Source organism: Mesorhizobium sp. EU05-FHT14A09 (assembly GCF_058790995.1).
This window is the reverse complement of sequence record NZ_JBYTDF010000005.1, coordinates 448,777-545,722: the sequence shown is the minus strand read 5'-3', so window position 1 is coordinate 545,722 and position 96,946 is coordinate 448,777. Positions and strand designations below refer to the sequence as shown.

General features: G+C 63.0%; 87 protein-coding genes (1 of these 87 cut by a window edge). 36 read left to right on the top strand and 51 right to left on the bottom strand.

Annotation, left to right across the window (positions count from 1 at the left end; translation table 11 throughout):
• Positions 1 to 111: 111 nt before the first annotated feature.
• The gene (locus AC3WTO_RS20600; protein WP_492462753.1) at positions 112 to 10,500 is read left to right on the top strand and encodes a filamentous hemagglutinin family protein; all 10,389 of its coding nucleotides are present in this window, start codon (positions 112 to 114) and stop codon (positions 10,498 to 10,500) included.
• A 163-nt stretch (positions 10,501 to 10,663) separates the two neighbouring features.
• Here AC3WTO_RS20600 and AC3WTO_RS20595 read toward each other — a convergent pair whose 3' ends face one another.
• Both AC3WTO_RS20595 and AC3WTO_RS20590 read right to left on the bottom strand, forming a co-directional pair.
• Positions 10,664 to 12,223, bottom strand: coding sequence for a GMC family oxidoreductase (locus tag AC3WTO_RS20595; RefSeq protein WP_492462752.1), 1,560 nt, complete (start codon positions 12,221 to 12,223; stop codon positions 10,664 to 10,666).
• A 145-nt stretch (positions 12,224 to 12,368) separates the two neighbouring features.
• Positions 12,369 to 13,040 carry a GntR family transcriptional regulator gene (locus tag AC3WTO_RS20590; protein ID WP_492462751.1) on the bottom strand — a complete coding sequence of 224 codons (672 nt, stop codon included), beginning with the start codon at positions 13,038 to 13,040 and terminating at the stop codon, positions 12,369 to 12,371.
• Between the two features lie 187 nt (positions 13,041 to 13,227).
• Here AC3WTO_RS20590 and AC3WTO_RS20585 point away from each other — a divergent pair, with 187 nt between their 5' ends.
• From AC3WTO_RS20585 to AC3WTO_RS20540, 10 genes are all read left to right on the top strand, one after another.
• Positions 13,228 to 14,058, top strand: a complete 831-nt coding sequence (locus AC3WTO_RS20585; RefSeq protein WP_492462750.1) for an alpha/beta fold hydrolase — start codon at positions 13,228 to 13,230, stop codon at positions 14,056 to 14,058.
• Positions 14,059 to 14,102: 44 nt separating this feature from the next.
• Positions 14,103 to 15,242 carry an FAD-dependent oxidoreductase gene (locus AC3WTO_RS20580; protein ID WP_492462749.1) on the top strand — a complete coding sequence of 380 codons (1,140 nt, stop codon included), beginning with the start codon at positions 14,103 to 14,105 and terminating at the stop codon, positions 15,240 to 15,242.
• Between the two features lie 65 nt (positions 15,243 to 15,307).
• Entirely contained in the window at positions 15,308 to 15,898 is a 591-nt protein-coding gene (locus AC3WTO_RS20575; protein WP_492462748.1) for an amino acid synthesis family protein, read from the top strand.
• Positions 15,899 to 15,922: 24 nt separating this feature from the next.
• The gene (locus AC3WTO_RS20570; protein WP_492462747.1) at positions 15,923 to 16,381 is read left to right on the top strand and encodes a YbhB/YbcL family Raf kinase inhibitor-like protein; all 459 of its coding nucleotides are present in this window, start codon (positions 15,923 to 15,925) and stop codon (positions 16,379 to 16,381) included.
• Between the two features lie 75 nt (positions 16,382 to 16,456).
• Positions 16,457 to 17,179 carry a class II aldolase/adducin family protein gene (locus AC3WTO_RS20565; protein ID WP_492462746.1) on the top strand — a complete coding sequence of 241 codons (723 nt, stop codon included), beginning with the start codon at positions 16,457 to 16,459 and terminating at the stop codon, positions 17,177 to 17,179.
• Positions 17,180 to 17,288: 109 nt separating this feature from the next.
• Positions 17,289 to 18,923, top strand: coding sequence for a GMC family oxidoreductase (locus AC3WTO_RS20560; protein WP_492462745.1), 1,635 nt, complete (start codon positions 17,289 to 17,291; stop codon positions 18,921 to 18,923).
• Positions 18,923 to 19,852 (top strand): 5-formyl-3-hydroxy-2-methylpyridine 4-carboxylate 5-dehydrogenase, encoded by a 930-nt coding sequence (gene fhmpcd1 / locus AC3WTO_RS20555; protein ID WP_492462744.1) that lies wholly within the window; start codon positions 18,923 to 18,925, stop codon positions 19,850 to 19,852. Before AC3WTO_RS20560 ends, fhmpcd1 begins: the two co-directional genes overlap by 1 nt.
• A 58-nt stretch (positions 19,853 to 19,910) precedes the next feature.
• Complete coding sequence (locus AC3WTO_RS20550; protein WP_492462743.1) at positions 19,911 to 20,741, top strand: ABC transporter ATP-binding protein; 831 nt, start codon at positions 19,911 to 19,913, stop codon at positions 20,739 to 20,741.
• Complete coding sequence (locus AC3WTO_RS20545) at positions 20,738 to 21,547, top strand: ABC transporter permease (RefSeq protein ID WP_492462742.1); 810 nt, start codon at positions 20,738 to 20,740, stop codon at positions 21,545 to 21,547. The genes AC3WTO_RS20550 and AC3WTO_RS20545 overlap by 4 nt, the downstream gene beginning before the upstream one ends.
• Positions 21,548 to 21,583: 36 nt before the next feature.
• Positions 21,584 to 22,594, top strand: coding sequence for an ABC transporter substrate-binding protein (locus AC3WTO_RS20540; protein WP_492462741.1), 1,011 nt, complete (start codon positions 21,584 to 21,586; stop codon positions 22,592 to 22,594).
• Positions 22,595 to 22,628: 34 nt separating this feature from the next.
• On the opposite strand, the gene AC3WTO_RS20535 is transcribed toward AC3WTO_RS20540, so the two are convergent.
• A complete protein-coding gene (locus AC3WTO_RS20535) occupies positions 22,629 to 23,054 on the bottom strand; it encodes a hypothetical protein (protein WP_492462740.1) in 426 nt (141 codons plus the stop codon).
• Positions 23,055 to 23,206: 152 nt separating this feature from the next.
• On the opposite strand from AC3WTO_RS20535, the gene AC3WTO_RS20530 reads away from it, so the two are divergent.
• The 7 genes from AC3WTO_RS20530 to pldH all read left to right on the top strand — a co-directional run bounded on the left by AC3WTO_RS20530 (position 23,207) and on the right by pldH (position 30,782).
• Complete coding sequence (locus AC3WTO_RS20530; protein ID WP_492462739.1) at positions 23,207 to 24,181, top strand: putative B6 ABC transporter substrate-binding protein; 975 nt, start codon at positions 23,207 to 23,209, stop codon at positions 24,179 to 24,181.
• Positions 24,182 to 24,259: 78 nt separating this feature from the next.
• Positions 24,260 to 25,822, top strand: coding sequence for a putative B6 ABC transporter ATP-binding protein (locus AC3WTO_RS20525; protein ID WP_492462738.1), 1,563 nt, complete (start codon positions 24,260 to 24,262; stop codon positions 25,820 to 25,822).
• Entirely contained in the window at positions 25,819 to 26,916 is a 1,098-nt protein-coding gene (locus AC3WTO_RS20520) for a putative B6 ABC transporter permease subunit 2 (protein ID WP_492462737.1), read from the top strand. Before AC3WTO_RS20525 ends, AC3WTO_RS20520 begins: the two co-directional genes overlap by 4 nt.
• Positions 26,917 to 26,919: 3 nt before the next feature.
• Positions 26,920 to 27,855, top strand: a complete 936-nt coding sequence (locus AC3WTO_RS20515; protein WP_326895324.1) for a putative B6 ABC transporter permease subunit 1 — start codon at positions 26,920 to 26,922, stop codon at positions 27,853 to 27,855.
• 47 nt (positions 27,856 to 27,902) lie between these two features.
• Complete coding sequence (gene pldA / locus AC3WTO_RS20510) at positions 27,903 to 28,709, top strand: 4-pyridoxolactonase (RefSeq protein WP_492462736.1); 807 nt, start codon at positions 27,903 to 27,905, stop codon at positions 28,707 to 28,709.
• 116 nt (positions 28,710 to 28,825) lie between these two features.
• A complete protein-coding gene (gene ppaT, locus AC3WTO_RS20505; protein WP_492462735.1) occupies positions 28,826 to 30,004 on the top strand; it encodes a pyridoxamine--pyruvate transaminase in 1,179 nt (392 codons plus the stop codon).
• A 31-nt stretch (positions 30,005 to 30,035) separates the two neighbouring features.
• The gene (pldH, locus tag AC3WTO_RS20500) at positions 30,036 to 30,782 is read left to right on the top strand and encodes a pyridoxal 4-dehydrogenase, SDR-type (RefSeq protein ID WP_492462734.1); all 747 of its coding nucleotides are present in this window, start codon (positions 30,036 to 30,038) and stop codon (positions 30,780 to 30,782) included.
• A 166-nt stretch (positions 30,783 to 30,948) separates the two neighbouring features.
• On the opposite strand, the gene AC3WTO_RS20495 is transcribed toward pldH, so the two are convergent.
• The 11 genes from AC3WTO_RS20495 to AC3WTO_RS20445 form a co-directional block, all read right to left on the bottom strand.
• Positions 30,949 to 31,539 carry a dihydroxyacetone kinase subunit L gene (locus AC3WTO_RS20495; protein WP_492462733.1) on the bottom strand — a complete coding sequence of 197 codons (591 nt, stop codon included), beginning with the start codon at positions 31,537 to 31,539 and terminating at the stop codon, positions 30,949 to 30,951.
• Between the two features lie 38 nt (positions 31,540 to 31,577).
• The gene (locus tag AC3WTO_RS20490; protein ID WP_492462732.1) at positions 31,578 to 32,573 is read right to left on the bottom strand and encodes a dihydroxyacetone kinase subunit DhaK; all 996 of its coding nucleotides are present in this window, start codon (positions 32,571 to 32,573) and stop codon (positions 31,578 to 31,580) included.
• Between the two features lie 17 nt (positions 32,574 to 32,590).
• A complete protein-coding gene (locus tag AC3WTO_RS20485; RefSeq protein WP_492462731.1) occupies positions 32,591 to 33,610 on the bottom strand; it encodes an ABC transporter permease in 1,020 nt (339 codons plus the stop codon).
• Positions 33,607 to 35,121: a sugar ABC transporter ATP-binding protein gene (locus AC3WTO_RS20480; protein WP_492462730.1), complete on the bottom strand. Its 1,515-nt coding sequence runs from the start codon at positions 35,119 to 35,121 to the stop codon at positions 33,607 to 33,609. The genes AC3WTO_RS20485 and AC3WTO_RS20480 overlap by 4 nt, the downstream gene beginning before the upstream one ends.
• Before the next feature lie 65 nt (positions 35,122 to 35,186).
• Entirely contained in the window at positions 35,187 to 36,185 is a 999-nt protein-coding gene (locus tag AC3WTO_RS20475) for an autoinducer 2 ABC transporter substrate-binding protein (protein WP_492462729.1), read from the bottom strand.
• A gap of 57 nt (positions 36,186 to 36,242) precedes the next feature.
• Positions 36,243 to 37,739 carry an FGGY-family carbohydrate kinase gene (locus AC3WTO_RS20470; RefSeq protein ID WP_492462728.1) on the bottom strand — a complete coding sequence of 499 codons (1,497 nt, stop codon included), beginning with the start codon at positions 37,737 to 37,739 and terminating at the stop codon, positions 36,243 to 36,245.
• Complete coding sequence (locus AC3WTO_RS20465; protein WP_492462727.1) at positions 37,739 to 38,839, bottom strand: M42 family metallopeptidase; 1,101 nt, start codon at positions 38,837 to 38,839, stop codon at positions 37,739 to 37,741. The genes AC3WTO_RS20470 and AC3WTO_RS20465 overlap by 1 nt, the downstream gene beginning before the upstream one ends.
• Positions 38,836 to 39,819 carry an ABC transporter permease gene (locus AC3WTO_RS20460; RefSeq protein WP_492462726.1) on the bottom strand — a complete coding sequence of 328 codons (984 nt, stop codon included), beginning with the start codon at positions 39,817 to 39,819 and terminating at the stop codon, positions 38,836 to 38,838. Before AC3WTO_RS20460 ends, AC3WTO_RS20465 begins: the two co-directional genes overlap by 4 nt.
• A gap of 46 nt (positions 39,820 to 39,865) precedes the next feature.
• Complete coding sequence (locus AC3WTO_RS20455; RefSeq protein ID WP_492462725.1) at positions 39,866 to 40,675, bottom strand: BtpA/SgcQ family protein; 810 nt, start codon at positions 40,673 to 40,675, stop codon at positions 39,866 to 39,868.
• Between the two features lie 38 nt (positions 40,676 to 40,713).
• Positions 40,714 to 41,487: a DeoR/GlpR family DNA-binding transcription regulator gene (locus tag AC3WTO_RS20450; protein ID WP_492462724.1), complete on the bottom strand. Its 774-nt coding sequence runs from the start codon at positions 41,485 to 41,487 to the stop codon at positions 40,714 to 40,716.
• Positions 41,488 to 41,726: 239 nt separating this feature from the next.
• A complete protein-coding gene (locus AC3WTO_RS20445) occupies positions 41,727 to 42,443 on the bottom strand; it encodes a hypothetical protein (RefSeq protein ID WP_492462723.1) in 717 nt (238 codons plus the stop codon).
• A gap of 478 nt (positions 42,444 to 42,921) precedes the next feature.
• On the opposite strand from AC3WTO_RS20445, the gene AC3WTO_RS20440 reads away from it, so the two are divergent.
• The gene (locus tag AC3WTO_RS20440) at positions 42,922 to 43,164 is read left to right on the top strand and encodes a LysR substrate-binding domain-containing protein (RefSeq protein ID WP_492462722.1); all 243 of its coding nucleotides are present in this window, start codon (positions 42,922 to 42,924) and stop codon (positions 43,162 to 43,164) included.
• 39 nt (positions 43,165 to 43,203) lie between these two features.
• On the opposite strand, the gene AC3WTO_RS20435 is transcribed toward AC3WTO_RS20440, so the two are convergent.
• Positions 43,204 to 43,839: a TetR/AcrR family transcriptional regulator gene (locus AC3WTO_RS20435; protein ID WP_492462721.1), complete on the bottom strand. Its 636-nt coding sequence runs from the start codon at positions 43,837 to 43,839 to the stop codon at positions 43,204 to 43,206.
• 96 nt (positions 43,840 to 43,935) lie between these two features.
• Between AC3WTO_RS20435 and AC3WTO_RS20430 the strand changes: the two genes are divergently transcribed.
• Positions 43,936 to 45,099: a serine hydrolase domain-containing protein gene (locus AC3WTO_RS20430; RefSeq protein ID WP_492462775.1), complete on the top strand. Its 1,164-nt coding sequence runs from the start codon at positions 43,936 to 43,938 to the stop codon at positions 45,097 to 45,099.
• Between the two features lie 64 nt (positions 45,100 to 45,163).
• Here AC3WTO_RS20430 and AC3WTO_RS20425 read toward each other — a convergent pair whose 3' ends face one another.
• The 4 genes from AC3WTO_RS20425 to AC3WTO_RS20410 are packed head-to-tail and all read right to left on the bottom strand — an operon-like array spanning position 45,164 to position 48,260.
• On the bottom strand, positions 45,164 to 45,610 hold the full coding sequence (locus AC3WTO_RS20425; protein WP_492462720.1) for a cupin domain-containing protein: 447 nt from the start codon (positions 45,608 to 45,610) through the stop codon (positions 45,164 to 45,166).
• Between the two features lie 22 nt (positions 45,611 to 45,632).
• Positions 45,633 to 46,415 (bottom strand): alpha/beta fold hydrolase, encoded by a 783-nt coding sequence (locus AC3WTO_RS20420; protein WP_492462719.1) that lies wholly within the window; start codon positions 46,413 to 46,415, stop codon positions 45,633 to 45,635.
• Positions 46,416 to 46,428: 13 nt separating this feature from the next.
• Positions 46,429 to 46,977 carry an NAD(P)H-dependent oxidoreductase gene (locus tag AC3WTO_RS20415; RefSeq protein WP_492462718.1) on the bottom strand — a complete coding sequence of 183 codons (549 nt, stop codon included), beginning with the start codon at positions 46,975 to 46,977 and terminating at the stop codon, positions 46,429 to 46,431.
• A gap of 53 nt (positions 46,978 to 47,030) precedes the next feature.
• The gene (locus AC3WTO_RS20410; RefSeq protein ID WP_492462717.1) at positions 47,031 to 48,260 is read right to left on the bottom strand and encodes an acyl-CoA dehydrogenase family protein; all 1,230 of its coding nucleotides are present in this window, start codon (positions 48,258 to 48,260) and stop codon (positions 47,031 to 47,033) included.
• A gap of 92 nt (positions 48,261 to 48,352) precedes the next feature.
• On the opposite strand from AC3WTO_RS20410, the gene AC3WTO_RS20405 reads away from it, so the two are divergent.
• Complete coding sequence (locus AC3WTO_RS20405) at positions 48,353 to 49,333, top strand: helix-turn-helix transcriptional regulator (protein WP_492462716.1); 981 nt, start codon at positions 48,353 to 48,355, stop codon at positions 49,331 to 49,333.
• Positions 49,334 to 49,405: 72 nt separating this feature from the next.
• Here the strand turns inward: AC3WTO_RS20405 and AC3WTO_RS20400 are convergent, their stop codons facing one another.
• The 8 genes from AC3WTO_RS20400 to AC3WTO_RS20365 all read right to left on the bottom strand — a co-directional run bounded on the left by AC3WTO_RS20400 (position 49,406) and on the right by AC3WTO_RS20365 (position 58,576).
• On the bottom strand, positions 49,406 to 50,311 hold the full coding sequence (locus tag AC3WTO_RS20400; RefSeq protein WP_492462715.1) for an alpha/beta fold hydrolase: 906 nt from the start codon (positions 50,309 to 50,311) through the stop codon (positions 49,406 to 49,408).
• Between the two features lie 235 nt (positions 50,312 to 50,546).
• Complete coding sequence (locus AC3WTO_RS20395; RefSeq protein WP_492462714.1) at positions 50,547 to 51,164, bottom strand: glutathione S-transferase family protein; 618 nt, start codon at positions 51,162 to 51,164, stop codon at positions 50,547 to 50,549.
• 350 nt (positions 51,165 to 51,514) lie between these two features.
• Entirely contained in the window at positions 51,515 to 52,486 is a 972-nt protein-coding gene (nadE, locus tag AC3WTO_RS20390; protein ID WP_492462713.1) for an NAD(+) synthase, read from the bottom strand.
• Complete coding sequence (locus AC3WTO_RS20385) at positions 52,483 to 54,036, bottom strand: class I adenylate-forming enzyme family protein (protein ID WP_492462712.1); 1,554 nt, start codon at positions 54,034 to 54,036, stop codon at positions 52,483 to 52,485. Before AC3WTO_RS20385 ends, nadE begins: the two co-directional genes overlap by 4 nt.
• A gap of 14 nt (positions 54,037 to 54,050) precedes the next feature.
• Positions 54,051 to 54,305, bottom strand: coding sequence for an acyl carrier protein (locus AC3WTO_RS20380; RefSeq protein ID WP_492462711.1), 255 nt, complete (start codon positions 54,303 to 54,305; stop codon positions 54,051 to 54,053).
• Positions 54,306 to 54,328: 23 nt separating this feature from the next.
• The gene (gene asnB / locus AC3WTO_RS20375) at positions 54,329 to 56,245 is read right to left on the bottom strand and encodes an asparagine synthase (glutamine-hydrolyzing) (protein WP_492462710.1); all 1,917 of its coding nucleotides are present in this window, start codon (positions 56,243 to 56,245) and stop codon (positions 54,329 to 54,331) included.
• Positions 56,246 to 56,255: 10 nt separating this feature from the next.
• On the bottom strand, positions 56,256 to 57,359 hold the full coding sequence (locus AC3WTO_RS20370; protein WP_492462709.1) for a hypothetical protein: 1,104 nt from the start codon (positions 57,357 to 57,359) through the stop codon (positions 56,256 to 56,258).
• 230 nt (positions 57,360 to 57,589) lie between these two features.
• Positions 57,590 to 58,576 carry a cupin domain-containing protein gene (locus AC3WTO_RS20365; RefSeq protein WP_492462708.1) on the bottom strand — a complete coding sequence of 329 codons (987 nt, stop codon included), beginning with the start codon at positions 58,574 to 58,576 and terminating at the stop codon, positions 57,590 to 57,592.
• 175 nt (positions 58,577 to 58,751) lie between these two features.
• Between AC3WTO_RS20365 and AC3WTO_RS20360 the strand changes: the two genes are divergently transcribed.
• Genes AC3WTO_RS20360 through AC3WTO_RS20350 form a run of 3 tightly spaced genes read left to right on the top strand, consistent with a single transcriptional unit; the run spans position 58,752 to position 61,346 of the window.
• Positions 58,752 to 59,249, top strand: coding sequence for a flavin reductase family protein (locus AC3WTO_RS20360; RefSeq protein ID WP_492462707.1), 498 nt, complete (start codon positions 58,752 to 58,754; stop codon positions 59,247 to 59,249).
• Positions 59,250 to 59,282: 33 nt separating this feature from the next.
• Positions 59,283 to 60,068 carry an SDR family oxidoreductase gene (locus AC3WTO_RS20355; protein WP_492462706.1) on the top strand — a complete coding sequence of 262 codons (786 nt, stop codon included), beginning with the start codon at positions 59,283 to 59,285 and terminating at the stop codon, positions 60,066 to 60,068.
• A 42-nt stretch (positions 60,069 to 60,110) separates the two neighbouring features.
• Positions 60,111 to 61,346: a styrene monooxygenase/indole monooxygenase family protein gene (locus tag AC3WTO_RS20350; protein WP_492462705.1), complete on the top strand. Its 1,236-nt coding sequence runs from the start codon at positions 60,111 to 60,113 to the stop codon at positions 61,344 to 61,346.
• Between the two features lie 48 nt (positions 61,347 to 61,394).
• On the opposite strand, the gene hpaH is transcribed toward AC3WTO_RS20350, so the two are convergent.
• The 5 genes from hpaH to AC3WTO_RS20325 form a co-directional block, all read right to left on the bottom strand.
• Complete coding sequence (gene hpaH, locus AC3WTO_RS20345) at positions 61,395 to 62,195, bottom strand: 2-oxo-hept-4-ene-1,7-dioate hydratase (protein WP_492462774.1); 801 nt, start codon at positions 62,193 to 62,195, stop codon at positions 61,395 to 61,397.
• Positions 62,196 to 62,206: 11 nt separating this feature from the next.
• Positions 62,207 to 63,070, bottom strand: coding sequence for a fumarylacetoacetate hydrolase family protein (locus tag AC3WTO_RS20340; protein ID WP_492462704.1), 864 nt, complete (start codon positions 63,068 to 63,070; stop codon positions 62,207 to 62,209).
• Between the two features lie 38 nt (positions 63,071 to 63,108).
• Positions 63,109 to 64,089 carry a 3,4-dihydroxyphenylacetate 2,3-dioxygenase gene (gene hpaD, locus AC3WTO_RS20335; protein WP_492462703.1) on the bottom strand — a complete coding sequence of 327 codons (981 nt, stop codon included), beginning with the start codon at positions 64,087 to 64,089 and terminating at the stop codon, positions 63,109 to 63,111.
• Between the two features lie 69 nt (positions 64,090 to 64,158).
• Entirely contained in the window at positions 64,159 to 65,676 is a 1,518-nt protein-coding gene (gene hpaE, locus AC3WTO_RS20330) for a 5-carboxymethyl-2-hydroxymuconate semialdehyde dehydrogenase (protein WP_492462702.1), read from the bottom strand.
• Positions 65,677 to 65,689: 13 nt separating this feature from the next.
• Positions 65,690 to 66,076, bottom strand: a complete 387-nt coding sequence (locus AC3WTO_RS20325) for a 5-carboxymethyl-2-hydroxymuconate Delta-isomerase (protein WP_492462701.1) — start codon at positions 66,074 to 66,076, stop codon at positions 65,690 to 65,692.
• 245 nt (positions 66,077 to 66,321) lie between these two features.
• Here AC3WTO_RS20325 and hpaR point away from each other — a divergent pair, with 245 nt between their 5' ends.
• On the top strand, positions 66,322 to 66,726 hold the full coding sequence (gene hpaR, locus AC3WTO_RS20320; protein ID WP_162839659.1) for a homoprotocatechuate degradation operon regulator HpaR: 405 nt from the start codon (positions 66,322 to 66,324) through the stop codon (positions 66,724 to 66,726).
• A gap of 73 nt (positions 66,727 to 66,799) precedes the next feature.
• Here hpaR and AC3WTO_RS20315 read toward each other — a convergent pair whose 3' ends face one another.
• Both AC3WTO_RS20315 and AC3WTO_RS20310 read right to left on the bottom strand, forming a co-directional pair.
• The gene (locus AC3WTO_RS20315; protein WP_492462700.1) at positions 66,800 to 67,309 is read right to left on the bottom strand and encodes a flavin reductase; all 510 of its coding nucleotides are present in this window, start codon (positions 67,307 to 67,309) and stop codon (positions 66,800 to 66,802) included.
• Between the two features lie 10 nt (positions 67,310 to 67,319).
• Positions 67,320 to 68,864 (bottom strand): 4-hydroxyphenylacetate 3-hydroxylase N-terminal domain-containing protein, encoded by a 1,545-nt coding sequence (locus AC3WTO_RS20310; RefSeq protein WP_492462699.1) that lies wholly within the window; start codon positions 68,862 to 68,864, stop codon positions 67,320 to 67,322.
• 93 nt (positions 68,865 to 68,957) lie between these two features.
• On the opposite strand from AC3WTO_RS20310, the gene AC3WTO_RS20305 reads away from it, so the two are divergent.
• Positions 68,958 to 69,833 (top strand): helix-turn-helix domain-containing protein, encoded by an 876-nt coding sequence (locus AC3WTO_RS20305; RefSeq protein WP_492462698.1) that lies wholly within the window; start codon positions 68,958 to 68,960, stop codon positions 69,831 to 69,833.
• Between the two features lie 12 nt (positions 69,834 to 69,845).
• On the opposite strand, the gene AC3WTO_RS20300 is transcribed toward AC3WTO_RS20305, so the two are convergent.
• From AC3WTO_RS20300 to AC3WTO_RS20285, 4 genes are read right to left on the bottom strand one after another with little or no spacing between them, the layout of a single operon-like run.
• Complete coding sequence (locus AC3WTO_RS20300) at positions 69,846 to 71,201, bottom strand: aminotransferase class III-fold pyridoxal phosphate-dependent enzyme (protein ID WP_492462697.1); 1,356 nt, start codon at positions 71,199 to 71,201, stop codon at positions 69,846 to 69,848.
• A 17-nt stretch (positions 71,202 to 71,218) separates the two neighbouring features.
• On the bottom strand, positions 71,219 to 71,875 hold the full coding sequence (locus tag AC3WTO_RS20295) for an HAD family hydrolase (protein WP_492462696.1): 657 nt from the start codon (positions 71,873 to 71,875) through the stop codon (positions 71,219 to 71,221).
• A complete protein-coding gene (locus tag AC3WTO_RS20290; protein WP_492462695.1) occupies positions 71,872 to 73,143 on the bottom strand; it encodes a Tm-1-like ATP-binding domain-containing protein in 1,272 nt (423 codons plus the stop codon). The genes AC3WTO_RS20295 and AC3WTO_RS20290 overlap by 4 nt, the downstream gene beginning before the upstream one ends.
• A 27-nt stretch (positions 73,144 to 73,170) precedes the next feature.
• Positions 73,171 to 73,935, bottom strand: coding sequence for an IclR family transcriptional regulator (locus tag AC3WTO_RS20285; protein ID WP_492462694.1), 765 nt, complete (start codon positions 73,933 to 73,935; stop codon positions 73,171 to 73,173).
• A gap of 205 nt (positions 73,936 to 74,140) precedes the next feature.
• Between AC3WTO_RS20285 and AC3WTO_RS20280 the strand changes: the two genes are divergently transcribed.
• From AC3WTO_RS20280 to AC3WTO_RS20265, 4 genes are all read left to right on the top strand, one after another.
• A complete protein-coding gene (locus AC3WTO_RS20280; RefSeq protein WP_492462693.1) occupies positions 74,141 to 75,589 on the top strand; it encodes an APC family permease in 1,449 nt (482 codons plus the stop codon).
• A 113-nt stretch (positions 75,590 to 75,702) separates the two neighbouring features.
• Complete coding sequence (locus AC3WTO_RS20275) at positions 75,703 to 77,190, top strand: aldehyde dehydrogenase (protein WP_492462692.1); 1,488 nt, start codon at positions 75,703 to 75,705, stop codon at positions 77,188 to 77,190.
• Between the two features lie 99 nt (positions 77,191 to 77,289).
• Positions 77,290 to 77,883: a 2'-5' RNA ligase family protein gene (locus AC3WTO_RS20270; protein WP_492462691.1), complete on the top strand. Its 594-nt coding sequence runs from the start codon at positions 77,290 to 77,292 to the stop codon at positions 77,881 to 77,883.
• 88 nt (positions 77,884 to 77,971) lie between these two features.
• A complete protein-coding gene (locus AC3WTO_RS20265) occupies positions 77,972 to 79,609 on the top strand; it encodes an acetate--CoA ligase (RefSeq protein ID WP_492462690.1) in 1,638 nt (545 codons plus the stop codon).
• Positions 79,610 to 79,613: 4 nt separating this feature from the next.
• Here AC3WTO_RS20265 and AC3WTO_RS20260 read toward each other — a convergent pair whose 3' ends face one another.
• From AC3WTO_RS20260 to AC3WTO_RS20230, 7 genes are all read right to left on the bottom strand, one after another.
• On the bottom strand, positions 79,614 to 80,120 hold the full coding sequence (locus AC3WTO_RS20260; RefSeq protein ID WP_492462689.1) for an L-2-amino-thiazoline-4-carboxylic acid hydrolase: 507 nt from the start codon (positions 80,118 to 80,120) through the stop codon (positions 79,614 to 79,616).
• A 2-nt stretch (positions 80,121 to 80,122) separates the two neighbouring features.
• A complete protein-coding gene (locus tag AC3WTO_RS20255; protein ID WP_492462688.1) occupies positions 80,123 to 80,911 on the bottom strand; it encodes an ATP-binding cassette domain-containing protein in 789 nt (262 codons plus the stop codon).
• On the bottom strand, positions 80,904 to 81,704 hold the full coding sequence (locus AC3WTO_RS20250) for an ABC transporter ATP-binding protein (RefSeq protein WP_492462687.1): 801 nt from the start codon (positions 81,702 to 81,704) through the stop codon (positions 80,904 to 80,906). Before AC3WTO_RS20250 ends, AC3WTO_RS20255 begins: the two co-directional genes overlap by 8 nt.
• Complete coding sequence (locus AC3WTO_RS20245) at positions 81,701 to 82,522, bottom strand: ABC transporter permease (protein WP_492462686.1); 822 nt, start codon at positions 82,520 to 82,522, stop codon at positions 81,701 to 81,703. Before AC3WTO_RS20245 ends, AC3WTO_RS20250 begins: the two co-directional genes overlap by 4 nt.
• Complete coding sequence (locus AC3WTO_RS20240; RefSeq protein WP_492462685.1) at positions 82,519 to 83,505, bottom strand: ABC transporter permease; 987 nt, start codon at positions 83,503 to 83,505, stop codon at positions 82,519 to 82,521. The genes AC3WTO_RS20245 and AC3WTO_RS20240 overlap by 4 nt, the downstream gene beginning before the upstream one ends.
• A gap of 71 nt (positions 83,506 to 83,576) precedes the next feature.
• Entirely contained in the window at positions 83,577 to 85,187 is a 1,611-nt protein-coding gene (locus tag AC3WTO_RS20235; protein ID WP_492462684.1) for an ABC transporter substrate-binding protein, read from the bottom strand.
• A 10-nt stretch (positions 85,188 to 85,197) separates the two neighbouring features.
• A complete protein-coding gene (locus AC3WTO_RS20230; protein WP_492462683.1) occupies positions 85,198 to 85,491 on the bottom strand; it encodes a hypothetical protein in 294 nt (97 codons plus the stop codon).
• A 44-nt stretch (positions 85,492 to 85,535) separates the two neighbouring features.
• Between AC3WTO_RS20230 and AC3WTO_RS20225 the strand changes: the two genes are divergently transcribed.
• Positions 85,536 to 86,831: an amidase gene (locus AC3WTO_RS20225; protein ID WP_492462682.1), complete on the top strand. Its 1,296-nt coding sequence runs from the start codon at positions 85,536 to 85,538 to the stop codon at positions 86,829 to 86,831.
• 53 nt (positions 86,832 to 86,884) lie between these two features.
• On the opposite strand, the gene AC3WTO_RS20220 is transcribed toward AC3WTO_RS20225, so the two are convergent.
• From AC3WTO_RS20220 to AC3WTO_RS20195, 6 genes are all read right to left on the bottom strand, one after another.
• Entirely contained in the window at positions 86,885 to 87,853 is a 969-nt protein-coding gene (locus AC3WTO_RS20220; protein ID WP_492462681.1) for an ABC transporter permease, read from the bottom strand.
• Positions 87,850 to 89,403, bottom strand: coding sequence for a sugar ABC transporter ATP-binding protein (locus AC3WTO_RS20215; RefSeq protein ID WP_492462680.1), 1,554 nt, complete (start codon positions 89,401 to 89,403; stop codon positions 87,850 to 87,852). Before AC3WTO_RS20215 ends, AC3WTO_RS20220 begins: the two co-directional genes overlap by 4 nt.
• A gap of 180 nt (positions 89,404 to 89,583) precedes the next feature.
• Positions 89,584 to 90,579 (bottom strand): ABC transporter substrate-binding protein, encoded by a 996-nt coding sequence (locus AC3WTO_RS20210; RefSeq protein WP_492462679.1) that lies wholly within the window; start codon positions 90,577 to 90,579, stop codon positions 89,584 to 89,586.
• Positions 90,580 to 90,818: 239 nt separating this feature from the next.
• Positions 90,819 to 91,256: an RbsD/FucU family protein gene (locus AC3WTO_RS20205; protein ID WP_492462678.1), complete on the bottom strand. Its 438-nt coding sequence runs from the start codon at positions 91,254 to 91,256 to the stop codon at positions 90,819 to 90,821.
• 49 nt (positions 91,257 to 91,305) lie between these two features.
• Positions 91,306 to 92,322 carry an aldo/keto reductase gene (locus tag AC3WTO_RS20200; protein ID WP_492462677.1) on the bottom strand — a complete coding sequence of 339 codons (1,017 nt, stop codon included), beginning with the start codon at positions 92,320 to 92,322 and terminating at the stop codon, positions 91,306 to 91,308.
• Positions 92,323 to 92,374: 52 nt separating this feature from the next.
• Positions 92,375 to 93,880 (bottom strand): UxaA family hydrolase, encoded by a 1,506-nt coding sequence (locus AC3WTO_RS20195; RefSeq protein WP_492462676.1) that lies wholly within the window; start codon positions 93,878 to 93,880, stop codon positions 92,375 to 92,377.
• Positions 93,881 to 94,044: 164 nt separating this feature from the next.
• Here AC3WTO_RS20195 and AC3WTO_RS20190 point away from each other — a divergent pair, with 164 nt between their 5' ends.
• The 5 genes from AC3WTO_RS20190 to AC3WTO_RS20170 form a co-directional block, all read left to right on the top strand.
• On the top strand, positions 94,045 to 94,965 hold the full coding sequence (locus tag AC3WTO_RS20190) for a GntR family transcriptional regulator (protein ID WP_492462675.1): 921 nt from the start codon (positions 94,045 to 94,047) through the stop codon (positions 94,963 to 94,965).
• Between the two features lie 131 nt (positions 94,966 to 95,096).
• The gene (locus tag AC3WTO_RS20185) at positions 95,097 to 95,456 is read left to right on the top strand and encodes a DUF2946 family protein (RefSeq protein ID WP_492462674.1); all 360 of its coding nucleotides are present in this window, start codon (positions 95,097 to 95,099) and stop codon (positions 95,454 to 95,456) included.
• A 99-nt stretch (positions 95,457 to 95,555) separates the two neighbouring features.
• Complete coding sequence (locus AC3WTO_RS20180) at positions 95,556 to 96,095, top strand: copper chaperone PCu(A)C (RefSeq protein ID WP_492462673.1); 540 nt, start codon at positions 95,556 to 95,558, stop codon at positions 96,093 to 96,095.
• Positions 96,096 to 96,131: 36 nt separating this feature from the next.
• Complete coding sequence (locus AC3WTO_RS20175; RefSeq protein ID WP_492462672.1) at positions 96,132 to 96,653, top strand: YcnI family copper-binding membrane protein; 522 nt, start codon at positions 96,132 to 96,134, stop codon at positions 96,651 to 96,653.
• A gap of 54 nt (positions 96,654 to 96,707) precedes the next feature.
• On the top strand, positions 96,708 to 96,946 hold the start of the coding sequence (locus AC3WTO_RS20170) for a copper resistance CopC/CopD family protein (protein WP_492462671.1). It continues 1,384 nt past the right edge of the window; 239 of the gene's 1,623 nt are visible here — the first part of the coding sequence; it begins with the start codon at positions 96,708 to 96,710; its stop codon lies off the right edge, out of view.

Here is a 96,946-nt window from a genome sequence, read left to right as displayed (position 1 = left end):
GCGCAGGGGCGGCTCGACGCGCACAACTCCGCGATCATCATCGGCGACATCGCCGGCATCACGAAGGGTCTCGACACCAGTGCCGCGCTGCCATCCGCGCGCAACGGCACCTTGTGGTTCGATGCCGGACATCTCAACGCGCAGAAGCTGGGCGGGCTCGACCTTGCCACGCGCGGCAAGATCAGCATCGAGCGCGACCTTACACTCGCCGATGGCGGCTCCCTCAATCTCGTCGCGCCTATCGTCGACTTCAAGGCCAACGTAACCGTCAAAAGCGGAAGCGTCAGCGCAACAAATGTGTTTCGCTCGACCGCGGTCGGCACCGTCCCTGTTATCTTGACCGCCGCCAACACTGCGCGGGTCACGCTGCATCCCGGCGCCAGGCTCGATCTCACCGGCCACTGGTCGAACCTTCTCCTCGACCCCAATGATCTTTCGAAGCTTGCTTATGTCGACGGCGGCAAGGTGCAGTTCGAATCCACCCACGACGTCGTCCTCGCCGGGGGAAGCCGGATCGACGTCTCCTCGGGTGCGGCCCTGCTTGCCAATGCCAAGACCCAGGGCGGAAAGGGCGGCGACGTTTCGCTCATCGCAGGCTCGGAACAGGGGGGCAACGCCACGGGCCGGTTGCGCCTCGACGGCGAACTCGCCGCATTCGGTGTAAACGGCGGCGGCAAGCTGGCGGTGACCTCCGGCGGCAAGGTGCTGATCGGTGCCAAAACGCCGGTCGAAGGCGCGCTCAACCTGTCTGCCGGCCGTTTTCAAAGTGGCTTCTCCGCCTATGACATCAATGGCCAGGAAGGGCTGATCGTCGCGGAGGGGGCAACCATCGACGTTGCAATGCCGGTCTATCGGCTCGCCGAGAAGAGCAGAACGGCGTCGAGCAGCAGCGATCCGGCCGGTGTCCTGGAATTGTGGACACCTCCAGTCTACCGGGAAGACCCACGCGCCAGCCGCCTGGTCCAGCGCGGCAAGGCCGATCTGACGCTGCGTTCGCAGCGATCGTATCAGGGCGGCGGTGTCGAGATCGGCAAGGGCGCGACTGTCTCGGTCGATCCGGGTGCGGAAATCAGGATCGCTGCGCCCGGCCAGATGACGGTCGAAGGGCGGTTGAACGCCTGGGGTGGCCGCATCACCTTCGACGTGGTCCGTTCCGACATAGCACCATACGATCCCACGGCGCATAACCGCTCGATCTGGATCGGCGAACAGGCCGTTCTCGACGTGGCGGGGCGCGGCACGAGCGCTGTCGATGGGCGCGGCTATCGCTATGGGCTGGCGCAGGCGGGCGGCACGATCCAGTTGGGCAGCGTGCTCGACTGGGAAAGCGGTGAGCCGGTGATCCGTCGTCCGCCCGGCCTGCATGTCGTGATCCGCCCCGGTGCGATGCTCGACGCCTCGGGCAGCAACGTGCTGCTCGACCTGCCGGGGGCGAACGGCGCCTGGCAGCCGGTGAAGGTGGCAAGCAACGGCGGCACCATCGTGATGGGCTCTGCCAACGCCTTGTTCATCGACGGCACGCTGCGCGCGGCGGCGGGCGGCGAAGGGGCTGCGGGTGGCACGTTGGCGCTGACCTTCCAATTCGGCCTCTATCAGAAGGGGCAGCCGACCGCAGAGGTGCTGACGCCCCGCTCGCTGGTGCTGACCCGCAACACAAGCGGGGACCGGCTGGGCAAAGGCGCGAAACCGGGCGACAAGCTGGCTTACGGCACCGCCTATATGGGCGTGGACCAGATCGAAGCGGGCGGGTTCGACAATCTCTCGATTTTCGCCACGATGCGCACACCGGACGACCTGACGCTGAACATGAGGCAGAGCCTGCGTCTCTGGTCGCCACTGGAGGTCGCGGCCGACGCGGCCAGCGGGCGCACCGTCAGCCTGTCGGCGCCCTATGTCAAGCTGGGCCAGGCCGTCTATGGACCCAACGGCAACACCGAATTGATAGGAGCGCAGCCTGTCCCGACCTCGCCCAAGCGCAATGATACATTGCGGATCAGCGCGAGCCATATCGATGTTCATGGTCGCAACGAATTCGTGGGCTTCGGCGACGTCGCGCTGAGCAGCCGTGGCGACATCCGCCTGCTTTCGACCCCTACGACGGTAGGGTCCGGACGGACCACATTGTTCGCACCCCGCCTGATGACGGTAACGGCCGCGCAGATCTATGCGGGAACCGGCGCGGATGGCTATCTCGGCGTGGGCGATACCAATGGCGGCGGCGTTCAGGTCGCATCGCGACCGGACGACCGTCTCATCATCCGGTCCTGGGGTGGGCCGGCCCCGGATATGCCTTTCTCTGTGGCGGGAAAGCTGACCATCGCCGCCGGCTTGATCGAGCAAGGCGGCGTGCTGCGCGCGCCGCTCGGCGCGATCGTGGTCGGCGACGTCTACAGCAATCCGGTGGTGCGCTTTCTCGGCGGCAGCGTGACGTCGGTCAGCGGTGCGGGGCTGGTGATGCCTTATGGCGGCACCATCGATGGCATCAAATATGAATATGCCGGCGCTGATCTTGCCGTTCCGGGGATTGGCGGGACGAATGTTTCGAGCGAGCGCAGCCTCACGATCGCCGGCAAGCAGGTCGTGGTCGAAGCGGGCGCGGTTCTCGACATGTCCGGCGGCGGCGACCTCCGGGGCGCGGGCTTCGTCAGTGGGCGTGGCGGATCGGTCAACATTCTCGCCGCCGCCCTGGTTGACTCCAACCCGGCCTTCGGTTTCAGCCGGTCGAGAAATCGGGTTTATGCGCTCGTGCCGGGCCATGCCGGCGGCTATGCTCCGGTCGGGTCTGAAATGGGCGCGGGCGCACCAGCGGCCGGGCAGCAGGTGACGATCCCCAATGGCGTTCCAGGGTTGCCCGCTGGCACCTACACGCTGATGCCTTCCAACTATGCGCTGCTGCCGGGTGCATTCCGCGTCGAGATCGGCGAGGTCGCCGCGGCCGGACTGGCAGGGGTGACACCGGTTGGCAGCGGCTCCTTCGTGGCGCCGGGCTATCTGGGGACGGTCAACACCAGCCACCGCTCGGCGCAGGCCAGCCAGTTGATCATCACGCCCGCGGACGCGGTGCGCCGGCACAGCGGCTATAACGAGACCAGCTACAACGACTTCATTCTGGCCGATGCCGCGCGACGCAACCTCCCGCGCGGCATGCTGACGATCGATGCCCGCGCGTTGCGGTTGAAATTCAGCGACGGCGCGGGGCTGGACGGCAAAAAGGCGTTGCTGTTCGACGGCGCCGCGCTGTTCAATCCAGCCAAAGACAGCAAGGGCTTCGGCGGCATACTGACGGTATCTGGCAAGGGCTTCGGCGGGTCCACGCTCCAGATCCTGGCGGATGGCCAGGCGCCGCTGAAAAATCTGGCCGGCATGGCGATCGAGGCGAGCCAGCTCAACGCCTTCGGTGCCAACCGCATGGTGCTCGGCGGCACGCTGGGCGGCAATGGACAGACTGAAGTTGCGATCGATGGCGATGTGGGAGGCGTGATCCTGCGCAGCGGCGCGATCCTGCGCGCGCCGGAAGTGGTGCTGACTGCGGACGGCGGAGGCCTGGGCGTTCTGATGGAGCAAGGCGCGACCATCAGCACCATCGGCCTCGGCAGGCCGGGCTTCTCTTCTGATGAAGGCTATTTCTTCCGCACGTCGACAAGCGCGTTCGTCGTCTCGAACGGCTGGGTCAACCTGCTGGCCGCGATTGGCGAGAAGAAGCCGACGATCGACATTGGCGGCTGTGCCGCGGGCAATGTCTGCGTCGGTGACACGCGCATCCTGACTGAAGGCACGATCGGCGTAGCGACCAATGGCGCGTTCACCCTGCGCGATTCCGTCAGCTATGGTGCGCGTGATCTGGTGCTGGCCGTCTCCGCCGTGAACCTAGGCTCGGCCGAAGCGCTGGCGAAAGCGCGCGCGAGCGGGCAGCTTGCGCCCGGCATGGCGCTGAACCAAAGCCTGCTGACCAGCCTGCTGGCCGGCAATACGGCGCAGGGCACGCCCGCGCTGCAATCGCTGGTGCTGAACGCCCGCGATGCCTTCAACATCTACGGATCGGTCACGCTCGATACGCTGGACATGAACGGCAAGTCGCGACTGAAGCGGCTGGTGTTCGGCGCGCCCGCCATCTACGGCTATGGCTCTGCGAGCGACGTGACGACGATCCGCACTGGGGAGTTCATCTGGGCGGGCACTGTCCCCGTTAATACGGAAACCACATATCGGCCTGGCGACGCAATCGCCGTTGCGCCGGGCGCGGCCATCCTCGACCGGCTGGGCGGTGGTACACTCGACATCGTCGCGGAAACGATCCGCTTTGGCTATACGCCCAATTCGCAGCAGGTCCGGCTGGTACCGACCGATCGCATCGCGCTGGGCTTCGATACCGTGAACCTCAAAGCGGGCAAGCTCATCTCCGCCGATGCCAACAATGGCACGCTGCATGTCTATCGCAAACAGACCGGCTACGCGGCCGACAAGGGCTGGAGCTATGCGGGTGGCGATCTCAATATCACGGCTCCGTTGCTGACCGGCGGTTCCGGCGGCAAGCTGGCCGTTCACGCGGGTGGCGCCATCGCCATCACCGGCAGCAGCGGCGGCGAAGTGCCCGCCATCAACCAGCTCGGCGCGGAACTGCGCTTCGTGGGCCAGTCCATCCGTCTCGATACGGCCGTCGTTCTGCCCAGCGGCAAGCTGGTGCTGGAGGCGGCGGGCGACGTGATGCTGGGCAACGGCGCGAAGATCGACCTTAGCGGGCGCGAGATCACCATTTTCGACGCGAAGCGTTACAGCTGGGCCGGCGATCTTCTGATGTCCAGCCGCGACGGAAATGTCAGCGCCGCAGCGGGATCGGTGATCGACATTTCGGCGGCCTACAACCGTGGCGGCAGCATCAGCGCGACCGCCTTGGGCGAAGGCGCGGGCCGGGTGGACCTTCTCGGCACGATCCGGGGCAAGGCCAGCGGCGTTTATGATGCTGGCGGGACGCTGGTGCCTTATGATGCCGGCCAGCTCACCGTGCGGGCGCAGACGCTTACGGACTTTGCCGGCCTCAACGAACGGCTGAACAAGGGCGAGCTGTTTGGTGCGCGGCGCTTCCAGGTCAAACAGGGCGACCTTGTCGTGGGCGACGAGGTAAAGGCGCGCGAAGTGCAGATCGTGCTCGATGGCGGCGACCTGACCGTCAATGGCAGGATCGACGCCAGCGGTTATCAGGTTGGCGCCATCCGGCTGGCGGCGAAGGGCAACCTCACCATCAACGGCACGCTGGACGCCCATGCCAGCGGCATCCGGCTGGACAGCTATGGCAAGCCCATCGATGCGGCCAATCGCGCCGTGGTGGAACTGACCACCCGCAAAGGCACGCTGATGCTGCGCGACGGCGCGGTGGTGGACCTGCGCGCGGGCACGGGATCGATCTTCGCGGACAATGTCGCGCGTGGCACGCTGGACCTCATAGCCCCGCGCGTCGGCACCAATGACGTGGCGGTGGATGCGCGTGGCACGGTGGACGTGCGGGGCGCCAGGACCGTTGCCGTCTATGGAATGCGCAGCTACGACGATGCGCCGCTGGCTGCACTGCCGGACGTGTCCGGCACCCGCCCGCAGCTCATCACCCAGGCCTATCTTGACGGAATTGATGGCGATAGCCGGGCCTTCATGGATGCAGCACTTGTCAATCCGTCATTGACCGCGCGGCTGTCGGGATTGTCCGGCCATCGCCTGCGCCCCGGCGTCGAGATCACCAGCAATGCGACCACCAACCCAGGCGGCAACCTGACAGTGGCGGGCGATATCGATCTTTCCGGCTATCGTTATGGTCCGAACGCAAACCGGCTCGATCCGGCACGGCGCGGCTTTGGTGAACCGGGGATGCTGGCACTGCGCGCCGCTGGCAATCTGAATGTTCATGGCAGCATCAACGATGGCTTCGCTCCACCCGCCGCTACGCCCGATGACAAGGGCTGGCTGCTGACCGAGGGACGCGAAAGCTATTATTTCAACGGCCATACGCCTTTCGGCGGCGATATCGTGGTACCGATCGACGGCGTGGTGCTCGATGTCGGCACTGTCTTCCCGGCCGGTGCGGTGCTGAACTACGACATCACGGTGCGCGCGGTGACCCTACCCGAGGGCAGCACCGTCCCGGTGGAGGTGTCGCTGACCGGCAAGCTGACCCTGCCGGCAGGGCTCGTGCTTTCCGCCGACGTTAAAACGGCGGACGGCAGACTCTACAAGGCGGGCACAGTGCTGGCTGAAACGCTGACGCTGGATAGCGGTTCGAAACTGGGTGCGGGCTTCCAGCTTCGCAGTGCTGTAGCGGTCGGTTCGTTCACCCTGCCCAAGGGCACGAAACTCCCGACGGCGCTTACAACCAGTGGACAGATCACGCTTGCGCGCGGATCGCTGATCCCGTCGATGACCAAAGTGGAGCTTGTCGGCGACAAACCGGTCAATCTGCGCCCGGTCGATGCCGACGGGCGCCAGGGCCGCAACTGGGCGATGGCGCCGATGCTGCCCGAAGGCACGACGAGCTGGGATCTGACGGCGGTGGCGGGGGCCGATCTCGGCTCTTCCGACATGCGGGCGCAGAACGCGTTGGGCACCGGAGACATCGTGCTGGCGGATACCCACTACGGCTCGATCGGCAAGGTCAACATCCGTTTTGAAGGCGGCTCAGGGCCAGGCGGTGGCATCTCGTTGACGCCCGCCGGCGCAGTGAAGGCGCTGGGCGATGCCAGCTTCGCCAATCTCAACGCGGAAGACCTGAACGCTTTGATGAAGTCCAAGTTGGGTGCAAGCTTCGAGGATTATTGGGGTATGTCCCTCGCTGCTTATTGCGCGCTGGAGCCCGGTGCCTGCGTCATGAAGGAGCCGACCGATGGCAAGACATGGTCCTTCAATGCACAGGGAGCGTTCGAATTCTTCGGGGATGACTCGCTTGCCGGCAAGACACAGGCGGAAATCGACGCCTGGATGCAGGCAAATTGGGGCATGTCCTGGGAATATGTCTTCAACAAACAATCCCTGGCGGATGTCTGCAAAAGCAGCGGCAACGAAACCTACTGCAGCGGCAAGCTGGACAAGCCCGTGCTCACCGCAGATGGCGCGCTCGGCTGGATCGGCGATAAACGCTTCGCCGGGTTGACGGCAGCGGCGCTGGATGCCGCGCTGGTGGAGGCATATGGCAGTACCTTCCAGCAGCTCACCGGCAGTACTCTGCCCGATTTCTGCGAGGTCAATCCTACCCAGTGCCAGGCTGCCGGGTTCGAGCCGCCGAAGGAAGTGCGCGACTATGTCTATTCCTTCGGTTCGCCCGCCTTCAGCGTGCTGCGGACGGGCACGGGCAACCTTAGCCTCGTGGCCGGGCGCGACGTTGCGATGATGTCGCTCTACGGCGTCTATACCGCCGGTGAGCAGAGCAGCATCGCAGGCATAAACAACAGCCGCTTCAACCTGCCGCGTTCGGGCGAGAACGGCGCGGTGCTGGGCGATCTCCAGGGCGGCGGCCACTATGACGGCGTGCTGTCTGCCTGGCGGGCCTGGTATCCCGACCACGGCGGCAATCTGTTGGTTTCCGCCGGGCGTAATATCCTTGGCGACAGCATGGGCGAGGTTGCCGGTTCCGCCATGCCGGACGACCGTCACACGGGGCTTCTCTCCAGCGTGGGTGTGGGCAACTGGCTGTGGCGCCAGGGCACCGGCACCACCGCGGGCGTGGACGCGGTCGATACCAGCTGGTGGATCAATTTCGGTGCTTATGTGCAGCCCTCGAATACGGACAAGTCGGCCCGCATGGCCGGGTTCACCGGCTTCGGCGCGCTGGGCGGCGGCAATGTGAAGATACAGGCCGCGGGCGATGCGGGCATCATCTCCGGCCGTGGCGAAGGGATGCGCCGCACGACCCAGCGGGCGGAACGCTCGCAGGGGCTGGTTGTGGCGGTGGGATCGACCGGCCGCGTCGTCGGCGGCGATCTGGTGCTGACCGGCGGTGGCGATCTCGACATCCGCATTGGCGGCCTGCTCAACCCGAACGCCTATGTCAGCCAGCAGGGGCCTTCCAGCGGCAATGGCGGATTGACGAAGGACAATCTGGACCTCAACGGCGTGTTTACAAACCTGCGCGGCACGCTGAAGCTGGCCGGCGGAGGAATGGGTGGGATGACCCCGACCTTCGGCGATGGTCTCGGCGTGCGGCCAAGCAATCCCTTTGCGATGGGCGGCGCACATGCAATCGCGGGGCCGGTGCTGATGCTCGGCGATTCGACCGCATGGCTGGACACACGCGGCGATCTGGTGCTTTCCGGCGCGGGCAATCCGGGTCTGGTGAGGCAGCCGGGCTCAGCCGCTCATACCAATGGCGGCGTGGCGCTGGACGGCAAGGGGCAGGCCAGTTTCTCGCTCTGGACCCCGGCTACCGCGATCAACTTGTTGTCGGCGGGCGGCGATCTCGCCCCGGCCTCCTTCGGTGAAGGCAATGAGCTGGGCAGCAATCTGCTCGCCCCCTCGGTCCAGACCGGCGGTGGCACGCGTTATTATCATTATTATCCCTCGATCCTGCGGGCGGTTGCGCCGGGCGGCGATATTCGCATCGCCGGTTCCCCGGTGGTTTACGAGCAGCGGTATGACGCCACGCTGTTGCTGGCGCCGTCGCCCACGGGTGCCCTGGAATTTCTGGCGGGCGGATCGATCCGTGCCGGCTCGACAAGTTATGCCATCAGCATGTCGGGCGCGGCGATGGAGGTGCTGGCGACACCGTTCAAGCCGGCCTTCGTCTTGAGCAACTGGAAATATGGAGAGACGGTCCTCACCAACCAGGCCAACAATGGCATAGACGGCCTGTTCGCGTTCGGTCCGAACACGGTGACCCGCGCATTGCATGGCAATGATCCTGATCCGGTGCGTTTCTACGCGGCGAACGGGGACATTACCGGCCTGCGGGTCGGCGCCACGGTGACCGGCTTCGTCGGCAAAGGGCTGGATGGGAAAGACCGCGCGCCCGATGGCTACTGGTATGAAATGGCCAAGGCGGTGCGGCTTCGTGCCGGGACGGACATTCTCTCCGTCAATGTCACGGCCATGAACAACCATGCAACCGACATGTCGCTGGTGCAGGCGGGCCGCGATATCGTCTATGCCAATTTCGCCATCGCCGGCCCAGGCAATCTGGACGTGATCGCCGGCGGCCAGATACGGCAGGAAGATGCGGCCAACATCTATAGCATCGGCGCCGTGGTTCCCGGTGATACCCGCCCCGGAGCCAGCCTGTCGTTGCAGGCGGGCATGACCGGCGCGAACTGGGAAGCGGTGCGCGCTCGCTATCTCGGCTCGGCCAATCTTGCTGACCCGGGCCTTCCGCTGGCCGACCCGAAAAATGCGGGAAAGGTCGTGAAGGTCTATGACAAGGAACTGGCCGCATGGCTCGTGGAACGCTTCGGCTTCACCGGCACGGGCGAAGAGGCGCTGACCTATTTCGATACCCTTGCACCCGAACAGCAGCGCATCTTCCTGCGGCAGGTCTACTATGCCGAGACCCGCGAAGGCGGTCGCGAATATAACGACACCGCTGGTCCGCGCTTCGGTTCCTACCTGCGCGGTCGCCAGATGATCGCGGCCCTGTTCCCGGACAAGGATGCGGATGGCAACACCATCACCCGCCGCGGCGACATCGTCATGTACGGTGGCTCTGGCATCCGTACCAACTTCGGGGGCGACATCCAGATGATGGCTCCGGGCGGGCAGATCGTCATCGGCGTCGAGGGCAAAGTGCCGCCGGCGAGCGCCGGGGTGATCACGCAGGGCTCGGGCAACATCCAGATGTACTCGAAGGGCTCGGTCCTGATCGGCCTGTCGCGTATCATAACAACTTTCGGTGGCGGCATTCTCGCCTGGTCTGGCGAGGGCGACATCAATGCTGGCCGAGGCGCCAAGACGACGGTTCTCTATACGCCGCCGAAGCGCGTCTATGACGACTACGGCGTTGTCACGCTATCGCCGAACATTCCGTCGGCGGGTGCCGGTATTGCGACGTTGAACCCGATCCCGGAAGTGAAACGCGGCGACGTCGACCTGGTTGCCCCGCTCGGCACCATTGACGCCGGTGAGGCAGGCATCCGGTTCTCCGGCAATGTGAACGTTGCCGCCTTGCACATCGTCAATGCGGCCAACATCCAGGGCCAGGGCACGATGACCGGCGTGCCGCAGGTCGTGGCACCGAACATAGGCGGCCTGACCGAAGCTGGAAATGTGGCCGGTGCGGCGTCGAAGGCTGCGGCCAATCCGGCCCAATCCGGAGCCAACGAGCAGCCGTCGATCATCATCGTCGAAGTGCTCGGTTTCGGCGGCGGAAGCGGTGGCGACAAACCGGAAAAGGAGGAGGAGCGGCATGCTCGCGCCGGTACTCGCCAGCAAACGCAGAATCCAGACAGTGCCGTGCAGGTCGTCGGTGCCGGAGCTCTTGATCAAAGTTCGGCTAGCCAGCTAACTTCTGAGGAAAAGAGGCGCCTCGTTCAGTAGCCTTGTTTGGATGCACGTCCTTTCACGATCGAAGCCCCGCTAGGCATTGCCTGGCGGGGTTTTCTCCTTGGACAAAGGGTTGCGCTTGCGGCCGGCTTGCACTCGATAAACTCACCTTGAAGCCCGGCGGTGCAGACGACGCGCCAGTGGTCGGGCATCCCGCTCAGCCTCCGGCGCCCATCCTCCGTGCGAAGGTCTCGGCGACCGCCAGGACGGCGGCGTGGATCGGCCCGGCCGTGAGGCTGGGCATGACCGAAGCGTCGACGACGAAGAGATTGTCGAGCGCCCTGAGCCGCAGGTCCGCGCCGACGACGGCGTCCATGTCCTTGCCCATCCGGCAGGTACCGCAGGGATGATGGTGGGTGATGACCGCCTGCGCGATGAAATCGTCGATACCGGCGCTGGTGTCGAGGGTCCCTGGCAGAAGTTCACGCTCGCGCCACCCGGCGAGCGCTTCGTGATGGCCGATCTCTCTTGCCGCCGCGAGAGCCCGGCGGAACAAGTCACGATCCCGCTCGGTCTGCAGGTAGGCGGGGTCGATGATCAGCCGGTCACCGAGTTCCGGCCCGCTGATGCGCAGGCTGCCGCGGCTGGTCGGGTGGGTGATGCCGAACAGCAGCGAATAGGCCGTGCCGATGGCGGGAGCCTGGAGGCACTCCGATACGATCGGCGCAACACCGCAGCCGACGACGATCTCAGGCTGTCCGCTGGCGGTGAAATCGCCGTCCCGCATGTAGGCCATCGATTCCGAATGCTGCAGGCGTGACGGTGCAACTGGCTTGCGGGCGGCGTAAAGGTTGCCGGCGCCCAGCAGATGATCCTGGAGGTTGCGACCGATCTCCGGCACATCAATCAGGCAATCGACATTCGCCGCGGAAAGTGTGGCGCGCGGGCCGATGCCGGAGCGCATCAGCAGGGCCGGGCTTTCCAGCGCGCCGGCGCACAGCACCACCTGGTCCGCAAGGATCGCCTCGCGCTTGCCTTGTCGCTGCACGATTTCGAGACCGCGTACCCGATTGGCGGCCATCGTGAGCCGACGCACTCTTGATCCCGTCAGGATATTCAGGTTGGCACGGCTTCGGACAGCCGGGGTCAGCCAGGCGTCGGCCACTGTGACCCGTCGCCCGTCGCGAATGTTCAACGAGTTCGGCGTGACGCCGATCATCTGCCCGCTGTTATGGCCTTCAAGGCGCGGCAGACCCAGTGAAGCGCCTGCCTCGATGAAGGCGCGCGCGACCGGACTGACTTCGTCCGACGGCAGATAGACCGGCATCGGCCCGCCCTTGCCATAAAGGCCGTCGCCGCCAAACGGATGATCCTCGATAGCCTGGAACGCTGGCAGCAGTGCATCCCAGCTCCAACGGTGATCCCCGGTGGCGTCGACCCATGCCTGGAAGTCGGCGGGATGGCCGCGCATGTAGCCCATGGCGTGCAGGCAACTGGAGCCGCCGAGCAGCCGGCCGCGAGCCCAGTGGTGCACCCGCCCTGCGGTTCCGGCCTGTGGCTCGGTGCGATAGTCCCAATCGTAGCTGCGACCCTGCAGTGCCGGCCAGGCGGCCGGATTGCGGATGTCAGGGTCATTCTCCTCTTCGCCGGCCTCGATCAGCAGGACGCGGCGGCTCGGATCCTCGCTCAGGCGCGCTGCAAGCAGTGCGCCGGCGGAGCCGCCTCCGACAACAACGACATCGGCATTCCGTTCGCGTTCAACAGTCGCTCTGGTCATCGCCACCCCATCTTTGCGGGCCGGCCTCGACAGCCGGCATTGCCCGCGCCGAAGCGGTCAAGCCTCGGCGCGCTGATCTGTGTTTTGCGGATACCGAAACGTGATCAGGGATTTCTGGACCTCGGAAGAGACCTGCCGAGGAAACTCAGATCCCGCTGTCCATCGATATCTTCGCCGCTGCCTTCGCCTTCAGAAGATGCTTCTTCGAGGCCTTGCGGGCGGCTTTCTCGTCGCCGGCGGCGATGGATTCATAGATCTCCCTCATCTCTGCCAGGCTGCTTTGTGCCCTGCCTTCCAGGGACATCGACCGCCCTCGAAAGAAGCTGATCCTGGCCACCAGGCCGCGATGGACTTCCTCCAGGATCGGGTTGCCGCAATTGGCGAGGATGATCGAATAGAAATCCGCGGCGGTCGTGACCTGTGCCAGGCTGTCATGGCTGGCTGCCGCCTCCTCGAAAGCGAGAAGCGACCTTTCCAGTTCCTGCACCTGTTCGACGGCAATCCGTGATGCGCATCGTCCCGCCGCCTCGACTTCCAGCAGCTCCCGCACCTCGTAAATGGCGGTCGCCTCTTCCCACGAAAGCGCGGGGACCGCCGGTCCGCGGTTGGGCACGATCTCGATCAGGCGCTCGGCCTCGAGGCTGCGCAGCGCTTCCCTCAGTGAAGGACGGCTGATGCCGAGCTGGGCGCAGAGCTGGCTCTCGATCAGGCGGCTTCCCGGCTGGAATAGCCCGGACAGGATGGCGAGCCGCAACTTGTCGACAGTCTCCTGCTGCACCGTCCGTGGGGAAATCCGCAAATTCAGATCTGCCGGCATTGATGACGTCTCTTGGGCTCGGGGTCACGATCGGACGCATCATATGCGACGCTGCGCACATTGGACAGCAGGAATAGCCAGATTGTCAATTATCAAGATTGCAAGAATGTCTGACAATCTGGTTGACGAGCCATTTCTAATATGATCCTCTTGAGTGAGACGGGCCGCAACAAAAAGGATCCAGAACATGGCGGCAGGCACACGCTCCGACCAGCTGATTTCGCGACGCATCGAGACGGGGGGCATCGTCTTGAATGTGCGTGAGGGAGGCTGCGGCCCGTCGCTGCTCTTCTTCCATGGCATCACCTCCAATTCGGCTGTCTTCGCCCCATTGATGGCCAGGCTTTCGGATCGCTTCACGACCATCGCGGTCGACCAGCGCGGGCATGGCCTCAGCGACAAGCCGGAGAGCGGCTACGAAGCAAATGACTATGCCGATGATATCGCCGCGCTGATCCGTACGCTCGATCGGGGTCCTGCCATCCTGGTCGGACATTCGCTCGGCGCCAGAAACTCAGTCACCGCAGCCGCGCGCTATCCTGAGCTGGTTCGGTCGGTCATCGCGATCGACTTTACGCCCTACATCGAGACGGAGGCGCTCGACGCACTGGAAACCCGGGTGAACGCGGGCAGCCGGCTTTTCGACGACCTCAAGTCGGTCGAAGCCTATCTGGCCGCCCGCTACCCGAACATTCCCGCCGAAGCGATCAGGATCAGGGCCGAAAGCGGCTATGAGAAAGTCGACGGCGGTCTTCGTCCGCTGGCGTCGCCTTCGGCCATGGCCCAGACCGCCAAGGGGCTGCGCGCAGACCTGACCCAGGCTTATCGGGACGTGACCAAGCCGGTGCTGATCGTCCGCGGTGAACAGAGCAAGCTGGTTTCGCCGGCGGCGCTGGCAAAGACCAGCCGACTGCGGCCGGACCTGCCCGTGGTCGTCGTCCCGGACGCCGACCACTATGTCAACGAGACGGCCCCCGAGATCACGCTGAAAGCCATCACCAATTTCATCGACGCCTGACGGCCCAGCATGCCGTCTTCTTGTACCCAGGATCAGGATAGAAAATGGCCAATGTAAACAAAACTCCGGGTAAGGCGCGTCGTGCCGAGGTTGCGGGTGGTGGCTTTGCCGGCCTGACGGCCGCCATCGCCCTGAAGCAGAACGGCTGGGATGTCCGGTTGCACGAAAAGAGTTCCGAACTCCGGGCCTTCGGCGCGGGTATCTATCTCTGGCACAACGGCCTTCGCGTCCTCGAGGGACTGGGGGCGCTGGACGATGTCCTGCAGGGCTCACACACGCCGCCGACCTACGAAACCTGGATGCACAACAAGTCCGTCTCCAAGGAGACATTCAACGGTCTGCCCTGGCGTATCATGACCCGCAGCCATCTGCATGATGCGCTGGTCAAGCGCGCCCGTGCGCTGGGCATCGACATCCGCGTCGATTCCGAAGCGGTCGCGGCCGATCCGGAAGGTCGCCTCACTCTTCAGACCGGAGAGATCCTCGAAGCCGACCTGATCGTCGGCGCCGACGGCGTCGGCTCCAAAGTGCGTGACTCGATCGGTTTCAAGCAGGATCGCTGGATCTCGAAGGACGGTCTCATCAGGCTGATCGTACCGCGCATGAAGAAGGAACTCGGCCATGGCGAGTGGGACAATACCATCGACATGTGGAATTTCTGGCCGCGGGTCCAGCGCATCCTCTACTCGCCCTGCAACGAGAGCGAGCTCTATCTCGGCCTGATGGCCCCGGCCGCCGATCCGCGCGGATCGGCGGTGCCGATCGATCTCGAGGTCTGGGTCGAGATGTTCCCCTTCCTGGAGCCGTGTCTTGTCGAGGCGGCAAAGCTGAAAACCGCCCGGTACGACAAATACGAGACGACGAAGCTGGATAGCTGGACAAGAGGCAAGGTCGCGCTCGTCGGCGATGCCGCACACGCCATGTGTCCGGCTCTCGCCCAGGGCGCCGGCTGCTCGATGGTCAACGCCTTCAGCCTGTCGCAGGACCTGGAGACGGGCTCCTCCATCGAAGATGCGCTCGTCGATTGGGAGAAGCGCATTCGCCCGATCACCGATCGCTGCCAGGCGCTCTCCGGAGATTATGCGGCCAATCGCTCGCTCTCGAAGGGCAACATGTTCACGCCGGCCGCCCTGGAGGCGGCTCGCTACGATCCGCTGCGCGGGGTCTTCTCATGGCCGCAGTGATTTCGAATGGGTGGGCAACAGATCAATCGGTGCGGCGGAAGCTGTGCTCTCCTCGGGAGATTTAAATGAACTATTCGGCTGAAGTTGAGAAACACTACGAGGTGCGCGGTTGGTACTCCACCGTCCATGAGATACGCCATGACGGCGGTGAACCCGGCGACAGGCTCGTCAAGGTCGCTGTCGGGGTCGTCATCCGCAACCCGTTTGCCGGCAAATTTGTCGCCGACCTCTCCGATATCGTTGACCCCAGCCCGGCCATCGGCCATGCGCTTGGTGAACGGGCCGCGTCCCTGCTCGGCAACCGGCCGGTCAACAGCTACGGCAAGGGCGGTATCGCTGGCACGGCCGGCGAACAGGAGCATGTCGTCGCCTGCATCACCACGCTGTTCGGCGATCCGCTGCGCGAGCAGGTGGGTGGCGGCAGGGCCTGGATCTCATCCGTCAGCAAGGTCGCCGCTGCCGGCACTGCCATCGACATCCCGCTCGCCCACAAGGACGAGCTCTACATCCGCTCCCATTACGATGCCGTCACCTTCTCCGTGCCGGACGGCCCTCGCCCGGACGAGCTTCTGATCTGTGTCGCCGTCGCATCGGGGCCGCGCGTGCATCAGCGCGTCGGCGGCAAAACCGTCGCCGACCTTGAGCCCACCGTTTAGTTCGATCGAACAAGGACACATTCCATGCCCCTTAACATCAAGGACCTGAAGATCACCTCGGCAGATTTCCATCCCCTCGGCAGGCTGCGCGACGAGCATGCGGGCGACAAGGGCAACGTGTTGCCCAGGCTGACCGTCAGCGGTGTCCCGGCAGGTACGAAAGAACTCGCAGTCATCTGCCACGATCCGGATGCGCCGCTGGCCAATGGTTTCACCCACTGGGTCGTCTACGGCATCGATCCTTCGACCACCGATCTTTCCGACGCGCAGGAAAAGTTTCGCGTCGGACCCAATGGCGCCGGCCTCACGCAGTATTACGGACCGCAGCCGCCCGCTGGCCATGGCGAACATCACTACTATTTCTGGGTGTACGCCCTCGACACCAAGGTCGAAGGGACGCCCAACCGGGAGGAGTTTCTCCAGAAATATGCCGGCAACATCATCGAGCAGAACCGGATCGTCGGCATCTACGAAAACAGGTGAACAGCGCGACCCCGGCGATCGAAAACAACAATAACAAGAACGATCGCGGTCGCTGTGCAATGGGAGAATTCGAGAATGACAGACAGCAACGCCACGCGCCAGAAGGTCTTTCAGGAGCTGGTCACGGCGACCAAGATCCTGCTGAACGAAGGCATACTGGATACGTTCGGGCACATCAGTGCCCGTGACCCGGAGGATCCCCAAAGCTTCTTCCTCGCCCAGAAGCTTGCACCGAGCCTGATAACGATCGACGACATCCTGCGTTTCGATCTCGACGGCGAAACGTCCGACAATCGGCCGTCCTATCTGGAGCGCTACATTCACAGCGAAATCTACAAGGCGCGGCCGGACGTTCAGTGCGTGCTCCACAGCCATTCGCCGGCCGTGCTCCCATACTGCTTTACCGACACGCCGCTGCGCCCAGTCACGCATATGGGGGCATTCATGGGCGAGGCTGTGCCTGTGTATGAGATCCGCGACAAGCAGGGTGACGAGACCGATCTCTTCGGCGGCGGCCGCGGCGTCTGCGCGGATATCGCCGAAAGCCTTGGCGACCAGACAGTGGTCCTCATGGCACGCCATGGCGTGGTGAACGTCGGCAGTTCCGTCCGCGAGGTCGTGTTCCGCGCATTCTATCTCGAGCAGGAAGCCAAGGCGCTCACGGCCGGTCTCCAGATCGGCAAGGTCAAATATCTGTCGCCCGGCGAAGTGAAGACGGCGGGCGCGCTTGTCGGCAAACAACTCGACCGGGGATGGGATCACTGGTCGCAGCGTCTCAAGGAAAAGGGCCTGGCCTAGCGCCAGCAGGTCTTTGAACAGTCCCTGAGGGAGTTCGGTCTCCGTCAGGATAGCAGGCCCCGATCCTGAATTCTCCGGGGCCAGAGCGTCAGGCGAAAGCAGTAGAACCATGCCGCACGCACAAAGCTACGACTACATCATCGTTGGGGCCGGATCGGCCGGTTGCGTGCTGGCCAACCGGCTGAGCGCGGATCCGCGATGTTCGGTGCTGCTGCTCGAGGCCGGCGGCTGGGATCGTGACCCGATGATCCACATCCCGCTCGGATGGGGCAAGATCCTGACCGAGCGCCGCCATGACTGGATGTATTTCTGCGAGCCGGAGGACAATGTCGGCGGACGCCGCGTCGAGTGCGCGCGCGGCAAGGTCATCGGCGGATCGTCCTCGACCAATGCCATGGCCTATGTCCGGGGCAACCGCGGAGACTATGATCGCTGGGCCGCCAGCGGGCTCAGCGAGTGGTCGTATGAAAAGGTCCTGCCTTATTTCCAGAAACAGGAAAGCTGGGAGAAGGGCGGAAGCCGTTTCCGGGGCGGCAACGGTCCGCTCAGCACCCAGTTCTGCCGGTACAAGGACACGCTGATCGACGCCTTCGCGCATGCCAGCGTCGATGCGGGCTATCCGCAGACAAACGACTACAATGGCGAGCGGCAGGAAGGTTTCGGCCGCCTCCAGATGACGATCTCGAAAGGTCGCCGCAGCTCGACGGCATCGGCCTATCTGCGCCCGGCCATGGCAAGGCGCAATTTGACCGTGCTGACCGGGGCGATGGCGACGAAGATCGTCATGGAAGGCACGCGCGCCACCGGAGTGACGATCAGCCATCGCGGTAGCGAACAGACGGTTGTCGCGCGCAGGGAAGTCCTGCTTTCCGGCGGCGTGATCAACACGCCGCAGCTGTTGATGCTGTCCGGCATCGGCGCGCCGGATGAACTCGCGGCGCATGGCATCCAGACGCGGGTGAACCTGCCGGCGGTCGGCAAGAACCTGCAGGATCACGTCTCGGTCATCCTCATGTACCGGCGCCGGACCCCAGGGCCTTTCCTGCAAAACATGCGCGCGGACCGGATCGGCTTCGATTTCCTGAAGACCTATCTGACGGGAAGCGGCTTCTCGGGCGATGTGCCCGGCGGGGTCGTGGCGTTCCTGAAAAGCAGCCCGGAACGGCCGCTGCCGGATGTGCAGTTGTTGTTCACCGCGGCCCCGCTCGCCGCATGGCCATATTTCAAGCCGTTCAAGGCGCCGTTCCCGGACGGTTTCGCAACGCGGATCGTGGCGACGCAACCGGAAAGCCGGGGAGCCGTGAAGCTGGCCTCGGCCGATCCGCTGGCCGCGCCGCTGATCCATCAGAACTTCCTCGCCTCGCCGAAGGATTGGGAATCGCTGCGGGCCGGCTTCCGGGTAGCAAGGAACCTTGCCGCTCAACCCTCCATGCAGCCTTTCATCGAGGCCGAGTTCTTCCCGGGTCCGAAATGCCAGAGCGATGACGAGATCGACGAGCACATCCGCAAGACCTCGATCACCGTGCATCACCCGGCTGGCACCTGCCGGATGGGGGCTGACGCCGCCTCGGTCGTCGACCCAGAGCTGCGCCTCCGCGGCGTCGACGGCCTGCGCGTGGTGGACGCTTCCGTCATGCCTGACCTGGTGTGCGGCAACATCAATGCGGCGGTGATCATGATCGCCGAGAAGGCCGCCGACCTCATTGCGGCATCGAGAACAGCAACGGAAAGCAGAGCTGCGTGATGATCCAACGTATCGCCATCATCGGTCTGGGCACGATGGGGCCGGGCATGGCTGCGAGGCTCGCCAGGGGCGGTCTGCAGGTGACCGCCTACGATGTCGCCGCGGCGGCCATCGAACGTGCACGCACCATGCTGGAAACGGCCGAGGGTGTTCTCGATGCGCTCGGCATTGCAGCGCCGGCGACAGGTGCCGGAACCGTGCGCTTCACCGATGATCTCGCCGAGGCAGTATCCGGCGCCGACCTCGTCATCGAGAACGTTCCCGAGAACATCGCGATCAAGGCCGATGTCTATCGCGCCATCGACGGAATGATCCCGGCGGACACGATCGTGGCGTCGGACACATCGGGCATTCCGATCACCCAGCTGCAGGCGCACATCTCCCATCCCGAACGGATGGTGGGCATGCACTGGTCCAACCCACCGCACATCATTCCGATGATCGAAGTGATCGGCGGCGAGAAGACGGCGCCGCAGACCGTGGCGACCATCCGCGAGCTCATCCGTTCGATCGGCCTGCTGCCGGTCGTTGTGAAGAAGGATGTCCCGGGCTTTGTCGAGAACCGCGTGCTCTATGCGCTGCTGCGCGAGGCGGTCGATCTGGTCGAGCGCGGTGTCATCGAACCGGAAGACCTCGACACCTGCGTGTCCTGGGGCATCGGCTACAAGATCGCCGTCGTCGGCCCGATGGCGCTGCTCGATATGGCGGGCCTCGATATCTACAAGTCCGTTTCGTCTTTCCTGAACGCTGATCTTTCCACTCGTGGCGATGTCGCGCCGATGGTGCTGGAGAAGACCGGCGCCGCGAAGCTCGGCATCAAGTCGGGCGAGGGCATGTTCTCCTACACGCCCGAGCAGACAATGGCGCTGCAGGCCGAGCGGGCGCGCAAGCTCGTCGCGGTGCGGCGCATCCTGGAAGGCCGGGAGTAGCCGATGGATCGCGCCATGCAAAGAAGCGGCTGGGTCGGAACGCACGGAGGAATAAGCCATGCGCATTGACACGATCCGGGCAGATGGCGGCAAGCCGGCCCACATCCGTCATGACGACCTCATCTCCGTCAAAGGCGTCTCGGTGGTCTATGCCCGCCAGCTGGTGCTCCAGAACATCGATCTTGCGGTGCCGAAAGGCTCCTTCGTCTCGCTGATCGGCCCTTCGGGTTGCGGCAAGAGCACCTTGCTCAAGGTGCTGGCTGGGCTGGTCGAGCCGACAAGCGGCAGCGTTTCGATCGGCGGGCTGTCGCCGGTCGAGGCGGCGCGCAAGCGTATGATCGGTGTCGTCTTCCAGGACGCCAACCTGCTGCCGTGGAAGAATGCCGTCGACAACGCCTCTCTGCTGCTTTCCATCGCCGACAGATCGTTGTCGCGCGCCGAGCTTCGGGCACGCGGACAGGAGATGCTGGAGCTGGTGGGGCTTGGCGATGCCGCTCACAAGCGGCCGAACGAATTGTCGGGCGGCATGCGGCAGCGCGTCGCCATTGCCCGGGCGCTGGCGCTCGACCCGGCGGTGCTGTTGATGGACGAGCCGTTCGGCGCGCTCGACGCCATCACCCGTGACTCGATGGGGCAGTCGCTGCTGGAGATCTGGCAGCGCACCGGCAAGACGATCGTGCTCGTCACCCATTCGATCGACGAGGCCATCCATCTGTCGCGCCATGTCCATGCACTCGGCATCAAGCCTGGGCGCATCACCGGCAGCATCGACATCGGCCTGCCGTACCCACGTGACCTGGCGGTGACGGAAGATCCGGAATTCGTACGCCTGGTCGTGCAGTTGCGCACCATGCTGCGCGCCAGTCATCAACCGGGAGACGCATCATGAGCGATCAACCCATGACCGCCGAGCCTCGTTCGGCTTCCGGCTTTGCCGCCGCGACAAGCAGCTGGCTGCCTGCCGTCATTCTGCTGCTGGCCACGATCGTGGCCTGGGAAGCGATCGTGCGGATCTTCGCCATCTCGTCCTTCATCATCCCGGCTCCGTCGGAGATCGGGCGATCGCTGGTCGCGCAATGGGGGACGCTGATGCAGGCCACGCTGGTTACGGCGGCCGAGATCCTGCTCGGCTTCGTCGTCTCGGTCGTGGTCGGTGTCGCCATAGCGCTGGTCATCGTGCGGTTCGACTGGCTGGGCCGGGCGCTCTATCCGCTGGTGGTGCTGTTTCAGAACGTGCCGAAGGTGGCGCTGGCGCCGATCTTCATCCTCTGGTTCGGCTATGGGCTGGCGCCGAAGATCGGCCTGATTCTGGTCATCGCCTTCTTTCCGGTGACGCTGTCGATGCTGGCGGGCATGCAGTCGGTGGACCGCTCGTTGCTGTCACTGATGAACTCGGTCGGCGCCAGCCGCACGCAGATCCTGTTCCGGATCCGGGTTCCGCATTCGTTGCCCAACCTGATGGCCGGAACCAAGATCGCCGCCACGCTGAGCGTGATTGGCGCCATCGTCGGCGAATTCGCCGGCGCTTCAGACGGGCTGGGCTACGTCATCCAGTTCGCCTCGACCCAGCTCGACACCGCCCTGGTCTTCGCGGCGCTGCTGCTCGTCTCCGTTCTCGGCATCGCCTTCTACTACGCGGCCGAGATCCTCGAACGCATCGTGGTGCCGTGGGCACCGAAATTCAGCCACGCCTAGGGTTCCGGGCGGTCAACGACAGGGAAGGATCGAACAATGCTGAGACGCTCACTCATCAAGGCGGCCACGCTTGCGGCGTTTGCCGGCGCGCTTGGCTTCTCCGGCGCGGCACTTGCCGCCGACACCGTCAACGTCCAGCTCGACTGGGTGGTGCGTGGCAACCACGCCATGTTCTTCGTGGCCAAGGAAAAGGGCTTCTTCGCCAAGAACGACATCGACCTTGCCGAGATCCGCAAGGGCTCGGGTTCGCCGGACGCCATGCGGCTGGTGGGCAACGAGAACGCCGATTTCGGCTTTGGCGACCTGCCCACGCTCGCCGTCGCGCGGTCTCAGAAGGTTCCGGTGGTGGCGCTCGCCGCCGTCAACCAGCGCTCGCCGCTGGCGATCATCTCGCTGGCCAAGACGTTGAAACTTTCCAAGCCGGAAGACCTCAAGGGGCTGACCATCGGCATCCATCCGGCGGGATCGACCTACATCTTCTTCCGCGGCTTCCTGGCCGCCAACGGCCTGACCGAAAAGGACATGACGCTGAACAGCGTGTCGCCGCCCTATGAGAGCTACCTCCTGCTCGGGCGCGTCCAGACGGTGGTCGGCTATGTCGACGCCGAGGTTCCCGAGCTCGAGGCCAAGGCGGGTGGTCCGGGTTCGCTCAGCATCATGATGGGGGCGGACCATGGCTGGAAGGCTTACGGCTCAGGCCTGTTCACGTCGGAAAAGATGATCAAGGACAAGCCCGCCGTGGTGCGCCGTTTCGTCAAGGCCTATCGCGAAGCCTTCGATTATGTCGTCGCCCATCCGGAAGAAGCCGCCGAGATCACCGCCAAGGCAGCACCGGGCTATGCCGGCAAGAAGGACGTGCTGCTGGCGCAGATCAACGCCGACATCGCCTCGACCTTCACCAGTGACGAGACCAAGGCAAACGGCCTCGGCTGGATGAGCAAGACGCAATGGGAAGAGACGTTGAAGACGCTCAGCGATCAGGGCGTGCTCAAGGCGCCGCTGTCGGCGGACGAGACCTTCACCGACAAATTCCTGGCGAAGGACTAGGCGCGATGCGTCAGCGGCACGGACCGATGAATGCCTATTTGCATACCAGGCCTTCCTGCTTCGTGCCGCAGGTTACCGTGCGCTTGCCCGTCGCCGCGTCGGTGCGGTCGAGCGTGATCTGGACGCGGGTCGCATATGCGCGGCCCGACAGACCACACCACAGGCGTTCGACCGGCAGGTTCTCGCGCTTGTCGTTGAGGATGGTGAAGGTACCGGTCGCGGCGTCGAACCAAAGTTCGACACGGGCGCTTTTGCCAGGTTCGACTGTCGCGATCCCGGCCGAATACCAGTGGGCGAAGTCGGCGTTGCAGGACAGGCCGTCCTTGCCGGAGTTCGAGATCGTCAACGGCATCATGGCGAGCCCGTCGGTGCCGGTGCGGACGGTGACCTGGTGCAACTCAACCGCGTTGGCAAAAGGTGCGAACGCCAGCGCTAACGGGAGGACATAACGGATCTTCACTTCGAATAGACTCCGGATGTGATTAATTCCGAAAGTCTATCTCTCTTCTGCGTAATGACAATAAGAATATCAACCGGAAGGCAACAAAAGAGGGTAACATGTTAAAGCTTCTGAAAAGCAGTGTAAGTGCAGTTATACTGACTGGTATCTTGATGGGTGGCGCGTTCGCCGGTGAAGTCAAGTCGATCGCCATCCTGACGCCCGAAGAGGGCACCGACTATGGCTGGAACCAGCAGGGCATCGATGCCGCCAAGGCGGCCGGCAAGGCCGCCGGTGTCGAAGTGGTCGTGGCCCAGGGCCTTGGTTATGGCGACGTTCGTCCGACGCTGCGAGAACTTGCCGCCGACGGCGCCAGCCTGCTGATCGCGCATGCCAGCGGCTACAATACCTCGGCGCCAGAGATCGCCAAGGAAACCAAGGTTCCAGTGGCGATCGTCGACACGCCGAACGGTCTAGAGAAAGGCCTCGTTGCCGATTACACGCTGAGCGGCCATGAGGGCGCCTATCTGGCCGGCCGTCTCGCGGCCAAGATGTCGCGCTCGAAGTCGGTCGGCATCGTGGTCTCCGGCGAGCCGCCATCCTGGAACTCGCAGTCGGCGGCTTTCGCGCAGGGCGTGAAGGCGGAGAACCCGGACGTCAAGATCACCTATGCGGTGATCGGACCCGCCGCCTACAGCGATGCGGCCGGCGGCAAGCGCGTTGCCGAAAGCGTGATCGCCTCGGGCGCCGACATCATCTTCGGCCAGGGTAACGGTTCCAGCTTCGGCATGCTGCAGGCGGTTGAAACGACCAAGGCGGCGGATGGCGGCAAGGTCTATTTCATCGACGTCATTGGCGACAAGTCGCCGATCGACAAGGGCTTCCTGCTGTCGTCGGTGGTCTGGAACATCGAGCCGGTCTATGCCGCGATGATCGCCGACCTCAAGGCCGACACGTTCGGCAGCAAGCACTACACGATCGGCCTCAAGGACGATTCCGTGAAACTGCTGAAGACCGCCGCGATTCCGGGCAAGGTCTGGTCCGAAGTGCAGGCGGTGCGCGAGGATGTCATCTCCGGCAAGATCAAGGTCGAGCCGATCTATGACGCCGCCGCCGTCAGGGCGCTGATGACAAGCGTCGCCCAGTAAGGCGACCAGACCTCAGCTGCCGAAGGGGCGACCGGTTCGCCCCTTCGGACCAATCCCCGTTTTCAGGGCCGGGCTTTCATGAGCAATGCTTCTTCGTCACCCGCTGACGACATCGTCACACTCGAAGGCGTCACAAAGCGCTTTCCCGGCATCGTCGCCAATGACAGCATCGACCTGTCGATCCGTCCGGGCGAAGTGCATGTGCTGCTCGGCGAGAACGGGGCAGGGAAATCCACCTTGATCGGCATGCTGTCCGGTCTGCAGCAGCCGGATGAAGGCCGCATCCTGGTCGACGGCAGGCCGATGCCGATCGCCTCGCCGCGCCAGGCGCTGGCGCTCGGCATCGGAACGGTGTTCCAGCACATGATGCTGGTGCCGACGCTGACCGTGGCCGAAAACCTGCTGCTGGGCGGCCCCTGGTGGCAGCGCCCCAGGACCGAGGAACTCGAGGCGCGTGTCGCGGAGATCAGCAGGAGCCTCGGCATTGCGGTCAAGCTGCATGCCAGGGTTTCCGAGCTTTCACTCGGCGAACAGCAGCAGGTTGAGATCGTGCGCGCCATGGTGCGCAACAGCCGGTTGCTGATCCTCGACGAATCCACCTCAATGCTGACGCCGCAAGGCATCGAAGAGCTTGGCGCGCTGATGCGCCGCCTTGTCGAACAGGGGCTGGCGATCGTCTTCATCACCCACAAGCTCAAGGAGGCCGCCACCTTCGGCGATCGCATCTCGGTGCTGAAACTCGGCCGCAAGGTCGGTGAGATCCCGCCTGAGCGCTTTCGCGCGCTCGGCGAACAGGAGATCATCTCCGAGATCGTGGAGCTGATGTTCGGCAAACAGAAGGATGATCCGGAAGCGGCGGAGCGTCCCGTCGCATCGGTCCACGCGGAAGCCACGCCGTTGCTTCAGGTCTCCGATCTCACGGTGGCAGCGACCGACAATGCGCCCGGCCTGTCGTCGATCTCCTTCGACATCCGACCAGGCGAGATCCTCGGCATTGCCGGCATCGACGGCAACGGCCAGAAACAGCTGGCGGAGGCCCTTTCCGGCCAGCGCGCGGCGGCCGGCGGCTCGGTGCGGCTGGAAGGCACCGCCATCGAGACGATGAGTGTCGGCGAGCGCAGCCGGCGCGGCCTGCGCTACCTGACCGACGACCGGCTGGGCGAGGGCACGGTGGGCACCTTCCCGGTTTCGATCAACTTCTTCCTCAAGCAGGTCGGTGCGGCGCCGTTCTGGCGCGGTGGCATCGAACAGCGCGCCGAGATCGACCAGCGCGCCGCCGAACTGGTGCGCGAATACGATGTGCGCACGCCGAGCCTGAAGACACCCGTCGCACGGCTCTCGGGCGGCAACATCCAGAAAGTGCTTCTGGCGCGCGAACTGGCGGAAGGCGCCAGGGTGGTGATCTTCAACAAGCCCACCTACGGGCTCGACCTCGCCAACACGCTGGCATCGCGCCAACGCATCCGCGACGCCGCCCAAAGTGGTCTTGCCGTGCTGCTGATCTCCACCGACCTCGAGGAGCTGCTCAGCATCTGCAACCGCATCGCCGTCATGGCCAACGGAGCGTTGGTCGGCACCGTCGCCAATGCCGAAGACGCCCGCACCAGGGTCGGCCGCCTGATGATCGGACTAGCCGCATGAGCATCGAAACTGCCTCCACCGTCAGCGCCACCGCTCTGGATGCCACCAGTGGAGTCGCGGCACGCCGCGATATCCTGCGCCGGCTGCTGATGACGTTCGGTCCGATCCTTGCCGCGCTCGTCATCGCCGGCTGCATCCTGCTTGCCGTCGGCGTCGACCCGCTCGCCTACTACGGCTACGTGCTGGAGAAGGGGCTGTTCTCGCCGCTCGGCATCCAGCAGACCCTGACGCGCATGGCGCCGCTGCTGTTCCTTGCCGCTGGCCTGATCGTGGCCTTCCGCGCCGGCATGTGGAACCTCGGTGGCGATGGCCAGTTCCTACTCGGCGCCGTCACGGCGGCGGCCAGTGCGCCGTTCTTCGTCGGTATCATGCCGGCCTGGCTCGCTTTGTTCTGCGCCTTCCTTATCGCTACGCTTGTTGCGATGGTCTGGTCGCTGGTGCCGGCGCTGCTACGCGCCTATCAGGGCGTCAACGAGATCATCACCACGCTGATGATGACGTTCCTTGGCACTTCACTCGCCAATGTGCTGGTCAAGCTCTTGTTCCGCGATCCCGGGACGACCGTGCCGCAGACCCGCACCCTGCCGGTGGAGGACCGTCTGCCGCGCCTGTTCGACACCACGATCACCAGCGGCCTGCTGTTCGGGCTGGCTGCGATCATCATCGTGCATCTGGTGATGACGCGGACGGCATTCGGATTGAAGCTGCGGATCGTCGGCGCCAATCCGCGCGCGGCGATCCATGCCGGGCTCGGCGTGCCCGGCCTGACCATCGCCGTCTTCGCCATTTCGGCCGGACTGGCAGGGCTTGCCGGCGCCGTCGACATCATCGGCGTGCAGGGCAATGTCCGTGCCGACTGGAACCCTGCCTATGGGCTCGCGGTCATCCCGGCGGTGTTTCTCGCCCGTATGAACGGCTTTGCGGCCATCGGTTTCGTGTTCCTGCTTTCGGTGCTGTCGATCGGCGGCGAGAGCGCTGCACGGCGGCTCGGCGTCCCCAACCATTTCACGCTGGTGCTGGTCTCGATCGTGCTGATCGTGCTCGCGCTCGCCGAATATGTCGACCACCGCTACAACCAGTCGAGAAAGGCCTGACGCATGACCGGGCTGTTCAGCGAAGTCTTTCTCAGCGCGCTGCTGTTTGGTGCGGTCACCGCGGCCATCCCGCTTCTGCTTGCGGGACTTGGCGAGCAGATGTCGGAAAAGGCCGGCGTGCTCAACATCGGCATCGAAGGCATGATGCTGGCCGGCGCCTATCTCGGTTTCGTCGGCGCCTTTTATTCCGGCTCGCTTTGGCTGGGCTTCCTCACCGGTGCCGCCGGTGGTGTCGCCGTGGCGTTGGTCATGGCGCTCCTGTGCGTACGCATCGGCCTCAACCAGATCGTCATCGGCATCGCGCTGACGCTCGGCCTCGAAGGCCTGACGGCGCTGCTGCACCACTTCCAGTTCTCGCGCAGCTACCCTCGTTTGCCGGCTCCGAATCCCACCGTAATTCCGACGTTGGCGGATATTCCGGTGATCGGGCCGGCCTTTTTCAAACATCACCTGATCGTCTACCTGGCCGTCGCCCTGGTGTTCGCCATGGGCTACCTCTACCGGCGCACGCAGCTCGGTCTCAACCTGCAGGCCGCTGGCGACAAGCCGGCCGCGCTCGATGTCGCCGGCATCGACGTCATCAGGACCCGTACCATCGCCGTGCTGTCTACCGGCGCGCTGGCCGGCCTGGGCGGCGCCTATCTCGCCAATGTAGGAGCCGGCCTCTTCATTCCCTTCATCACCAATGGCGCCGGGTTCCTCGGCATCGTGCTGGCCATGCTGGCGAGGGGCCGGCCGGTCTGGGTGTTGTTCGGCGCGTTGCTGTTCGGCGTCTGCCTGTCGCTGACGACGGCCATGCAGGTGGCGGGCATCAACATCCCGACCGACGTCATCCAGATGCTGCCGTTCCTGGCGGTGATGATCATGCTGGTGCTGTTCGGACGGCGGGCCAGCCTGCCGGCTGCACTTGGAATTCCCTATGAGCGCGGCGCGCGCTGACCACAACCGATGCGCGGACGGGAGCCGCGCCAAAACAGGAGGCAACAATGTCGGATACCAAGGTCTACCTGCTCGACGGCGGCTCACTCGTCCTCGACGGCTATCATGTGTTCTGGAATCGCGGCCCCGGTGGTGAAGTCCGTTTTCCGGTCTATTCGATCCTGATCGAGCATGCCGAGGGCCGCTTCCTCATCGACACCGGCTTTGACTACGACCACGTCATGAAAGTGCTGCCTTTCGAAAAACCGATCCAGGAAAAGTACCAGACCATCCCGGGCGCGCTGGCGCTGCTCGGGCTGGAGCCGAAGGACATCGACGTCGTCGTCAATTCGCATTTCCATTTCGATCATTGCGGCGGCAACAAATATTTCCCGCATGCCAAGAAGATCTGCCACCGCACGGAAGTGCCACAGGCCTGCAATCCGCAGCCCTTCGAGCATCTCGGCTATTCGGACCTGAGCTTCTCGGCCGAGGCGGCGGAAGCGCGTGGCGCGACGGCGCAGTTGCTGGCAGGCACCACGCGCGCCAACTCGACCTTCGAGGGGATCGATGGCGACATCGAGCTCGCGAAAGGTGTCAGGCTGATCTCGACGCCGGGTCATTCGATCGGCCACTACAGTCTTCTGGTCGAGTTTCCCAAGCGCCAGCCGATCCTGTTCACGATCGATGCCGCCTACACCCAGAAGAGCCTGGAGACGCTGTGCCAGGCGGCCTTCCACATCGACCCGGTCGCCGGCGTCAATTCGATGCGCAAGGTGCAGAAGCTGGCGCAGGACCATGGTGCGGAGCTGATGTACTCGCACGACATGGACAACTTCAGAACCTACAGGACCGGCACGCAGTTCTACGGCTGAGTGCCCAGCAGAGCGTTTCAGTTTTTCGCGGAAACGCTCCAACCTTTTGTTTTTACACAGTTCCAGACGCAAGCCGCTGCACACCTTGCCGGATTTGCTCCAATCGGGAGATGGAAATGCGCTACCTCGAACACGCCGATCCGGTGATCACGCTGACCGCGGGGCCGGTGGACGCTTATGCAAAGGTGCTGCGCGGCCTTGGCCGCACTGTACTCTACGACTACGATCCGGCGTTCCAGATCTTCTACGAGAAGGTGATCGGCAAGGCGCAGAAGGCGATGCGGCTGTCGAACAAGCCGCTCATCCTGCATGGCGAGCCGGTTCTGGGCCTCGAAGCCGCAGCGGCATCGCTGATCACACCCGACGATGTCGTGCTGAACCTGGCCTCCGGCGTCTACGGCAAGGGCTTCGGCTACTGGGCCAAACGCTATTCGCCCAATCTGCTCGAGATCGAAGTGCCCTACAACGAGGCGATCGACCCGCAGGCGGTTGCCGACGTGCTGAAGAAGCATCCGGAAATCACCATCGTGTCGGTCTGTCATCACGACACGCCGTCGGGCACCATCAACCCGATCGACGCCATCGGCGCGCTGGTGTCGGCGCACGGTGGCTATCTGATCGTTGATGCCGTTTCATCTTTCGGCGGGATGAAGACGCATCCGGAGGACTGCAAGGCCGATATCTATGTCACCGGCCCGAACAAATGCCTGGGCGCACCTCCCGGCCTGACGCTGATGGCTGTCAGCGAGCGCGGCTGGGCCAGGATGAAGGCCAACAAGGCGGCCCCGCGCGCTTCGATGCTGAGCATCGTCGACTGGGAAAATGCCTGGTCACGCGAGCAGCCTTTCCCGTTCACGCCATCCGTCGCTGAGGTCAACGGGCTCGACGCCGCGCTCGACCTTTATCTCGAGGAGGGGCCGGAAGCGGTGTGGGCGCGTCACGCACTGACGGCGAAGGCCATGCGCGTCGGCGTCGCTGCGATGGGCCTGTCGATCTGGGCGGCGAGCGAGGCAATAGCGTCGCCGACCACCACCGCCGTGCGCACGCCTGAAGGCATCGACGAAAAGGCGCTGCGCCAGGCTGCGCGCGCCCGCTACGGCGTGGTGTTTTCGTCAGGCCGCGGCGAAACGCTGGGCAGGCTGACACGCATCGGCCACATGGGGCCGACCGCGCAGCCGATCTATGCGATCGCGGCACTCACGGCGCTTGGCGGCGCCATGAACGCTGCTGGGCAGAAGCTGGCAATCGGCAAGGGCATCGACGCGGCGCTGGCCGTCATCGATGCCGACGCCTGAACTGACATCACAGGACTTTGGGAGAGATTACATGACTGAACGGCTTTCGGGAAAGACCGCGCTGGTGACAGGCGCTGCACAGGGCATCGGCAAGGCGATCGCGGCACGGTTGGCAGCCGATGGCGCCACCGTCATCGTCAGCGACATCAACGCCGACGGTGCCAGGGCCACGGCCGCCGCGATCGGCGGAAAGGCGAAGGCGATTGTTGCCGACATTTCAGACCCGGCGTCGGTGAAGGCGCTGTTTGCCGAAATCAAGACGCTGTCCGGTGGCGTCGACATCCTTGTCAACAACGCCAGCATAGTGCCCTTCATCGCCTGGGATGATGTCGACCTCGACCATTGGCGCAAGATCATCGACGTCAACCTGACCGGCACCTTCATCGTCACCCGCGCCGCGACTGACCAGATGCGGGCGGCGGACAAGGCCGGGCGCGTGATCAGCATTGCCTCCAACACCTTCTTCGCCGGCACGCCGAATATGGCCGCCTACGTCGCAGCCAAGGGTGGTGTCATCGGCTTCACCCGGGCGCTGGCGACGGAGCTTGGCAAATACAACATCACGGCCAACGCCGTGACGCCGGGCCTGATCGAGAGCGACGGCGTCAAGGCGAGCCCGCACAACGAGGCGTTCGGTTTCGTCGAAATGCTGCAGGCCATGAAAGGCAAAGGCCAGCCCGAGCATATCGCCGACGTCGTGTCGTTCCTCGCTTCCGAAGACGCGCGCTGGATCACCGGCCAGACGCTCAACGTCGATGCCGGCATGGTGCGACATTAGAGCGTTTCCGTTTTTCACGGAAACGCGAAAACGTTCTAAGTTTTGTTTTTGCTGCATTTTGTAGCCAAGCGATCCCGCTTGGCTACAAAGTGTTCTGGTTCTGTCTAAATCGATCCGGGCAATGCCAGGAAAACCGCTACGCACCTTCCCTGGATCGCTCTGGAGCTCAGAGGCCTTCCACAATGCGTTGAAGCGCGAGCTGGCCGGGATCGGCGAGGCCGATGCTCTTGTCGGCGAACATGCGCGCGCGGCCGAGTTTGTTCGGCTGGCCTTTGAAGGTCTCTACGGTGTCCCGTGCAGCCTCTGCGGCCTTCTCGATCATATCGCCGGAAGCCACGCCATCGATCGCCTTAACGGTGGCGTCCAGACTGTCGAGCACGGTCTTGTCGCCAAGCGCACCCTTGCCTCGCGCCATCATGGCGTCGCGTGCGGCAGCGACCAAGGCCGGTATCTCTCCTGGCTCTATCGCGGTCCTGCCTTTGGTCGCCTTGGCCGCGGCCATAAAACCGGTCGCCACCAGAGTGCCATAAGACGAGGAGGAAACGCGCTGGAACGCCTTGGCGACCTCCAGCAGCGCCAGACCGAAATCGTCCGGTAACGCTGCCTTCGCGGCCTCGGCAAACCCTTCTGAAACGGTGATGCCGAGATCGCCGTCGCCAAGGGCGCCGTCGGCAGCGCAAAGCTCGGCCGAGGCGGCCGCCGCGGCTATCGCGACACGCTGCAGAGCCGAGCTGAGCACCTTGCTGTCAATCGTCATGGAAACTCCCGGAGCGGTCACAATTGGCTGGAGATATTCTAGACGCGCCAGAAGGCACAGTCAGCCGGTGCCCTCAGCAGGCGTTCGAGCTCGTCATCCAGCTTGATGATGGTGATCGTGGCGCCCGTCATTTCCATCGAGGTTGCATAGCGGCCGACCAGCGGCATGACGATCTCGACGCCCAGAGCATCAAGACGTTGCCTGGCATGGCGATAAAGAATGTAGAGTTCTTCAGCCGGCGTCGCGCCGAGCGAATTGACGAGGATCGAGATACGGTCGCCGGCGGCGAGCGGCTGGTCATCGACCAGACGGTCGATCATCTCGTCCGCAATGACGTCAGCCGTCCTGATCGCGGCGCGCCAGATACCCGGCTCGCCATGGATGCCCATGCCCATTTCCATCTCACCATCGCCGATCTCGAAAGTCGGTTTGCCGACTTGCGGAATGGTGCAGGGGGTCAGCGCCATGCCGATCGAGCGGCAGGCGTCGGCTGCCTTCTGCGCAACACGCGTCACATCGTCGAGGTCGGCTCCGGCTTCGGCATGCGCGCCAGCCACCTTGAACGCATAGACCATGCCGGCGACGCCGCGGCGCTTGGCGGCTTCATCCTTCGGCGCTGAAACGACATCGTCGGCTAACAGCACGGTGGTGGTGCGGATGTCGTGTTCGAGCTCGACCATCTCGCCGGCCATATCGAAATTCATGACGTCGCCGCCATAGTTGCCGTACAACCGCAACACGCCGGCACCGCTGTCAGCCAGACGGATGGCCTCAGCCATCTGCTCGGCGGAGGGGCTGGCAAAGACGTTGCCGATCGCGCATGCGTCGAGCAGGCCCTTGCCGACATAACCGGTGAAGACCGGCAGGTGACCTGAACCGCCGCCGGTAACGATACCGACCTTGCCTTCGGTCGCGCCGGCCGCGCGGGCAATCACCCGGCGCACCGGTTGCGCGTAATATTCCGGATGGGCTGCAATCATGCCCTCCAGCATTTCGTCGACATAGTCGGCGGGGTCGTTGAGAATCTTCTTCATCGCTGCTTCCTCCGGGATCAGGCGCTGAGGGGCCGCGAGAGACGCTCGCGGTGACGGGACAGACGTTCGATGACGATCGGCAGGCCGGTGCCGACGATGATCAAGCCACCGATGACGACCTTCTGCCAATAGGACGGGACGCCAGCCATCAGCAGGCTGGTGTTGATCATGGTGATGACGAAGACGCCAAGCAGGGTACCGGTCACGGTGCCGTAGCCGCCGGTGATGCGGGCACCGCCGAGGACCACCGCTGCGATCACGTTGAGCTCCATGCCAACGAGATCGAAAGGGTTGGCCATGCGCGACAGCGTCACATGGGTCATGCCGGCCAGGCCGGCGATGGCGCCGGCCAGAACATAGATCATGACCTTCACGTGCTTGATCCTGATGCCGATGCGCTCGGCTGCTTCCTCGGAACCACCGATCGCGTAGATCTTGCGTCCGAACAGCGTGAAGTTGATGAGGATGGCGACGGCTATGGCGACGCCGACCAACACCAGGAATGAGTACGGCAGCGAAACCATCTGCCCGGCGGCATTCTCCATGCGAACCAGAACCTGGCGGGAGAAACTGATGATCTCGCGCGGCACGGTGGTGATGTAGGTCGTGCCGAGGAAGGTGAGAAGTATGCCGCGGTAGAGGCCAAGCGTGCCGAGGGTCACGATCAGCGTCGGCAGGCCGAGCATGCCGATGAGCAAACCGTTGAACAGGCCGAGCCCAGCACCAATCAACGCACTGATGGCGAAGAAACCGATGATCGGCATATCGACGTCGACGCCCAGAACAATCTTCATCGTCGCGTACATGGCGAAGGCGCCGATCGCTGTGCAGGAGACATCGATCCCGCCAGACGCCAGCACCATCATCACGCCAAGCGCGAAAATGCCGGTGACCAGCGAATTTCGCAGCAGGTCGATCAGGGTTGCAGGTGAAAAGAAGGCAGGATTGACGAGGCCGAGCACCAGTGCAAACACGAGCGCCGTGATGAGTACAACGCCCTGCGGCGTCGCCAGAACCCGCGAAAGAGGCTTGCTCATATCCCGCCCTCCTTGATGACTTCGTTGTAGAGCTGATCCTCGTCGACATCGTTGGCGTCGAAACGTCCGGTGATCTGCCCTCGCACCATCACCAGGATCGTATCGGACAGCGCGATCGCTTCGCTGATGTCGTCGGTCACGACCATGACGGCGGTGCCGGAGCGGCTCAGCGCAACCAGCAATTCATGGATCTCGCGCTTGGAGCCGACATCGACACCAACCGTTGGACCATTGAGGATCATCAGCTTGGGATTGCGCTCCATCCAGCGCGCCAGCACCACGCGCTGCTGGTTGCCACCGGAGAGCGTCGCGACCGGAGGCGTGATGCCTGGCGTCTTGATGCGCAGGGCCTTGACGGCGTCACTGGCCCGTTGAACCAGAGCGCGGGCGTCAATGAAACCGGCGCGCAGGTTCTTCTCCAGGCTTGAAACGACGATGTTGTCGCGGATGGGCTGGCTGAGGAAGAGCCCCTCGGTCAGCCGATCTTCCGGCACATAGGCTATGCGGTGGTCGATGGCGTCGCTTTCGCTGGCGAAGGTTACCGGCCGGCCCTCGATCTCGATGCGTCCCTCGTCCGGCGCCAGGGCACCGAACAATGTCAGCGCCAGCTCCGTACGGCCAGAACCCAGCAAGCCCACGACCGAAACGATCTCGCCGGGTCTGAGGTCGATGTCCACCTTGGTGTATTCGCCGCGCCGCCCGAGGTTCCTGGCGAAGAGAAACGGCGCGGCCGGCTCGACCTGGGCGCGCGGCAGGCGTTGGCTGTCGATCGATCGCCCGGTCATCGCTTCGACGAGGCTGGCGGAGTTGAATTCCTGTATCGGTCCTTCAACCACGACGCGGCCGTCGCGCAGAACGGTGATGCTGTCGCAGATCGCGAAGACTTCCTCTATCTTGTGACTGACGAACAGGAACGCGACGCCTTCATCCCGCAGCGAGCCGACGATCTCCAGCAGGCGCGCAACCTCGCTGCGTGTGAGTGCCGTTGTCGGTTCGTCCATCACGATGATGCGCGCGTCGTTCGCAAGCGCCCGGGCGATTGCCACCAACTGCTTGGAGGCGACGGGCAAGCGCTCGACCGGCATGTCCGGATCGATTTCGACACGCATGCGCTTCAGCGTCTGGATAGCAAGCGAGCGCCGCGCGCCGCGTTTATGCAACCTGTCTCCGGCCGTCACGGCGGCCAGAAATCCGATGTTTTCCCAGACCGTGAGGTTCGGAAACAGCGAGAAATCCTGATAGATCACGGAAAGTCCGGCGGCGATCGCTGCCTTGGCGTCATTGCCCAGCGTCCTGCCCGCGATGGTCACGGTGCCGGCGTCAGCGCCGACCACGCCCGAGAGGATCTTGATCAGTGTTGATTTGCCGGAGCCGTTCTCGCCGGCGAGGCAACGCACCTCTCCCTTGGCGAGTGAAAGGTTCACATCCGCCAGGACACGTACCGGGCCATACGCCTTGCGAATGGCCCGCATCTCAAGCGCGGCTGGTTTGTCTTCTGCTTCTATTGTCATGCGGGTCTCCGCCAGGCCGCCGGGCGTGAAGCCCGGCGGTAATTGGCGTCATGGGAGCCGAAAGATCAGAACTTGTATTCGCCCATGTTGGCCTTGGTCACGTCGACCCAGGCCTGGCCATAGATCACCTTCCCGTCGAGACGGACCTTGTTGTAGCCCTCGACGCCGAGGTCCATGCCGTCGGTGATCTCCTTGCCCTCGATCGCCATCGCCGCGACCTTGTTCATGGCAATGCCTGCCTTGGCCGGATCCCAGAAGGAGATCATGTTGATCTCGCCGCTTTCCAGATAGGGGCCGGCAACCGAAACGAGGCTGGTACCGACGATCGAGACCTTGCCGGTCAGGCCAGCTTCCTCGACCGCGAGGGCTGCGCCGACGACGTCTTCCCCTGCCGATCCCTGGATGCCCTTCAGGTTCGGATAGGTACGCAGCAATTCCTTGGTCTTCTGATAGGCAACCTGCTGCTGTTCGGTGCTTTCGATCTTGTCGGCGACCAGTTTCATGTTGGGGTATTTGGCCTTCTGGTAGGCGATCGCGGCATCCACCCATTCATTGTGGGTCTTGGCGCTCAGATTGCCGACGAAAACGGCGTATTCGCCTTCACCGCCCATCGCCTTGGCGAGAGCTTCCATCAGATGCTCGCCGTAGGCGGCGTTGTTGAAGGCCTCGACGTCATAGGTGACGTTCTTCAGGCTCGATGCCTCATGGCCGACAATCTTGATGCCCTGGCCGAGTGCCTTGGCGAGGACGGGTTCGAGCGCCTCCGGCGAGTTCGGCACTACGGTGATGGCGTCGACCTTCTTGGCGATCAAGTCCTCGATCATCTGCACCTGGAGTGCCGCGTCGGCCGATGCCGGGCCGACCTGCGAGGCATTCTGCCCTGTTTCGGCGGCGTATTGCTTGACGCCTTCTTCCATGCGGTTGAACCAGGCGATGCCCGAAAGTTTCACCACCGTAACGATCGTATGCTTGGCGTCCTGTGCATTGGAAGCCACGATGGCGCCTCCGAGCAACACGGCGCCCAACGCCGCTCCCATTGCAGCCTTTTTGAAGTTGATTGTCATAAGTCCTCCACCACTCGTTTTTTGTTTACTCGTCGCCGCCGTTGCGCGGCCTGCCTCCTACCTGCCGAGCCCCGACATCAGATCTTTCGTCCGTGCGTAGAGCTCCCGATAGGTTTGATAGCCGGATGCGTAGACAGACCGGTTGCGCGCGTCCGGCGTGATTTCGCGCTCAACTGGATTCCAGTTCTGGATATCGCCACGCCGTGCATCGCCAATGGCGACGGCGCCGAGGAAGGCATTGCCGAAGGCAGCGCCGATGGTCTTGCTGCACACCGACTGTCGCCAGCCTGTGACATCAGAGATCGCCTGCGACCAGACACGGTTCTTGGTGCCGCCACCGACCGCGGCAATGCGCTGCAAGGGCGCGCCGGCGTTCTGGTACGTCTCGATGATGTCGTTGACGCCGTAGGCTATGCCTTCGAGCAGACCGCGATAGACGTCTGCGCGCCTGTGCGTGAGGTCGAGGCCGAACACCATGCCCTTGGCGCGCGGATCATGAACCGGCGTGCGCTCGCCCGAAAAATAGGGAAGGACGAGGACGCCGTTGGCGCCGACCGGTGAGGTCTCGGCTTCCTCGGCGAGCAGTCGCAGCGCGGATCGAGGGTCGAGTTCGCGCGCGAACTGCTCCTGGAACCACCGTGTCAGCGTGCCGCTGGTCGACGTGCCCGACATGCAGGCGTGCTGTCCTTCGAACAGCCAGGGCGAATACCACAGCCGCGAATCCTCGACCCGGCTGTCGGTGACGAGGATGATGAACATGGTTGAACCGTACATCATCATCATCTCGCCGGTACCAAGCACGCCGACACTGACGGCTTCGGAAGCCGCGTCGATCGTGCCCGCGGTAACAGGCGTTCCAATCGCAAGGCCCGTTGCGTCAGCGGCGGCCTGGTTCACCGTTCCGGCGATGTCGGTCGTCCACAGCAGGTCCGGGAGCCGTTCGGGCGCGATGATGCGCTCGGCATAGCGATCGCTCCACCGATGCGTGCGCGCATCGTAAAGCGGACTGGAGCTGCAGGCCGAATAGTGATCGATCACGTAGCGGCCGGTCAGCCGGTGAATGAGGAACGACGATGAGTTGAGGACCTTGTGCGTGCGTGCGTAAAGATCGGGCCGGTTCTTCTTCAGCCACAGGATCTTGGGTCCGACCGACTGCGAGGTTAGCGCGTTGCCGCCCGAGCGGACAAGCTCTTCGAGGCCGATCTCCTCAGTGAGTTCTTCAATCTCCAGCGCCGCCCTGGTGTCGACGCCGTAGAGGACGGCGTTCATCAGCGGCTCGCCGTCCGCGTCGACCGGCAGCATGCATGGGCCGATGCCGCTGGTGCCGACCGCGCGGATATCGGAAGCAGCAATGCCACTGATTGCGATCAGTTCCTTGCTGATGGAGCAGAATTCGACCCACCAGTCGCGCACGGCATCATGCTCGGCCCAGCCTGGTTGCGGCACGAGCATCTTGTGCGGCCGCGTCGCGGTCGCGACGATGGCGCCATGACCGTCGACGAGGACGCCCTTGGACTCATATGTCCCGATATCGATTCCGAGATAGTGCGGCATCAGGTGTAGAGATCGCGATCGAGGCTGAACTTGGAATCGATACGGCCGATAGCCGCGACGAGCAGTTTCGTCAGGCCTTCGAGGTCGCGCAGGTCGCACATCTCGAGCGCCGTGTGGGTGTAGCGGCATGGGAAACACAGATCGATGCAGGCAACGCCTTCGCCGACCAGTTGCACGTAGGAAGAGTCGGTGAGCGCGCCGGTATGCGCCGTGCGCTGCAGATTGATGCTCTCGCTCCTGGCCGTCTCGTCGAACAGACGAGGCAGCGCAGGATGCGGGATCGTTCCGTTCAGCGTGCCGCGACCATGGAAGGAATAGAGTGCCATGGCCGGTCCGTTGCCTAGTTCGACCTCGCCGCGATGGGCCATGTCGGGCGTGTCGGAGTTGAGCGCGAGATCGAGCTGGATCGCGATATCGGGTTTGATCGCCTGTGCCGCGACCATTGCGCCGCGCAGGTTGAATTCTTCCAGGACAGCGAAGACGAAATGCACGGTCGGCCGTACTGCGCTGTCGGCAAGCTGACGGGCGACTTCCACCACGACGGCACAGCCGGCGCGATCGTCGACGGAGGTGCCGATCAGGCGGTTCTCGTTCAGATGGATGACGCGTGGATCGTAGACCACCGGCGTGCCGATCTCGATGCCCAGCGCGCGCACGGCATCCGCGCTTTCGACGCCGACATCGATGAACAGTTCGGCGTAAGGCGTGACCTTGTATTTCTCCTCGGCCGGTGTGGCATGATGGCTCTTGTTGGCGATGACGCCATGCACGTCCTTGCCTTCGCCAACACAGAAAAGAACGGCCTGCGCCGGCAACGCCTTTTCCGGAATGCCGCCGAGGCGTTCGATGCGGACCAGGCCGTTGGCTTCGATCTTGCGAACGACGAAGCCCAGCTGATCGATATGAGCAAACAGCATCACCGAAGGGGCTGCCTTATCGCCTTCGAGCGTGGCGATGAGATTGCCGAGCGTGTCGGTGTGCAGTTTGAGTGGCAGGTCGGCAAGCTCGCGCGCGATGAGGCGGCGGACGCGATCCTCGTGGCCCGATAGGCCGGGAGTTCGCATCAGGGATTCGAGCAGGGAGCGGAGACGCGCCTTCATGAAGACTTGACCTTTCGTTGGAAGAGCGTGGCAAAACCGACCGACCCGGCAGCGGCGCGCAGCGACATCACGGCGACCAGCAAGCCACCGAAGAAGAGGTCGCGCGAGAAGGCGCTGAAGGAGAGGCTGTTCAAGCCACTGGAAATGAATTGCAGGCTGATCACCGCCAGCACCACACCGGTGACGGTGCCGAAACCACCGGCCGGACTGACACCGGCCAGGATGTTGATGAGGATCACCAGCAGGAGATAGGAGGAACCGTAGTCGGCATTGGCTGAATTGACGCGCGCCAGCACGACAAGCCCGGCGAGTGCGGCGATGAAACCGGTAACGGCATAAATACGGATCAGCAGGCCGCGTTCACGGATGCCAGCGAACCTCGCGGCAACAGGATTGGCGCCGAACAGCCGCAGCCGCAGCCCCAGCGGAGTCCGTTTCAGGATGATCGAAAGCGCCAGGGCGACCAAAGCGAAGAGCAGCAGCGGCAGGGGCAGGACGCCGCCAACCGACCAGTTGCCAAAGGCCGTGTACCAGTCCGGCAGGCCGGTGATCGCGGGACCGCGGGTGATCGCGATGCCGAAGCCGGCAAACAGCTGCATCGTGCCGAGGGTGGCCAGGATCGGCGGCAAGCGCAGATAGGCAATCAGGAAGCCGTTGAAGGCCCCGCAAGCCGTACCCACGGCAAGTGCTGCGGGGATGGCCAGCCAGGCCAGTTCAGGTGCGGCTTTCATGATGACCGCGGCTGTGATGGCTGCGAGGTTCGCGGTGGCGACGACGGAAAGATCGATGCCGCCTGATATCATCGTCGGCAGCACCGCCAGCGCCAGCAATCCGAATTCGGGGAATTGGAAGCCCATCGAATTCAGATTGGTCGCGGTCAGGAAGCTCGGGGAGGCGACAGCCAGCACCGCAAAGATCAGCGCCGTCAGAACAGCGAGGCTCTTCAGGTAACTGTTCGTCGTGTCTTGCCTGGCGTTCATGTTTCCTCCCCATGCGCCTCGCTGCGTCCCGGGCGCGTTACGCGCCCTAGTTGCCGCGTGCGGCCTTCACGATGTGCATGAACTCCTTGGCCCGCGCCGGATCGACAGCCTTCCAGGTGTCGCCGTCGACCTTCAGTGAGGAACCGACGATGCAACCGTCCGCGATCTTGAGAATGTCGGCGACGGTGTTGTGGCGCACGCCGGTATTGGCGAGCACGGGTGTGTTCGACAGCACCGCCTTCACCGATTCCAACGCGGTCATTTCCGCAGCTTCGCCGGTGATCGCCCCGGAGACGAGCACGGCGTCGGGGATGGAAGAGAAGACCGCCGAGCGCGCGCGGTCGGCGAGCGCGCGGCGGTCAAGAGAGTCGGCGAATTCGGCCGACACGTTATAGAGCATCACCAGATCGGAGCGATCGAGCCTGTTGCGATAGCGCATCGCAGCGCCGGCGTTTGGCTCCCACGGGCCCATGTCGGATGCATAGGTGCCGGTGAAGATTTCGCGCACGAAAGAGGCGCCTGTGGCAGCGGCAAGCGCGACGGTGCTGATCGGATCCCACAGCACGTTGACGCCGAACGGCTTTTCGATCTCCGAGCGCAACTGGCCGATGACATAGGCCATGGTCGCGGTCGACGCGACATCGACCTTGAGTTCATAGGGGCGATCGTTCTCGTTGCCGAACATCACGGCGTCGACATCGGCAGCCTGAAGCGCCCTGAGGTCGCGACGCGCCGCCTCCACGATGCCGTCAATGCCAGCCTCGGCATCATAGAGCGGCGTGCCGGGCAGCGGGTTCAGGTGCACCATGGCGATGATCGGCTTCTTGCCTCCGAACAGCGCGTTGAATTTGCTCATTTCTGGTATTGCCTTTCTGCGTTGCGGGTGACGAGACGTCACACCGTCTGGATGGCGCCGAACCGGCCGCGATAGGGAGCGAGCAGCGGTTCGGCATCGGTATCGGTGATGAAGAGATTGACGGCCTCCAGCGAGCACACTGCGGTGAAACTGCGGGTGTTGAGCTTGCTGTGGTCGGCGATGAGGACCGTTCGCTCCGCCTGGGCGATGGCGATGCGCTTCGTCTGCGCCTCGTCCTGTGTGGAATTGGTGATGCCGGTCTCGTCGATGGCGTCTGCCGCCAGGAAAAACGTATCGGCGCGGATGTCTTTCAAGGCGTCGGCCACCCATGTTCCGACAATGCTGAAATAGCCGTTGCGGACGCGGCCGCCGACAAGATGCACTTCGGTGTCGCCGCTCGCCGCCGCTTCCGCCACCTTCAGGTCCATCGTCACGATGGTCAGCGGACGCCCTGCGAGAGCCCGGGCTACGGCCAGCGCCGTGGTGCCGGAATCGAGGATGACCACCTTCTTGTTTTCGACCGTAGCGGCTGCGGCCACGCCGATGCGCTGTTTGAGATTTTGATGAACGCGCAGCTTTTCGAGGAAAAGTGGTTCGGTAATGCTCTCGCCCACACCCCGCGCCACGACGCCACCATGCGTGCGTGAAACCAGGCCCGCCTGTTCCAGCACCGCCAGGTCGCGACGAATGGTGGCAAGTGAAATGCCCAGACGGGAAGCTAGCTCCGTCGTGCCGACGCGCTTCAACTCAACGATGAGATCGAGCATCTGCTGATGCCGCTCATGGGGAAACCGCGTTCGAGAGCCTTCCATTTCGTCCTCCTGTTCATGATTGATAATGATCGTTTTGATTGAGTCAAGCATTAACGATCAAAATTGCACCACCGATTTCGTTTCGTATGTGATGGTTCGTGACGGGACGAGATCGCGCAAAGCCGGCAGGAATGGAACGCAATGGAAGGATGACCCGCCAGCAGACCGCGCAGCCGTTTCGAGGCGGATGATTGAGCTTGTTGGGACGCAGTCCGAAAGAGCGGCTCCAAGGCCGACAGCTAGTCCAAGCCGAACAGGAACTGCAGGTTCAAGTCCAGCTTGTCGACAACCATGAAACTGCCGCGCGGGAACTCGCGCCTTTCCCGGTTGCGCCGCAACTTCAGCATCAGCGGCGCGAGGAAGGACTTCCCGAGATTGGTGACCGAGATACGCGGGTTCGATTCCAGCGCGCCTTCCACGACGACGATCAGATGCGGCTTGCCCTCGTTGTCGCGCAGTCCCCTTGCAAAGGCGATGGCGAACGGACTTTTGCCTGCCGCCAAAACTTCGAACTCGGCGGATCGGCCACTCTTGCTCTCGTGAAAATCAACAACGCGGAACAGGCAGGTACGGCCACTGGCGAGCCGGTAGCAGAACACCTGCCCCAGCTTCCACGTCGTAAAGAAACGCTGCCGTGGTTTGGGGCGGCGCACTGGACGCGGCGGTCCAAGCAGATCGCGCTTCAGTTTTTCCAGGGTTTTCGCCCGTGCGACTTGCACTTTCGGTTCATCGAAAAAACGATGCAAGTCTCGCCCGGAGTCGATGATTGCAATGGCCTTGTCGCGCACGTCCGGACTGAGCTGACCAAGCCTGTATCGGCTCGCCGCCAGTGCGATCCAGAACACTGGCTCGAGGTCGATCGCATCGCTGGCAGGCATCCAGCGCTCTTCGAGCAGCGTCGTTGCCTGTTGTGCCGAATAGCCTTCCGCCAACAGGTCCGAGAACTCGTCGCGCACATCGCACGCGATGTCATCGTCGAAGATACCAGCTCCCCAGGCGCCCATGTTGTCCCCAATCCCTGCCACAAGGCGATGGCAATCAAGCTGCGCCGGTTGCTGCCGAGACGGTAACTCATCCCGAGCGTCGGAGAAAAGGACTGTTGGACGAGAACCTTCGGCTATCGTTTCGTCAGCACATCTCGAAAGTGCGTTGCCACGGCATCCGCGGCTATCGTCACGGGCACATCCCGATCGTAGAAGTCAAACTGCGAAACATTGCCGAGCCACAACTCCTGCTTGGACCCCGTGACCGCGGCATAAAATTTGTGAGCGCCCCGTGGGATGGCCGCTGCTTCGCTGTGCCATCGGAAGCGGCTGAGTGAGCCGAGGCGCGGCTACAAAGGCGTCGAAGGTCAACCAGCCACGCCAGAAGGCGGGATCGGCTTCGTTGCGCCAGGTGGGGATCAGACCGCGATGGGTCTCGGTGTAATAAGGCTTGTCGGCGAATACGCTGCCTTTGATGTTACAGGCTGCCGTCCATGGGCTCGGTATCACCTATGCCGTCGAGGGGCTCGCGACCCGTCACCTGAAGGAGGGGCCGCTCGTGAAGCTGCTCGATCGCTATTGTCCTGCGTTCGAGCCACTCCACCTCTATTATCCGAGCCGGCGGCTGACGCCGCCGAAGCTCAAGGCCTTTGTCGAATTTGCGCGCCGGCATCGGCGGCTGTTGCCGGTCTGAGTTTCGCGTCGGTGGCTCGGCGTCTTTCGCGAGCAACTGCTATTTCGTGTTCAGGCCGCGTATCCGGGAAAGGGCAATCGAGGCGATTGCCTGCAGTTCGCTCGCGGAAGCGCCGTCACGTGCCTGGACCGACATGCCCTGAATGATTGCTCCGACAAAACGGGCAAGAGCTCTTGCATCCGTTTCGGGCGGCAGTTGCCCTTCCACGATGCCGCGCGCGATGCGACCTTGCAGGGCATTGAGCGTGGTGTTGCGCCGATCTTCGACCATCTCGGCTATGGGCTGGTTTTCTTCGGCGCAGTTGAGCACGGCCGTCGATATCATGCAGCCATGGGGCCTGCCGGGGGCGGAGTATTCAACCGCCGCCTCCGTCAACAATCGCTCCAGGGCAATGATCACATCGGGCTCTTCGAGCGTCGCGATCGCGAAACGGCCGATCTTCGACTGATACCAGCCCAGAGCTTCCCTGTAGAGATCAGCCTTGCTGGAGAATGCCGCATAGAGACTTTGCGGCGTTATCCCCATCGCCTTGGTCAGATCGGCGATGGATGCGCCCTCATAGCCAAGCTTCCAGAATGTGAGCCCGGCGCGTTCGAGCGCTTCGGCGCGATCGAAAGCGCGAGGACGACCTCTCGGACGGTGCGTCTGGGCAGACTCATTTATCACAACGATCACTCTTGAATTGTTTGCGCGCCCCGTTAATTATGGAGCGATCATTCCTTATATGGTGAAACCACAGTGAAAAACAACGTTCTGGGCGCTCTTGCCGGTATTGCTCTTTCTGTCACTCCAGTTGCGGCGCAGGAGGTTCGCCTCAGCGACCGTCTCGACGCGGTCATCGATCGCGCGATAGCCGAAAAGCGGATTGTCGGCACTGTTGTTCTGGTCGCCCAGGACGGCGAGGTGATCTATCACCGTGCCGCGGGGCTATCGGACCGCGAAGCGGCCATTCCGATGAAGGACGACACAGAGTTCCGGCTGGCGTCGATTACAAAGCCCATCGTCTCCGCGACATTGATGCGCTTCGTGGAACGCGGCCAGATTTCGCTGGATGATCCGGTCACGCGATGGCTGCCTGATTTCCGGCCTCGTCTCGAGGATGGCAGCGTGCCGATCATCACAATCCGCCAGCTGCTCACCCATACTTCGGGGTTAAGCTATCGCTTTGTCGAAGCTCCCGGCGGGCCCTATGACCAGCTCGACATCTCGGATGGGCTCGATCAGCCAGGGTTGAGCCTGCAGGAAAATCTCGACCGTCTCGTGAAAGCACCCCTGCTGTTTCGCCCGGGCACGAACTGGCGGTATTCGCTCGGCCTCGATGTGCTTGGCGGGGTCATCGCCAAAGCGTCGGGCAAGCCTCTCTCCGACGTCGTCAAGGAGGAGATCCTCGACCCGCTGCGACTGGAGAATTCGGGGTTCGTGCCATCAGATCCAGGTCGGCTGGCGACGCCGTATTCGGACGGGAGACCCGAGCCTGTTCGCATGACCGATGGCATCGTCGTGCCGATCTTGCAGAGTGCCGCACGCTTTGCCCCAGGCCGCGCGCTGAATCCTGCGTCTTATCCCTCGGGTGGAGCCGGTATGCTTGGCACTGCCTCCGATGTGCTGCGCTTTCTAGAAACCATCCGGACGGGTGGAGGCGTCATCCTGTCGCGTCCAACCGTTGCCGAGATGGTCAAGGATCAAGTCGGCATGCACGCGCAAACCCAAGGACCCGGCTGGGGCTTCGGCTACGGCTGGGCGGTTCTCGACGATCCTGAACTCGCGCACTCGCCTCAATCAAAGGGAACGATGCAGTGGGGCGGCGCCTACGGCCATAGCTGGTTCATCGACCCCGTGAAAAAGCTGACCGTCGTTGCTTTGACCAATACTGCGTTCGAAGGCATGTCGGGCGCGTTTCCGACCGATATCAGGAACGCGGTTTACAACAGATAGCTTCTCCCGAGGCAACCAGCCGACCGAACAAAGGCCCGGATTAACCGGGCCTTTTCCACTCCGGTCATTCTGCGGGCGGTGGCAGGAAGTCGACTTCGTGTTCGGCGGCGATACGCACGACTTCCTGAGGGTCGGGAACCCCATGAATGCGTTTGAACAACTCCTCGAGACCGCGCGTCGGCGCGACCCAGAACAGGCTCGTCGCCGTTTCCTCGCCCTTGTTGAAAATACCGTGCGCTATGCCTTGCGGCATGCGGACCAGGTCGCCGGGATTGGCCAACTGCTCATGGCCGTCCAGCCAGATGGTGTATTGCCCGCTCAGCACGTAGACGAACTCGTCCTGGGTGGGGTGGACGTGGGGTGGCACGAACGTGCCGGGCGGAAACTTCGCATGCCAGGCCATGGAGTGCTGCGAGAGTTGCTTCAGCGTATAGGTTTGTCCGAGGATGTTCCAGACGGCGCCGTTCAGGGCTTCGGACGTGGTGGTGATGCCTCCCAGCATGGGTGTCATTTTATCCTCCGGTAGAATTGGTTCAGTTGGCAAGAAATTCGGTGACGAGCCGCGCACAGTCCGGCCGCTCTTCGAACAGCAGATGGCCGGCGCCCGACACATATTCCAGCCGGCAGTTCGGCAGCCGTTTCTGCCAGTGCGGGGCCTGGGCCACCGGCATCAGTCGGTCATGTTCGCCCCACAGAAGCAGCGTCGGCATACGGATGCGATGCATCCATTGCGCGAGCCGCGGATTGCCTTGAGGCGATGGCGCCAGGGCGCGCGCCAGCCCCTGCATTTCGCGGTTCAACTGCGCCTCGAAACCCGGATCAGACTGTTTGGGGAAATAGCTGAGCACGACCGCTGGGTCGTGCGTCAGATAGGCCGGGACCTCCTGTGGCGGGACGACGAACAGATTGGGCGCCGGTGCCTGTTCCACCGGCAGTCCCGCCGGGGCGGCGAGAACCAGCCTGGAGAGACGCTGCGGCTGCCGCATCGCGAATTCCGCAGCGATCCAGCCGCCCAGGGAAAAGCCCGCCAACGCAAACTGGTCGAGACCTAGGAAGTCGAACAGTTCCATATAGTGAAGCGCGTGATCCTCGATGGTCGCAATTGCCTGATTGTCGTCGGACTCGCCGAAATTGGCATGGAATGGGATGATGACACGGTGCGTGCGCGCCCATTGCCGAGCCATGTCGAAACCAGAAAAAGTGCCGGTACCGTGCAGGAAGACCAGGGTCGGCCCACTCCCCGCCGTCAACGCGACGATCCGCGTGCCGTTGACCTCGTATGTCTCCCTCGCGAAGGTTGTGTCCCGTTGGTCCATCGTCGGGTTCCTTTCAGATGGTCGTTGCGATCGGATTGCTGACGAGCGTTGCGAATTGCTGTGCGGCATTGGCAATGCGCGCCTTTAGAAGCTCGCCCGGCTCCTTGTCCGGCGACAGTTCGTCAGCGCAGGCATAGATGGCGGTTGATACGGTCGCTGCCTCGAAGAAGCCGAACAGCGGACGCAACTGATGCTCGACCACCAGCGAATGCCGCAACCCGCCGCCGACCGCGGTGATGAGGACCGGCTTGTTGCGCAAGGCCGGCGGCGAGACGAGATCGAAGACATGCTTGAACAGACCAGGATAGGAGCCCTGGAAGACGGGGCAACCGATGATCAGCCCGTCGCATCGTTCGATCGTTTCCACCAAAGCCAGGGATCGGCTGTCGAGTTCGCCGCGCGACAGTGTGCACAGCGACGGGCCAGTGTCGGACAGGTCGAGCATGTTCACATCGAGACGATGCTTTTGCCGAAGCGTTGCCGAGACTTCGCCGACCAGCATATGCGGCTTGCTCCGGCGGGCACTTCCGACAAAGGCGACCAGCTCAAGTGGCCGTGACACTGCAGCTTTGCCATCTCCTTCCTGACTGGGGCCGCCCCACATCGGCTGAACCTTTAGCTGCTGATGCCGAAGACGGTCCATTTCGCTCCCTCCTGTGGCAGGCCGAGCAGGGCTCGCCCGCATTCCTCGACAATCTGGTCCGCCAGCAGGATGTGCTGGGTGCCGGCATGGATGTCGCGGTAGAAGCGCTGCATGACGGTGTGGTGCAGGGAGGCGCCGCGTGCGGCGCGATGCGCGAAGGTGCCGACATCGGAAATGACATCGTGGATGTGGCGCAGCGACAGCTTGGCCATCGTCATCTGGTCGAGCGAGGGGGCATTGCCCTGCGCCGTGCTGTCCGAGATCGCCGTCCAGGTTTCATAAACCAGGGCCCGCGCCGCCCTGTACTTCGCCTGGGCCTGGGCGAACTGGAACCTGAAGCTGGCGCTTTCCGATGATTTGCCGAACGGGTCCTGGCGCTGCCGGATGACTTGGGCCAGTTCGTCGAGGACGCGCTTGCCAACGCCTGCAGCCCAGGCGGTATGGACCAATGCACTGTAGCCGGCGAGGCCGAGATTGCCCTGGGCGCCGCCACGGCGTGGCGCCAGCATGTCGAAGTCGTAAAGCATGTAGTCCGGGACGAACAATTCTTCGTCGCTGGCGAGCGTGTAGTCGAAGCTCCCCGTGGCACGCAGGCCCAGGACATCCCAGTTGCCAAGCAATTTGATGGTCGAGCGGGGATGGTGCGCCACGATGATCTTGGGCGACCCGTTTGCCTGGATCACCATCTCCTTGCCCGCCGCATCCATCACGAAGCAGCCGGAATGGACGAACTCGGCATGAAAGATCGAACTTCCGTAAGCCCAGTTGCCCTTGATCATGTAGCCGCCATCAACAGGCCGCGCGAAACCCCGTGGCACGCCGTTGCCGGCGATGGTGATGTCGGGGCGCTCGGCAAAAACATGGTCGATGCCTTTCTGCTCGAGGTAGATCGCCATGGTGGTGCCTTCCATGTTGTTCACCATGGCGCACCAGCCGGCAGAGGCATGGGTGTAGGAGATCCGCTCCAGCAGGGAGACGACTTCGACGGGCCGCAACTCCGCGCCGCCGACCTCGCGGGGAAACAGCATCGTATAGAAGCCGCCGGCACGAAGCAGCGAGACCACTTCGTCTGTCATCCGCCCGAGCTGCTCGGCTTCCTGAGCCCTGGCTTCTATGACCGGTAGGATGTCGTCCAGCCGTTCATGGAAAGAAGCGGCGTCAGGGGCATCCGCCTGCCCCTTGCGTGCAGTCGCTGTGTTCATTGCATCCTCCCGTTCTGGCTGTGGCAATGCCTCGCCATTGACGGGACGATAGGTGACGCTCTCCGGCTCGCCCAATCCCCCCGCATGGGGGGATGGTTGGCGATGTGTCGGCTAACAACGGCGGCAAACTTGAACGCGGAAGTATCGGCGCTATGATCCTGCCAGGATGCGGCCCGGGAAGCTGGCATTCATTGCCTTCGATGCGAAAAAGCACGAGGCAGATACGGGAGGAAACAATGACTTTGGTCGATGCGCGGGATGCGCACATGATCAGCTTTGTCATGGCGATCGCTGAGAGCGGTACGCTCGAGGATCTGAGCGTCAACTGCCACCGCGCTGCTGCTGAACTGATCCATGCCCCGGTGCTCGGCCTCTACCTGATCCGGGATCGCACTCCACATCTGCTTTACAGCCACAATGCGCCGCGCGGCTTTCTCAACGAATATCACAGGGAACTCGCCCAGCACGATCCGATGATCGAAATGATCATGGAGCGTCGACGCGCGGCAGCCGGTTCCACTCTCCTTCCGTCCAGACGCTGGAACGTCCAGATCATGGGCGAGCTTTTGCGCCGCTGGGGCTTTCGAGACAATATGTGCGGCCCGGTGTTCGTCGGATCACAGCTTGCAGGTCTGATCTACGTCGCCGATGTCGCGGAAACCATGCCCGATCCCGAGCGCACGCAGCGGCTGGATTTCATCTGCCGGTCGGCTTCGATCGCATTGCGCCAGATTGCGGCGATGCCCCGCACTGGCGATGAAAATGCCGATCGACGCGCTTTCGGCGATGGGAAAAATGCCTCGGAGAGCCTGCCGCCGAGATTGTCCCAGGTTGCTGCGCTTGTCTGCCAGGGCCGCACCAACAAGGAGATTGCCCGCAGCATGGCAATTTCTCACCATACGGTGAAAGAACATGTTGCCGCCCTGTGCGCGCGCTTCAGCGTCCAGAACCGCACCGAACTAGCCACCGCGATGCTGAGGCGTTCGGAGAAGAAAGCGAAGGATCTCCCTCGGAAGATCCCGAGTCCCTATCGAAGCTTCCAGTCCCCCGGAGCCGGTACAGAGTATTTCTGATGCCGCCGCCAGGAAACGCTCCCGAAATTCGGGAGCGAGGGCGGTCGCTCTACAGGTCAGTCTCGCCCGCGATCAGCGGTGTTTTGCCAGGAAACCGAGCACAGCCTTGTTGTAGTCATCCGGCCGCTCCCAATAAGAGGCGTGTGCCGATTCCGGGATCGTGACGAGTTCGGCATTCGGCAGGTGTTTCACGGCCTCGCGGTAGAGCGGCGGCGGGGCATAATTGTCGGCCTCGCCGGAGATGAAAAGCATCGGCACCTTGGTGCCCGCTATGCCCTTCAGCGTCGCCACATTCTTCTCAGGCTGACCGGGCCCACGCGGCTTGACGCGGCTCGCGGTATAGTTATCCAGCCACGTCTTCACGCCCTCCGGATTGCCGGTTCGGAACGAGGCGGAAAGTTCCTGGAACTCGATCGGCATGTTGTAAAAACCCTCGGGCCGCGGGCGCTTGATCATCGCGGCGTATGTCTCGTTGTCCATGATGTCCATCGCTGCATTGGAGACCACCAGACTGCGCACCCGCTCTGGGAAGGACAGGGTATAGTCCACTCCGATATAGCCGCCGGCCCCGGTGCCCACGATATGAAAGCGGTCGAGGCCCAGACGGCGTGTGAGGGCGTCGAGATCGTCGGTCGTCGTTCCCTGAAGCGGCGAGGCGACCGGGTCATAACGGGTTTTGCCGTAATTGGGGCGGTCATAAGCAATCACTCGATAGCCCGCGGCCGCGAACGCTGCGATCTGATGCTTGCGATACGCGTCGCTGCCGGCGGATGCCGGATGCATCAGCAGAACCGTTTCGCCGTCGCCTCCCGTATCCAGGTAGTAGATGCTGACCGGGCCGAGTTCTACCGTTCCTTCCTTGATGACGGGCGCCGTTTCTGCCGTCGCGTTCGCAGACATGGACAGGCCCGTCAGTGCTGCACTCACGACCGTGACAGCAAGCGCCTTGCTCATGATGCGCCAAAGCAATCCGTACATGGTATCCTCCGGGGTAAAGCGAATGATGGATCACATCGCTGTTGGACCGATCAGGCAGGCCGCCAAAGCCTGCCCAACGGACGGTCCATGCTGTTTCCCGTGAGATTGGATCGTCAAACGACTAAACGAGACGTCTGCGTGACATTTTTTCAAATGCTCGGTCATGCAGACCTGGATTTCTGCCCTGGCCTCGCGCCGCTTGTTTCCCAGGCGGCGGCAACCCGGGGGATTTCATTCAGTCATGCGTCTCGCCATCATATGGTGTGGCCTGCATGGAGGGACGCTTCAGGAACTGCCTGAACCATTTCGCCAGCCGTGGCCGTCCCGCTTCGAAGTCCGGCAGGTCACGAAACGCCAGCCAGTCGAGTGCGGTGGCGACGGCGATGTGGCCGACATGCAGCGGCTCATCAAGTTCGGGCGACTGTTCTAGATAGTCATAGGATTCGACCAGCTTCGTCTTCATGCCTTCGGCAAGCGCCGGATAGCGCAGATGTTCCGGCCTGCGCGAAGTATCCCAGCGCAGGCCGATGCCCGCTTCACACATGCCTTGGGCAACTGCCTGCATGCGCAATGCCGCCCAGCGCGGCGAGCCGTTGGCAGGGATCAACGATGCCTGTTTGTTGAGCGTCTCGAGGTAGTCGCAGATGACGACGGAATCGAAGATCACCTCACCATCGGCAAGGACGAGAACCGGCACCTTGCCGAGCGGATTGACCGCGAAGACCTCATCGTTGCGGTTGGTCGGGCTGGTTTCGTGGTGAATGACCCGCAGTTGCCCGGCGAGACCGGCTTCCTGGGCAAAGACCAGAACCTTGCGCGCATAAGGGGAGTGGGTTTGATAGAGAAGATCCATTGTCGATCCGATTTGAACGGTTGCGTGAGGCACATGGCACGATGCACGTGTCGCCGCTCACCAATGGAGAAGCTGTCGCGTCCGGTGTTTCCATGTTGATGGAACAGTATTGCGCGATGCAGGATAATGGCGCTGCATTTCACTGCATTTGAAGAGCGAAAATTGCGCCAATGCCGATGCGCGTGCAATTCCGCTCATCGCCAGCAAAATGCCGTCGATCGCTAGAGCAGTCTTGCCTTGGAGCTTGCCTGGGGCGTTAGTGTGGTTTCGGGAAAACCCGGAACCGCTCTAAGTTTTGTTTTCGCCGCATTTTTGTAACGCCAAATGTTTCCACTTGGCTACAAGATGCTCTAACCGGCGATCAGTTGCGGCGTCATGTGCAGATAGCGTGCCGCCTTGCGCTTGGCGGCAATGTCTTTCCAGACGAACTCGACCTGATCAGCAGTCAGGCCAATCGCCGGAGCGACTTCCGATGCCGGCACAGCATGGTTCAGCGCATAAAGGCAAAGGTCCATCTTGTCGTAGGGCAGCACGAAGTAGAATTCTTCCTGTGTCTGCGGCAGCGAATAGGTATCCGTCGTTGGTGGCCGTGCGCAGATCTCGGCGGGAACGCCGAGATATTCGGCCAGCTTGTAGACCTGCGTCTTGTAGAGATGCGCAATCGGCTTGATGTCGGCAGCGCCATCGCCGTTCTTGACGAAGAAGCCCTGGTCGTATTCGAGCAGGTTTGGCGTGCCGAGCACGGCATAGTTCAACCGGTCGGCATGATAATATTCGAGCTGCTTGCGGGTGCGCTGTTTCATGTTGGTGGCGGCGACGATGCCGAGATAGGTCTCTACCGGCAGCCGCAGCTTCTTTTCGACGCCATCGGGCGAGCGCACAACCAGTGACGAGAGATTGTAGCCTCCGGTGGTCAGGCCATTGTCGAAAACGATCTTGGACGCCCAGCCTGGGCCATAGTCCGGTTCGACCTGGCGGATAAAGGCATCGCGACGCTCATAGCACCCCATCGCGGCCAGCATCGGTGCCATGTCTTCAACAGTCCGTTCGATGCCGAACGTGTCAGCTACCAACGTTCCGAGCCTCCGGCTTTCTGGATCGGAATCGGCTTCGGGCATCAGCAATGCGAAGACGTTGTCCGGGCCAAGCGCCCGCACCGCCAGTCCGGCGCAGACGCTGGAATCGATGCCGCCGGAGAGGCCGAGGACGAGCCCGCGCCGGCGCAGGTCCTTGCGCAGGCTTTCGCGGATCGCGGCGGCAATGCGGTCGGCCTCCGCCGCCGGGTCAAAATCGAGTGCCGAGGCCGAAAAGCGGATGGTCATACGTCAGGCCCTTTTCTGGTGGAGTGCATTGCTGTTGCCAGCCGGCGGCTGAGTTTGCCGCTGTCGGTCTTCGGCAGGGCGTCGACGAATTCGATCGCCTTGGGAACCATGTAATCTTCGAGATGGCGCGCGCAGTGGCGCAGTACGTCGCGTTCGGTCAATTGCGGGTCGGCCAACACCACGAACGCCTTAATGGCCTGTCCGAGCACAGGGTCGGGCACGCCTGCCACGAGCGCTTCAGCGATACCGGGCAGGGCGTGAAGAACGGTCTCGACTTCCTTCGGTGGCACCTTTTCGCCGCGCGATTTGATGATGTCATCGCGGCGGGCAACGAAGGTGAGGAAGCCATCGGTGTCGGCGGTGAACAGATCGCCGGTATGGAGCCGCAACGCACCGGTCTGCGGATGCGGGCGAAGCGCCTGGGCGGTTGCCTCGGGTGCTTCCCAATACCCTTTCATCACATTCGGCCCGCTGACAACCAACTCGCCGATTTCGCCGGACCTGACCGGTTCACCGGCTTCATCCACCACATAGGCCTCCATGCCTGGGATGGCGGTGCCGGCAGAACCAGGGCGCTTGTCCAATTGCTCGGGCGGCAGGTAAGTTGCTCGGATGCATTCGGTCTGCCCGTACATCGAATAGAGGCGCATGCCAGGCAGGAATTCTCTTAGCCGGCGAATGTGATCGACGGGCAATGGCGCGGCGGCGCTGGTCGCATAACGCAGGCTGGCAAAAAGGGCCGCGTCGAGATCCTTCATCTGCAGCATCATGGCGACCATGGAGGGCACTAGTGGAAAGCCGGTGGCACGCTCGTCGCGCAGGCGCTCGAAGAGCGCATAGGGAAAGGCGAAGGATTTTTCGAGAACCAGTGTTGCGCCGCTGAGCACCGTCGTCAGCATTTGCGTCAACCCATAGCCGAAGGACAGCGGTAGCACGCTGAAAATGATGTCGTCTGCGGTGTTCTCGAGATAGGAGACGATGGAGGACGCAGCCGCCTCGAGATTGGTGTGCGCCATCATGACCCCTTTGGGGTCGCCGGTGGAGCCGGATGTGTAGAGGATTGCCGCGAGGTCGTCCTCTCGTCGACCGTCGGATATCGTCGGCATGGGCTCCGCAAGCAGGGCGCTTGCCAAAGTCGCCGCACCTGGCAGCGCGGCGTGTGGTTCCGTCAACAGGATATGGAGAGGTGCCGCAAACTGCTGCGTGGCTTCGGCGACGACCGGCGCCAGCCTGCCCTGCGCCATGACGGCGGCCGGACGGCAATGGTTGAGAAGGAAGGCGATGCGTCCCGCCTTGGCCGACGGATTGACCGGCACGAGAACCGCGCCGGACATCCATATGGCAAAGATCGAAAGCACGGCCTCGACGCCGTTGTCCATGAACATCAGGACACGATCGCCCCGGCGCACGCCGGCGCCGGCGAGCGCCGCGGCGAGACGCTCTGCCGATTGCCCGAGCTCCGCGTAACCTATCCGCCGGTCGGCACAGACCAGCGCCGTCTTACGGCCTGTATCGGCTGCACGTGCGCGAAGATGATCTTCGAGGCGCATTTCGCAGCCTACCCTTACGCGGCCTGTTTGCTGTCGACGTAAGCGAGGATGCGGGCGATCGAGTCGAGATTGGCCGGGACGATCTCGCGATCCTCCACCTTGAAGCCAAATTCCTTCTCGATGTAGCCGACGAGTTCAAGGATGCCGGTCGAATCGACAAGGTCGTTGTCGATCAGCGACAGATCGTCCGGCAATGGATGGTTGTCGTCGCCGAATAGAAAATTCTCGATGATGAAGGCGCGGATCGCCGTTTTGGTGTCGTCTGCCATGATTTCTACCCCCAAGTTTCCCATCAATCGGTCTTGCTGGAGAACGTGTCGAGCCAGAGCTGGGTCGAGACGATGCCGACAAAAGCGGTATCGTCGCGGAAGCTGGCCGTCTCCTGATGCAAGACCTTGTTCGTCAGTTTTTCGACCGCCGCGGCATTGAAGAAGCCACCCTTGGCAACAGCGTCTTTCGAGAGCGTGTCTGCTAGGTAACCTGGCGGCGTTGCGGCAAAGGCCTGGCTGTCCGGGGCGCGATACGGCTGTTTCGGCCGTTCGATGATCGCTTCGGGAACCAGGCCTTTCGCGGCCTGTTTGAGAATGTACTTTTCACGCAGGCCATGCAACTTCATGTTCGGCGACAGGCTGGCTGCAAAGTCGATGACACGCGGATCGAGGAACGGGAAACGTCCCTCAACACTGTGCGCCATCATGACCCGATCGCCCTGCGCGGACAGGATGTAGCCCGGAAGCAGGAATGTCGTTTCCAGATACTGTGCCTGATGCAACGGGTGCCAGCGGGAAAAATCCGGCGGCAGCATGGAAGCCAGTTCCGCGGTTGCGTCATAGTCGCCGAGCTCACGCTTGAGCTCGGGCGAGAAGAACAGCTTGGCGGCACTTGTCGAACGGAAGCGCGGCCGATGCGAATAGAGCAGGTCGTCGATCCGGTCGTCGCCGGCACCGAAGAAGCGAGCCAGATATTCCGGCGATTGCCGCTGCAGGCCGGGCAGGTAGGGGTAGAGCCGCTGGAACAGCAGCGGCCGGCACTGCGAGCTGGGCTGGCGGCCGCAAAAACGGCGCAACTTCGCCTCGCGGAAAATATCGTATCCGGCGAACAGTTCATCCGCCCCTTCGCCGGTCAGCACGGCCTTGATGCCGTTGTCGTGCACCAGCGACGCGAGCTTGGCGAGCGGGGCCGGTGCGGTGCGCAGGATCGGTCGTTCGACATGGCGAATGACGGAAGGGAACAAGCCCGAAATATCGCCAGCGGAGCAGTGCGCAGTGGTGTGCTCGACGCCGAGCGTCGAGGCCATCAGGGCCTGCCATTTGCTCTCATCATGTTCCTGGCTGTCGAAGCCGAGTGAAAAGGTCCTGAGCCGGGTGGGCTGTGCCCGGGCCGCAAGCGCCGACATCAGGGAAGAATCCAGGCCGCCGGACAGATAGGCGCCGACAGGCACGTCGGCACGCAGACGAATGCGGGTGGCGTCGTCGAGCAATGCCCGCAGCTCTTCGACTGCATCGGATCGCGGCCTGCGATCATCGGAACCGGGATAGGTCTGCCGCCACCAGGCGCGCTGTTCGATCCGCCCGTCCTGCACGCTCATCAGATGACCAGGTGGCAGTTCCGAAATGCCCCGGAAAGCCGTTCGCGGCGCGAGCGGTGTCCACAAGGTGAAGATCTGATCGAGTGCGAACGGGTCGAGGCTGGCTTCGACGCCCGGTACCGCAAGCAGTGCCTTGATCTCGGAAGCGAAGAACAGCGTGTCGCCGCGCCGGGTGTGGAACAGCGGGCGTACGCCCATGCGATCCCGGACCAGTACCATCCGGCGCTGACGGGCATCCCACAGCGCGAAAGCAAAGTCCCCGTTGAGATCGTCGAGGCAATCCAGGCCCTTTTCGTCGTAGAGATGGAGGATCACCTCGGTGTCCGACTGCGTACGGAACCGCCGGCCCCTGGCGATCAGGTCCTTGCGCAACTCGACATAATTGAAGATCTCGCCATTGTAGGAAATCACCAGATTGTCGGACGGGTCCGACATCGGCTGATGACCGTCGGCAAGACCGACGATCGACAGTCGCCGGTGCGCCAGCCCGGCTTCGCCATCGATATGGACGCCGCTGTCATCCGGGCCACGATGGGAGAGCGTGCTCGTCATGCGAGCCAGCAGCGCTGCCGCGTCCGCCGGCGCTACACCCTTGCCAAAATACCCCGCCACCCCGCACATCAGACGACCGTCATGCGAAACGGTCGCCGATCAGGCGCGTCCAGCCTTCGCCGGCGAGGCCGTTGACGAAGGCCTTTCCACCCGTGAAAGCCTCGATCAGCTTCGGATCGCGGGAATGAACGATGGTGGATGCGGCGTGCACGAAGGCGATCTTTCGTCCCATCATGGCAGGGAGAAGCCCGGGTTGCGTACGCCCGCGCAACGCCGGCATGTTGCGGGAGTCGGCATGGCGCATCATCCGGTCGATCACCAGCCCCTCGCGGCCAGGCAATGACAGGACCTGGACGACCCGGCCAAGACGCCCCCTGTCGCCGTAAAAGAGAAACAGTCCAATCGGTGCACCGTTTGAGCGCGCGCGAACAACGCGCAACACCCGTTCGCCATGGATGGCCTTATGGCGAGCCTCGGCGAGCATGTAACGCAGGCGCGCGGCATCCCACCGTGGTCGCAGCGCGAACTGGCGCAGGAACGTCGGGATGATTTCGGCGGCCTCATCCTCGCTGATGTCTTCGTCGGTGAATGCATCGGCGCGGCTCAGTTCCGGCACGTAACCGTACCAGTCCGATTTGGTGCGCTGCACCAGGGCATCCAGGGGGCGAAGCAGAGGCGTGACAAGCCTTGCCCCCGGCACCCGCTTGGCAATGCCGTCTGCGACGAAGGAAACCGGGCGCAGGATGCGCAGCCATTCAAGACTGTAGTCCGGCAGGATATGCCCGTTCACCTTCTGCCACAGCGCCGTCGAGAGGTCGTTCGACGTTTCGGTGAAGGAGAGATCCTGCGGCCCGGAAAGCACATCCCGCAGCAAGCGAGCGCCGGCAAAAGGATCGTCTTCGCGGGCATCGACCATGAAGGTGCCGCAGACCGCGGCTCGCAACGTCTTGCCCTCATGCTCCATCGGCAGCGGGAAGATGCCGAAGAAACCGCTCACGGTGCCATCGTCGCGCACGTGGACCTTGGAGGCCAGTTCCGGATCGTAATTCGGGCCTTCGAGGAACAATGTCTTCAGATAGTCGGCGAGCACATGCGGGCTCACGCCATTGCTGCGCAGCAGCCGCTGAAACAGCGCGGCGACAGCCGGCAGATCCTGGGCCGTTACCGGTCTGATCTCAGGCATGCTTGTCGCCTCGGCCAATCTGATACACGTCTAAGCTTCCAATTCGAAACGCGGCTTACGTATGGGCAGCGTCGTATCAGCAACTTCTAACCAAATGATTGGCAACGCCGTTGTTTGGAAGAAGATGTGAAGCTTGGCGAATAGAAGCTTAATAGGTTCCAAGATGATGTGCAGAAGCCCTTCGGCATCTCGTCTTGACCGTGCGGGTCACAAATCTGCGCTGTTTTAGATCAGCGTCTGCGGCGCAGTGTCTGCGACGGCGTCTCACCATATCTGCGGCGATAAGCGGCCGCCGCACGGCCGAGATGGCCAAGGCCGGCGAGACCGGCCAATTCGGTCACGGATTGCCCGTTTTTAGGGTCGCGGAGCAGCGCATGGAAGTGGTCCAGGCGCAAGCTTTCGACCATCTGCAGCAGTGTCGTTCCATTGAGACGGCGTACGGTCTCCTGCAACGAACGCAGACTGACGTCGACAGCCATTGCGATGTCGCCAACGCTGAAGTCGCGTTCGATGTTGGCCTGGATCCACTCCTGGGCTTGGTCGACGGTCGATGATCCCACCGCAGGCGCCGGCGTATCGAGCGCCGCACGTTGCGAATGGGCAAGCGAGGAAAGCAGCAGGGAAGACAGGCTTTCACCAAGCCTGGCCAGATAGCTGCCGAATGCGGCATTGCCGGTCTCGACGCTCTCCAGCATCAGGTTGACGTGATTGAGCGCCAACCGTCCTGCCAGGCTCGACAGATCGACAGCTGTCTCGAATTCGACCCTGTCGATGGCGCGGTCCGCGAGCTCCGCACACTGTCGCTGCATGACCTCGCGTTCGATCAGGACGATCAGCTTGGCACAGCCGTCGGACCAGCGCATGCGGGTCGGCAAGGTCGGTGACAACAGCGATGCCACATGGCCGGGCTTTGCCAGCGCCGCTGTGGTGCCGCAACGCACTTCGGCCGATCCGGCGAGCGGAATCTGCAGCAGGAAGAAGGAAGACAGTTCGCCGGGGTCGATCTCGACTTCCGAGCCGTAGCCGACGAAATTCAGCGAATAGCCGCGCTGGCGCGAGGCGCGATGCACAGCGTGAAAGCCGGAAGCATTGGCCTGGCGCGGCGACAGGAAATGCGGGCAGAAGATTCGGCCGATCTCCTGGCGCGCTTCCTCGGGCGAAAACGTGTCCACCAGCGCATGCCGGGCCAATGGCGAACTCAGATTGGCTGCGTCCATGGCGGCCGCCTTCCCATTCGCATCATGCGGCCGCGCATTCTGGATAGTCTTTGCGCGTATTGGATTGCGGCCACAGCGCTTCTACCTCAGTCTCAATCTAGTTGAAGTCTAAAAGAAACGCGAGTCCCGGCATACTTCGGGATGACGCGTCGGACGGGACTATCTGGAGGAGATCATGACGTCCGCGCCATTCATCACCGGCATGCGCAAGGTCGCAGGGGCCGTTTCCGTGATCACCACGACAGGAAGCGACGGCGAGCGGCGCGGCCTGACGGCTACGGCGGTCTGCTCGCTGTCGGCCGAGCCGCCATCGCTGGTCGCCTGCGTCAACCGCAAGACGTGGGTGGCGCAGTTCGTGCCTGATTCTGGCGTCTTCGCCGTCAATGTGCTGTCGCATCTGCAGGAAAACGTGGCGCGTACCTTCGCCGGCCAGACCGACCTCGCCGCAGGCGAGCGCTTCGGCATCGGCGATTGGCATTCGGGAGTAACCGGCGTGCCGGTCGTGCGTGGTGCGCTTGCTTCGTTCGAATGCCGTCTGGCGCAGGTCGTCGAGCACACCACCCACGTGATCCTGATCGGCCACGTGGTGGAGACAGTGCTCGGGGACGGCCAATCGCTTGTTTATGTCGAAGGTGGGTTCTCGGCGGTAGGGCCTGTCCGGTCGGCTGCTTGAGCTGATGGATCGAAACGAATCGGGAGGAAATCGATGAAGGGTTTGGACGGAAAAACGGCGATCATTTCAGGTGGCGCCACCCTGATCGGTGAAGGCTGTGCGGCTGTTCTTGCCGGCTATGGCGTCAACGTCGTCATTGCCGATATCAACGAAGCCGATGGCGAGGCGGTGGCCGGCCGGATTGGCAGCAAGGCAAGCTTCATCCGCACCGACATCACCAGCGACGAGGACATCAAGGCACTGGTTGAAACGACCGTGAAACGTCATGGCCGGCTCGATTTCCTGGTCAATGTCGCTGCCACCTATCTCGACAATGGCGCTGAAACCACGCGCGCCGAATGGCTGAAGGCGTTCGACGTCAATGTGATCGGATCCGTGGTGCTGATGCAGGAGGCGCGTTCTCATCTGGCAAAGACCAAGGGGGCGATCGTCAATTTCGGCTCGATCTCGGCGCGTGTCGCCCAGGTCGGGCGCTGGGCCTATCCGGTTTCCAAGGCCGCGATCCTGCAATTGACCCGCAACCAGGCGCTGGATCTTGCTGCCGACGGCATCAGGGTCAATGCGGTGTCGCCAGGCTGGACCTGGAGCAACATCATGCGCCAGCTGTCCAACGATAATCGACCGAAGACCGATGGCGTGGCGGCTCCCTTCCATCTGCTGAGGCGCACCGGCGATCCAGCCGAGGTGGCGGAGGCGGTGGCATTCCTGCTTTCCGACGCGGCGAGCTTCATCACAGGCACCGATATCCGCGTCGACGGCGGCTACACGGCGATGGGCCCGGAGCGCATCGATCCGGCCATTCCGCTGCTGATGGAATAGTCCGGCAAGCGCCGCAACAACAAACAGGGGAAGGGAACAGCGATGAGCAAACGCGTCACGATTTTGGGGGGAGGGCAGGCGGGCCTGCAGCTTGCCTGCGGCCTGCTTCAGCACGGCGGTTACGAGGTCAAGGTCGTCCAGAACCGGACGGCGGAAGACATGCGCACCGGCAAGGTGCTGTCCAGCCAGTGCATGTTCGACACCGCTTTGCAGAACGAGCGCGAGATCGGACTCAATTTCTGGGAAAAAGAGTGCCCGACAGTCGATTCCATCAACTTTGTCGTGCCGTCGCCGGATCAACCCGGCGCCAAGGCGATCGACTGGAACGGCAAGCTCGACAAGCCGGCGCAAAGTGTCGACCAGCGGGTGAAGATCCCGGTCTGGATGAGCGAGTTCGAACGGCGCGGCGGCACGCTGGAGATCAAAGAAGCCGGTATTGCCGATCTCGAGACCTATGCCGCATCGTCGGACCTGACCATCGTGGCGGCCGGCAAGGGCGATATCGCCAAGCTGTTCGAACGCGACGCGGAGAAATCCCCGTTCGACAAGCCGCAGCGCGCACTGGCGCTGACCTATGTCCATGGCATGACGCCGCGGCCGGAGCATTCGGCGGTCTGTTTCAACCTGATCCCGGGTGTCGGCGAATATTTCGTCTTTCCTGCACTGACCAATTCCGGCGCCTGCGAGATCATGGTGCTGGAAGGCCTGCCGGGAGGACCGATGGATTGCTGGAAGGATGTAAGCTCGCCGCAGGAACATCTGGCGCGTTCGAAATGGATACTCGACACATTCCTGCCCTGGGAAGCGGATCGCTGCCGCAACGTCGAGCTGACCGATGCCAACGGTATCCTGTCGGGCGCATTCCCGCCCACGGTGCGCAAGCCGGTCGGACGCCTGCCTTCCGGGCGGCTGGTGCTGGGGCTGGCGGATGCCGTCTGCCTCAACGACCCGATCACCGGGCAAGGCTCGAACAACGCCTCGAAGGCGGCCAGGGTCTACATGGACGCCATCCTGGCGCATGGCGACCGCCCGTTTGATACCGCGTTCATGCAGGCGACCTTCGACCGCTACTGGCAGTATGCGCAATTCGTCGTCGGATGGACGAATGCGCTGCTCACGCCACCGCCGCCGCATGTGCTTAACATCATGGGATCAGCGCAGGCCTATCCGGCGCTTGCCAAGAGGATAGCCAACGGCTTCAACAATCCGCCGGATCTGTTTCCATGGTTCGCCGTGCCGGAAGAAGCCGATCGCTATCTGCAGCAACTGGCGGCATGATTTTCAGGTGGCATGACCGGTCGAGGCCATGCCGCCCATTCGACGCGCCTATTCGAAATAAACGCTGATCGTTCCGTAGGGGCCGAAATCGGCGGCAATGGTATCGCCGTGGCGTGCCTCGACGGGACGCACGAAGGAACCGGACAGAACGACCTCTCCTGCTGCGATGCCCATGCCGTAGGTGTGCAGCCGGTTGACCAGCCAGACGATGCCCATGGCCGGGTGGTTCAGGACCCCGGCGCCAAGGCCGGTTTCCTCGACCTCGGCGTTGCGCGAGACGATAGCGCCGATCCAGCGCATGTCGGCATCGAGTGGGCGGATCGGCCGACCGCCGAGCACGATGCCGGCATTGGCGGCATTGTCGGATATGGTGTCGAAGAAGGTGCGGGCCTTGCCGGCTTCCTTGTTGGTGCGCTCGATGCGCGTGTCGAGGATTTCGAGCGCCGGCGTGATGTAGTCAGTGGCGTTCAGAACATCGAAGATGGTGACGTTCGGGCCGCGTAGCGGCGCCTTCATGATGAAGGCGATCTCGGCTTCGATGCGCGGCTGGATGAAGCGATCGGCCGGTACCGTTCCGCCATCGGCAAAGAACATGTCGTCGAACAGGATGCCGGAATCCGGGATGTTGATGTTGAGCGCCGATTGCATCGCCTTGGACGTCAAGCCGATCTTCCAGCCCTTGATCACCGCTCCGGCTTCGGTCTTTTTCTTCACCAGCGCTGCCTGCACCTTGTAGGCATCGTCCATTGTCGCGTCGGGGAAATCCAGGCTGAGCAGACGGATCTGGCGGCGTGCACGTTCGGCCTCGAACAGGCGCGCGGCGGCATCTTCGATTTCGGCTGGCGTCATGGTCGTCGCGCTCACTCGTCAACAACTCCATTGCGCAGGATGCCGATGCCATCGGCCTCGACTTCGATCACATCACCCGGCTTCAGCCAGATCGGCGGGTCGAAGCGGGCGCCGGCGCCGGTCGGCGTGCCGGTGACGATGACATCGCCCGGCACCAGCGTCGTGAAGGTCGAAATATAAGCGATGATCTTGCGGAAGGAGAAGATCATGCGGCTGGTGCGATCGCTTTGGCGGACCTCGCCGTTGACGCGGGTCTCCAGCTTGATATCGGCGATCTGCGCCTCGTCGGTGAAAGGTACCAGCCAGGGGCCGATCGAGCCGGTACGGTCGAAGTTCTTGCCCTGGGTGACGTTGAACTTGGCGTGCCGGACCCAGTCGCGGATCGTGCCTTCGTTGCAGAGCGAAAGGGCCGCGATATGGTCGAGCGCGGTGGCTTCCGGAATACGGCGGCCGCCTTTGCCGATGACGATGACGATCTCGCCTTCATAGTCGAGCTGCGGCGATTCCGGCGGGCGCACCAGATTTTCGCCGTGGCCGACGAAGGAACGCGGAAAGCGGATGAACAGCGAAGGGTTCGATGGCGCGGCCTGGCCGTCCTTGTACTCTTCGTTGCGATCCGGGAAGTTGACGCCGACACAGATGAGCTTCTCCGGCATCGGCACCGGGATCTCGTAGGTGATGTCGGACAGGGCGAAGTCAGCCGGCAGGCCGGCTGCTTCCTCCGCAAGGCGGCGCAAGGCGCCGGCTTCGATGACTTCCCGCAGCGTCGGCCACTGGCCGCCATGGCGGCTCGAGAGATCGACGGCACCGTTGTCGGTGATGGCGCCGTAGCGCGTCTTGCCGCCGGCGGTGAATGTTGCGATGCGTGCGCTCATGCCCGGTTCCTTCCAGACGTCGATGTTGGCGATGCCGGTCAGGGCGCGATGATGGGCGAAGCGGCGAGGTCGGGATCACGCGGCTCGACGCCGGCGAACACACTGCCTTCCTCGAACCAGGAACGTGGCGCCGGCGCGCCCCACAGCGTCTGACGCTGCGGATCCTTGAGGTCCCACTTGATCGGTTCCAGATCGGGATCGACCGTCTGGTAGTCCGAGCAGTAGATCTCGATGCGGTGATTGTCAGGGTCGCGGACGTAGAGGAAGAAGGCGTTCGAAATGCCGTGCCGGCCGGGGCCGCGTTCGATGTTGCCGATGTAGCCGGTGGTGGCCATCAGGTCGAGCAGGTCGATAATGTTGAGCGGTGTCGGCACCCAGAAGGCGACATGGTGCAGGCGCGGGCCGCGGCCGTTGGTGAAGGCAATGTCGTGCACGCCGCCCTTGCGGTGCGTCCAGGCCGCCCAGAGCTTCCCGGTCTCCGCGTCTTCCGTGTATTCGGTCACGCGGAAGCCGAGCTCGTTGTAGAAGGCCACCGATTCATCGACATTTGGCGAATAGCAGTTGAAGTGGTCGATGCGCAGCGGCTTCACACCCTTGTAGAGGGCGTATTTCTGATGGATGGGCGGCAGGCGATCCATCTTCGAATAGAATTCGAGCGGAATGCCATGTGGGTCGCGCGTGCGGAAGGTGCGGGACTGGTAAGGCCGCTCGACCCACTCCACCGGCAGGCCCTTGGCCTTAAAGAAATGCTCGGCCTTGTCGAGGTCTTCCTCGCTGTACAGCTTGAAGCCGAGGTCGCGCGCTTCCGCCTTGTCGGCCTTGCGCAGGACGATGCAGTGGTGGCCACGCTCTTCCAGCGCTCGCAGGTAGATGGCGTCCTTGCTCTCGTCGGTCACCTGCAGGCCGAGCGTGTCGACATAAAAGGCACGCGAACGGGCAAGATCGGTCACCGCCAGTTCGACATGGCTCAGCCGCACGATGTTGAAAGCGGGATAGAGATTGGGTTGCGGCAAAGGCATCAGATTCCTCCTCGTAAGTGTCGCCGCGCGGCCTGGCTGCGCGGCACGGCGAAGCCGTGCTGGACGGCTTCAGCCACCAAGCTTCTGGATGGCGTGCGGCTTGGTCGCGAAAGCGATGTTCTTGGTTTCCATGTAGAAGTCGAACGACCAGTCACCGCCGTCGCGCCCGATGCCGGAGTTCTTCACGCCACCGAACGGTGTCGGCAGATGGCGTACGTTCTCCGAATTCACCCAGATCATGCCGGCTTCGAGCGCCTCGGTGAAGCGGAAGGCGCGGGTCACGTCGGACGTCCACAGATAGCCGGTGAGGCCGTATTCGGTATCGTTGGCGATCGCCAATGCTTCGGCTTCATCCTTGAACGGGATGGCGGTGAGCACAGGGCCGAAGATCTCTTCGCGGGCGATGCGCATCGAATTGTTGGCGCCGGTGAAGAGCGTCGGGGTGACATAGCAACCGCCGCCGGGACCGTCGAACTTGGTGCCGCCGGCGGCGATGGTGACGCCCTCCGACTTGGCGATTTCGATGTAGGAGAGCACCTTCTTCTCGTGCACCGGGTGGATCAGTGGACCGACAACGGTCTCTGGATCGAGCGGGTGGCCGATCTTGATGCGCTTGGCTCTCTCGGCAACCAGCGCCGTGAACTTGTCGTGGATCGAGGCTTCGACCAGCAGGCGCGACGAAGACGTGCAGCGCTCGCCATTCAGCGAATAGATCATGAAGACCGCCGCGTCCGCAGCGCGTTCCAGATCCGCATCGGCGAAGACGATCACCGGGTTCTTGCCACCCAGCTCGAAATGCACGCGCTTCAGCGTGTCGGCGCCCTGTTTCATGATCATGGAGCCGGTGCGGCTCTCGCCGACGAAACCGATGGCCTTGATGTCGGGGTGTTCGGTCAGCGATTTGCCGGCATCTTCGCCGAGGCCGTTGACCAGGTTCCACACACCCTTCGGCAGGCCGGCCTCTTCGGCGATCTCGACCAGAAGGCGCGCGCTGAGCGGCGAGAATTCGGCCGGCTTGTGGACGATGGTGCAGCCCGCGGCGAGCGCCGGAGCGATCTTCCAGGTCGACAGCATGAAGGGGGTGTTCCAGGGCGTGATGACACCGACAGGGCCGATCGGCACGCGGGTCGTCATGTTGATCTGGCCGCTGTCCTGCAAGGTGCGGCCGTCACGGGCCTGGGGCGCGCGGTCGGCGTAGAAACGGAAATTCTCGGCGCCGCGCAAGGCAGCCTTGGCCATGAATTTCAGCGACTGGCCGGTGTCCATGCACTCGACGAAGGCGATTTCTTCGGCACGTGCAACGATGGCGTCGGCGATCTTGTGCAGCAACTTCTTGCGCGCATCGCCCGGCATGGCCGCCCAGTCGCGGAAGGCCGCCTTTGCGGCCTTTGCGGCACGGTCGATGTCCGCAGCCTTGCCGTGCGCCACCTTGGCCAACGGTTTCAGGTCGACAGGCGAGATCGTCTCGAAGGTCGATCCGTCGGCCGCAGGCACGGCCTCGCCGGCGATGTGATTGAGCACGCCGTCGCGCTTGAAGCGTTCGAGATAGGCGCTTGCCTTGCGCAGATTGTCGTCCAGTGCGCTCATGCTTTCGTCCTCGTTACTTGCCGCGCAGCCGCGGGTGGATCGCATTCTTCTTCCAGCTCAGTTCGGCGTCGATCTCGCGGATCTCGAGCGACAGCGCGAAATGCGGCGTGGCAAACTGGGGCGCCAGCCGCTGCGAAACGGCGGCAATGATGGCTTCGCCTGTCCGTTTCTTTTCCTCCGCGCTGCGGCCTTTGCCGATGCGGAAATTCATGTCGATGAAGCTGTTCTGCGGCAGCCGATCTGCGATCGCGTAAGCTTCCGTGCGGAATGCCCGAACGCGGATGGCACCGATCTCGAACAGGCCGGTTTCCAGGATGGTGTCTGCCACCAGCGTGCACAGGCCCTGGATATCGACCGTTTCATCGAGGTTCGCGGAATATTCGATCGCCATGTGGGGCACGGCGTTCCTCCACCAGTAAGTCTATTGTTTGTAATTAACATGTGAATTACATCTTGACTGATGAAAGTCAAGCGCTGTTGAATGGGTTGTGCCATCCGCTCGCGGCGGGATTGCCGGTGCCGCCAAAATCGCGGATATAGCGCTAAAAGCCGACTACGCGTCTTGCGTGTGCCGGTTCGCGAGACAGACGGAACCAGAGCGGAGACACCACCTTGCTGCCGCCTTCCACACGACGCTCCCTGCCGATGACGCTTCTGCGTGCCCGCGAAGTGATCATGGCGCACTTCCGACCGATGCTGGCCAGGCATGACATCACCGAACAGCAGTGGCGCGTCCTGCGCGTGCTGGCTGAAACCGGGCCACTCGAAGCGACCGAACTTGCCGGCCGGGCGTCGATCCTGCCGCCGAGCCTTACACGCATCATCAAGGCACTGGAAGAACGCCGACTCATCACCCGTAACCGGGTGAAGGATGATGGCCGGCGCGCGCTGCTTGCCATCACCCCAAGCGGCGTCGCGCTGATCGAGGATCTGGCGCCGGAACGTATCGCCATCTATGAGGCCATCGAAGGGCGTTATGGCGCCGAGCAGTACGAACAGCTGCTCGACATGCTGGAAAGCCTGATCCAGTCGGAGAGCAGCGAGGGCTGAGCTTTCGCTTTCTCGCGGAGATGACAGGCGAACGGTGCAGATCGTGTGGCCGACGGCGGTGCGGGCCTGCTCCTCACCCACCGAAACTGCCGAGGGCCATCGGCTGCGAATAGTTGCGGTCGACATAGAGCAACGCTGCTTCGCCGCTGCCGTGGCGAATGTCGATGACACGGCCGAACATCACATTGTGCGTGCCGACCTTGTTGACGTCGCCGATTTCGCAGTCGAACGAAACGATGGCATCAAGCAGCGCCGGCATGCCCGACGGCATGGTTTGCCAGTTCGCTGCCTGGTAGCGTTCGGCCATGTCGCGGATGGCGCCGGCGAATTTCGAGGCGAGATGCATATGGGCCTGCGTCAGCACATTGACGCAAAAACGCCGGTTGCCGAGAAACATTCCCGTCTGCGCCGATCGCTCGTTCATGCAGATGAGCAGGGTCGGCGGATCGTCGGAAACACTGCACATGGCGGTCGCGGTAAAGCCGCCGCGACCGGCTGGTCCATCCGTGGTGACGATGTTGACCGGCGCGCAGACGCGCGCCATGGCGTCACGAAATTCTAACCTTGAGACCTGCGGTTGCATGGGCTGGCCCTCATGTTCGATCGTTGCCTAGCGGTGGCAGCCAGGTGTCGCCGGTCCAGCCATTCTCGTCATAGTCGGCCATGCAGGTGTCGACGAGTTCCTCCATCTGCTTCAACCTGCCGCCGCGCTCGGCGCCCTTCAGCACCTGCAGCCGCACTTCTTCCTGGGCGCCGGCATAGTTGAGCTCATAAAGCGCGTGGCGTCCGCCGAACTCGGTGCCGGTGGCGTCCCACAGCAGCTTCATGATCTTGATGCGCTCGATATGGCCCATGTCGTTGGAGCCTCGCACATATTGCGCCAGATAGCGGTCGATGTCGGGATTGCCGAAGTCCTTGACGGAGGAGGGCAGGTAGATCAGGCCTGATGCGACAACCTTGCGCACCGTCTCGATGACGCGCGGATAGGCTTCGGACATGAAGGTGCGGTAGGCCAGCGCACTTTCCATGTTCGGCAGCACCGCGCCGCCGGCCCATGGGATCGGGTTGTAGGCCATCGCGTTGGAGAAACTCCAGAACATGTGGCGCAGCGCGATCACCTCGCCGAGCGCCGCCTGGTTGCCGCGGAAAGCATCGCCACCGGTGGCGCGCAGCGCCTTGGCGAGCAGGCCGGCGAGGAAGTCGAGCTTCACGGCAAAACGCGTGCAGCCCTGGAAACAGTAGCCGTGCATGAAGCCGGAAGCGGGATGGAAGGAGAGGATCTTCTGCGCGTCGCGCAGCACCAGCACGTCTTCCCAGGGCACGAAGACGTTGTCGAGCACCAGGATCGCGTCGTTCTCGTCGAAGCGCGACGACAGCGGGTAGTCGAAGGGTTGGCCGACCGTGTTGGCGGTCTGCTCATAGGAAACGCGGCAGAACATCTTCACGCCCGGCGCATTCATCGGCACGATGAACATCACCGACAACGAAGGATCCTCCGTCACCGTGGCGGAACTCTGCGCCAGGAAATTGTAGTGGGTCAGTGCCGATGAGGTCGCCACCACCTTGGCGCCAGACACCCAGATGCCGGCATCATTCTCCTTGGTGATGTGGACGAAAACGTCCTTCACCTGTTCGGCCGGCTTGTGGCGGTCGATCGGCGGATTGACGATGGCGTGGTTCATGAACAGGACGGATTCTTGCGCACGTTTGTGCCAGGCCCGCGCATTGTCCTTGAACGGACCGTACCAGTCGGCATTGGCGCCCAGCGTGTTCATCAGCGCCGCCTTGTAGTCGGCCGTGCGCCCCATCCAGCCGTAGGTCATCCGCGCCCAGTGGGCGATGGCACCCTGCTGGGCGACGAGATCGGCCGGCGAATGAGCGACGCGGAAATATTTGTGGGTATAGCCGCCCGAGCCGGTATCGGTCGGCGAGGTGAGGACGGCCTGCTGCTTAGGGTCGTGCAGAGCGTCATAGAGGCGGGCGAGCGAGCGCGCCGAATTGCGCATGGCTGGGTGGGTGGTGACGTCGGCGATGCGCTCGCCGTTGATATAGACCTCGCGGCCGTCGCGCAGGCTCGCCAGATATTCGGCGCCTGTGAGCGGGCGCGTCTTGTCGGCCCGGAAATCTTCCGCTCGCATCGTAATCCTCCCTTGATGGACTGGAGAGTAGCGCCCCGCGTGGCGATGGTTTATGGACAAAAGTCGAAAACCGCTTGGACTTTTTCGGGTGCCATGAGCCAGGCTTTCATTCCGGAATTCTTCGTCTATGGCGAACCGACGCGCGCGCTCGACGTGGGTTTCTTTCATGTCGAGACCGTGCTCGCACGCGAAGGTATTCATCGTGGCCGCGTGCAACCGCACAAGCATCCGCAGATGGGCCAGATCACTTTCTGGACGAGCGGTCGCGGCAACTACCGGATCGAGCAGTTTTCCGAGGATTTTTCGTCGCCTGCGGTGAGTTTTGTGCCGAGCGGCGTGGTGCATGGGTTTGTCATCGAACCCGGCACGGATGCGATCGTGGTCTCGGTTGCCGACGATGCGCTTGCCGCGATTGCGGCGAACACGCTGTTACCGCTCGAGCGCCCCGTCTTCATTGCTGGACGCAGTGGCGACGTCCTATGGCAAAAATTGGAGAGCAGCATCCTGGCGATCCAGACGGAATATGCCGATGCGCTGCCTGGCATGGACAAAATCCTGCCGCCGCTGATCGCTGTCGCGCTTTCCGGCATCGCGCGGCTGGGCAGTGGGCCGCAACCGATCGAATTGCCTGCTGCCGGTGCCCTGGCCACGCGGCTGCGTCACCTCATCGATCGGAATTTCCGGGAGGAATGGCCGGTCGAACGTTACGTCGAGAGGCTGGGCACGACCCGGCACCTGCTCGACAAGGCCGCCCAGCAAGTGTTGGGCTTGGGCGTGCGGCAAGCCGTCAACGAAAGGCGGTTGGTGGAAGCCAAGCGATTGCTGGCCTTCACCATTCGATCCGTCGAAGACATCGCCTTCGAGACGGGCTTCAACGATCCGGCCTATTTTTCGCGTTTCTTCCGCAAGGCGACGGGCTTGTCGCCCGCCGCATGGCGCAGGGACCGGCTCGGTCCTCCCGCCAGTTGAGGCAGTCCGTGCTCAGGCGCTGGCGGCCGTCAGGCCGGCATCGATACCTTCGGCGATCCTGGCGACGTCGGCAGTGGTGATGATCAGCGGCGGCGACAGGATGATCATGTTGCCCGAGACGCGCAGCATGACGCCGGCATCGTAGGCGGCATCGGTCACCTTGGCCATGGTCTTCTTGTCGGCCGCCTTCTTGGAGCTGCGATCGGACACCAGTTCGAGCGCGGCCATCAGGCCCTTGCCGCGCACGTCGCCGACCAGCGCGTGCTTGGCTTTCAAGGCTTCCAGCGCCTTGCCAAGCTCAATGCCACGCGCGGCGGCATTCTCGTTGACGCCGAGGCGTTTGGTTTCAGCGAGCGCGGCAAGCCCGGCAGCGCAACCGACGGGATGTCCGGAATAGGTGTAGCCATGGCCGATGGCGCCGAAGCTGGTCTTGTCGGCTTCGAACACATCCGCCACCTTCTCTCCGATCAGGGTGGCGCCGAGCGGGAAGTAGCCGCAGGTGATGGCCTTGGCGATGGTCATGAAATCCGGCTTCACGTTCCACAGCCGTGAGCCTGACCAGGCGCCGGTGCGGCCGAACGCCGTCACCACTTCGTCGGCGATGAGCAGGATGTCGTGCCGGTCGCAGATCTCGCGCACCAGGGGCATGAAGGTTTCCGGCGGCACGATGACGCCGCCCGCGCCCAGAACCGGTTCCAGGATGAAAGCCGCGATGGTGTCGGCGCCCTGGAAGGCAATCTCCTCCTCGATGGCGCGTGCGCAGAGCCCGGCGAGCTTGACCGGATCGGTTTCATCATACGGGTTGCGATAAGTCCACGGCGCCGGCGTGTGGAAGCAGCCCGGCAGCAGCGGTTCGTAGTTACGGCGGAAATTGGCGTTGCCATTGACCGAGGCGCCGCCGAAATGCGTGCCGTGATACCCTTTCTTCAGCGCCAGGAATTTGGTGCGGTCTGCCTGACCGCGGATCTTCCAGTACTGGCGTGCGAGGCGCAGCGCCGTCTCGACGGAATCAGAACCGCCCGACGTGAAGAAGGTGCGCACCATGCCTTCCGGAGCGAACCATTGCGAGAGCTCGTAGGCGAGCTCGATCGATGGACCGGTCGAGGTGCCGCGAAAGCCTGAATAATAGGGCAGGGTGTCGAGTTGGGAGGCGATCGCCTGCTTGATCGGATCGCTGCTGTAGCCGAGATTGACGTTCCACAGGCCGCCGACCGCATCAAGCACGGTGCGGCCTTCGATGTCGGTGACATGGGCGCCTTCGCCTTTCATGATCACGCGCGGCGGCGATGCGCGCATCTCGGCCGGATGCGCCATTGGATGCCAGATCGGTTTGGCATTGTTCTCTGCGAAAAAATTGGTGTCGCGCATCTGAAGTCTCCAAATTCCTAAAGGGTGAGGCCGAAATGGCCGAGCGCTTCGACATAGGATCGCGCCGGGCTGGCCACGTCGAAATGAACGGGCCGCATGCCGGCGGCGATTGCACCGTCGATGTTGCGTTTCTGGTCGTCGACGAACACGCAGGCGCTGGTCGGCAGGTCGAGTGCGTCGGCAACCGATTGATACGCGCGAAGGTCCGGTTTCAGGATCTTCGTATAGGTGGCGTCGACGATCGTCTCGAACAGGGAAAGCAGCGGCAGGCGGCCGCGGAAATCGGCGCCGTAGAAGAGGTCGAGTTCATTGGAAAGGACTGCAAGCTTTACGCCGGCCGCATGCGCCTTGCGGATGGCGCGATCGGCTTCCGGCCGCACCACCGCTTCGGGATCGGCGCCGCGGGCGCGGCGCACGAAAGTCTCCATTGCGTCCCAATCCTCGCCGACAAGCTGGCCGACCTCGCGGGTGCGGGTTTTCCAATAGTCGCGTTCGCTGATTTCGTCCGCCTGCATCGAACGCCAGAGCGGGTCCGAGGCAAGGTCGAACGGACCTTGCCAGGCCAGTGTGCCCGGTTTGAGGCCGAGGGCCTTCTCCGTGAGTTCATGTGTTTCGAACAGGGTCTTGGTGACGACGCCACCGAAATCCAGCACCAGGGCCTTGGGCGCGCTCACGCCGTTTGCTCCCGGGCTTTCTCCTGGCCGGGAGCAATCACCCCCTTTGCCGCCCAGCGGTCGAAGATGGCCAAGGCCGTCCCGGCGAACTCGTCGCTGTTGATGTGTCCCTCGATCTCATGCAATTCGACTGGAGCCTTGATCGCCTTGCGCATCTCGTCATTGAAGACAGCGAGCGCTTCCGGTTCGTAGAGTGGTTCGCCCTCCTGGTCCCATTGTTCGATGCCGCCTGTCGGCAGGATGAATGCGACAGGGCCGGAAGCCAGAGCGAGCTTTTCCGAAATCGCGCGGGCGACGCGGCGGCGACCATCCTTGCCAGTGGTGACGGAGGCGAGCAGGCGATTGTGGGCGTGATAGGGCCTGTCGGACAGCCCTTGCGGGACCGGCTTCCAGGTCGGGAAATCGACCATGTCGACGGCTCCCGGCGCCACGATCTGCGGGATACCGGCACGGCCGGCATTTTCCAGCCGATCGACACCGGAAGAAACGACGCTGCCATTCAAGTGATTGGCGACTTCCTGCAGGCTGAAATCCATAACTGCAACGAAACGATTGTCGGCGGCGAGCGATTCAAGCGCACGACCACCCATGCCGGTGGTGTGGAAGATGACCACTTCGTAGCCACGCTTCTCGAGCTCCGGCCGCAAGATCTTCATGTAGGAAAGACAACTCGTGCCGAGCGAGGAGATCGCCACGGTCGGCAGGTTCGGGCGCGGCTTTGCAGTGGTAAGCGCGGCGCCGACAACGGCACCGGAAGCCTGGGAGAGCACGGCCTTGCAGGTATCGTTGAGTCCATAGAGGCCGCCAGCCCACAGGATCATCATCAGGTCCGGTGCAATCCGCTCCGGTGGAACGAGATGGGAGTAGGCGATGGTGGAAACGATGAATTTCGGCACGCCGATCGGCAGTGCGAGTGCAATGTCGAGCGCAAGATCGGTGCCCATGGTGCCGCCTATGGCGATGAAGGCGTCGATCTTGCCGGCGGCTTCGAGGTCGTGGACGAGACGGGAAGCGCCACGCGCCATCAGCTCCATGGCGCTGTTCTCGTCACCGGATTGTGCGATCGCTTCAATGGTGGTGCCGATTGCCGATGCCACCGAATGCTTGTCGTAGTCCGGCCGGTAAGGCGGGTCACCGAGCACGCTGACGTCGAACATGAGCGGAATGCCACCTGCAGCGCGAATGCGTTCGGCCATGTAAAGCAGCTCGTCGGCCTTGGTGTCGCCGGTGCCGCACAGAAGAATCTTCGGGATATGCGTTTTGGTCATTCGTTCCGCTCTGGTCGTCTTCAGGTTTTAATCGTTTGCTGCTCTGGCGCGGCGGCCGGTCAGGCGCTCGCTGATCTGGAAAGCGGACTCGACAACCGCCTTGCCCAGGGTCTCCATGTCGGCGGGCTCGATGCGGGCGCGTGGCGCGGCGATGGCGAGCGCGCCGACGGCGGTGCCGCGCGCGCCCAGAATGGGGGCGGCGACGGAGAAGACGCCGTCTTCATAACCCTGCGCGCCGACGGAATAGCCTCGGGCGCGGGCGGCCTGAACCTGCTCCCTAATCGCCGTTGGATTGGTGACGGTGTGCGGCGTGTAGGACGCGAGCTTGCCGCCCAGAGCCGCATCCATGACGCGATGGTCGGCGAAGGCCATGAAGGCGATGCCCGAAGCCGTGGCATGCAGCGGCAGGCTTTCGCCGATCGGCACGGCGACACGGTTGGCCTTGCTCGACTCCACGACGTGGACGGAGATCAGGCCGCGGCTTGAATATTCGGAGAAATGCACGGTTTCGTCGGTGCGGGCAGCGAGTGCCTCGGCGATCGGGGTCGCGGTCCTGAGAAAGGGAAATTGCGCCTCGCGCATCAGTGCAAGGCGCGCCACGCCTATGCCCAGCCTGTACAGACGGCTGCCGCCGTCCTGCTCGACCAGTCCCTGGTCCATCAATGCCAGAAGCAGGCGTCGGGTCGTCGCCTTGTCGAAATCGACCGAACGGGCGAGATCCGCCAGTGTCCTCTCCGGCTCGCCCTGTCCCAGCACCTCCAGCAGGGACACGGCCTTGGCCACCGTGCTCATTGCGCTTGTCTCTCCTCCAGATACTTAACGCGCGAATTAACTTGACAGGTGCCGAGCATCTTTGCAAGTCTATATTCGAAATGTCGTTTTAAATAATGAAATGAAAACAGGCCTTTCGGCCCTTCGGCATTTCACTGGACTTTTGGCCCCGCTGCGCGGGGACGGGCTTGTGGGCCCCGCTTTGCGGGGGAAGGAGGAGGACTTCATGACAACCGTAGTGGAATCCGGTGAGACCAACCGGCTGAGAAAGAACAGCCTTGGCGTCGGTGCCGTGACATTTCTGGTGGTTTCGGCCGCGGCACCGCTGACAGCGGTCGCCGGTGGCGTGCCGCTCTCCATGCTGATGGGCAACGGTGCCGGCATTCCCGGTACTTTCCTGCTCGTGACCGCCGTGCTTTTGATCTTCGCGGTCGGCTATGTCGCCATGGCGCGTCATGTCACCAATGCCGGCGCATTCTACGCCTATACGGCCAAGGGCCTCGGCGGTGCGCTGGGTGGGGCTGCAGCGCTGATCGCCATTCTCTCCTACAACGCCATGCAGATCGGGGTCTTCGGCATGTTCGGTGCCGCGACCTCCGGCCTGTTCGCCGGCTGGGGCATCAACCTGCCCTGGTGGCTGTGGTGTTTCATCGGCGTCGCCCTGGTCGGCGTGCTCGGCTACCGCCGTGTCGACTTGTCGGCCAAGATCCTCACCGTCCTGGTGCTGCTCGAATATCTCGTGGTGCTGGTGGTCGATCTGGCAATCCTGTTCAAGGGTGGCGATTCCGGCCTCAGCATGGCGCCATTCACGCCGACACAGATCCTCAGCGGCGCGCCCGCGATCGGCCTGCTGTTCTGCTTCGCGGCCTTCATCGGTGTCGAGGCGACGACGATCTATTCGGAAGAAGCGCGTGAGCCGCACCGTACCGTGCCGCGTGCCACCTACATCTCCATCCTGATCATCGGCGTGTTCTACATGTTCACGTCCTGGCTGATGGCAAATGCAACGGGCGTCGACAAGCTGGTGCCCTCGCTGCAGGCGCTTCAGGATCCGACCACCTTCCTGTTCACGCTGTCGGACCGCTATGTCGGCTCCACGCTCACGCAGCTGATGAGCATCCTGTTCGTGTCCAGCCTGTTTGCCGGCGTGGTCGCATTCCACAATGGTGTCGCGCGCTACCTCTACGTCGCCGGCCGCGAAAAGCTCCTGCCTGAGTCGCTTGGCGTCACCCATCCGGTGTTCAAGAGCCCGCATGTCGGCTCGCTGATCCAGACGGCCATCGCTTTCCTGGTGATCGCGCTGTTCGCCGTCACCGGCCAGGATCCGGTGCTGGCGCTGTTCTCGTGGCTCACCAATGTCGGCACGCTCGGCATCATCACACTGATGGCGCTGACGTCCTTCTCGGTGCTTGCCTTCTTCAGCCGCAATCCGTCGCTCGAGGGCAATGTGCTGAAGTCGAAGGTTGCACCGGTGGTCGCCGGCCTGGTGCTTGCCTTCATCATCATTCAGATCGTGCTGAACTTCGGCAGCCTGTCAGGGGCTTCAGGCACACTGTCGTGGTTCCTGCCGTCGCTGGTGCTGATCGCGGCAGTGCTTGGCCTGGTTCTGGCTCTTGCCCTCAAGAGCAAGGATCCGGCAGCCTTTGCCCAGCTCGGCAACGAGGTAAAGGAATAGAAGCGTCGGAAGGGTTGGCCAGGGCATTTTTCTGGAATTGCTCGGGGTGGCCAACCCTTCCATCCTCCCAAGACAACATTCGCATAGAGCATAGAATTCGGAGACAAGACCTGATGGACCAGGCCACGATCGACGCGCTGCGGCAGAGACCTGTCGCAGCGCAAAAGCTTTTCATCGACGGCACCTTCGCCGACAGCCGTGACGGGGAAACGCTCCCTGTCATCTCGCCGATCGACGGCACGACGCTGACTTCGATCGCCGATGCCGGCGCGGCCGATGTCGATCGTGCGGTGGCCGCGGCGCGTGCTGCCTTCGAGAAGGGAAGCTGGTCGCGTGCGGCACCCGCCGCGCGCAAGAAGGTGCTGCTGAAGCTGGCCGACCTGATCGAAAAACACGCGTTCGAACTGGCCGTTCTCGGTGTGCGCGACAATGGCACCGAAATCGGCATGGCCTACAAGGCCGAACCTCTGTCGGCGGCGGGAACCTTCCGCTATTACGCCGAGGCCATCGACAAGGTTTACGGCGAGATCGCGCCGACGGCGCCGGATGTGCTGGGGCTGATCCATCGCGAACCGCTGGGCGTTGTCGCCGCCATCGTGCCGTGGAATTTCCCGATGATGATCGGCGCCTGGAAAGTGGCGCCGGCCCTGGCTGCCGGCAACAGCGTGGTGTTGAAGCCTGCAGAGGTTGCGTCCCTCACACTGCTGCGCCTTGGTGAACTGGCAGCTGAAGCCGGCTTGCCGGAGGGTGTCTTCAATGTCGTCACGGGACGCGGCAGCGTGACCGGAGAAGCGCTCGGCCTGCATATGGATGTCGATGCCATTGTCTTCACCGGTTCGGGCGGGGTCGGACGGCGTCTGCTCGACTATTCGGCGCGTTCCAATCTCAAGCGGGTCCATCTCGAGCTTGGCGGCAAGTCACCCAATGTCGTCTTCGCCGACGCGCCCGATCTCGATGTCGCCGCCAAGGTGTCTGCCCATGGCATCTTCCGCAATGCAGGTCAGGTCTGCGTGGCCGGCTCGCGGCTGCTGGTGCAGTCCTCGATCTACGACGCCTTCGTGGAAAAGCTGGTGGCTGCAACCGTCAAGATGAAGGTCGGCGACCCGCTCGACATCAAGTCGGACATCGGCGCGGTGAGCAGCATGGAGCAGCTCAAGAAGGATCTCGGCCATGTGGCGACGGCGCTGGACGAAGGCGCGCAACTGGTTTCCGGTGGCCGCCGAATCCGCGAAGAGACTGGTGGCTATTATATGGAGCCGACCATCTTCGGTGGTGTCGCTCCCGGCATGACCGTGGCGCGCGAGGAGGTGTTCGGCCCGGTGCTGGCCGTGCAACGCTTCGAGGACGAAGCGGAAGCCGTGCGGCTCGCCAACGGTACCGTCTATGGGCTCGCCTCCGCGGTGTGGACCGCCAATCTTTCCCGGGCGCATCGCATGGTGCGGGCGATCCGCGCCGGCGTGGTGCATGTCAATACCTATGGCGGTGCTGACATGACTGTCCCGCTCGGTGGCTTTGGCCAGTCCGGCTTCGGCCGGGACAAGTCGCTGCACGCCTTCGACAAATATTCGGACCTGAAGACGGCCTGGATTTTGCTTGCGTAGGGGCTCTGGCAGCGCAAGCGCGGTCCCTCGGGATCGTGCTTGCGCTTGTTCTTGTTTTGTTCTATTTTGGACGTTTCGGCCCTGCGAATTGGGCGAGACATGTCCCAAGGTGTTTTCGATTTCGGTCAGTCAGAAGGTCCGCGCCGGCCCAAGAAACCGGAGCGACTGATCTTGATGGTGCTGCTTGAAACGCCGGTCGGCAGTCAGGCGCTGGAGATTGCGACCGGGATACAGATGGCGAACGGGCTCCAGGCGAAATTGCGCCCGCTGAAGCACCTGCACATCTCGCTCCAGCACATCAGGGACGATAAACGTTTGCGCGAGAAATACGTATTTGCTGCCAAATGCGCTGCAAAATCCGTTAGCACCGATGCGTTTGATGTCTGTTTCGATCGTATCGTCACGTTTCCCGGTGGTCGACCGGACAGGCGAGCAACGGTGCTTCTGGGCGGAAGCACGCCGTTGATGGATCTCCAGCGAAGGCTTGGTGTTGCTCTCATCTCCAACGGATTGCGTGGGACGCTGAGCTTTAACCCGCATATCACGCTTTTCTACAGTTCTCGGCCGGTCGTCTCGCAGCAGATCGATCCGTTGCGTTTCACCGTCCGAACGTTCTCGCTTGTCCACAGCGAGCGAGGACTGACAAAATACAACATTCTTGAATCCTGGCCGATGCCGGCGAAGTGGCACTAAAAGGCATAGCCTTTGGTTCGATGGCTTCATAAGTTCGTCCGCGCTATGTGATGCGCCTGAACGTTGCATCGCCATCGCGGAGGAGAGCATGGATTTTTCGACGGTCGACCGCACCTATGCCAAGGCGCGTGCGGGATTTCGCCTGGAAATACCCGAGCATTTCAATTTCGCGTTCGACGTCATCGACGACTGGGCGAAGCGTGACGACCGCACGGCGGTTATCGCCGTTTCGCGCGATGGCGAGACGATCCAGCGCATCGCCTATTCGCAGCTTTCGGAAAGCTCGAACCGCTTCGCCAATGCCTTGCGCAAGCTGGGCGTCGCTGCGGGTGACTTTGCCTGCGTCGTCATCGGTCGCGTGCCGGCCTGGTACACGGTGCTGTTCGGCTGCATGAAGGCGGGTGTCATCTCCATGCCGGGCACCAACCTGCTTACCGCACACGACATCGCTTATCGGGTCAACCATTCCAAAGCCACTGCCGTCATCGTCACTTCCGAGCATTGCGCCAAGGTCGATGCGATTCGTGCCGAATGCCCGACGCTGAGGACCTTCATCGTCGTTGATGGCGAACGCGACGGCTGGCTGCCGCTCGAAAAACTGCTGGCCGAGGCTTCGCCGGAGTTGGACCGCGAGGATTTTTCGCCAAACCGCGCGACCGACATGATGATGGCCTATTTCACCTCCGGCACCACCTCGTTGCCAAAGATGGTGCCGCGCGACCACGGTTACGCGCTCGCCCATGTGGCGACCGGCCTGTTCTGGATGGATCTGAGGCCCGGCGACGTGCACTGGTCGCTCACCGACACGGGTTGGGCGAAGGCGGCCTGGGGTATCCTGTTCCCGCAGCTGATGCTCGGCACACCGGCGGTGCTCTACAATGGCGACGGTGCCTTCGACGCGGACATGCATCTGAAACTGATCGGCAAACTCAAGGTCTCGACCTTCTGTGCGCCGCCAACCGTCTATCGCCTGTTCGCGCAGCAGGATCTGAAGCGCTACGACCTGTCCAGCTTGCGCCGCTCGCTGGGGGCAGGTGAGCCGCTCAATCCGGAAGTGATGCGCATCTGGAAGGAAGCGACCGGCACGACCATCGCCGATGGCTACGGCCAGACCGAGACCATCAACATTGTTGCCAATTTTCCGGGCGAGGAGGTTCGGTTCGGATCGATGGGCAAGCCGGTGCCGGGCTACGATGTCGACGTCGTCGATGACGACGGCAAGCGCCTGCCCGACGAAGAAGTCGGCCACATCGCGGTCAAGGTCACCGATCCACACCCGGGCGGCCTGTTCCACGGCTACTACACCGGCAAGGCACTGGACACCGGCTCGTTCCGCAATGGCTGGTACTATACCGGCGATACCGCGCGGCGCGACAAGGACGGCTATCTCTGGTTCGTCGGCCGCTCCGACGACCTGATCTCGTCCGCAGGCTATCGCATCAGCCCGTTCGAGGTAGAGAGTGCTTTGATCGAGCACAAGGCGGTCGCCGAAAGCGCGGTCATCGGCAAACCCGACCCGACGCGCGGGCAGATCGTCAAAGCCTATGTCATCCTGGCAAAGGGCTTCACGGCGTCGGACAAGCTGGCGCGCGACATCCAGGAATTCTGCCGCAACCTGACGGCGCCCTACAAATATCCACGCGAGATCGAATTCGTCGACACGCTGCCCAAGACCATTTCCGGCAAGATCCGCCGGGTGGAGCTCAGGCAGGCCAGCAAGGGATAGATGGTCAGGCCGCGTCGCGGTCTGTCAGCGCGATGTGGCAGCAGCCGCTGCCATGGCCGGGCGACCAGGTGACGTTGTCGAAACGCACGCCGGTGGCCTCGAACAGGCCGCGGTCGAAAGCGCCAGCGATGCGGCAGAGCGTGGTGAGTTGGTTCTCGCCGACGCCGGCCTCGACCCAGGCGTCCTTCAGCGGACACCGCTTGACCTTGAAGGCGATGCGGTCCGGCGCGCGTTCGACATCGGTCGGATACATGCGCCCGTCATCCGGGCTGACGGACAGGAAGGCTTCGCCGATGGCGCGCGCGTCATTAGGGCCGAACTTGGCGAAGGCTGCGGTCGCCACTTCCTGACCGCGTTTTTCGATGGCGCGCACCATGACCGCCTCGGCCTGTTCGGGGCCCAGTTCCGCCGTCAGCTCGTCCAGCATGAGCCGGTAGAGATCGGCGCGGTTGCGGAATGCGGAATCCAATTCGCGGGCAAGCTTTTCCGCTCGGGCTTGAGGGTTTGTCATGATCAGTCCTGTACTTGCGTCTTTGTGAGTCTGGGCACAGCGGCAACCAGCGCCTTGCCGATGGCGGATTGCGGATCATCGATGACAGCGCGGGCATCGCCCTGCTCGGCGATGCGACCACCCTCGAGAAGGATGACCCGGTGCGCGAAGGCACGCACGACGCCAAGGTCGTGGGAAACGAACAGATAGGCGATGCGTTCCGTGCGCTGCAGGTCGAGCAGCAGTTCAAGGATCTGGCCGCGTACCGAGACATCCAGCGCCGAAACGGCTTCGTCGAGCACGATCAGCGACGGTTTCGTGGCGATGGCGCGGGCAATCGCGACACGCTGACGTTGGCCGCCGGAAATCTCGTGAAGATGGCGGCCGGCGAGATCCGGCGACAGACCGACACGTTCGAGCAGTGCCGCAATGCGATCCGGGCGCTCACCGCGGCTGGCCAGCGCATGGATACGCAGTGGATCGTCCAGCACGCGCGTCACTGTCGCACGCGGATTAAGCGCGGCAAGCGGATCCTGGAACACCATCTGCAGCCGTGCGCGTCTGGCGCGCAGAGCCGAACCGCGCAAGGCGAGGAAGTTCTCGCCCTCGAAATCCACCCGGCCGGCATCGGGTTCGATCAGCCGCAGGATCAGACGGGCGATGGTGGATTTGCCGGAGCCGGAAGGACCGGCCAGCGCTACGGTTTCGCCTGTCGAAATGGCAAGTGAAATGGCGTCGGTAGCCGTAACGACCGTCCCGCCGCGGCGGAAGCGTTTGGTCAGCTCGGAGACGACAAGCAGCGGCTCAGACATGGTCGTGCCCGGTCGGTGCAATCATCGGGGTGGCATCAAGGCCGATATGGGCGGCCAGCAGCTTTCTGGTGTAGGCATGCGCCGGTGTCGGGATCACCGCGTCAGCCATGCCCAACTCGACCATCTCGCCATTGTTGAAGACGGCGATGCGGTCGGCCAGTTCCGCGGCAAGCGCGATGTCGTGGCTGACGAACAGCAGCGCCATTCCATCCTCAGCCACCAGTTGTCGGATGAGTGCGACGATGTCGGCCTGCACGATGGTGTCGAGCGCGCTTGTCGCCTCGTCGGCGATCAGCAGTCTCGGCCCGGCAGCAATTGCCGCGGCGATCGCCACCCGCTGCCTTTGCCCGCCCGATAGCTGGTGCGGATAGGCTTGCAGGGCCGTGTCGGGGTCTGGCAGCCTGACACGCCGCAACAGGTCAAGCGCACGGTCTTGCGCCTGTGCCCAACTGAGATCGAGATGTGTGCGGGCAACCTCGGCGATCTGCCGGCCGACGGTCATCACCGGGTCGAGGCTCGCCGAAGCGTCCTGGAAGACGAAGCCGATGTCGCGGCCGCCACGCGGCAAGTGCGGCTGTCCCGACCACAGGATCGCGCCATCCACGGTGGCCGTCGGCGGCAGCAGCCCGGCGATGGCAAGTGCGAGCGTGCTCTTGCCGGAGCCGCTTTCGCCGATGATCGCCAGCCGCTCGCCGGCGGCGATGTCGAGATCAATATCACGGAGCGAAGGCGAAGCCGCGTTAGGTCGATAGGAGACCGACAGGTCGCGGATCGAGACGAGTGGCCCGGTCATGACAGGCCCTTCCTGACGGCAGTGCCTTCGACGATGCCTTCACCGGCGAGATAGACACCAAGCACGGTCAACACCAGCGCTATGCCCGGCACGATCGAAAGAAACGGTGCCGAGCGCAGGACGGTGCGGCCTTCGGCGATCATGCCGCCCCAGGTGACGCGGTTGGGGTCGCCGAGCCCCAGGAAGGAAAGCGCGGCCTCGATCAGGATCGCAGAAGCGACGATGACGGAGGAGAGCGCGAGCACCGGTGGCAAGGCGTTTGGAAGAACCTCGCGCAAGGCGATCTCCAGCGGATGCATGCCGATGACCCGCGCGCCGGCAACGAAATCGCGCTCGCGGATGGAAAGCACTTCGGCGCGAGCGACGCGCGCTGGCCCTGTCCATGCCGAAAGTGCGATGGCGACGACCACGACGGTGAGCGAAGGGCCGACGACGCTGACGAAAGCCAGTGCGAGCAGGAAGGACGGTACGGTCTGGAAGGCGTCGGTGATGCGCATCAGCGCCTCATCGACGATGCCGCCGGCAAAACCCGCCAGTGTGCCGATCACGGCGCCGACGGCGATTGCCGCTGCTGCCGCGGCAAGTCCGACGGCCAGAGACGTGCGCGCGCCATGGACGAGTTCGGCCAGCACGTCGCGTCCGAGACGGTCGGTGCCGAGCGGCAGCGACCAGTCCTGGAATGGCGGCAGCAATGGCGCTCCCTTGATGGCGAGAGGGTCGCCGGGGAAGAGCATCGGGGCTACGAGCGCCATAGCCGCCAGGACGGCGAGGATGCCAAGCCCGACCAGGGCTTCCGGTATGTGCGACAGTCGCCTCATGCGCCGGCCTCGCTGGCGCCGACGCGCGGGTCGAGGAAGGCATAGGCAATGTCGACCAGAAGATTGATGAGGACGACCAGGACTGCGCTGACCAGGATGATGCCAAGCAGCAGCGGCGTATCGCGCAATGCCACGGCCTCCTGCGCGAGCCTGCCGAGCCCGGGCACGGAAAAGATACTTTCGATGACGACGCTGCCACCCAGCATCTGGGCGGACTGCAGTCCCAGCATGGTGATGAGCGGCAACAGGGCGTTGCGCGCGACATGGGCGAGCACGATGTGCCGGCGGCTGAGGCCCCTGGCGCGGGCCGCGCGTACGAAATCCAGCCGCCAGACCTCGGCCATGCCGGCTCGCATCATCCTGAGATACAGCGCCAGATAGATCACGCCGAGGGATGCCACCGGCAGGACGAGGTGATGGGCGATGTCGGCAGCGCGCGCAAAGCCGGTCTTGCCGGAGGCGATCGTCTCGAAGCCGGAGATCGGGAACCAGCGCAGGTCGACGGCGAAGACGATGACGAGGACCAGCGCCAGCCAGAAGCCCGGCACGGCGTAGAGTGCCAGCGATGCCGTCGACAGGAAGCGGTCGCGGAAGCTGCCGGGTTTTGCGCCGGCATAGATGCCGAGCGCCGAGCCAAGGCCGAAGGACAGGGCTGTCGAAGCGCCCATCAGGATCAGCGTAACCGGCAGGCGTTCGAGGATGACGTCGCGGATCGGTCGCGAGAAGGCAACCGACTGGCCGAGATCGAGATGCAGCAGTGCCCACAGATAGTTGGCCAGCCGTGTCGCGGCGGACTGGTCGAGCCCCCAGCTCTGCCGCATTGCCTCGACGAGGCCGGCATCGCCGCCGGTCGACACGAGATAAGCGTCGACCGCATCGCCGGGAGCCGCCTCGAGCAGGAGGAACGTGCCGACAACGACGATCAGGAGCACAAAGACGGAGCCGACGAGACGCCGGCGCAGAAGGAGGAAGGCACGTGACATGAGTACAAACTTCGAGGCCGGAGCCACCAGCTTATCCGCTGGCGGCTGCCGACCTCAAGCACCGATCCTGATTACTTCGCCAGCCAGGTGTCCGACCAGTTGGACACTGCCCAGCGCGGATTGTCGGCAATGTTGCCCACCTTGTCGCTGGCGACCGAAATGAAGGTCCAGTCGGCGACGTTGATGAAGGGCAGGTCCTCGACCACCTTCTTCTGGAACTCTTTGTAGAGGTCGGTGCGCACCGTGGCGTCCAGCGTCTCGGCTGCCTTGGCGATGATGCCGTCGATGTCGGCGCTCTTGTAGCCGCCCTGGTTGGAGAAGGGCACGCCATCGGGAATGCCGCTCTGCGCCAGGATGGTGGTGGAGATCGCCGGATCGCCGCGGAACACGGGTGGGCCGACCGCAAGGTCGAAGGCATGGTCGGTGTAGACTGCTTTGATGTGCGCGGCCGAGTCATTGTTGACCAGTTCGGCGTCGATGCCGATGGCTGCGAGTGCCTGGCGCAGATAGTCGCCGAACTGCTTGGTTTCGTTGAAATAAGGGGCCGGAAGCAGTTTAAGCTTAAAGCGCTTGCCGTCAGCGCCCGGCTTGTAGCCGGCCTCGTCGAGCAAGGCGTTGGCCTTGGCGACGTCGAAGGCGTAGGCCGGCACGTCCGGGGTATAGAACTGCTTGTCGTTCTTCGGTACCGGGCCGCTCGCGGTCTCGGCATAGCCGAGGAAGATCGTCTTGACGACGAAGTCCCTGTCGATGGCATGCGCTATCGCCTGCCGTACCTTCAGATCGGCCAGTTCCTTGCGGCGATGATTGATTTCCACGACGAGCTGGTAGGTGAGGCTTTCATAACCCTTGGTGACGACCTTCAGCCCCGGCACCTTGGAAATCCGGTCAAGGTCGGCCAGCGGCACGGCCGAGAAGGCAGCGAGCTGGATTTCTTCAGCCTCGAGCGCATTGGCGGCCGCCGAGCGGTCCGGCAGCACCTGGTAGACGATCTCGTCGAGATTGGGCTCACCCTTGCCCCAATAGGCGGTGTTTTTTTCCAGCCGGTAGTACTGGCCGGCCTTGTGTTCGGCAAACTTGAACGGACCTGTACCGACGGGGGCCGTGTTGGCCGGGTTCTCCTCGATCTTGCCGTTCTCGTAGATGTGCTTGGGCACGACGCTGGTCAGCGCCGGCAGCGCGTTGCGGATCAGCTGGAACGGCGTCGGCTTGGCGAATTTGAACACGGCGGTGTGTTCGTCAGGGGTCTCGACAGCTTCCAGATCCTTGAAAACGACACGGCCGAGATTCTGCAGCGGCTTCCAGATCTGCAGGGCCGAGAAGGCGACGTCGGCCGAGGTGAACGGCTTGCCGTCGTGCCAGGTCACGCCCTCGCGCAGCTTGAAGGTGACAGACTTGCCGTCTTCCGAGCCTTCCCAACTGATGGCGAGGCGAGGGCTGAGCCCGTCCTTGCCTTCATAGTCGGCTTCCGCGAGCGGCTCGACGATCTTGGACGAGATGAAGAAGACACCGTTGGAAGCAACGATTGCCGGGTTCAGATTGCGCGGTTCGGAATCGGCAGCGACTGTCAGGCGTCCGCCCTTTTGCGGCTCCTGTGCCCAGCCAATCGTGGGAAGGGCGGTCGAGGCGAGCAGCAATGCAGCGCCTGAAAGCAACGAACGCCTGGTGAGCTTGAAACCTGACATGACTGACCCCCTAAATGACCTGCCAAGCAGGTCCTGATACTGTGGGCAGGCTCTGCAGGCCTGCTTCCACGGCGCGGATTATGACCTTTGTCCGCCGTTTCGCCAGAGAAGGAATTGGCGCAGAAGGCCCTGGCGTTGAAATTTCCATCCGCTGGACCAGAGCGTTTCCGTCTTTTACGGAAACGCGGAAACGCTCTAAGTTTTTGTTTTTACGCAATTCCGGACGGAAAACTGTTACACATTTTTCCTGGAATTGCTCCAGCGGTGGCGACGGCCAGAGGCGTTGCGGTTTGGCGGTGCGCATGAGACAGCATTGCGGTCCGAACGTCCATGTCAGGTGAGATGCCGATGTCCTCTGCGCGCGATCGTCTCGAAGCGTTCCTCTCGCGTCTTGCCGAGCGGGCTGCCGACGAAAAGGTGTTCACCAAGCTCTATCCCGACGTGGCCCGCGCGGCTGCCGACGCTGCCGATGCGCGCCGAAAGGCCGGCATCGGGCTTGGGCCGCTCGACGGCGAGATCATTTCGATCAAGGATCTGCTCGATGTCGGCGGCGAGCGGACGCTGGCCGGTTCGGTGCTGCGCCGCACCGCCGTGCCGGCGCGTAAAGACGCACCGGTGGTGCAGCGTCTGCGCCAGGCCGGCGCGGTCATCATCGGCAAAACCAACATGACGGAATTCGCGTTCACTGCGCTCGGCCTCAATCCGCACTACGGCACGCCGGGCAATGGCGCCGATGCCACACGTGTTCCGGGTGGGTCCTCGTCGGGCGCCGGCGTATCGGTGGCCGAAGGCACCAGCGCCATTTCGATCGGTTCGGATACGGGCGGGTCGATCCGCATTCCGGCGGCGCTGAACGGCGTTGTCGGCTTCAAGCCGACAGCCAGCCGCGTGCCTCTGGACGGCGCCTTTCCGCTTTCCTTCGCGCTGGACTCCCTCGGCCCCCTTGCACGGACGGTTGCCGAATGTGCCGCCACCGACGCGATCCTCGCCGGCGAGGAACCTCTGCCGCTGATGCCGGCGCGGCTGGATGGCCTGCGCGTCGGCATTCCACGCGGCGCATTGTTCGACAACACCGAAGAACCGATCGCCCGCGCCTTCGAGGACTCGGTCCGCAGGCTCGAGCGGTCCGGTGCGCGCCTTTTCGATATTGCTATCGACGACCTTGTCGATGCAATGAACGAGGCCACTCAGTACGGCTCCATCGCCGGCATGGAAGGTGCGGCCATCCATGCCGACTGGCTGGAGGCCGGCACGGATGTTCCGGTCGATGCACATGTCAGCGTGCCGCTTGCCCGCTACGCCAAGGCGCCGGTACCGATCTACATCCGCACGATACGCAGCCGCGCCGGGCATATTGTCGAGATGGATCGCAGGCTGACGGATTTCGACATGCTGGCACTGCCGACCGTGCCGGTGGCGGCGCCACTGATCGATGCGGTGATGGCCGATCCGAAATTCGACGACCGCATGGAAGGGCTGCTGCTGCGCAACACCGAGGTGTTCAACTACTTCGACCAGTGCGCGATCTCGCTGCCGATGCCCGGCACGGCCTTGCCGTCCGGCCTGATGCTGGTCGGCCGCAACGGTCACGACCGCCGCCTGCTGGCGATTGCTGCTTCGGTCGAAGCTCTGCTCAAGGCCTGAGCGGTCCGACTGGAGACCGGCGATGGAGCGGATCCGCCCCATCGGGTTTTGCATCATTTGTTGCCGCGCCGGCGCAGCCCGTCGAAATAGACGATGACGATGATGAGCGCCCCGGTGATCACGCGCTGCCAGAATGCGTTGACGTTGAGCAGATTGGCACCGTTGTTGATGGTGGCAAGAATGAAGGCGCCGAGCAATGGTCCATGCACAGAACCTACGGCTCCGAACAGTGACGTGCCACCGATGACCGAAGAGGCGATCGCTTGCAATTCCCAGCCTTCGGCCTGGGTCGGGTTACCGATGCCGATGCGGGATGCAAGCAGAACGCCGACAAAGGCCGCGCACAGGCCCGAAAGCGTATAGGCCATGTAGATGGTGCGCTGGACGTTGACGCCGGAGAGGCGCGCGGCCTCGGCATTGGAGCCGACCGAGAACAGGTAACGGCCCCAGCGTGTGTGGTGCAGGAAGACGTAGGCCGGCACGCCGACGAGTATGACCATCCAGAACAGGTTGGGCACGCCGACGAACGAGCCGCGCGAGAATTCCTGGAAGGCATCGTTGTTGATGGAAATCGAGTTACCGTTGGTCATCAGAAGGCCGATGCCGCGCAACGAGGTCAGCGTGGCCAGCGTGATGATGAAGGGCGGCAGCCCCATCTTGACGATGCCGAAGCCGTGAAACAGGCCAATAGCAACGCCGATCAGCAGGGTGATCAGGATGGCGACAAAAACCGGCAGTCCGGAATTGATCAGCATCGCCGTCGTCACCGTCGCAAAACCGACGACGGCACCGACGGAGAGGTCGATGCCACCAGTGATGATGACGAAGGTCTGACCCACTGCCAGGATGGCGATCATCGAGCCCTGGCGCAGCAGGTTGGAGATGTTGTTGGCGGTGGCGAAGCTCGAAGTCGAGAAGGAGAGCAGGACCCACAGCAAAACCAACAGCGCCAGCAGCGTCAGCCCGAACAGCGCGTTGTAGTTGCGCTTCGACTTTTCGGCGGGGATCGCCTCGGTGCTCATGATTGTCCTCCGGTTTTTTCCTGCTTCTCGGCCAGCGCCTGGGTCAGGATGTCTTCGTGGCTGACGGTGTGGAAGCCATGCGTGGCGACCAGCTTGCCGCGCCGGAAAACATGCAGCGTATCGGCCAGTTCATAGACTTCCGGCAGATAGGACGAGATCAGGATGATACCCGCGCCCTGGGAGAGCAGCGTGGAGAAAAGCCGGTAGATTTCCGCCTTGGTGCCTACGTCGACGCCCACCGTCGGTTCGTCGAAGATGAACAGCTTGGCGCCATGGTTCAGCCATTTGCCGATGACGATCTTCTGCTGGTTGCCGCCGGAGAGGCTGGAGGCCAGCGCTTGTCGTCCGGCTGTCTTGATGCGCAGGCCGGCGATCTGCTGTTCGGCATGTTTTGTCTCTTCACCGCCGGAGATCAGAGCACTCCTGCTGATGCGCTTGTAGATGGGCAGGTTGAGGTTAAGGCTCACCGGAAGATTGAGGCAAAGGCCCTGATCGCGTCGGCTTTCCGGGGCTAGCGCCATGCCGAGCTTGATCGCATCATGCTCGGAACGGACGTGAACTTGCTTGCCGTCCCACAACACCGTGCCGGAGGATTTGGGGTGGCGGCCATAGAGGGTGGTGACGAATTCACTGCGCCCGGCACCGATCAGACCGTAGAGGCCGACGATCTCGCCTTCGTGCACGGTCATCGAGATATTCTCGAATCCCTTGCCGGAAAGCTGCCTGGCTTCCAGGATCGTCTTGCCGATCGGGAATTTGTCCTTGTGATAGATCTGCTCGATCGAACGGTTGATCATCAGCCGCACCAGTTCGGCTTCGTCGGTATCCTTGATGTTGCGGGTGCCGACATAGGTGCCGTCGCGCAGCACCGAAACACGGTCGGCCAGTTCGAACACCTCCTCCATGCGGTGGCTGATGTAGATGATGGTGACGCCCTCTGCTTTGAGACGGCGGATCAGGGCAAAAAGCTGGTCAGCTTCCTTGCGGGTGAGATAGGCGGTCGGCTCGTCGAAGATGAGGAATTTGGTGCCGCGCACGGTGGCGCGGGCCGCGGCGATCAATTGCTGCTGGCCGATGGTCAAGTCACCCAGCAGGACATGGGCGGGCAGGTTGAAGCCGAGATCATTGATGATCTTCTGGGCATCTCGCACCATGGCACGCTGCTGCAGGAAACCGTAGCGGACGTTTTCCTCGCCGAGGAACATGTTGGCAGCGACGGTGAGATGACGGCACAGCACCACCTCCTGGTGCACGGCGTTGATGCCCAGCGCCATCGCTTCATGCGGTGTTGCAAGCGCGACGGGAGCACCCTCCCAGATGACGTCGCCGGAGGTACGCGGCATCACGCCTGTCAGAAGCTTGATCAGTGTGGATTTGCCGGCACCGTTTTCGCCAACGACCGCGTGGATTTCCCCCGCCCTGAAGGCGAGATTCACCGGCTTCAACGCATGCGTGCCGGGATATTTCTTTTCCAGGCCGCGCAGTTCCAGGATCACCTTGCCGGGTTCCAGTTCCGGGGCAGGGAGCTGATGTGGTGCCGCTGGTGTCATGACAATCCTCCCGACTGGCACGCTTTGGACAGCTCGCACAGCCTAGCGCAGGAGACCTGAGCCGGACAGGTCATGCTGCCACGCTTCAGGAATACTCTCGGGTGAGAGTGAGGTCGCTTCGGTCGGCTCAACTGCTTGATCCGGGGCCGGGACTGGCCCCGGATCACAGGTTTTCAAGGCTCAGTTGAGCTTCGGGTTGAGGAGCGCGTCGATCTTCGGCTCCTTCATGTTTTCCTTGGTGACGAGGTTGGCGCCGGTGTCGACGAAGGTCTCGACTTTCTCGCCCTTCGAGGCGGCAAGCGCGGTCTTGATGCCGTCATAACCCATGCGATACGGGTCCTGCACGACGAGGCCGGAAATGACGCCATCGTTGAGGAACTTGATCAGCTTCTCGTCGCTGTCGAAGCCGATCAGCCCGACCTTGCCGGCAAGGTTGTTTTCGGCGATTGCCTGGCCGACGCCCTGCGCCATGATCAGGTTCGAGGCGAAGACACCCTTGAGGTCCGGATTGGCGGTGATCAGGTCGGTCGCGATGTTGAGACCAGTCGTGGCCTGGCCATCCGCATATTTGTCCGCCACCACCGTCAGGCCCGGATACTTGGCCTTGACCTGTTCGAGGAAGCCTTCGCGGCGCTGTTCAAGCGAGCCGGCACCTGGAAGCGCCGTGATGATCGCCACCTTGCCTTCGACCTTGCCACCATTGGCAGCACCGATCGCAGCTGCCAGACCGTCGGCCGCGACCTGGCCGCCAACCTTGTTGTCGGTGGTCAGGAAGGACGTGAAGGCCTTGGAGTCGGCTGAGGAGTCGATGCCGATGATCTTCACTTTCTTGGCGGCTTCATCGATCGGCTTGCCAAGAGCCTTGGCTTCGGTCGGAGCGATGACGACTGCGGCCGGATTGCCGGCTACCGCGTTTTCAAGGATCGAGATCTGCCCGTTGACGTCGGTCTCTGCCTGGGCGCCGAGTTCCGGCACGTTGACGCCGAGATCCTTGCCGGCCTTACGGGCGCCGGCGAGTACGATCTGCCAGTAGAAGGAGGTGGTGTCCTTCACGATGATCGGGATGGTGGTGTCGGCGGCGGCGGCCGGCCCCGGTTGGAATGCGCCGGCCAGCATCGAGGCTGCGGCGAGTGCCACGAAGGTGCGGCGGCTGACTATGCTTTTCACGAATTTCATAGGCTTCCTCCCAAAGTCGCCTGGTCGGTTTACGCGAAGTCCTTTCTGGATAGGCGAAGTCCAATCAGGACTTTATAGATAAAAAACATCATAGCGATTTTTAGTGGATCGTGGCGGCGCTTGCAAGTGTGAAGCCCCTTCGTGGCCCTCACGAGCCCTCTTTCGATATGAGGCATCAATTCCAAACTAAGGTCAATGCGGAACAATCATTCCATGTGGCGTCGTTGTGTCTTCCGCAGTCAACCCTGCTCGGCGCGGACCACGCCTTTCTTGAGCAGGATGTTTGCATAGGCAGCGCGCTCGCCGGAGGCGATAATGTAGGCGGCTTTGGTCGCACGTTCATAGAAGGCGAACCGTTCAAGAGGCGCGATGACAAAGGGGCCGGCCAGGCGGTCGACGATAGACTGGTAGGAGCGGCAGATGTCGGGAAGCTGGTTCGCGTCTTCGACGACTGCCATGCGGAAAGCCGCTGCCGGTGCATAGGTGTCGAGCGGCATGTGCGTGAGGATGGCTTCAAGCAAAGCCTCGCCGCCCAGCCCGTCGGCTCGCACGACCTTAGGGCCTTGCGTGCTTGCAGGAAAATTGCCGTCGGCGATAACGATCTCGTCGCCATGGCCCATGCTGCGCAAGGCGTGCAGCAGATCGGGTCCGAGAAGAGGATGAATGCCGCGCAGCATCAGGCGATGTCCTTTGGAATTGTTGTCTGGCCATTGCGTCCAACTGGCTTCATTCGCGCACGGCTCCCGTCAACGGTGGCTGCACGGTCGTATAAGGACGGTACTTTTCGAACTCAGCTTCAGGAACCTTGATCTCGAGCAGGTCGATGTTGCGCGTCAGGCTGGAGGCCTTGGCGGTGCCGATCAGCACCGTCGAAACCGCTTTCTCATGCAAGGGGAACTGCAACGCTGCGGCGGCCAGCGGATATCCGGCCTCTTCGGCGATCGTTTCCATGGCGGATACCTTTGACAGGATCTCCGGTGAAGCCGGGCCGTAGTCGAAATGCGAGCCGGGCTTTGCACCCGTCGCTAGGATGCCGGAGTTGAAGACGCCGCCGATGACCAACGTGGTGCCGTGCTGATGGCAAAGCGGCAGCAAGTCCGCCTCGGCCGAACGGTCGAGCAGTGAGTAGCGGCCGGCGAGCAAGATGCAGTCCAGCGGTGCGCGACGCATGACTTCGACGCAGATTTCCACTTCGTTGACGCCAAGCCCGTAGGCGGAAATGACGCCACCGGATTTCAGCCCTTCCAGCGCCTTGATGCCGCCGTCCAGCAACTGGCCGAGGTGAACCTTGGTGAGCTCAATGCCGTGTGTGTAGATGCCGATGTCGTGCACATAGAGGATGTCGATGCGATTGAGCCCAAGCCGCGCGTAACTGAATTCGACCGAGCGCATAATGCCGTCATAGCTGTAGTCATATTCCAGCTTGAACGGCAGCGGGTTGAAGAAACCGAGATTGGGGACTTCGTGTTTCGGCGCCGGCTTAAGCAGACGGCCCACCTTGGTGGACAGCGCATAGCTGTCGCGCGGCTTGTCGCGCAGGAAATCGCCGAAGCGGCGTTCGGAGAGTCCGAAGCCGTAATGGGGTGCGGTGTCGAAATAGCGGATGCCGGCATTCCAGGCTGCGTCGAGTACAGCTTCGGCGTCCTTGTTCGGCACCGCTTGATAGAGATTGCCCAGCGATGCACCGCCGAAGCTGAATTCGGTGACATCCAGCGCGGTCTTGCCGATACGGCGGGTCTTCATGCATCCACTCCCGTTCGCGGCCGTTTCCCAGCCGTCTCTTCGCTCGTCGAAGCTACAGCGTTGCGCCGAGATGCCAAGGCACGAACTCGTTGTCGCCATAGCCGAACATCTCGCTCTTCGTCTTCTTGCCCGAGGCGGTCTCGACGATGAGTTCGAAGATATCGCGGCCCATCTCCGAGATCGTCCTGTCGCCGGAGGCGATGACGCCGCAATTGACGTCCATGTCCTCCTCCATGGCTTGGAAGAGCGTGGTGTTGGTCGCCACCTTGATCGATGGCGTCGGGTGGCTGCCGAAGCAGGAGCCGCGCCCGGTGGTAAAAACGATGACATTGGCGCCGCCCGCGACCTGGCCGGTGGCGGAGACCGGGTCGTAGCCAGGCGTGTCCATGAAAACGAGGCCGCTGCCGCTGACCTTCTCGGCATAGGCAAAGACCCCGTTGAGCGGGGTCTGGCCACCCTTGGCGACGGCACCGAGCGACTTCTCCAGGATGGTGGTCAGTCCGCCGCGCTTGTTGCCGGGCGAGGGATTGTTGTCGATCGAGGCGCCGTGCATGGCGGTGTGGTTTTCCCACCATTTGATCAACGCATCGAGTTTGGTGGCGATCTCCGGCGTGGCTGCGCGGTAGGCAAGCAGGTGCTCGGCGCCATAGATCTCCGTGGTCTCCGAGAGGATGCCGATGCCGCCGACACCGGCAAGCAGATCAACGGCCGCGCCAAGCGCCGGATTGGCGGTGATGCCGGACATGCCATCGGACCCGCCACATTGCAGGCCGACCACGATCTCCGAGACCGGGATCGGCTCGCGCTCCAGCCTGCCGACCTCCTCGGCGATCTCAGCCAGGACGCCCATCGCCTTTTCGACCGACTTGCGTGAGCCGCCGGCATCCTGGATGTTGAAATGCCGCTTGCCGGCGGCCACACCCTTCTGACCGTAGAGGGTGAGCTGGTTGACCTCGCAGCCCAGCCCCACCATCAGCACACCGCCGAAATTGGGATGGCGTGCGTAACCGGCCAATGTGCGGTGCAGAACCATCATGCCGTCGCCAGTGGCGCTCATGCCGCAGCCCTGTCCGTGCACGATCGGCACGAAACCGTCGATGCCCGGATAAAGCGGCAGCAGGCGGCGATTGGCCTCGTCGGCAATCGCGTGGCAGACGGTGGCAGAGCAGTTCACGCTGGCGACGATGCCGACGAAATTGCGGGTGCCGGCGCGGCCGTCAGCGCGGCGATAACCCATGAAGGTGCGGACTTTGTCAGCCTCGGTGGCCTCCAATGGCGCCGATGGCGGAACGACCGGCATGCGGCCGGATTCGAACACCAGATTGTGCGAATGAACATGCTCGCCCGCAGCGATATCCTGCGTGGCGCGACCGATAGCCTGGGCGTATTTGACGACCGCAGAGCCGGCCGGGATCGGCATGATCGCTACCTTGTGACCGGATTCGACCGAGTCGGCTGTCGTGGCGCCACCTGGAAGTGCGGTGCCTTTCTCCAGCCGGCCGTTGGCGACCACGACATTGTCGGAAGGCGAAAGCACGATCGAATTGGCGGCGGTCACGACGATGGTTCCTGGGATCTGGATTCCTGGGATTTGTCCTGGCTGCTGCCGGATTGACACCGGCTATCCTGCAGTTAATGTCTTTTATCGTAAAAAAACATTTGGGCGTCAATTGGCATTTTCGGTTAGAGCGCTTGCCAGGAACGGCGGGCGAAGAGAATAGAATGTCGAAGAGCAATAACGTCTTCAAAGATGCCTATAATCGCTGCCTGCGGCTGCTGGAGGAAACCAGCAATCTGCCTTCCGAGCCGGAATTGGGAGCGACGCTTGGCGTGAGCCGGACCACTGTGCGCGGCATTCTTGCCCGTATGGCTGAAAACGGTCTGATTGCCTGGGACAAGCGTGACAAGACGGTGCTGCGTGCGCCGAAAGAAGACGATTTCTTCCCGGACGAAGAAACCGACTCGTTGTCGCAGATCATCGAGCGCTCGTTCATGCGGCGCCTGCTGGCCGAGGGCGCGGAAGCCGGCATGCAGATCAACGAGCTGGAACTGGCGCGCGAGATCGGCGTCGGCACCACCAGCGTCCGCGAATTCCTCATCCGTTTCAGTCGTTTCGGTCTGATCGAGAAGCGGCGCAACAGCCATTGGGTGCTGAAGGGCTTCACCCAGGCCTTCGCGCTGGAACTGGCCGACATCCGTGAAATGTTCGAACTGCGCTCCGCCGCCGCCTTTGTTGCCTTGCCGGCTGACAGCCCTGTCTGGGCCGATCTCGACCGTCTGGAAGCCGAGCATCATGTCCTGGCGCGCGATATCGCCAATCGCTATCCCGAGTTCTCGGAGCTGGACGAGCGTTTCCATCGGCTGATCCACAGCGCCTCGCGCAACCGTTTCATCGTCGATTTCTACGATGTCATCGCCATGATCTTTCATTACCACTACCAGTGGAACAAGGCGGGACAGCGCAGCCGCAACGAAACGGCGGTGGCCGAACATATTGCCTATATCGCTGCACTCAAGTCGCGCGATGCGGTCAAAGTGGAGGCTGCCTGCCGCAAACATCTGACGTCGGCACGACAGACCCTGCTCGACTCGACGCCTGAAGGCAGACGAACCCTTCCGGCGAACCGTACCAAGACGCCGTGACCCGCTGCCATGTCGGGCTTGTTGCCGCAGCGCCGATTTGTCGGTTTGCCGGCCTTCAGGCTCGTGGTAGGTCTTTGCAGATTGGCAAGGGAGTGCGCGACGCCGTGATCGCCGGGCGCAGGAGATGGAGCATGCCGACGGCCCTCGCCGTCGCGTGGCTGCTCGTCCTGCAGTCGGTGCTTGGCGCCTTCGCCGCCGGCGCCGGTCCCAATCCCGCGCAACTCGATGCCTTCGGCAACGTCATCTGTACGCATGACGGCGCCGCGCAACTGCCGCCGGGCGAGCAGCCGCAACAGCACCAGCAATCGTGCTGCGTGCTCGGCTGCAACATGTACTCGTCGGCGGTTGGGGCGCCGCCCGATGCCATTCCTCTGCTTGACGGACTGGCCTTCGCTGCCAGCCTCCTGGTCGTCTTTCCCGCCAGAAACGTTATCGGCTTCAGCCATGACTGGTCGCCGGGAAATCCGCGCGCGCCACCGGTATTGGCCTGATCTTTACCGTTGCGCCCGGCCGCTGGCCGCGCCACGATTTCTCCCTTTCGTTTCCTATTTGCGTGTCCGGCAATGACGCGCCTGCCATGGAGCAAACCCATGCCTATCTTCAACCACGTTCGTTCGCGTGCATCCCTGTCTAACTCGATTTCTTCCCGGCTTGGCCTTGCGTCAGCCGCTCTCGCAGTCCTGCTTGCCGGCGCTCCAGCCGCATTCGCGCATGAATTCAAGGTCGGCAGCCTCGAGATCGATCATCCGTGGTCGCGCGCCACGCCACCCGGCGCGAAAGTGGCCGGCGGTTACCTCACCATCAAAAACAGCGGCGGCGAGCCGGATCGTCTGGTCTCGATCGCCTCGGATGTCTCGCAGAAGGCGGAGGTGCATGAAATGGCAGTCAAGGATGGCGTCATGACCATGCGCAAGCTGGACAACGGCCTCGACATTCCAGCCAATGGCAAGGCCGAACTCGCGCCCGGCGGCTACCACCTGATGTTCATCGGCCTCAATCGCCAGCCCAAGCAGGGTGAGAAATTCGCCGCGACGCTGACCTTCGAAAAGGCCGGCCCTGTCACGGTGGAGTTCAACGTCGAAGCCGTTGGCGGTGCCGCACCCAAGGCGCATGGCGATCACGCGAACTGACCTTTTCAGAACGAACCTATTTTCAGAGGAACTCCAATGTTCAGAACCATGATCGTTGCCGGCCTTGTCATGAGTGCCGGTGCAGGGGCGGCGTTTGCCCATGTCTCGCTCGAGATCAAGGAAGCGCCGGTCGACTCCACCTACAAGGCCATCTTCCGTGTTCCGCATGGTTGCGACGGCAAGGCGACCACGGCCGTACGCATCAAGATCCCGGAAGGTGTCATCGACGTGAAGCCGATGCCGAAAGCCGGGTGGAAGCTGGAGACGGTGAAAGGCAAGTACGCCAAGGCCTATTCCCTGTGGGGTGAGACGGTCAGCGAAGGCGTGACCGAGGTCAACTGGAATGGCGGCAACCTGCCGGACGAATTCTATGACGAGTTCGTGTTGCGCGCGCGGCTGGCCGGCGATCTGTCCGCAGGTGAAACCCTGCGCTTTCCGGTCGTGCAGGAATGCGAAGGCGGTGGCACCGCGCGCTGGATCGAAATCCCCGCCGCAGGCCAGGATGAAGACGCGCTCGAGCACCCGGCGCCCGGCCTGAAACTCCTGCCGAAGAAGTAATGGTTGCGGCGCGCCGCATCTTGGCGCGCCGCTACCCCTTGGGTGTATCGGTCCATGCAGCAGTCCGCTTTGCAGAATTCGCGAGAGATCCTCCGACGCCTGGTCACAGCTGTTGTGGTGGTGTTCGGCCTTCTTGCCGCCTTTGGCGTCGGTCAGGCTTCCGCACATGCCAGCCTTGTCAAGACCGAGCCGACGGATGGGGCGATGCTGCAACAGAGCCCAAGCCGGTTTTCACTCGCCTTCAGCGAACCGGTTTCGCCGCTGGTGCTTACCCTTGTACGCCCGGATGGCAC

What these genes read in the sequence shown, in the direction of transcription:
- AC3WTO_RS20465 (WP_492462727.1), bottom strand. Translation starts at nt 38,839, where the DNA reads ATGAAGGCGCGTCTCCGCTCCCTGCTCGAATCCCTGATGCGAACTCCC.
- AC3WTO_RS20490 (WP_492462732.1), bottom strand. Translation starts at nt 32,573, where the DNA reads ATGAAGAAGATTCTCAACGACCCCGCCGACTATGTCGACGAAATGCTG.
- AC3WTO_RS20565 (WP_492462746.1), top strand. Translation starts at nt 16,457, where the DNA reads ATGACAGACAGCAACGCCACGCGCCAGAAGGTCTTTCAGGAGCTGGTC.
- AC3WTO_RS20305 (WP_492462698.1), top strand. Translation starts at nt 68,958, where the DNA reads ATGAGCCAGGCTTTCATTCCGGAATTCTTCGTCTATGGCGAACCGACG.
- AC3WTO_RS20420 (WP_492462719.1), bottom strand. Translation starts at nt 46,415, where the DNA reads ATGGACCAACGGGACACAACCTTCGCGAGGGAGACATACGAGGTCAAC.
- nadE (WP_492462713.1), bottom strand. Translation starts at nt 52,486, where the DNA reads ATGACCATCCGCTTTTCGGCCTCGGCACTCGATTTTGACCCGGCGGCG.
- AC3WTO_RS20185 (WP_492462674.1), top strand. Translation starts at nt 95,097, where the DNA reads ATGCCGACGGCCCTCGCCGTCGCGTGGCTGCTCGTCCTGCAGTCGGTG.
- AC3WTO_RS20210 (WP_492462679.1), bottom strand. Translation starts at nt 90,579, where the DNA reads ATGAAATTCGTGAAAAGCATAGTCAGCCGCCGCACCTTCGTGGCACTC.
- AC3WTO_RS20410 (WP_492462717.1), bottom strand. Translation starts at nt 48,260, where the DNA reads ATGAACACAGCGACTGCACGCAAGGGGCAGGCGGATGCCCCTGACGCC.
- AC3WTO_RS20200 (WP_492462677.1), bottom strand. Translation starts at nt 92,322, where the DNA reads ATGAAGACCCGCCGTATCGGCAAGACCGCGCTGGATGTCACCGAATTC.
- AC3WTO_RS20265 (WP_492462690.1), top strand. Translation starts at nt 77,972, where the DNA reads ATGGATTTTTCGACGGTCGACCGCACCTATGCCAAGGCGCGTGCGGGA.
- AC3WTO_RS20515 (WP_326895324.1), top strand. Translation starts at nt 26,920, where the DNA reads ATGACCGGGCTGTTCAGCGAAGTCTTTCTCAGCGCGCTGCTGTTTGGT.
- AC3WTO_RS20175 (WP_492462672.1), top strand. Translation starts at nt 96,132, where the DNA reads ATGTTCAGAACCATGATCGTTGCCGGCCTTGTCATGAGTGCCGGTGCA.
- AC3WTO_RS20180 (WP_492462673.1), top strand. Translation starts at nt 95,556, where the DNA reads ATGCCTATCTTCAACCACGTTCGTTCGCGTGCATCCCTGTCTAACTCG.
- AC3WTO_RS20385 (WP_492462712.1), bottom strand. Translation starts at nt 54,036, where the DNA reads ATGCGCCTCGAAGATCATCTTCGCGCACGTGCAGCCGATACAGGCCGT.
- AC3WTO_RS20455 (WP_492462725.1), bottom strand. Translation starts at nt 40,675, where the DNA reads ATGAGCAAATTCAACGCGCTGTTCGGAGGCAAGAAGCCGATCATCGCC.
- AC3WTO_RS20225 (WP_492462682.1), top strand. Translation starts at nt 85,536, where the DNA reads ATGTCCTCTGCGCGCGATCGTCTCGAAGCGTTCCTCTCGCGTCTTGCC.
- AC3WTO_RS20400 (WP_492462715.1), bottom strand. Translation starts at nt 50,311, where the DNA reads ATGTACGGATTGCTTTGGCGCATCATGAGCAAGGCGCTTGCTGTCACG.
- AC3WTO_RS20255 (WP_492462688.1), bottom strand. Translation starts at nt 80,911, where the DNA reads ATGTCTGAGCCGCTGCTTGTCGTCTCCGAGCTGACCAAACGCTTCCGC.
- AC3WTO_RS20310 (WP_492462699.1), bottom strand. Translation starts at nt 68,864, where the DNA reads ATGCGAGCGGAAGATTTCCGGGCCGACAAGACGCGCCCGCTCACAGGC.
- AC3WTO_RS20580 (WP_492462749.1), top strand. Translation starts at nt 14,103, where the DNA reads ATGGCCAATGTAAACAAAACTCCGGGTAAGGCGCGTCGTGCCGAGGTT.
- AC3WTO_RS20485 (WP_492462731.1), bottom strand. Translation starts at nt 33,610, where the DNA reads ATGAGCAAGCCTCTTTCGCGGGTTCTGGCGACGCCGCAGGGCGTTGTA.
- AC3WTO_RS20360 (WP_492462707.1), top strand. Translation starts at nt 58,752, where the DNA reads ATGACGTCCGCGCCATTCATCACCGGCATGCGCAAGGTCGCAGGGGCC.
- hpaR (WP_162839659.1), top strand. Translation starts at nt 66,322, where the DNA reads ATGACGCTTCTGCGTGCCCGCGAAGTGATCATGGCGCACTTCCGACCG.
- AC3WTO_RS20530 (WP_492462739.1), top strand. Translation starts at nt 23,207, where the DNA reads ATGGGTGGCGCGTTCGCCGGTGAAGTCAAGTCGATCGCCATCCTGACG.
- AC3WTO_RS20355 (WP_492462706.1), top strand. Translation starts at nt 59,283, where the DNA reads ATGAAGGGTTTGGACGGAAAAACGGCGATCATTTCAGGTGGCGCCACC.
- AC3WTO_RS20315 (WP_492462700.1), bottom strand. Translation starts at nt 67,309, where the DNA reads ATGCAACCGCAGGTCTCAAGGTTAGAATTTCGTGACGCCATGGCGCGC.
- AC3WTO_RS20460 (WP_492462726.1), bottom strand. Translation starts at nt 39,819, where the DNA reads ATGAACGCCAGGCAAGACACGACGAACAGTTACCTGAAGAGCCTCGCT.
- AC3WTO_RS20340 (WP_492462704.1), bottom strand. Translation starts at nt 63,070, where the DNA reads ATGAGCGCACGCATCGCAACATTCACCGCCGGCGGCAAGACGCGCTAC.
- AC3WTO_RS20260 (WP_492462689.1), bottom strand. Translation starts at nt 80,120, where the DNA reads ATGACAAACCCTCAAGCCCGAGCGGAAAAGCTTGCCCGCGAATTGGAT.
- hpaD (WP_492462703.1), bottom strand. Translation starts at nt 64,089, where the DNA reads ATGCCTTTGCCGCAACCCAATCTCTATCCCGCTTTCAACATCGTGCGG.
- AC3WTO_RS20520 (WP_492462737.1), top strand. Translation starts at nt 25,819, where the DNA reads ATGAGCATCGAAACTGCCTCCACCGTCAGCGCCACCGCTCTGGATGCC.
- AC3WTO_RS20395 (WP_492462714.1), bottom strand. Translation starts at nt 51,164, where the DNA reads ATGGATCTTCTCTATCAAACCCACTCCCCTTATGCGCGCAAGGTTCTG.
- AC3WTO_RS20525 (WP_492462738.1), top strand. Translation starts at nt 24,260, where the DNA reads ATGAGCAATGCTTCTTCGTCACCCGCTGACGACATCGTCACACTCGAA.
- AC3WTO_RS20560 (WP_492462745.1), top strand. Translation starts at nt 17,289, where the DNA reads ATGCCGCACGCACAAAGCTACGACTACATCATCGTTGGGGCCGGATCG.
- hpaH (WP_492462774.1), bottom strand. Translation starts at nt 62,195, where the DNA reads ATGACGCCAGCCGAAATCGAAGATGCCGCCGCGCGCCTGTTCGAGGCC.
- AC3WTO_RS20215 (WP_492462680.1), bottom strand. Translation starts at nt 89,403, where the DNA reads ATGACACCAGCGGCACCACATCAGCTCCCTGCCCCGGAACTGGAACCC.
- AC3WTO_RS20370 (WP_492462709.1), bottom strand. Translation starts at nt 57,359, where the DNA reads ATGCCTGAGATCAGACCGGTAACGGCCCAGGATCTGCCGGCTGTCGCC.
- AC3WTO_RS20575 (WP_492462748.1), top strand. Translation starts at nt 15,308, where the DNA reads ATGAACTATTCGGCTGAAGTTGAGAAACACTACGAGGTGCGCGGTTGG.
- AC3WTO_RS20365 (WP_492462708.1), bottom strand. Translation starts at nt 58,576, where the DNA reads ATGGACGCAGCCAATCTGAGTTCGCCATTGGCCCGGCATGCGCTGGTG.
- AC3WTO_RS20250 (WP_492462687.1), bottom strand. Translation starts at nt 81,704, where the DNA reads ATGACCGGGCCACTCGTCTCGATCCGCGACCTGTCGGTCTCCTATCGA.
- AC3WTO_RS20285 (WP_492462694.1), bottom strand. Translation starts at nt 73,935, where the DNA reads ATGAGCACGGTGGCCAAGGCCGTGTCCCTGCTGGAGGTGCTGGGACAG.
- AC3WTO_RS20425 (WP_492462720.1), bottom strand. Translation starts at nt 45,610, where the DNA reads ATGACACCCATGCTGGGAGGCATCACCACCACGTCCGAAGCCCTGAAC.
- pldH (WP_492462734.1), top strand. Translation starts at nt 30,036, where the DNA reads ATGACTGAACGGCTTTCGGGAAAGACCGCGCTGGTGACAGGCGCTGCA.
- ppaT (WP_492462735.1), top strand. Translation starts at nt 28,826, where the DNA reads ATGCGCTACCTCGAACACGCCGATCCGGTGATCACGCTGACCGCGGGG.
- AC3WTO_RS20480 (WP_492462730.1), bottom strand. Translation starts at nt 35,121, where the DNA reads ATGACAATAGAAGCAGAAGACAAACCAGCCGCGCTTGAGATGCGGGCC.
- AC3WTO_RS20240 (WP_492462685.1), bottom strand. Translation starts at nt 83,505, where the DNA reads ATGTCACGTGCCTTCCTCCTTCTGCGCCGGCGTCTCGTCGGCTCCGTC.
- AC3WTO_RS20545 (WP_492462742.1), top strand. Translation starts at nt 20,738, where the DNA reads ATGAGCGATCAACCCATGACCGCCGAGCCTCGTTCGGCTTCCGGCTTT.
- AC3WTO_RS20290 (WP_492462695.1), bottom strand. Translation starts at nt 73,143, where the DNA reads ATGACCAAAACGCATATCCCGAAGATTCTTCTGTGCGGCACCGGCGAC.
- AC3WTO_RS20470 (WP_492462728.1), bottom strand. Translation starts at nt 37,739, where the DNA reads ATGCCGCACTATCTCGGAATCGATATCGGGACATATGAGTCCAAGGGC.
- AC3WTO_RS20495 (WP_492462733.1), bottom strand. Translation starts at nt 31,539, where the DNA reads ATGACGATTGACAGCAAGGTGCTCAGCTCGGCTCTGCAGCGTGTCGCG.
- hpaE (WP_492462702.1), bottom strand. Translation starts at nt 65,676, where the DNA reads ATGAGCGCACTGGACGACAATCTGCGCAAGGCAAGCGCCTATCTCGAA.
- AC3WTO_RS20450 (WP_492462724.1), bottom strand. Translation starts at nt 41,487, where the DNA reads ATGGAAGGCTCTCGAACGCGGTTTCCCCATGAGCGGCATCAGCAGATG.
- AC3WTO_RS20220 (WP_492462681.1), bottom strand. Translation starts at nt 87,853, where the DNA reads ATGAGCACCGAGGCGATCCCCGCCGAAAAGTCGAAGCGCAACTACAAC.
- AC3WTO_RS20405 (WP_492462716.1), top strand. Translation starts at nt 48,353, where the DNA reads ATGGTTGGCGATGTGTCGGCTAACAACGGCGGCAAACTTGAACGCGGA.
- AC3WTO_RS20550 (WP_492462743.1), top strand. Translation starts at nt 19,911, where the DNA reads ATGCGCATTGACACGATCCGGGCAGATGGCGGCAAGCCGGCCCACATC.
- AC3WTO_RS20280 (WP_492462693.1), top strand. Translation starts at nt 74,141, where the DNA reads ATGACAACCGTAGTGGAATCCGGTGAGACCAACCGGCTGAGAAAGAAC.
- AC3WTO_RS20190 (WP_492462675.1), top strand. Translation starts at nt 94,045, where the DNA reads ATGTCGAAGAGCAATAACGTCTTCAAAGATGCCTATAATCGCTGCCTG.
- AC3WTO_RS20570 (WP_492462747.1), top strand. Translation starts at nt 15,923, where the DNA reads ATGCCCCTTAACATCAAGGACCTGAAGATCACCTCGGCAGATTTCCAT.
- pldA (WP_492462736.1), top strand. Translation starts at nt 27,903, where the DNA reads ATGTCGGATACCAAGGTCTACCTGCTCGACGGCGGCTCACTCGTCCTC.
- AC3WTO_RS20245 (WP_492462686.1), bottom strand. Translation starts at nt 82,522, where the DNA reads ATGAGGCGACTGTCGCACATACCGGAAGCCCTGGTCGGGCTTGGCATC.
- AC3WTO_RS20270 (WP_492462691.1), top strand. Translation starts at nt 77,290, where the DNA reads ATGTCCCAAGGTGTTTTCGATTTCGGTCAGTCAGAAGGTCCGCGCCGG.
- AC3WTO_RS20230 (WP_492462683.1), bottom strand. Translation starts at nt 85,491, where the DNA reads ATGCGCACCGCCAAACCGCAACGCCTCTGGCCGTCGCCACCGCTGGAG.
- AC3WTO_RS20540 (WP_492462741.1), top strand. Translation starts at nt 21,584, where the DNA reads ATGCTGAGACGCTCACTCATCAAGGCGGCCACGCTTGCGGCGTTTGCC.
- AC3WTO_RS20595 (WP_492462752.1), bottom strand. Translation starts at nt 12,223, where the DNA reads ATGACCAGAGCGACTGTTGAACGCGAACGGAATGCCGATGTCGTTGTT.
- AC3WTO_RS20300 (WP_492462697.1), bottom strand. Translation starts at nt 71,201, where the DNA reads ATGCGCGACACCAATTTTTTCGCAGAGAACAATGCCAAACCGATCTGG.
- AC3WTO_RS20350 (WP_492462705.1), top strand. Translation starts at nt 60,111, where the DNA reads ATGAGCAAACGCGTCACGATTTTGGGGGGAGGGCAGGCGGGCCTGCAG.
- AC3WTO_RS20275 (WP_492462692.1), top strand. Translation starts at nt 75,703, where the DNA reads ATGGACCAGGCCACGATCGACGCGCTGCGGCAGAGACCTGTCGCAGCG.
- AC3WTO_RS20590 (WP_492462751.1), bottom strand. Translation starts at nt 13,040, where the DNA reads ATGCCGGCAGATCTGAATTTGCGGATTTCCCCACGGACGGTGCAGCAG.
- asnB (WP_492462710.1), bottom strand. Translation starts at nt 56,245, where the DNA reads ATGTGCGGGGTGGCGGGGTATTTTGGCAAGGGTGTAGCGCCGGCGGAC.
- AC3WTO_RS20475 (WP_492462729.1), bottom strand. Translation starts at nt 36,185, where the DNA reads ATGACAATCAACTTCAAAAAGGCTGCAATGGGAGCGGCGTTGGGCGCC.
- AC3WTO_RS20380 (WP_492462711.1), bottom strand. Translation starts at nt 54,305, where the DNA reads ATGGCAGACGACACCAAAACGGCGATCCGCGCCTTCATCATCGAGAAT.
- AC3WTO_RS20585 (WP_492462750.1), top strand. Translation starts at nt 13,228, where the DNA reads ATGGCGGCAGGCACACGCTCCGACCAGCTGATTTCGCGACGCATCGAG.
- AC3WTO_RS20235 (WP_492462684.1), bottom strand. Translation starts at nt 85,187, where the DNA reads ATGTCAGGTTTCAAGCTCACCAGGCGTTCGTTGCTTTCAGGCGCTGCA.
- fhmpcd1 (WP_492462744.1), top strand. Translation starts at nt 18,923, where the DNA reads ATGATCCAACGTATCGCCATCATCGGTCTGGGCACGATGGGGCCGGGC.
- AC3WTO_RS20205 (WP_492462678.1), bottom strand. Translation starts at nt 91,256, where the DNA reads ATGCTGCGCGGCATTCATCCTCTTCTCGGACCCGATCTGCTGCACGCC.